This window comes from Luteimonas kalidii, assembly GCF_029887935.1.
In the GTDB taxonomy this organism is placed as follows: domain Bacteria; phylum Pseudomonadota; class Gammaproteobacteria; order Xanthomonadales; family Xanthomonadaceae; genus Luteimonas; species Luteimonas kalidii.
The window spans coordinates 338,142-433,864 of the sequence record NZ_JARXRO010000020.1 but is presented as its reverse complement, the minus strand read 5'-3'; the positions used below and the strand labels follow the sequence as shown (position 1 = coordinate 433,864).

Annotated in this window: 99 protein-coding genes and 1 pseudogene (1 of these 100 only partly in view); 54 read left to right on the top strand and 46 right to left on the bottom strand. The window is 70.0% G+C overall.

Annotated elements, in window-relative coordinates:
• The 5 genes from QFW81_RS15445 to QFW81_RS15425 form a co-directional block, all read right to left on the bottom strand.
• Positions 1 to 186: NAD(P)-binding protein (locus tag QFW81_RS15445; protein WP_280580033.1), on the bottom strand; the 186-nt coding region annotated here is incomplete at its 3' end.
• Positions 187 to 363: 177 nt separating this feature from the next.
• Positions 364 to 876: a hypothetical protein gene (locus QFW81_RS15440; RefSeq protein ID WP_280580032.1), complete on the bottom strand. Its 513-nt coding sequence runs from the start codon at positions 874 to 876 to the stop codon at positions 364 to 366.
• An 11-nt stretch (positions 877 to 887) separates the two neighbouring features.
• Positions 888 to 1,628 carry an HAD family hydrolase gene (locus QFW81_RS15435; RefSeq protein ID WP_280580031.1) on the bottom strand — a complete coding sequence of 247 codons (741 nt, stop codon included), beginning with the start codon at positions 1,626 to 1,628 and terminating at the stop codon, positions 888 to 890.
• Between the two features lie 172 nt (positions 1,629 to 1,800).
• Positions 1,801 to 2,163 (bottom strand): EF-hand domain-containing protein, encoded by a 363-nt coding sequence (locus QFW81_RS15430; RefSeq protein WP_280580539.1) that lies wholly within the window; start codon positions 2,161 to 2,163, stop codon positions 1,801 to 1,803.
• A gap of 530 nt (positions 2,164 to 2,693) precedes the next feature.
• On the bottom strand, positions 2,694 to 2,885 hold the full coding sequence (locus QFW81_RS15425) for a CPXCG motif-containing cysteine-rich protein (protein WP_280580029.1): 192 nt from the start codon (positions 2,883 to 2,885) through the stop codon (positions 2,694 to 2,696).
• Between the two features lie 82 nt (positions 2,886 to 2,967).
• Between QFW81_RS15425 and QFW81_RS15420 the strand changes: the two genes are divergently transcribed.
• Complete coding sequence (locus QFW81_RS15420) at positions 2,968 to 4,152, top strand: PQQ-dependent sugar dehydrogenase (protein WP_280580027.1); 1,185 nt, start codon at positions 2,968 to 2,970, stop codon at positions 4,150 to 4,152.
• A 156-nt stretch (positions 4,153 to 4,308) separates the two neighbouring features.
• Here the strand turns inward: QFW81_RS15420 and QFW81_RS15415 are convergent, their stop codons facing one another.
• Both QFW81_RS15415 and QFW81_RS15410 read right to left on the bottom strand, forming a co-directional pair.
• A complete protein-coding gene (locus tag QFW81_RS15415; protein WP_280580538.1) occupies positions 4,309 to 5,073 on the bottom strand; it encodes a lytic transglycosylase domain-containing protein in 765 nt (254 codons plus the stop codon).
• A 165-nt stretch (positions 5,074 to 5,238) separates the two neighbouring features.
• Complete coding sequence (locus tag QFW81_RS15410; protein WP_280580026.1) at positions 5,239 to 5,664, bottom strand: DUF4920 domain-containing protein; 426 nt, start codon at positions 5,662 to 5,664, stop codon at positions 5,239 to 5,241.
• 101 nt (positions 5,665 to 5,765) lie between these two features.
• Between QFW81_RS15410 and QFW81_RS15405 the strand changes: the two genes are divergently transcribed.
• The 4 genes from QFW81_RS15405 (at position 5,766) to rarD (ending at position 8,660) form a co-directional block, all read left to right on the top strand.
• A complete protein-coding gene (locus QFW81_RS15405) occupies positions 5,766 to 6,284 on the top strand; it encodes an adenine phosphoribosyltransferase (RefSeq protein ID WP_280580025.1) in 519 nt (172 codons plus the stop codon).
• An 8-nt stretch (positions 6,285 to 6,292) separates the two neighbouring features.
• Positions 6,293 to 6,664 carry an MmcQ/YjbR family DNA-binding protein gene (locus QFW81_RS15400; protein ID WP_280580024.1) on the top strand — a complete coding sequence of 124 codons (372 nt, stop codon included), beginning with the start codon at positions 6,293 to 6,295 and terminating at the stop codon, positions 6,662 to 6,664.
• A 137-nt stretch (positions 6,665 to 6,801) separates the two neighbouring features.
• Complete coding sequence (gene yedA, locus QFW81_RS15395; protein ID WP_280580023.1) at positions 6,802 to 7,752, top strand: drug/metabolite exporter YedA; 951 nt, start codon at positions 6,802 to 6,804, stop codon at positions 7,750 to 7,752.
• Positions 7,749 to 8,660 carry an EamA family transporter RarD gene (rarD, locus tag QFW81_RS15390; protein WP_280580022.1) on the top strand — a complete coding sequence of 304 codons (912 nt, stop codon included), beginning with the start codon at positions 7,749 to 7,751 and terminating at the stop codon, positions 8,658 to 8,660. The genes yedA and rarD overlap by 4 nt, the downstream gene beginning before the upstream one ends.
• A 270-nt stretch (positions 8,661 to 8,930) precedes the next feature.
• Here rarD and QFW81_RS15385 read toward each other — a convergent pair whose 3' ends face one another.
• Complete coding sequence (locus QFW81_RS15385) at positions 8,931 to 10,022, bottom strand: alpha/beta fold hydrolase (protein ID WP_280580021.1); 1,092 nt, start codon at positions 10,020 to 10,022, stop codon at positions 8,931 to 8,933.
• A gap of 153 nt (positions 10,023 to 10,175) precedes the next feature.
• On the opposite strand from QFW81_RS15385, the gene dapA reads away from it, so the two are divergent.
• Positions 10,176 to 11,078, top strand: coding sequence for a 4-hydroxy-tetrahydrodipicolinate synthase (dapA, locus tag QFW81_RS15380; RefSeq protein WP_280580020.1), 903 nt, complete (start codon positions 10,176 to 10,178; stop codon positions 11,076 to 11,078).
• Between the two features lie 154 nt (positions 11,079 to 11,232).
• Here dapA and QFW81_RS15375 read toward each other — a convergent pair whose 3' ends face one another.
• The 4 genes from QFW81_RS15375 to QFW81_RS15360 all read right to left on the bottom strand — a co-directional run bounded on the left by QFW81_RS15375 (position 11,233) and on the right by QFW81_RS15360 (position 15,875).
• On the bottom strand, positions 11,233 to 12,549 hold the full coding sequence (locus tag QFW81_RS15375) for an ABC transporter permease (protein WP_280580019.1): 1,317 nt from the start codon (positions 12,547 to 12,549) through the stop codon (positions 11,233 to 11,235).
• Positions 12,550 to 12,634: 85 nt separating this feature from the next.
• The gene (locus QFW81_RS15370; protein WP_280580017.1) at positions 12,635 to 13,801 is read right to left on the bottom strand and encodes an ABC transporter permease; all 1,167 of its coding nucleotides are present in this window, start codon (positions 13,799 to 13,801) and stop codon (positions 12,635 to 12,637) included.
• Between the two features lie 16 nt (positions 13,802 to 13,817).
• Positions 13,818 to 14,510: an ABC transporter ATP-binding protein gene (locus tag QFW81_RS15365; RefSeq protein ID WP_280580015.1), complete on the bottom strand. Its 693-nt coding sequence runs from the start codon at positions 14,508 to 14,510 to the stop codon at positions 13,818 to 13,820.
• A gap of 132 nt (positions 14,511 to 14,642) precedes the next feature.
• The gene (locus tag QFW81_RS15360) at positions 14,643 to 15,875 is read right to left on the bottom strand and encodes an efflux RND transporter periplasmic adaptor subunit (RefSeq protein WP_280580013.1); all 1,233 of its coding nucleotides are present in this window, start codon (positions 15,873 to 15,875) and stop codon (positions 14,643 to 14,645) included.
• A gap of 209 nt (positions 15,876 to 16,084) precedes the next feature.
• Here QFW81_RS15360 and QFW81_RS15355 point away from each other — a divergent pair, with 209 nt between their 5' ends.
• The 5 genes from QFW81_RS15355 (at position 16,085) to QFW81_RS15335 (ending at position 21,328) form a co-directional block, all read left to right on the top strand.
• Positions 16,085 to 16,993, top strand: a complete 909-nt coding sequence (locus tag QFW81_RS15355; protein ID WP_280580011.1) for an ABC transporter ATP-binding protein — start codon at positions 16,085 to 16,087, stop codon at positions 16,991 to 16,993.
• On the top strand, positions 16,993 to 17,751 hold the full coding sequence (locus tag QFW81_RS15350) for an ABC transporter permease (protein ID WP_280580009.1): 759 nt from the start codon (positions 16,993 to 16,995) through the stop codon (positions 17,749 to 17,751). The genes QFW81_RS15355 and QFW81_RS15350 overlap by 1 nt, the downstream gene beginning before the upstream one ends.
• Before the next feature lie 360 nt (positions 17,752 to 18,111).
• Complete coding sequence (locus tag QFW81_RS15345; protein WP_280580008.1) at positions 18,112 to 19,293, top strand: sensor histidine kinase; 1,182 nt, start codon at positions 18,112 to 18,114, stop codon at positions 19,291 to 19,293.
• 497 nt (positions 19,294 to 19,790) lie between these two features.
• Positions 19,791 to 20,393 (top strand): response regulator transcription factor, encoded by a 603-nt coding sequence (locus tag QFW81_RS15340; RefSeq protein ID WP_280580007.1) that lies wholly within the window; start codon positions 19,791 to 19,793, stop codon positions 20,391 to 20,393.
• A gap of 512 nt (positions 20,394 to 20,905) precedes the next feature.
• The gene (locus tag QFW81_RS15335; protein ID WP_280580006.1) at positions 20,906 to 21,328 is read left to right on the top strand and encodes a hypothetical protein; all 423 of its coding nucleotides are present in this window, start codon (positions 20,906 to 20,908) and stop codon (positions 21,326 to 21,328) included.
• 15 nt (positions 21,329 to 21,343) lie between these two features.
• Here QFW81_RS15335 and QFW81_RS15330 read toward each other — a convergent pair whose 3' ends face one another.
• Positions 21,344 to 22,051, bottom strand: a complete 708-nt coding sequence (locus QFW81_RS15330; RefSeq protein WP_280580005.1) for an FMN-dependent NADH-azoreductase — start codon at positions 22,049 to 22,051, stop codon at positions 21,344 to 21,346.
• 116 nt (positions 22,052 to 22,167) lie between these two features.
• Between QFW81_RS15330 and QFW81_RS15325 the strand changes: the two genes are divergently transcribed.
• Positions 22,168 to 23,109: a LysR substrate-binding domain-containing protein gene (locus tag QFW81_RS15325; protein ID WP_280580004.1), complete on the top strand. Its 942-nt coding sequence runs from the start codon at positions 22,168 to 22,170 to the stop codon at positions 23,107 to 23,109.
• Here the strand turns inward: QFW81_RS15325 and QFW81_RS15320 are convergent.
• Positions 23,076 to 24,464 carry a leucyl aminopeptidase family protein gene (locus QFW81_RS15320; protein WP_280580003.1) on the bottom strand — a complete coding sequence of 463 codons (1,389 nt, stop codon included), beginning with the start codon at positions 24,462 to 24,464 and terminating at the stop codon, positions 23,076 to 23,078. The genes QFW81_RS15325 and QFW81_RS15320 overlap by 34 nt on opposite strands.
• Positions 24,465 to 24,586: 122 nt before the next feature.
• Between QFW81_RS15320 and QFW81_RS15315 the strand changes: the two genes are divergently transcribed.
• Together QFW81_RS15315 and QFW81_RS15310 are read left to right on the top strand one after the other, a co-directional pair.
• Positions 24,587 to 25,684 (top strand): GNAT family N-acetyltransferase, encoded by a 1,098-nt coding sequence (locus QFW81_RS15315; RefSeq protein ID WP_280580002.1) that lies wholly within the window; start codon positions 24,587 to 24,589, stop codon positions 25,682 to 25,684.
• Positions 25,685 to 25,817: 133 nt separating this feature from the next.
• Complete coding sequence (locus QFW81_RS15310) at positions 25,818 to 26,510, top strand: HAD family hydrolase (protein ID WP_280580001.1); 693 nt, start codon at positions 25,818 to 25,820, stop codon at positions 26,508 to 26,510.
• A 388-nt stretch (positions 26,511 to 26,898) separates the two neighbouring features.
• Here the strand turns inward: QFW81_RS15310 and QFW81_RS15305 are convergent, their stop codons facing one another.
• The 5 genes and pseudogenes from QFW81_RS15305 to QFW81_RS15285 all read right to left on the bottom strand — a co-directional run bounded on the left by QFW81_RS15305 (position 26,899) and on the right by QFW81_RS15285 (position 31,297).
• Entirely contained in the window at positions 26,899 to 28,002 is a 1,104-nt protein-coding gene (locus QFW81_RS15305) for an AI-2E family transporter (RefSeq protein WP_280580000.1), read from the bottom strand.
• Positions 28,003 to 28,380: 378 nt separating this feature from the next.
• Positions 28,381 to 28,866, bottom strand: a complete 486-nt coding sequence (locus tag QFW81_RS15300) for a protein sip-5 (RefSeq protein ID WP_280579999.1) — start codon at positions 28,864 to 28,866, stop codon at positions 28,381 to 28,383.
• Between the two features lie 134 nt (positions 28,867 to 29,000).
• A pseudogene (locus QFW81_RS15295) lies at positions 29,001 to 29,444 on the bottom strand (phage holin family protein); the annotation flags it as partial.
• A gap of 9 nt (positions 29,445 to 29,453) precedes the next feature.
• Positions 29,454 to 29,816: a hypothetical protein gene (locus QFW81_RS15290; protein ID WP_280579998.1), complete on the bottom strand. Its 363-nt coding sequence runs from the start codon at positions 29,814 to 29,816 to the stop codon at positions 29,454 to 29,456.
• Positions 29,817 to 29,869: 53 nt separating this feature from the next.
• Positions 29,870 to 31,297: a Do family serine endopeptidase gene (locus tag QFW81_RS15285; RefSeq protein WP_280579997.1), complete on the bottom strand. Its 1,428-nt coding sequence runs from the start codon at positions 31,295 to 31,297 to the stop codon at positions 29,870 to 29,872.
• A 537-nt stretch (positions 31,298 to 31,834) separates the two neighbouring features.
• Between QFW81_RS15285 and QFW81_RS15280 the strand changes: the two genes are divergently transcribed.
• From QFW81_RS15280 to QFW81_RS15255, 6 genes are all read left to right on the top strand, one after another.
• The gene (locus QFW81_RS15280) at positions 31,835 to 33,985 is read left to right on the top strand and encodes an adenosylcobalamin-dependent ribonucleoside-diphosphate reductase (protein WP_280579995.1); all 2,151 of its coding nucleotides are present in this window, start codon (positions 31,835 to 31,837) and stop codon (positions 33,983 to 33,985) included.
• 216 nt (positions 33,986 to 34,201) lie between these two features.
• A complete protein-coding gene (locus QFW81_RS15275; protein ID WP_280579994.1) occupies positions 34,202 to 34,783 on the top strand; it encodes a hypothetical protein in 582 nt (193 codons plus the stop codon).
• A 118-nt stretch (positions 34,784 to 34,901) separates the two neighbouring features.
• A complete protein-coding gene (locus QFW81_RS15270) occupies positions 34,902 to 35,684 on the top strand; it encodes a TSCPD domain-containing protein (RefSeq protein ID WP_280579993.1) in 783 nt (260 codons plus the stop codon).
• Positions 35,685 to 35,796: 112 nt separating this feature from the next.
• The gene (locus tag QFW81_RS15265) at positions 35,797 to 37,254 is read left to right on the top strand and encodes a hypothetical protein (protein WP_280579991.1); all 1,458 of its coding nucleotides are present in this window, start codon (positions 35,797 to 35,799) and stop codon (positions 37,252 to 37,254) included.
• A 68-nt stretch (positions 37,255 to 37,322) separates the two neighbouring features.
• A complete protein-coding gene (locus QFW81_RS15260; RefSeq protein WP_280579989.1) occupies positions 37,323 to 38,042 on the top strand; it encodes a DUF6946 family protein in 720 nt (239 codons plus the stop codon).
• A 3-nt stretch (positions 38,043 to 38,045) separates the two neighbouring features.
• Complete coding sequence (locus QFW81_RS15255) at positions 38,046 to 38,783, top strand: DUF429 domain-containing protein (RefSeq protein WP_280579987.1); 738 nt, start codon at positions 38,046 to 38,048, stop codon at positions 38,781 to 38,783.
• A 40-nt stretch (positions 38,784 to 38,823) separates the two neighbouring features.
• Here QFW81_RS15255 and QFW81_RS15250 read toward each other — a convergent pair whose 3' ends face one another.
• From QFW81_RS15250 to QFW81_RS15230, 5 genes are all read right to left on the bottom strand, one after another.
• Entirely contained in the window at positions 38,824 to 39,294 is a 471-nt protein-coding gene (locus tag QFW81_RS15250) for a hypothetical protein (protein WP_280579985.1), read from the bottom strand.
• A 9-nt stretch (positions 39,295 to 39,303) separates the two neighbouring features.
• The gene (locus QFW81_RS15245) at positions 39,304 to 39,717 is read right to left on the bottom strand and encodes a hypothetical protein (RefSeq protein WP_280579983.1); all 414 of its coding nucleotides are present in this window, start codon (positions 39,715 to 39,717) and stop codon (positions 39,304 to 39,306) included.
• Positions 39,695 to 40,273 (bottom strand): TIR domain-containing protein, encoded by a 579-nt coding sequence (locus QFW81_RS15240; protein ID WP_280579982.1) that lies wholly within the window; start codon positions 40,271 to 40,273, stop codon positions 39,695 to 39,697. Before QFW81_RS15240 ends, QFW81_RS15245 begins: the two co-directional genes overlap by 23 nt.
• A gap of 204 nt (positions 40,274 to 40,477) precedes the next feature.
• A complete protein-coding gene (locus tag QFW81_RS15235) occupies positions 40,478 to 40,906 on the bottom strand; it encodes a Dabb family protein (protein ID WP_280579980.1) in 429 nt (142 codons plus the stop codon).
• 50 nt (positions 40,907 to 40,956) lie between these two features.
• Positions 40,957 to 43,629: a bifunctional diguanylate cyclase/phosphodiesterase gene (locus QFW81_RS15230; RefSeq protein WP_280579979.1), complete on the bottom strand. Its 2,673-nt coding sequence runs from the start codon at positions 43,627 to 43,629 to the stop codon at positions 40,957 to 40,959.
• A 207-nt stretch (positions 43,630 to 43,836) separates the two neighbouring features.
• On the opposite strand from QFW81_RS15230, the gene QFW81_RS15225 reads away from it, so the two are divergent.
• On the top strand, positions 43,837 to 44,559 hold the full coding sequence (locus QFW81_RS15225; RefSeq protein ID WP_280579978.1) for an ACT domain-containing protein: 723 nt from the start codon (positions 43,837 to 43,839) through the stop codon (positions 44,557 to 44,559).
• A 142-nt stretch (positions 44,560 to 44,701) separates the two neighbouring features.
• Here the strand turns inward: QFW81_RS15225 and QFW81_RS15220 are convergent, their stop codons facing one another.
• The 3 genes from QFW81_RS15220 to QFW81_RS15210 form a co-directional block, all read right to left on the bottom strand.
• Positions 44,702 to 45,280: a hypothetical protein gene (locus QFW81_RS15220; protein ID WP_280579977.1), complete on the bottom strand. Its 579-nt coding sequence runs from the start codon at positions 45,278 to 45,280 to the stop codon at positions 44,702 to 44,704.
• 69 nt (positions 45,281 to 45,349) lie between these two features.
• Complete coding sequence (locus tag QFW81_RS15215) at positions 45,350 to 45,907, bottom strand: papain-like cysteine protease family protein (protein ID WP_280579976.1); 558 nt, start codon at positions 45,905 to 45,907, stop codon at positions 45,350 to 45,352.
• A 308-nt stretch (positions 45,908 to 46,215) separates the two neighbouring features.
• The gene (locus tag QFW81_RS15210) at positions 46,216 to 47,190 is read right to left on the bottom strand and encodes an alpha/beta fold hydrolase (RefSeq protein WP_280579975.1); all 975 of its coding nucleotides are present in this window, start codon (positions 47,188 to 47,190) and stop codon (positions 46,216 to 46,218) included.
• Positions 47,191 to 47,401: 211 nt separating this feature from the next.
• On the opposite strand from QFW81_RS15210, the gene QFW81_RS15205 reads away from it, so the two are divergent.
• The 20 genes from QFW81_RS15205 (at position 47,402) to QFW81_RS15110 (ending at position 64,192) form a co-directional block, all read left to right on the top strand.
• A complete protein-coding gene (locus QFW81_RS15205; protein WP_280579973.1) occupies positions 47,402 to 47,782 on the top strand; it encodes a hypothetical protein in 381 nt (126 codons plus the stop codon).
• 211 nt (positions 47,783 to 47,993) lie between these two features.
• On the top strand, positions 47,994 to 49,199 hold the full coding sequence (locus QFW81_RS15200) for a serine hydrolase domain-containing protein (protein ID WP_280579972.1): 1,206 nt from the start codon (positions 47,994 to 47,996) through the stop codon (positions 49,197 to 49,199).
• 70 nt (positions 49,200 to 49,269) lie between these two features.
• The gene (locus QFW81_RS15195) at positions 49,270 to 49,581 is read left to right on the top strand and encodes a cupin domain-containing protein (protein ID WP_280579971.1); all 312 of its coding nucleotides are present in this window, start codon (positions 49,270 to 49,272) and stop codon (positions 49,579 to 49,581) included.
• Positions 49,582 to 49,804: 223 nt separating this feature from the next.
• Positions 49,805 to 50,722 (top strand): hypothetical protein, encoded by a 918-nt coding sequence (locus tag QFW81_RS15190; protein WP_280579969.1) that lies wholly within the window; start codon positions 49,805 to 49,807, stop codon positions 50,720 to 50,722.
• Positions 50,723 to 50,836: 114 nt separating this feature from the next.
• Positions 50,837 to 51,568 (top strand): hypothetical protein, encoded by a 732-nt coding sequence (locus QFW81_RS15185; RefSeq protein WP_280579967.1) that lies wholly within the window; start codon positions 50,837 to 50,839, stop codon positions 51,566 to 51,568.
• A 327-nt stretch (positions 51,569 to 51,895) separates the two neighbouring features.
• A complete protein-coding gene (locus tag QFW81_RS15180; RefSeq protein ID WP_280579965.1) occupies positions 51,896 to 52,258 on the top strand; it encodes a nucleoside triphosphate pyrophosphohydrolase family protein in 363 nt (120 codons plus the stop codon).
• Between the two features lie 259 nt (positions 52,259 to 52,517).
• Positions 52,518 to 53,459, top strand: a complete 942-nt coding sequence (locus tag QFW81_RS15175) for a DUF2059 domain-containing protein (RefSeq protein ID WP_280579964.1) — start codon at positions 52,518 to 52,520, stop codon at positions 53,457 to 53,459.
• A 233-nt stretch (positions 53,460 to 53,692) separates the two neighbouring features.
• Positions 53,693 to 54,046 carry an FKBP-type peptidyl-prolyl cis-trans isomerase gene (locus QFW81_RS15170; RefSeq protein ID WP_331488088.1) on the top strand — a complete coding sequence of 118 codons (354 nt, stop codon included), beginning with the start codon at positions 53,693 to 53,695 and terminating at the stop codon, positions 54,044 to 54,046.
• 279 nt (positions 54,047 to 54,325) lie between these two features.
• On the top strand, positions 54,326 to 54,538 hold the full coding sequence (locus tag QFW81_RS15165; protein ID WP_280579962.1) for a hypothetical protein: 213 nt from the start codon (positions 54,326 to 54,328) through the stop codon (positions 54,536 to 54,538).
• A 456-nt stretch (positions 54,539 to 54,994) separates the two neighbouring features.
• Positions 54,995 to 55,336: a hypothetical protein gene (locus QFW81_RS15160; RefSeq protein ID WP_280579960.1), complete on the top strand. Its 342-nt coding sequence runs from the start codon at positions 54,995 to 54,997 to the stop codon at positions 55,334 to 55,336.
• A 92-nt stretch (positions 55,337 to 55,428) separates the two neighbouring features.
• Positions 55,429 to 55,887 (top strand): GNAT family N-acetyltransferase, encoded by a 459-nt coding sequence (locus tag QFW81_RS15155; RefSeq protein WP_280579958.1) that lies wholly within the window; start codon positions 55,429 to 55,431, stop codon positions 55,885 to 55,887.
• Between the two features lie 395 nt (positions 55,888 to 56,282).
• A complete protein-coding gene (locus QFW81_RS15150; protein WP_280579956.1) occupies positions 56,283 to 56,762 on the top strand; it encodes a helix-turn-helix transcriptional regulator in 480 nt (159 codons plus the stop codon).
• The gene (locus QFW81_RS15145; RefSeq protein ID WP_280579954.1) at positions 56,762 to 57,172 is read left to right on the top strand and encodes a VOC family protein; all 411 of its coding nucleotides are present in this window, start codon (positions 56,762 to 56,764) and stop codon (positions 57,170 to 57,172) included. Before QFW81_RS15150 ends, QFW81_RS15145 begins: the two co-directional genes overlap by 1 nt.
• A complete protein-coding gene (locus QFW81_RS15140) occupies positions 57,169 to 57,384 on the top strand; it encodes a hypothetical protein (protein WP_280579952.1) in 216 nt (71 codons plus the stop codon). Before QFW81_RS15145 ends, QFW81_RS15140 begins: the two co-directional genes overlap by 4 nt.
• Before the next feature lie 573 nt (positions 57,385 to 57,957).
• Positions 57,958 to 58,338, top strand: a complete 381-nt coding sequence (locus QFW81_RS15135) for a VOC family protein (protein WP_280579950.1) — start codon at positions 57,958 to 57,960, stop codon at positions 58,336 to 58,338.
• 169 nt (positions 58,339 to 58,507) lie between these two features.
• On the top strand, positions 58,508 to 59,038 hold the full coding sequence (locus tag QFW81_RS15130; protein ID WP_280579948.1) for a GNAT family N-acetyltransferase: 531 nt from the start codon (positions 58,508 to 58,510) through the stop codon (positions 59,036 to 59,038).
• Positions 59,039 to 59,438: 400 nt separating this feature from the next.
• A complete protein-coding gene (locus QFW81_RS15125; RefSeq protein WP_280579946.1) occupies positions 59,439 to 60,557 on the top strand; it encodes an alpha/beta hydrolase in 1,119 nt (372 codons plus the stop codon).
• Positions 60,558 to 60,897: 340 nt separating this feature from the next.
• A complete protein-coding gene (locus tag QFW81_RS15120; protein WP_280579944.1) occupies positions 60,898 to 61,041 on the top strand; it encodes a hypothetical protein in 144 nt (47 codons plus the stop codon).
• A 428-nt stretch (positions 61,042 to 61,469) separates the two neighbouring features.
• Positions 61,470 to 61,961, top strand: a complete 492-nt coding sequence (locus tag QFW81_RS15115) for a BON domain-containing protein (protein WP_280579942.1) — start codon at positions 61,470 to 61,472, stop codon at positions 61,959 to 61,961.
• A gap of 746 nt (positions 61,962 to 62,707) precedes the next feature.
• Positions 62,708 to 64,192, top strand: coding sequence for an amidohydrolase family protein (locus QFW81_RS15110; RefSeq protein ID WP_280579940.1), 1,485 nt, complete (start codon positions 62,708 to 62,710; stop codon positions 64,190 to 64,192).
• 321 nt (positions 64,193 to 64,513) lie between these two features.
• Here the strand turns inward: QFW81_RS15110 and QFW81_RS15105 are convergent, their stop codons facing one another.
• The 5 genes from QFW81_RS15105 to gcvA all read right to left on the bottom strand — a co-directional run bounded on the left by QFW81_RS15105 (position 64,514) and on the right by gcvA (position 68,945).
• Complete coding sequence (locus tag QFW81_RS15105) at positions 64,514 to 65,371, bottom strand: cyclic di-GMP-binding domain-containing protein, MshE-related (protein WP_280579938.1); 858 nt, start codon at positions 65,369 to 65,371, stop codon at positions 64,514 to 64,516.
• A 36-nt stretch (positions 65,372 to 65,407) separates the two neighbouring features.
• Complete coding sequence (locus tag QFW81_RS15100) at positions 65,408 to 65,776, bottom strand: response regulator (protein ID WP_280579937.1); 369 nt, start codon at positions 65,774 to 65,776, stop codon at positions 65,408 to 65,410.
• Between the two features lie 492 nt (positions 65,777 to 66,268).
• Complete coding sequence (locus tag QFW81_RS15095) at positions 66,269 to 67,408, bottom strand: sensor histidine kinase (protein WP_280579935.1); 1,140 nt, start codon at positions 67,406 to 67,408, stop codon at positions 66,269 to 66,271.
• Between the two features lie 72 nt (positions 67,409 to 67,480).
• Positions 67,481 to 67,885 carry a hypothetical protein gene (locus QFW81_RS15090; protein ID WP_280579933.1) on the bottom strand — a complete coding sequence of 135 codons (405 nt, stop codon included), beginning with the start codon at positions 67,883 to 67,885 and terminating at the stop codon, positions 67,481 to 67,483.
• Positions 67,886 to 68,033: 148 nt separating this feature from the next.
• Positions 68,034 to 68,945: a transcriptional regulator GcvA gene (gene gcvA / locus QFW81_RS15085; protein WP_280579932.1), complete on the bottom strand. Its 912-nt coding sequence runs from the start codon at positions 68,943 to 68,945 to the stop codon at positions 68,034 to 68,036.
• Positions 68,946 to 69,075: 130 nt separating this feature from the next.
• Between gcvA and QFW81_RS15080 the strand changes: the two genes are divergently transcribed.
• Both QFW81_RS15080 and QFW81_RS15075 read left to right on the top strand, forming a co-directional pair.
• Positions 69,076 to 69,894, top strand: coding sequence for an MBL fold metallo-hydrolase (locus QFW81_RS15080; RefSeq protein ID WP_280579931.1), 819 nt, complete (start codon positions 69,076 to 69,078; stop codon positions 69,892 to 69,894).
• Positions 69,891 to 70,751 (top strand): MBL fold metallo-hydrolase, encoded by an 861-nt coding sequence (locus QFW81_RS15075; protein ID WP_280579930.1) that lies wholly within the window; start codon positions 69,891 to 69,893, stop codon positions 70,749 to 70,751. Before QFW81_RS15080 ends, QFW81_RS15075 begins: the two co-directional genes overlap by 4 nt.
• A gap of 22 nt (positions 70,752 to 70,773) precedes the next feature.
• On the opposite strand, the gene QFW81_RS15070 is transcribed toward QFW81_RS15075, so the two are convergent.
• Positions 70,774 to 71,688 carry a LysR family transcriptional regulator gene (locus tag QFW81_RS15070; RefSeq protein ID WP_280579929.1) on the bottom strand — a complete coding sequence of 305 codons (915 nt, stop codon included), beginning with the start codon at positions 71,686 to 71,688 and terminating at the stop codon, positions 70,774 to 70,776.
• 253 nt (positions 71,689 to 71,941) lie between these two features.
• Here QFW81_RS15070 and QFW81_RS15065 point away from each other — a divergent pair, with 253 nt between their 5' ends.
• The 3 genes from QFW81_RS15065 to QFW81_RS15055 all read left to right on the top strand — a co-directional run bounded on the left by QFW81_RS15065 (position 71,942) and on the right by QFW81_RS15055 (position 74,220).
• Positions 71,942 to 72,592, top strand: a complete 651-nt coding sequence (locus QFW81_RS15065) for a hydrolase (protein ID WP_280579926.1) — start codon at positions 71,942 to 71,944, stop codon at positions 72,590 to 72,592.
• Between the two features lie 241 nt (positions 72,593 to 72,833).
• The gene (locus QFW81_RS15060; protein WP_280579925.1) at positions 72,834 to 73,697 is read left to right on the top strand and encodes an RNA polymerase sigma-70 factor; all 864 of its coding nucleotides are present in this window, start codon (positions 72,834 to 72,836) and stop codon (positions 73,695 to 73,697) included.
• Between the two features lie 79 nt (positions 73,698 to 73,776).
• Positions 73,777 to 74,220 carry a carboxymuconolactone decarboxylase family protein gene (locus QFW81_RS15055; protein ID WP_280579924.1) on the top strand — a complete coding sequence of 148 codons (444 nt, stop codon included), beginning with the start codon at positions 73,777 to 73,779 and terminating at the stop codon, positions 74,218 to 74,220.
• A 64-nt stretch (positions 74,221 to 74,284) separates the two neighbouring features.
• Here QFW81_RS15055 and QFW81_RS15050 read toward each other — a convergent pair whose 3' ends face one another.
• The gene (locus QFW81_RS15050) at positions 74,285 to 74,887 is read right to left on the bottom strand and encodes a CGNR zinc finger domain-containing protein (RefSeq protein ID WP_280579922.1); all 603 of its coding nucleotides are present in this window, start codon (positions 74,885 to 74,887) and stop codon (positions 74,285 to 74,287) included.
• Positions 74,888 to 75,013: 126 nt separating this feature from the next.
• Here QFW81_RS15050 and QFW81_RS15045 point away from each other — a divergent pair, with 126 nt between their 5' ends.
• Positions 75,014 to 75,940 (top strand): alpha/beta fold hydrolase, encoded by a 927-nt coding sequence (locus tag QFW81_RS15045; RefSeq protein WP_280579921.1) that lies wholly within the window; start codon positions 75,014 to 75,016, stop codon positions 75,938 to 75,940.
• A gap of 149 nt (positions 75,941 to 76,089) precedes the next feature.
• Here QFW81_RS15045 and QFW81_RS15040 read toward each other — a convergent pair whose 3' ends face one another.
• The 3 genes from QFW81_RS15040 to QFW81_RS15030 all read right to left on the bottom strand — a co-directional run bounded on the left by QFW81_RS15040 (position 76,090) and on the right by QFW81_RS15030 (position 77,901).
• Positions 76,090 to 76,299 carry a cold-shock protein gene (locus QFW81_RS15040; protein WP_280579920.1) on the bottom strand — a complete coding sequence of 70 codons (210 nt, stop codon included), beginning with the start codon at positions 76,297 to 76,299 and terminating at the stop codon, positions 76,090 to 76,092.
• A gap of 256 nt (positions 76,300 to 76,555) precedes the next feature.
• Positions 76,556 to 77,449 (bottom strand): NAD(P)/FAD-dependent oxidoreductase, encoded by an 894-nt coding sequence (locus QFW81_RS15035; protein WP_280579919.1) that lies wholly within the window; start codon positions 77,447 to 77,449, stop codon positions 76,556 to 76,558.
• Positions 77,446 to 77,901, bottom strand: coding sequence for an Rrf2 family transcriptional regulator (locus QFW81_RS15030; protein WP_280579917.1), 456 nt, complete (start codon positions 77,899 to 77,901; stop codon positions 77,446 to 77,448). Before QFW81_RS15030 ends, QFW81_RS15035 begins: the two co-directional genes overlap by 4 nt.
• Before the next feature lie 49 nt (positions 77,902 to 77,950).
• Here QFW81_RS15030 and QFW81_RS15025 point away from each other — a divergent pair, with 49 nt between their 5' ends.
• Positions 77,951 to 78,625, top strand: coding sequence for a class I SAM-dependent methyltransferase (locus QFW81_RS15025; RefSeq protein ID WP_280579916.1), 675 nt, complete (start codon positions 77,951 to 77,953; stop codon positions 78,623 to 78,625).
• Between the two features lie 52 nt (positions 78,626 to 78,677).
• Here the strand turns inward: QFW81_RS15025 and QFW81_RS15020 are convergent, their stop codons facing one another.
• The 5 genes from QFW81_RS15020 to QFW81_RS15000 all read right to left on the bottom strand — a co-directional run bounded on the left by QFW81_RS15020 (position 78,678) and on the right by QFW81_RS15000 (position 86,128).
• The gene (locus QFW81_RS15020) at positions 78,678 to 78,929 is read right to left on the bottom strand and encodes a hypothetical protein (protein WP_280579915.1); all 252 of its coding nucleotides are present in this window, start codon (positions 78,927 to 78,929) and stop codon (positions 78,678 to 78,680) included.
• 95 nt (positions 78,930 to 79,024) lie between these two features.
• Positions 79,025 to 80,353 carry a ComEC/Rec2 family competence protein gene (locus tag QFW81_RS15015; protein ID WP_280579913.1) on the bottom strand — a complete coding sequence of 443 codons (1,329 nt, stop codon included), beginning with the start codon at positions 80,351 to 80,353 and terminating at the stop codon, positions 79,025 to 79,027.
• Positions 80,350 to 81,945, bottom strand: coding sequence for an alkaline phosphatase D family protein (locus QFW81_RS15010; RefSeq protein WP_280579912.1), 1,596 nt, complete (start codon positions 81,943 to 81,945; stop codon positions 80,350 to 80,352). Before QFW81_RS15010 ends, QFW81_RS15015 begins: the two co-directional genes overlap by 4 nt.
• 68 nt (positions 81,946 to 82,013) lie before the next feature.
• Positions 82,014 to 85,151, bottom strand: a complete 3,138-nt coding sequence (locus QFW81_RS15005; RefSeq protein WP_280579911.1) for a TonB-dependent receptor domain-containing protein — start codon at positions 85,149 to 85,151, stop codon at positions 82,014 to 82,016.
• Between the two features lie 431 nt (positions 85,152 to 85,582).
• A complete protein-coding gene (locus QFW81_RS15000; RefSeq protein WP_280579910.1) occupies positions 85,583 to 86,128 on the bottom strand; it encodes a hypothetical protein in 546 nt (181 codons plus the stop codon).
• Positions 86,129 to 86,321: 193 nt separating this feature from the next.
• Here QFW81_RS15000 and aat point away from each other — a divergent pair, with 193 nt between their 5' ends.
• Positions 86,322 to 87,038, top strand: a complete 717-nt coding sequence (gene aat, locus QFW81_RS14995) for a leucyl/phenylalanyl-tRNA--protein transferase (RefSeq protein ID WP_280579908.1) — start codon at positions 86,322 to 86,324, stop codon at positions 87,036 to 87,038.
• Between the two features lie 128 nt (positions 87,039 to 87,166).
• Here the strand turns inward: aat and QFW81_RS14990 are convergent, their stop codons facing one another.
• Together QFW81_RS14990 and QFW81_RS14985 are read right to left on the bottom strand one after the other, a co-directional pair.
• Positions 87,167 to 88,090, bottom strand: coding sequence for a HEAT repeat domain-containing protein (locus QFW81_RS14990; RefSeq protein ID WP_280579906.1), 924 nt, complete (start codon positions 88,088 to 88,090; stop codon positions 87,167 to 87,169).
• Positions 88,091 to 88,106: 16 nt separating this feature from the next.
• Entirely contained in the window at positions 88,107 to 89,159 is a 1,053-nt protein-coding gene (locus QFW81_RS14985; RefSeq protein WP_280579904.1) for a glycoside hydrolase family 11 protein, read from the bottom strand.
• Positions 89,160 to 89,839: 680 nt separating this feature from the next.
• On the opposite strand from QFW81_RS14985, the gene QFW81_RS14980 reads away from it, so the two are divergent.
• Positions 89,840 to 90,490, top strand: coding sequence for a glutathione S-transferase family protein (locus QFW81_RS14980; RefSeq protein ID WP_280579902.1), 651 nt, complete (start codon positions 89,840 to 89,842; stop codon positions 90,488 to 90,490).
• A 109-nt stretch (positions 90,491 to 90,599) separates the two neighbouring features.
• A complete protein-coding gene (locus QFW81_RS14975; protein WP_425604055.1) occupies positions 90,600 to 91,913 on the top strand; it encodes a glycoside hydrolase family 2 TIM barrel-domain containing protein in 1,314 nt (437 codons plus the stop codon).
• Positions 91,914 to 92,087: 174 nt separating this feature from the next.
• On the opposite strand, the gene QFW81_RS14970 is transcribed toward QFW81_RS14975, so the two are convergent.
• Entirely contained in the window at positions 92,088 to 92,354 is a 267-nt protein-coding gene (locus tag QFW81_RS14970; protein ID WP_280579900.1) for a hypothetical protein, read from the bottom strand.
• A gap of 317 nt (positions 92,355 to 92,671) precedes the next feature.
• Here QFW81_RS14970 and QFW81_RS14965 point away from each other — a divergent pair, with 317 nt between their 5' ends.
• The 3 genes from QFW81_RS14965 to QFW81_RS14955 all read left to right on the top strand — a co-directional run bounded on the left by QFW81_RS14965 (position 92,672) and on the right by QFW81_RS14955 (position 94,176).
• Positions 92,672 to 92,884, top strand: a complete 213-nt coding sequence (locus tag QFW81_RS14965; RefSeq protein WP_280579899.1) for a hypothetical protein — start codon at positions 92,672 to 92,674, stop codon at positions 92,882 to 92,884.
• Positions 92,885 to 93,062: 178 nt separating this feature from the next.
• Positions 93,063 to 93,200 (top strand): hypothetical protein, encoded by a 138-nt coding sequence (locus QFW81_RS14960; protein ID WP_280579897.1) that lies wholly within the window; start codon positions 93,063 to 93,065, stop codon positions 93,198 to 93,200.
• Between the two features lie 103 nt (positions 93,201 to 93,303).
• Positions 93,304 to 94,176 (top strand): EcsC family protein, encoded by an 873-nt coding sequence (locus tag QFW81_RS14955; protein ID WP_280579896.1) that lies wholly within the window; start codon positions 93,304 to 93,306, stop codon positions 94,174 to 94,176.
• Between the two features lie 208 nt (positions 94,177 to 94,384).
• Here QFW81_RS14955 and QFW81_RS14950 read toward each other — a convergent pair whose 3' ends face one another.
• Positions 94,385 to 95,723, bottom strand: partial view of a translocation/assembly module TamB domain-containing protein gene (locus QFW81_RS14950; RefSeq protein WP_280579894.1) — the 3' portion only. 860 nt of this gene lie beyond the right edge of the window; only the last 1,339 of its 2,199 coding nucleotides appear in the window; its start codon lies beyond the right edge, outside the window; the stop codon is at positions 94,385 to 94,387.

The following is a 95,723-nucleotide window of genomic DNA, read 5'->3' as shown; positions in this document are numbered from 1 at the left end:
CAGGCGGGACAGCAGGTCCTCACCGGACACACCGCCGGGGAAACCCGGGCAATTGTTGCTCTCGGGGATCCAGCGCGCGCGGCTCTCGCCCGCATCGAGCACCACGCAGCTGCGGTGGAAGCGCTGGAGGTAGCTGGCGGCGGTCAGCCCCGCGGGGCCGCCGCCGATGACTGCGACATCGAACATGCACGCATCCGGTGACAGGGCGAAGGCCGGCCACCTTAGGCCGGCGACCGTGCAGGGCGCGGGAAGGCGGCCGGGGCCGCGCTGCGTTCACATCGCGCCGCTGCGGCAGCACACCGGCATGCGCGGCTTCCACGTCCGGGGGTGGTCGTTCCGCTGGCGCGTCGGGGAGTCGACCCGCTAGCGCGCGTCCTGCCGCGTGGCCCCGGCCAGCGGCCGGCCCCAGCGCACGTAACTTTCGGCGATATCGCCGCGGATCCGGCGGTCGATGCCCGCCGTGACCTCGAACCTCGCCGCCACCGCGTCCCAGCCTTCCGATGGATCCTGGCGGCGCGCGTCGAGCACCGTGCGGCAGGAGCGACCGATGGCGCCCGCCAGCGCGCAAGCGTAATAGACGTCGCCCGGATGCAGCACAGGATCGGCCAGCGCCTCCTCGACCAGCGCGCGCGGCGCCTCGTGGTAGCGCACGATCTCGTCGACGAACGCATCGCGGTGGCGCGCGACGTACACGTCCATGTCGTGCAGGTGGGCATCGATCCAGTCGCTGCCGGTGCGCGGCTGCCAGGGTGCCGGAACTTCGGCGGCGGGATCGGGCGGGACGTCCTGCGCCGGCAGGTCCCGGGCGTCCTGCGCGAACGTTCCGGCGACGGGCAGGAGCAGCAGGCAGGCGATCGCAGCGGTGGACAGGCGCACGACGGTCTCCCTCAATGGGCCATGTCCGCGACGGCGGCCACGGTCGACAGTTCGCGCAACGCCTGCGGCAGGCCTGCGGCGGTCGCCACCTGGCGCAGGCGGGGATGGCCGGCGACGTCGTCGGCCTCGGCCTCGTGGGCCCAGGTCAGGTGGTAAGGCACGTGCACGCCCCACCCGCCCAAGCGCAGCACCGGCACGATGTCCGAGCGCAGCGAATTGCCGACCATCGCGAAGCGGTCGGCGGGCGTGTCGAATTCGTCCAGCAGGCGGGCGTAGGTGGCCACGTCCTTCTCGCTGACGATCTCGATCCGGCGGAACAGGTCGGCCAGTCCGCTCTCGCGGACCTTCGCCTCCTGGTGGAACAGGTCGCCCTTGGTGATCAGCACCACCGCGTGCTCGGCCGCGACCGCCTCGACCGCGGCGCGCACGCCGGGCAGCAGCTCGACCGGGTGGCGCAGCATGTCCTTGGCGATCTGCACGATGCGGTGCAGGTCGCGCGCAGGGATGCGGCCATCGGTGATGTCGACCGCCGCCTCCACCATCGACAGCGCCATGCCCTTCACGCCGTAGCCGAACACGGCGATGTTGCCGCGTTCGACCGCATACAGGCGATCGCGCAGCGAGAGGTCATGCAGGTCGACGTGCCGGGACACGATCTGTTCGAACTCGTCCTGCGCGGCGTGGAAGTAGTCCTCGCTGCGCCAGAGGGTGTCGTCGGCGTCGAAGCCGACCATGTCGATCACGGAGCCCATGCGCACATTATGCAACCGCGCACATGATATCGGCGGCCCGGTGGGCCGCCGATGTGGACGCATCTGCTTGGCGTGTGTCGAGACTGGATGGATTCGCGCGTCGGGCGCGGGATGCGGGGCGTCTGCCTGCCGTGGAGAGGTCGACCGGCAGAACGCCCCGTCCGCACAGGACTCAGTCGGCGCCGCCGGCGTCAGGCTGCGGCGAGGCGCTCGCGGCGGCCACGAAGGCCTTGTACTCGTCCGGCGTCAGTTCGCCGTCGGTATCGGTGTCGGCCTGGTCGAACACCTGCGCCAGTTGGGGCAGGTTGGCGGCCTCGGTCTTGCTGAGCGTGCCGTTGCCGTCCACGTCCAGGTCGGCCCAGGTCAGCGGCTGCTGGCCGGCGGCCGGGGCGGTGGACTGCGTCGGCTGCGCCTGCGTGGCCGGGTCCTGCGGCGCCGGGGTGGTGGCGTCCTGGGCGAAGGCCATCGGCATGGCGAGGGCGGCGCCCAGTGCGATCAGTCCGGTCAGCGGCTTGCGTGCATTCTTCATCACGATACTCCGTGTATTTGAGTGGCGCGCGGCGTTTGCGTCCTGAGTGACCGCTTCCGCACGGGACCCACCTTGCCCACCCGCCCATAAAAATTCCTGCATGTGCGCCGTTAACGATGCGTTCTGCGCCACTTGAGGTTCAGGAAGGTGCCTACGTGGAGAAGTAGTGGTGATGCAGGCAAGGGATGCAGCGCACGCGCGGGTATGAATAGGTGTGAATACGAAATCGCGTATGCGTATGCATATGCAGATGCGTGTGTGTGGGTGTGCGCGTGTGTCGGCGGGCGTGTCGATGACGGCGTGCCGGCCTGCCTGAGTGCGTGTACACGCGACGATCGTCATGTCGCCAGCGCGCGCTCCCACCGCTGGGTGGCCGATGCATGGTTCGGAGGCAGGCGGCCGCGCGTGGCACTCGCGGCGCGTCGCTGCCACCCCGATCCCGAGCGATGCCGCCGCGCCCCACGCAAGCGCGCGGCCACGGCGCACGCAGCGACACCATCGCGCGCCGCCCCCGGAAACGCGACGCCGACCTGGCGCTAGTCGTCCTCGCGCCTTAGGTCCACCTGCAGCTCGCCTAGCGCGTCGACCGAGACCTGCACCACGATCGGCCGGCAGCAGACCTGGCAGTCCTCCACGTAGGTCTGGCCCTCGGCGCCCGGATCCAGGGCGAGGGTGAGCGGTTCGCCGCAGTAGGGGCAGACGGCGTCGCCGAACTCGAGCGAAGGCATGGACGGATTCCCGGACGGCCCGGCGGGCCACCCGCGGACGCTATCATGCGTCGACCCACCGATCCCGGCGAGGAGACTGAAGATGCCACGTCCCATGTTGACCACCACCCTGCTCTCGCTCGCGCTGCTTGCCGCCTGCAACGCCGACGGCACCGCCACGACGTCCACCGCGCCCGCCGCCGATGCGAATGCGCCAGCCGAAACGCAGGCCGCGCGCGAAACGCGCGAGATCGGTCCGTTCTCGGTCGAGACGGTGGCCAGGTTCGACGAACCCTGGGCGCTGAGCTTCCTGCCCGACGGCCGCCTGCTGGTGAGCGAGAAGGCCGGCACGCTGCAACTGGTCGACGTCGGCACCGGCCGCGCGGCCGAGGTCACCGGCGTGCCCGACGTCGTCTATGGCGGCCAGGGCGGCTTCGGCGACGTGGTGCCGCATCCGCAATTCGCGGACAACGGCCTGGTCTACCTCAGCTACGCCGAAGCCGGCGATGGCGACACCGCCGGCGCCGCGGTCGCGCGCGCGCGACTGGTGACGGACGAGGCCGGCGGCGGCGCGCTGCAGGACATGGAAGTGATCTGGCGCCAGGTGCCGAAGGTCAGCGGCCGCGGGCACTACGCGCACCGCATCGTGTTCCACGACGGCAAACTGTGGATCGCCTCGGGCGACCGGCAGAAGTTCGACCCGGCCCAGGACATGACGTCGAACATGGGCAAGGTGCTACGCCTCAACGACGATGGCAGCGTTCCGGACGACAACCCGTTCGCGGGCCAGGGCGAGGTGGCGGCGCAGGTGTGGTCGCTGGGCCACCGCAATCCGCTCGGCCTGGCCTTCGACGGCAACGGCCAGCCCTGGGACATCGAGATGGGACCGAAGGGCGGCGACGAACTCAACAAGGTCGAGCGCGGCGCCAACTACGGTTATCCGATCGTGTCCAACGGCGACCACTACGACGGCCGCCCGATCCCGGACCACGACACGCGCCCTGAATTCAGCGCCCCCGCGATCACCTGGACGCCGGTGATCTCGCCCTCGAGCCTGGTGTTCTATTCCGGCGACGTGTTTACCGACTGGCAGGGCGATGCGTTCGCCGGCGGACTGTCGTCGCAGGCGCTGGTGCGGATCGAATTCGACGGCGACCGCGCCTGGGAAGCCGAGCGCTACGGGATGGGTGCGCGCATCCGCGGCGTGCGCCAGGGCCCGGACGGCGCGCTGTGGGTGATCGAGGACGGCGACGACGGCCGTCTGCTCCGGCTCGCGCCGAAGGGCTGAGCCGGGAGCGGAATTGCCGGCGCGGGCGGGAATCCTTTTCTCCGGCCGGGATGGTGCCGGGCAGCGCATGCGGGTTGGTCGGCGCTGGCCCGGTTCCGACGATGCGAACCGGGGCCGGCCGAGGCCGAGCACGGTGTCGAACATCTCAGCCGCGACTCACTGCGCCGGCCGCTCCACCCGGATCCCCATCGCCTCGCGGTAGCGTGCGTGCAGCGCCTGTACCTTGGCGATGTAGGCCTGCGTCTCGGCGTACGGCGGCACGCCGCCGTAGCGCTGCACGGTGCCGATGCCGGCGTTGTATGCGGCCAGCGCGAGCGTGCGGTCGTCGCCGTAGCGGCGCAGCAGCGCGCGCAGGTGGCGCGCGCCGGCGCGGATCGACTGCTTCGCATTGAACGGATCCTCGACGCCGTAGTCCGCGACCACGTCGGGCATCAGCTGCATCACGCCCTGCGCGCCCTTGGACGACAACGCGTCGGCATCAAACGCGCTCTCGGCATGCGCGACCGCGCGCAGCCAGGCATCCTCCACGCCGGTCGCTTTCGCGGCCGCACGGAACTCCGCCGCGAACGGCTGCAGCTGCGGCGCGCCCACCTGCCCCAGCCCTTCGTGTGCAGGCTCGCCCGGCGGTGTCACCGCGGTGAAGCGCAGGTACACGCGCGACCCGGGCAGATTCCGGGTGGAGTAGACCAGCCGGCCATCCTGCTCGCGTTCGTACAGGGTGCCGCTGAACACGCCCATCGATCCCCACAGGTTCGGGGTCTGCACGGCGGTGTCGTCGATCTCCCGGGCCTCGCACTTCGATCCCGGCTCGGGTGCGGTGGCGAGGCTGACGGTGCCCTCGCGCACGCAGCGGTAGACGGTGCGCGCCTCGACCGGCGCCGCCGCGGCTGCGAGGACGAGTGCCAGGCCCAGCGCGCCCAGGGCGAACCGTGCGCGCGATACGGGAGGTGCCGGAGTGCTGACGTCCCGGCATCCGCCGCCACGCGTGCCCGCTGCCAACCCGCATGCGTGGCGGGGGGTCACCGTGGATCCTGACACCGGAACCGGCATGGCAGGAACCTGCGTGGCGCGTGCGCGATGCCCGCGTCAGGACGCGATTTCGATGCCGTCGGCGGTGATGCGGTACTCCACCGGTTCGGCGGCGACGCCCCGCCCGCTGTCGCCGGACAGGTGCTCGACCTGCTCCGGGGTGAGCACCTTGCGCGTGAGCACGCCGTGCACCACGGCCCGGCCGGTCGTGTCCTTAGGCACCGAGAACGCGTGGTCGCCGAACATCACCCGCGCGGCCTTGCCGCCGTCCTCGAGCATCATCCAGCAGCCCTTGGCCTGGCAGACCCCGGTGATACGGCCGCTGAAACGGCGCGGGGCCTGCGCATGGGTCTCGAAGTCGTCGATCGCCTGCGACACCGGCACGACCGGTCCGTCCGGCATCGGCTCGCCGTAGGGCGTGCCGGCGTGCGAGGCGGCGGACGTGGCGGCGAGCGCCAGGACCAGGATCGCGTGCAGGCGCATGGCGGCGCTTCTCTCGGTTCGGGGGCGCCACGATAGCGCGAAGCGCACCGGACGCGGCGTGAGGCTAGGATGCCGGTCCCGACCGCTTCCGGAAGGCGCCCGTGCCCGACTGGTCCACGCTGATCCGCGACGTACCCGATTTCCCGAGGCCGGGCATCGTGTTCAAGGACATCACCCCGGTGCTGGCCGATGCCGACGCGTTCGCCGGCGCGATCGCCGACCTCGCGGCGCCCTGGCGCGCGTCGCCACCGGACGCGGTGGCGGGCATCGAATCGCGCGGCTTCATTCTCGGCGCGGCGCTGGCGCATGCGCTGGGCTGCGGCTTCGTGCCGGTGCGCAAGCCGGGCAAGCTGCCGGCGCGCACGCTGGCCCAGGACTACGCGCTCGAATACGGCCACGACCGGCTCGAGGTGCACGCCGATGCGCTGCCGCCCGGCGCGCGCGTGCTGGTGATCGACGACGTACTCGCCACCGGCGGCACCCTGCGCGCGGCGACCGCGCTGCTGCGGCGGCAGGGTGCGCAGGTGTGCGGTGCGGACGTGCTGGTGGAACTGGCCGCGCTGGACGGACGCAGCCGCTGGGACGACCCCGCGCCGCTGCGCGCGGTGCGGGTGCTGTAGCGCGCGCCATGCAGGTCGCCGCGCTCAAACGCTACTGCGCCGCACTGCCGGGCGCCGGGGCGGCGCTGCACGGGCCGCCGGCGAACATCCTGGTCTACAGCGTCGGCGGCAAGCGCTTCGCGCACTTCAAGACCAGCGCGCCGCAGCGCTGGCGCTTCAGCCTGAAGGCGCCGGCCGGACGTTTCCTCGAACTCACCGACCAGCCCGGGATCCAGCTCGCGCGCTGGCTGGGCCGCTTCGGCTGGATCACGATCGTCGACGTGCGCGCGATGCCCGCCGCCGGACTGCGCGCGCTGGTCGACGACTCGTGGCGCAGCGCCGTGGCGAAGCTGCCGAAGTCGCGCCGGCCGGCGGGTGGCCCGGCAACGCCGCGCGACTGACGGCACCCGCGCGGATTCCGCCGGGCGCCATGGATGGTGGGCCGCTGTTGCGTCGCTGGAACGCCGGCGCGCCGTAGAATGAGCGCCCGCGCGACGCGCCACCCGCGTCCGCACCTCCCCCTGCCCCACGGTGCCCGATGCGCCCTGCGCCTGCATCGGTCGGCCCAGCCTCCGCGTCGCCGTCCGCCATCGCCCTCGCGCTGGCCTCGGTGTACCTGGTCTGGGGCTCGACCTACCTCGCCATCCGGTTCGCCCTGGAGGGTGGCTGGCCGCCCCTGCTGATGGGCGGCGTACGCTTCCTGGCCTGCGGCGTCGCGCTGTACGCGGTGCTGCGCTGGCGCGGAATGGCCGCGCCGACCCGCATCCAGTGGCGCAACGCGGCGTTCGTCGGCGTGCTGCTGCTCGGGGTCGGCAACGGCCTGGTGTGCGTGGCCGAACAGACGGTGTCCTCGGGACTGGCCGCGGTCGCGGTCGCGTCGATGCCGCTGTGGATGGCGGTGTTCGCGATGCTGCGCGGCGAGCATCCGGGGCGCATGGAATGGCTGGGCCTGGGCGTCGGTTTCGTCGGCGTCGCGTGGCTCAACGCCGGCAGCAGCCTGGCGGCCTCGCCGGCGGGCCTGGTCGCGCTGCTGGTCGCCGCCATCGCGTGGGCGTACGGCTCGGTGTGGAGCCGCGGCCGCGGCCGCGACCTGCCCTCGCCCTTCATGTCGGCCGCGGCGCAGATGCTGTGCGGTGGCGCGGCGATGCTGGTGGTGGGCCTGGTGATCGGCGAGCGGTTCGCGGACTGGCCGACGCCGCAGGGGATGCTGTCCGTGGGCTACCTGGCCACGGTCGGTTCGCTGATCGGATTCAGCGCCTACATCTGGCTGCTGCAGCACGTGCGCCCGGCGCTGGCCGGCAGCTACGCCTACGTGAACCCGGTGATCGCGGTGCTGCTCGGCGCCTGGCTGGCCGGCGAGCGCTTCGGCGCGCACGAGCTCGGGGCGATGGCGGTGGTGCTGGCGGGCGTGGTCGCGATCAGCCTGGCGCGGGCACGCAAGGCCGCGCCGGCCCCGCTACCCGCGCAGACCGCGGACGCGGACGCGTGAGCCCGGTTGCGCTCGACCGCCGCGGCCTGTGGATCGCGGTGGGCGCGTTCGTGATCTGGGGGCTGATGCCGCTGTACTGGCACCTGCTCAAGGCGGTGCCGTCGCTGCAGATCGTGCTCCATCGCGCGGTGTGGTGCGCGGTGCTGGTCGCCGCCTGGCTGACCCTGCGCGAAGGTCGCGGCTGGTTCGCCGCGGTCGCGGCGCAGCCGCGGCTGGCGGGCATGCTGGCGCTGTCGGGCGCGCTGATCGCGGCCAACTGGGGCCTGTACGTGTGGGCGGTGAACGCCGGCCACGTGGTCGAGGCCAGCCTCGGGTACTTCATCAACCCGCTGCTCAACGTGGTCATTGGCGTGCTGTTCCTGCGCGAGCGGCTCTCGCCGGCGCAGTGGGTGGCGGTGGCGCTGGCGGGGTGCGGGGTGCTGTGGCTGACGTTCCACTACGGCAGCTTTCCGTGGATCGCGCTGTGCCTGGCGTGCTCGTTCGCGCTGTACGGGGTGATCCGCAAGTTCGCGGCGGTCGAGGCGGTGCGCGGGCTGGGCGTGGAGAACATGTTCATGTTCGTGCCGGCGCTGGCGCTGCTGCTGTGGTTCGAACTGCAGGGCCAGGGCGGGTTCTTCTCGCTGCGCTGGGGCGGCTGGATCGACGCGCTGCTGGTGCTGGGCGGCGCACTGACCGCGGTGCCGCTGATCTTCTTCGCCTATGCCGTGCGGCGGGTGCCGCTGAGCGTGGTCGGGTTGCTGCAGTACATCGGCCCGACGCTGCAGCTGCTGCTGGGCGTGTTCTTCTTCGGCGAGGCCTTCGGCAGCGACCGCGCGATCGGTTTCGGCTTCATCTGGATCGGCCTGGCCGCCTTCGCCATCGATGGTGCCCTCGCCCATCGCCGGCGCGTGGTCGCACAGCAGGCGTAGCCCGCTTCGGAGCCCGCTTCGTAGCCCGGATAAGCGCAGCGCATCCGGGGATCGCGGGTGCCGGATTTCGGCGCGCAGTCGCCAAGCCCCCGTTCGAACCGCTGCGCAATCGTGTCGTATGCCTTGAAGATGCGCGGTGTCCCGGATGCAGGGTTTCGGCGCGCAGTCGCCAAGCCCCGTTCGAACCGCTGCGCAATCGGTGTCGTGTGGCTTGAGGATGCGTGGGGTCCCGGATGCGCTGCGCTTATCCGGGCTACGGCGTCGTGGGCGTCAGGCGCGGGGGTGCGCGGGGGCGTCGGCCAGCGCGAGTGGCGCGGGGCAGTGGCGCGCAGGCGAGGCGTTGTCGAACCAGTCGATCACGGTGGGGGCCAGCAGGTCCAGCCGCATCGGCAGGCTGATGTGGTCCTCGCCCGGCACCTCGACGTAGTGCGCGCGCGGGGCGGCCGCGGCCAGCGCGCGCCCGTGCGCCACCGGCACGTGCGCATCCTCGCGACCATGCACGAGCAGCACGCAGGCCGGCACCTGCGCCAGCGCGGCACCGACATCGACCCGGTCCAGCGGCAGCCGCAGCGTATCGCCCGCCGCGACGATCGCGCGTTCCAGCGCGGCCTCGTCCAGCTGCCAGCGCAGCCAGCGGTGGCTGACCTGCTGCGCCAGACTTTCCGGCGCCTTGTGCAGCATGTGCGGGACCATGTCGCGGATCGCGCGGCCGGCGTTGTCGAACGACTCCAGCGCGACCACGCTCTCGACCTGCAGGCCGAGTTCGCGAGCGCTGAAGATCGCGGTGGCCGCGCCGTAGGACACGCCCATCACGTGCAGCGGGCCGGCGATCTCGCCCTGCGCGCGCAGCGCCACCACCGCATCGGCGATGTCGCGGGCCTCGCGCATCCCGTAGCCGGACGGCCCCGTGCCGGAGCGGCCGTGGTTGCGCAGGTCCAGGCTGATCGTGCGGTAGCCGGCCTGGGCCAGCTGCAGCGACCATGGCAGCAGCGAGCCGCCATCCATCATCCAGCCGTGCAGCAGCAGCACCGTGCCGCGGGGCGTGACCGGCGCGGTGGGCGCGGCGAAGTCGAGGCTGAAGTCCATGCGACCGCGCTCGCTGCCGTCGGGACGGTAGGCATAGTCGAGACGGTAGGCGCCAGGATCGAATGCGCGCCAGTAGAGATCGATCCCCGCGGACGTGGGCACCCGCCCCTCGCGGTGCGGCAGGCGCGCGATCGCCTGCTCGATGCGCGCCGTCGGCAGCAGCGGAGACACGCCCCCGGGTGCGACCAGGCGCCGGCCGAGCGCGTCCCCGCCGTCGGGCCAGGCGAAACCGGCCAGCAGCAGGCAGGCACACAGCAGCAGCATCGCGCGGCGCATCGGCGCGGTCCTCGTGGCGGAAAAGGTCGCAAAGGGTAGGGACCGCGCGCGCGGCCATCTACCGCGTTTGCATGACAGTCCGGTGACAGCGTGGCCACGATTCAGCATTAGAATCGCCGGTTCCGCCTTTCCCCACCGTCGGGCACCCGCACCATGGCCTCCACCCCCAGCCTCCCGCGCGGCAGCATCGTCGCGCTCGTCACGCCGATGCACGACACCGGCCGCGTCGACTACCCCGCACTGCGGCGCCTGGTCGACTGGCACGTCGAACAGGGCACCGACTGCATCGGCGTGGTCGGCACCACCGGCGAATCGCCCACCGTCGACGTGGCCGAGCACTGCGAGATCATCCGCGTCGCGGTGGAACAGGCCGCAGGCCGGGTGCCGGTGATGGCCGGCTGCGGCGCCAATTCCACCGCCGAGGCGATCGCGCTGGCCGAGTACGCGCGCGAGGTCGGGGCGCACAGCCAGCTGCAGGTGGTGCCGTACTACAACAAGCCCGGGCAGGAGGGCCTGTACCGCCATTTCCGTGCGATCGCCGAGGCCACCGGCGACCTGCCGGTCGTGCTCTACAACGTACCCGGCCGCTCGGCCGCCGACCTGCAGCACGACACCGTGCTGCGGCTGGCGCAGGTGCCCGGCATCGTGGCGATCAAGGAAGCGACCGGCAATCTCGAGCGCGCGCAATGGCTGATCCGCGAGGCGCCGGAAGGATTCGCCGTGTATTCGGGCGACGATGCCACCGCGGTGGCGCTGATGCTGTGCGGCGGGCAGGGCAACGTGAGCGTCACCGCCAACGTCGCGCCGCGCATGATGCGCGAGCTGTGCGCGGCGGCGCTGGCGCGCGACGTGGCCGGCGCGATGGACATCCAGATGCGCCTGCTGCCGCTGCACCGGCAGCTGTTCGTCGAGGCCAACCCGATCCCGGTGAAGTGGGCGATTTCACGCCTGGGCCTGTGCGGGCCCACCCTGCGCCTGCCGATGACCGAACTCGATCCGGCCAACCGGCCGGCGGTGGAAGCGGCGCTGCGCGAGGCAGGTTTGCTGTTGGACTGACGCCGCGGCGGCCTCCTCGCTGACGGCGGACTTGATTCAGGGCGGGCTTTCGCTCCTGATCCACGCTGCGACCTGACCGCTGTACCTCGGTCCGGGGCAGGAGAGCGACCCCCGCCGGCGGGCCGCAGCGTCGTTCGGGAGCCAGCCACCTGCGCTACATCGCCCGCAGGGCGTCGGTCACCGGCAGGGTCGCGGCGCGCAGGGCCGGGAACAGGCCGCCGACGAAGCCGATCGCCAGCGCCCACTTCAGGCCCTGCCACAGCAGCTCGGGCGACACGCGGAACTCGAAGCTCAGGCTCGCCACGCCGCCGGCGAGGGTCGAGGCGGTGTAGCCGTTGAACACCAGCCACGCCAGCAGCCCGCCGAGCAGGCCGCCCAGCAGCGCCAGCAGCATGGTCTCGAGCATCACCGCCACCACCACCGGCATGCCGCGGAAGCCGATCGCGCGCAGAGTGGCGATCTCGCGCGCACGCGCGGCCACGGTGGCGAACATGGTGTTGAGCGCGCCGAACACCGCGCCGATCGCCATGATCGATCCGACCACGATGCCGATGATGCGCAGCACGTTCGTCAGGGCCTCGGACTGCGCGGCGAAGTAGTCGGCGGTGGTGTCGGCCTCCACCTGCAGGCGCGGGTCGGCCGCGAGCGTGGCCTTGAAGGCGTTGAAGGCCTTGGGGTCGGTCAGCTTCGCGAACACCGAGGCGCGGCTGCTGCCGCGGTTGAAGGTCGAGGCCACCACCTCGGCATCGGCCCACATCTCCGAAGCCATCGCATCGTTGGACTCGAACACGCCCACCACCGTCCACACCTGGCTGCCGAGGCGGATCTCCTTGCCCGGATCCAGGCCCTGGAACTGGCGCCGGGCGCCGGTGCCGACCACCAGTTCGCGACGGCCGGTCTCGAAGCGGCGGCCCTCCACCAGCTTCAGCTCCGGGCGCACGGCCCAGGCCATGTCGCCGACGCCGCGCAGGGTCGCGCTGCCGTCCTCGCCATCGCGGCGCTGCACGTTGGCCGAGACCACCAGCTCGGCCGAGGCCAGCGGGCGTCCTTCGGCGTCGCGTGCGACTTCCGGCGCACGTTCGATCGCGTTGATCGCATCGCGCGAGACCACCGACATCAGTTCCGCCGACGAGCCGCCGCGCAGCACGATCGCGGTGTCGTCGCTGCCGCTGCTGCTGACCGTGTGGCGGTAGCCCTCGGCCATCGCCAGCAGCGCCACCAGCACGCCCACCACGCCGGCGATGCCGACCACCACCACCGACGAGGCGCCCAGGCGCTGCCGCAGGGTGCCCACGCCCACCCACGTCACCGACGCGGCCTGGCGGCCGCTGCGGGTGAGCGCCATCCACAGCGCGAACAGCACCGCGATCCCGATCAGCGCCTGCCAGGGCAGGAAGATCCAGGCGGCGAGGAAGGCGACCAGCAGCAGGAACAGGCCGAGTCCACGGAGTAGCTTCTTCAAAGCGGTCATCTGCATTCCCTCATGAGTTCCATCACGTCCGACCGCCCGGCGCCGCGCAGCGCGGCCGCGACGCGCAGGCGATCAACGTCCGCCATCAGCGGCCGGCCAGCGCATCGACGATGTTCAGCCGCATCGCCCGCATCGCCGGCAGCGCGCCGACCAGCAGCCCGATCACGATCATCAGCCCGAGCCCCAGCGCCCAGCTCTGCCAGCCGATCGCCGGCAGGCTGATCACGCCGTTGCTGGCGGCCGTGACCACCGGGCTGAGAACCGCGGCCAGGCCGAGCCCGAGCACGCCGCCGATCACCACCAGCAGGATCGACTCGGCCAGCACCATGCCCAGCACGCTGGCGCTGGTGAAGCCGATGGTCTTGAGGACCGCCAGCTCGGAGGTCCGCTCGCGCACCGCCTGGGCCATGGTGTTGCCGGTCAGCAGCAGCAGGGTGAAGAACACCGCGCCCATGATCGAGCCCACGATCAGGCCGATGTCGGCCATCTGGTTGAGCTGGGCGGCCATCGCCGCCTGCTCGTTCATGGTCTTGGTCTCGTTGGGCGAGTTGACCGACAGCGCGTCGATCGCCTTGGCCGCGGCGTCGCTGCGGTTCACGTCGGACACGCGGCTGATGTACCAGCCCACGGTGTCGTCCACGTACGGCGTGGCTTCCTCGAAGTAGTCGTAGTGCATCAGGATCAGCGCATCGGTGAAGCCGGCGCTGCGGCCTTCCTTGCCGCGCAGCACGCCGACGATCTCGAACGACCAGTTCAGGGTGCCGTCGCTGTTGGGGAAGATCGTCGACTGCAGCGGGATCCGCTGGCCGACCTCCCAGCCGAAGCGGGTCATCATCTGCTGGCCGACCAGGATGCCGTCGCGGGTGCGCTTCCACGCATCGAGCTGCGCGGGCTCGACGTCCACCTCGGGATACAGGTCGAGGTAGTTCGGCGCCACCGCGAAGGTGAACAGCTGGTTGCGCGGGTTCTGGTAGGCCCCGCCGAACCAGTTGGCCCAGGTCACCTCCTCGATGTTGTCGACCCGGCGGATGCGCGATTCCAGCGAGATCGGCAGGGTCTCGACGATCGACAGCCGCGAGGTGGTCTGCAGGCGCTGCGCACCGTCGGCGCTCTGGCCCAGCTGCGCGAACGTGGTGCGGATGCCGTCGAGCATGCCGAACAGCAGGAACGCGGCCAGGATCGAGGCCAGTGTGAGGAAGGTGCGGGCCTTGCGCCGGAACAGCGCCGCCCAGATCAGGTGGAAGTATTTCATCGCGCGCCTCCCGGCCTCAGGCCGCGTGGGCCTGGCCTTCGACCAGGGTGCCCTTGTCCAGGTGCAGGGTGTGGCTGGCGTATTCGGCCGCCTTCGGGTCGTGGGTGACCATCACGATGGTCTTGCCGTGCTCGCGGTTGAGCGTCTGCAGCAGGCCCAGGATGTCCTCGGCCGACTGCCGGTCGAGGTCGCCCGTGGGCTCGTCGCAGATCAGCAGCTTGGGGTCGGACACGATCGCGCGCGCGATCGCCACCCGCTGCTGCTGGCCGCCGGACAGCTCGGTGGGCTTGTGCGAGACGCGATCGGCCAGGCCCACCAGCTGCAGCGCGATCTGCGCGTTGCGCTTGCGCTGCGCGCCGCCGAGCTTCGTGAGGAGCAGCGGCAACTCGACGTTCTTCTGCGCGGTCAGCGCCGGCATCAGGTTGTAGAACTGGAACACGTAGCCCACGTTCTGGCTGCGCCAGTGCGAGAGCTGGCCGCCGCCGAGCTGGTCGATGCGCTGGCCGTCGACCTCGATGCTGCCGCCTGTGGGCGAATCGAGTCCGCCGATCAGGTTGAGCAGGGTGGTCTTGCCCGAACCCGACGGCCCCATCAGCGCGACGAAGTCGCCCTGCTCGATGTCCAGGTCGATGCCGTGCAGCACCTCGACCTTTTCCGGGCCGCGCTGGTAGGTCTTGGTCAGGTTTCGGATCGATACCAGGGATGCCATGGCTTGCCTCGCTGTGGTGTCGTGGCCGGGAACGTCCCGGTGGCGGTGTCGTTGCGCTGCACTGTGGTTCGGTGCAGCGCGCGTGTTGTCACTGGGGGTGGAATCGGAGGATGGCGTTCGCCACATGCACGCTCATGGCGCCTCCGTGGTCACGATGGCGCCGTCGGCGAGTTCCGCCGGCGGGTCGACCACCACGGTCTCGCCGGGCGCCAGGCCGGAGGTGACTTCGCGCGCGTCGCCGATGGTGCCGCCGGCCTCGACCTCGCGGCGCTCGACCACGTTGCCGTCGCCGACCACGAACACTGCCGCCTCGTCGCCCTGCCCGGCGACCGCAGTCGCCGGCACGCGCACGCCGCGGCGCGGGGCCTCGTCGTCCGCCGGTGCCTGCTCCAGGAAGCTCACGGTCACGCCCATGTCGGGCACGATGCGCGCATCCTTTTCCTTCAACGCCACGCGCACCTTCACCGTGGCCTTGCCGCGGTCGGCGGTGGGGATGATGGCGATCACCTCGGCCGGGATCTTCCAGTCCGGATACGCGTTGAGCGTGGCCTGCACCGGCATCTTCGGCTGCACCCGGCCGATGTAGGCTTCGCCGACGTCGACCTCGACCTCGAGCGAATCCATGTCGACGATGGTGCCGATGCCGGTGCGGGTGAAGCCGCCGCCGGCCGACAGCGGCGAAACGATCTCGCCCGGCTGCGCGGCCTTGGCGATCACCACGCCGGCGAACGGCGCGCGTACCACGGTGTTGTCCACGCCCAGGTCGGAGATGCGCAGGCTGTCTTCCGCCACTTCGGCGTTGCGGCGCGCGGTCACCAGTTCGGCGCGCAGGGTGTCGCGCTGGGCGACGGCCTGGTCGTACTGCGCCTTGGACACCAGTTGCTGTTCCACCAGCCGCGACAGGCGGGTGGCGTTGGCCTCGGCTTCGGCCAGGCGGGCCGAGATGCCGGCGGCCTGGCTGCGCGCCGCCGAGAGCTGGGCCGCGCTCAGCGAGCGCTGGGCATCGGCGTCGATCGGATCGAGCCGCGCCATCACCTGGCCCTCCTCGACTTCCATGCCCTCTTCGATCAGCACCTCGCGCACGCGGCCGGTGATCTTGGCCGACACGGTGGCCATGCGCCGCGCCACCACGTAGCCCGAGGCGTCGAGTACCGACGCGGGCGCGGTGCCGGCGGACAGCGACACGGCAGTCGCCGTCTCGACCTGCACCGGCTTCTCGCGCGCGAACAGCCACCAGCCGGCCAGCGCCAGCAGGACGACCACGACGGCGGCTACGAGCGCGATCCACAGTCCCTTGCGCGAGGGCGGCGGGCCGGGCGAGCGATCGATGCGAAGTTCGTTGAGCAGGTCTGCGTTGGTGTTCATGAAAGCACTGGACGGGGATTCGGGGCCATTGTGACCCAGCGACTTCGCGTGCGCGGCCCGGGGCCACGTACGACGCCGCCAAGACTAGCGGTGATCGCCGCTGCCGGCCGCTGACAGCTGTCACCCGCTTGGGCTGACGCTGGCGGATGTCGCGCGGTCGTGGCGGTCGTCAGCATGTCCCCAGGTCAACCGACGACGGAGCAGGCCCCATGGAATCGACATCCACCCCCGTTGCGCAGCTGGCGGGCGCAGGCAAGCGGTTCGGCGCCACCCGGGCGCTGCACGGGCTCGATCTCGCGCTGCACCCGGGCCAGGTCACCGCGCTGCTGGGCGCGAACGGCGCCGGCAAGAGCACCGCAGTCGGCCTGCTGCTGGGGCTGCTGGCGGCGGATGCGGGCAAGGTCCGCGTGTTCGGCCAGGCGCCGGGCACGCCGACGGTGCGTCGCCGCTGCGGCGCGATGCTGCAGTCGGCAGGCATTCCCGAACGCCTGCGCGTGGGCGAACTGCTGGCGCTGGTGCGCGCCGGCTACCCCGCGCCGCGGAGCGTCGCCGACTGCGTCGCGCTCGCCGGCCTCGACGGATTGCTCGCGCGCCGCTACGGCGCGTTGTCCGGCGGACAGCAGCGCCGCGTGCAGTTCGCGCTTGCGATCTGCGGCCGGCCGCGGCTGCTGTGCCTGGACGAACCGACCACCGGCCTGGATATCGATGCCCGGCAGCGGCTGTGGACGGCCGTCCGCGAACTGGTGGCCGAGGGCAGCACGGTCCTGCTCACGACGCACTACCTGGAAGAGGCCGAGGCGCTGTCCGACCGCGTCGCGGTGCTCGACGACGGCCGCCTGATCGCCGAGGGCGGCATCGACGAGATCCGTGCGCGCGTGGCCGTCCGCCGCATCCGCTGCGTCTGCCCGCTGCCGGCGGAGACGGTGGCGCAATGGCCGGGCGTGCTCGAGGTGGTGCGCGAGGGCGAGGCGCTGCGCATCCTCGCCGAGCCGGCCGAGCCGCTGGTCCGGCGACTGCTGGAGCGCGACCCCGGGCTGCGCGAGCTGGAGATCCGCCGCGCCGGCCTGGCCGACGCCTTCCTCGCGCTCACCCGCCCCGCCCTCCCCGAGGCCGCCTGATGGACATCCTGCTCGAATCCCGTACGCCCTGGCGCGCCTACCTGCTCGAGGCCCGCTGCGAACTGCTGCGCATGCTGCGCGAGCCGGCGTACTGCATCCCGGTCATCGCGTTCCCGGCCATGTTCTACCTATTGTTCGGCGTGCTGCTCAACCGCGGCAGCGACGCCGCCGCGCAGTACCTGCTCGCCAGCTACGGCGTGTTCGGCGTGATCGGCGCGGCGATGTTCGGCTTCGGCGTCACCATCGCCATGGACCGCGAACGCGGCTACCTGCGGCTGCGGCGCGCGTTGCCGACCCCGCCCGGCGCGCTGCTGATCGCGCGCATGGCCATGGCGGTGCTGTTCGCGCTGGCGGTGTCGCTGCTGCTCGCGGCGCTGGCCGTCGCCCTGGCCGGCGTGCGGCTTTCGCCGTCGCGGTGGGCGGGGTTGCTGGCGGTCAACGTGGCGGGCGTGCTGCCGTTCGCGGCCATCGGCCTGTGGGTCGGCAGCCTGGTCAGCGGCAACGCCGCGCCGGTGCTGCTCAACGCGCTGTACCTGCCGATGGCGTTCCTGTCCGGGCTGTGGCTGCCGCTGTCGATGCTGCCCGACTGGCTGGCGCGGCTGGCGCCGGTGTGGCCGGCCTATCACCTCGCCCAGCTTGCGCTGAAGGTGGTGGGCCACGACGATGGCGGCCACGCCTGGCTGCACGTGGCGGTGCTGGCGGGCGTGACCGCGGTGTGCTTCGCGTTGGCGCAGCGGCGGCTGTCCGCGGCGGAGTGACGCCCACCAGGCGAACGGAGGAGACGGCATGGCACCGGGATCGATGTTCGCGGTGCGCGACAGCAGCGCGGGCCCGACTGCGCCCGCGTGCCGGATCCGGCTTGCACGCGGCGCGGTCGGCGTGGCGGAGGATGCGCATCGCCCGGCGCCCGCTCGATCCGCGCGAATCCGCGTGCCGCGTGCCGGACGACAGGTCGCGACCAGCATTGCAGGCCTCTCTGGGCTGCGTCATGCCAGTCGCCGCGCTCTGCATGCGCGGATTCCCGTGTGCGCTGCGCTTGCCCGGGCTACGCAAGGCCGCGTCGTCCGTCGCCCGGACAAGGCATCAGGCCGCATTGCCGCCGCATGGACCCCGCGCGCATGATCCGGCGTCCCGTGCCGCGCTGGCTGTCGCCGCAGCCGGGCTCGCTGGCCGCGCTCGAACAGCGCATGGGGCGCTCGCCGTGGACGGCGATGATCCACCTGGTGTGGTCGGTCTGGGTGTTCCTGACCCCCGCCTTCTCCGGCGGCGCCTACGGCTACAGCGCGCGCTGGATGTGGATGACGCTGGTCTCCTATCCGCTGTTCGTGTGGCTGTACGCGATGACGGTGGTGCTCTCGCCGCGCAAGGCCTACGCCTGCGCGCTGGGCATGGTGGCGCTGTGCTTCGCGCTGCTGCCGTGGTATCCGTCAGGCCTGAGCTATTTCGTGTTCGGCTGCGTGATGCTGCAGCCGCGCACCGGCCGCTCGGTGGCGGCGTACCTGGTGGCACTGGTGGTGCTCAACGCGCTGCTGATGGCGTACGCGCTGCACATCGGCTATCCGTGGCAGGCGCTGGTGTGGATGCCCACGGTGACCGCGATCATCGGCGTGCTGGTGGTGCTGGAACGCTTCGGCCGCGAGCGCGATGCTGCCCTGCGGCTCTCGCACGACGAAGTGCGGCGCCTGGCCGCACTGGCCGAACGCGAACGCATCGGCCGCGACCTGCACGACCTGCTCGGGCACACGCTGTCGATGGTGGCGCTGAAGTCCGACCTGGCCGGGCGGCTGCTGGAACGCGATCCGGTGGCCGCAGGCAGCGAGATCGCCGAGGTCAGCCGGGTCGCGCGCGATGCCCTGTCGCAGGTGCGGCGCGCGGTGAGCGGCATCCGCGCGGCCGGCATCGCCGCCGAACTCGCCTCGGCCAAGCTGTTGCTGGAGACCGACGGGATCGCCTTCGACTACCGCTTCGACGCGGGCTTCGCCGACAGCGCGCTGCCGCCGGGCGTGGAGAGCGCGCTGGCACTGACCGTGCGCGAGGCCGCCACCAACATCCAGCGCCATGCCCGCGCCCGCCGCGCCGACGCCAGCTTCGGCGTCGACGGTGGCGACGCGGTGTTGCGCATCGCCGACGACGGCCACGGCGGCGCGATCGTCCCGGGCAACGGCCTGGCGGGCATGCGCGAACGGATCGAGGCCCTGCACGGCCGCCTGCGGGTGGGCGCCGGCGAACGCGGCGGCACCCTGGTCGAAGCGCGCGTGCCGCTGGCGGCGAACGACGACGCGGCGCTGCCTGCCGGCTGATCCGCCCGGGGCGTCGCCTTCGTTCTCCCGCCACATCGGATGTCCCCGGAAGCGATAGGGCTGTCGAGCGATGCATCGGGATCGCCCCTGCCGTCCACCGCCGCCGTAGCCCGGGTAAGCGCAGCGCACCCGGGACGCATCGGGAGGCGGGCTCGTGCGATCCCGTCGCCTTCGCGACACCCCGGATGCGGCCTCCGGCCTTATCCGGGCTACGCAGGTCCCCGTCGCCCAGGCGCGTAGCCCGGGCAAGCGCAGCGCACCCGGGACGCAGCGGAATGCGGACTCCTACGATCCCGCCGCCTCCGCGACACCCCGGATGCGGCCTCCGGCCTTATCCGGGCGACGCAGGTCCCCGTCGCCCAGGCCAGCGACACGCGCACCCGGAACCCGCGCGGCAAGACTTGCCGCGGCTCCCATCCCACCGCGCAATCCGCCGGCCCGAGTCCCGCGACCGACCTGCTAACGTTCGCCCCGATGCCCACGTCCCCACGCACGCCTTGATCCGGATCCTGCTCGCCGAAGACCAGGCCATGCTGCGCGGCGCGCTGGCCGCGCTGCTGGACCTGGAAAGCGACATCACCGTCGCCGGCACCGCCGCGGACGGCGAGAGCGCGTGGCGCGAACTGCAGCGGCTCGAGCCCGACATCCTGGTCACCGACATCGAGATGCCCGGCCTGACCGGGCTCGAACTCGCCCAGCGCATCCAGCGCCACGGCCTGCCGGTGAAGGTGGTGATCGTGACCACCTTCGCCCGCGGCGGTTTCCTGCGCCGCGCGCTCGATGCCGGCGTGTCGGGCTACCTGCTCAAGGACGCGCCCGCCGAACAGCTGGCGGATGCCCTGCGCCAGGTGCACCGCGGCGGCCGCGCGATCGATCCGCAACTGGCGCTGGAAGCCTGGGGCGAGGCCGATCCGCTCAGCGACCGCGAGCGCCAGGCCCTGCGTCTGGCCGGCGAAGGGCTCTCGGCCGGGCAGATCGCCGCGCGCCTGAACCTCTCGCACGGCACCGTGCGCAACTACCTGTCCGAGGCGATCGGCAAGCTCGGCGTCGGCAACCGCATCGAGGCCTACCGCCTGGCGCGCGAGAAGGGCTGGCTGTAGGGCGCGCCGCGCATGCCGCGAGCGCGGCGTCGCCCGGATCAGGCCGCAGGCCGCATCCGGGGAGACCGCGGACCCGAACGCCGCTCGACGAGACATCCCGCCCCCTGGCCCCGGGTGCGCTGCGCTTACCCGGGCTACGGCAGGTGCACCGAACCCGACGCGTCTCCCGATGCTGCGTAGCCCGGATAAGGCCAAGGCCGCATCCGGGGAGGCCGCGGACCCAAGCTCCGGTCGATGAGACATCCCGGCCCACTGCCCCCGGGTGCGCTGCGCTTACCCGGGCTACGCCGGTGCACCGAACCCGACGCGTCTCCCGATGACGCGTAGCCCGGATAAGGCCGCAGGCCGCATCCGGGGAGACCGCGGACCCGAACGCCGCTCGCCGAGACATCCCGGCCCCTGCCCCCGGGTGCGCTGCGCTTACCCGGGCTACGCCGGTGGTGCCCGGCTGTTTCGCTTCCGCCGGCTTGCGGGCGTACGCTGCCGCCACCACGCGTGCTCCGGAGGCTGCCATGTCCCGCGTCCCGACCCTGTATCGCGTCATCGCCATCGCCGCGTTCGCCTGGAACCTCACCGGCATCGCGATGTTCCATCTTCAGACCAGCCTCGATGCCGCGCAGATCGCCGCGCTGCCACCTGCGCAACAGGCGGTCTACGCGGCGATGCCGCCATGGCTGGACATCGTCTACGCCATCGCCGTGTTCGGCGGCGCGCTGGGGGCGCTGGGCCTGCTGCTGCGACGGCGCTGGGCGATCCCGCTGTTCGCACTCTCGCTGGCGGCGGTGCTGGTCCAGATGATCGCCATCTATGCGCTCACGCCGGCGTGGGAGGCCTCGGGCGTGTCCGGCCTGCCGATGACCCTGCTGATCGTCGGCATCGCCGCCTTCCTGCTGTGGTACGCGCGGCTGGCCGCGGCCCGCGACTGGCTGCGCTGAGCCGCCCCCGAGGCGTCAGGCCGCCGCTTCCGCCGCGCGCGGGTGCGCAGGCAAACCGTCCAGCAGCTGGTCGACCAGCGCGTCGATCCGCTCCATCGCCGCGGCCACCGAAGCGTCCAGTCGTGCATCGCCGAACTCCTCGTACTCCACCGCGATGGCGTGCAGCTCGTGGATGCCGATGAAGCCGAGCGCGGTGCGCAGCTGCGGCTCCAGGTGGTTCATATGCGCCAGCGGCGCGCCGGGATCCATGCCGTGCCCGCCCCGCGAGGACAGCACCACCGCGCGCCGCGGCCGGTCGGCCAGGAGCGGGATGTAGGGATCTTCGCCGCGCGACGGATCGAACGCCACGGTCCGTCCGATCCGCACCACGCCGTCGACCCAGGCCTTGAGCGGCGCCGGCATGCCGAAGTTGTACAGCGGCGCGCCGATCACCAGCAGGTCGCTGGCGACCAGTTCCTCGACCAGCGCGTCGCTCTCGGACAGCCGCTCACGCATCGCCGGATCGCGCCGCGGCGCGGGCGTGAACTCCGCGCGGATCCAGTCGTGGTCCACCCAGCGCGGCGGCGTGGCCGCCAGATCGCGATAGCGGACCGGATCATGCGGACGGGCGGTCCGCCAGCGCGCGACGAAGCGGTCGCTCATGGCGCGGGTGTACGAGCCACGCGGCTCGATCCCCCGGCGTCCGGGGCGGGCACTGGCATCCAGGTGCAGCAAGCGGGTCATCACGTCACCTCGGGTTAGGATGGTTCAAGGCAAAAGTCCTTGCGACAGACGCTAAGCCTCACCAGACGCGGCGACAAACGATCTTTTCTCCCTCGATGATTGAGCTGAACTAATTCATGTCGCGCAGATTGCCATCGCTCTCGGCGCTCCGGGCCTTCGAGTCCGCCGCCCGCCTGGGCAGCGCCAAGGCGGCGGCCGACGAGCTCTCGGTCACGCCCGCGGCCATCAGCCACCAGATCCGCCAGCTCGAGGAGGAGCTCGGCCTCGCGCTGTTCGTGCGCCGTCCGCGGCGCCTGGTGATCACGCCACGCGGGCTGGAACTGCAGCAGGCCCTGACCGAGGCCTTCGCCGGGGTCGCATCGGCAGTGGAGCGCGCACGCACGCCGCGACGCCGCAGCCTGACGCTCAGCGCGACGCCCGCGGTCGCCTCGCGCTGGCTGGTGCCGCGGCTGCCGTCGCTGCGCGAGGCCTGCGCCGACCTGGACCTGCGCGTCCACGTCTCGCACGAACCGATGTCGCTGGACGGCATCGAGGCGGATGCCGCGATCCGCTACGGGCACGGTCGCTGGCCCGGGCTGGAGGCGCACAAGCTGATCGACAACGTGTTCGCGCCGGTCTGCAGCCCACGCCTGGACCTCCACGAGCGCGACGCGCTGGTGCATCAGACCCTGCTGCACTTCGCTCCGCCAGGCGCACGCAGCGCGCCGGTGGACTGGCGGCGCTGGCAACAGCACGCCGGCATGCCGGCCCTGGATGCGACCGCCGGCCCGGTGTTCTCGGACGAAACCCACACCATCTCCGCCGCGATCGCCGGGCAGGGGGTGGCGCTGATGAGCCTGGCGCTGGTGGCGGACGAACTGCAGGCGGGCACGCTGGTGACCCCGTTCGGGCCGGCGCTCGAGGCCGAACCGTTCTACCTCGTCTATCCGAGCGCCCGGCGCGACGACTGCTGGCTGGCCACCCTGCGCGACTGGATCCTGGGCCTGCCCCTGCCCGCGGCGCCTGTCGGTTCCAGCCAGGCGGCTCAACCGCCGCAGCGGGCCCTGAGCATCGCGTAGGCGGCGCGCAGGCCCAGTGCCTCGCCTCCGGCGGGGCGACCGGCGCGCGCGCTGTCGTTCCAGGCGTAGACGTCCAGGTGCGCCCACGGCACGCCTTCGGGGACGAAACGCTCCAGGTACAGCGCCGCGGTCACCGCGCCCGCCATGCGCGAGCCGGCGTTCGCCAGGTCGGCGATGTTGCTGGTGAGGTAGCGCAGGTACGGACGCCAAAGCGGCATCCGCCACAGCGGGTCGCGTTCGCGTTCGCCGGCGGCGAGCCAGTCGCCGGCCAGCGCGTCGTCGTTGACGAACAGCGCCGGCAGGTCGGGGCCCAGCGCGATCCGCGCCGCGCCGGTGAGGGTGGCGAAATCCAGCACCAGGTCCGGCGACAGCTCACCCGCATGCGCGAGCGCGTCGCACAGCACCACGCGGCCTTCGGCATCGGTGTTGTCGATCTCCACGCTCACGCCCTTGCGGGTGGCGATCACCTCGCCCGGGCGGAAGGCCTCGGGCCCGATCGCGTTCTCCACCGCCGGCACCAGCACGGTGAGCCGCAGCGGCAGCCGGCGCGCCATCACCAGTTCGGCCAGCGCCAGCGCGTGCGCGGCGCCGCCCATGTCCTTCTTCATGTGGCGCATGCCGTCGGCCGGCTTGATGTCCAGGCCGCCGGTGTCGAAGCACACGCCCTTGCCCACCAGCACCAGGTGCGGACCGGCCTGCGCGTCGCCGCCGTGCCACTCGAACTTCAGCAGCCGCGGCGCCCGGTGCGAGGCCCGGCCGACGGCGTGGATCGCGGGGAACCCCTGCTCCAGCAGCGCATCGCCGACGATGCTCTCGAAACGCGCGCCGTGCGCGGACGCGATCTCCCGCGCCACCGCTTCGAGCTGCTCCGGGCCCATGTCCTCGGTCGGGGTGTTGACCAGGTCGCGCACGCGCACGCAGGCGGCGAGGACGTCGCGCGCCTCCGCCTCCAGCGCCGGCACCGACAGCCGGGCCGGCGCGCGACCGCCGGACTTGTAGCGCGTGAACCGGTACGCGCCCAGGCCCCAGCCCAGCTGCAGCGCGCGGGCGGCATCGCCGTGCACGGGCGCGGCCGGGCGCCAGTCGCCGATCGGCAGCGCGGTCGGCGCGTGGGCGTAGCTGTAGGGATCGAGCGGATCGCCGATGCCGAGCACCGCACCGGCCACGCCCCGCTCGCCGGGCAGCAACGCGCAGCTGCCGGCGGCGGCGTCGAACTGCTGCTGCGACAGCCATGCGCGCACGGATTCGGGCTGGGCCTGGAGCCAGTCGTCGTAGTGCGCGCGTTCGAGCAGATGCAGTGGAAGTGCGTCGGAATCGGCGGGAGCGAAGCCCGCGGGCAGGTCGGCCGTGTGCATGGCGATAGTGTGGACCAAGCGCGCCGGATTTTCCCGCCGCGACGCGGCCGACGCCACCGTCCATGGCCTGCACGGGGCGGTTTCCGCGTCCGGCCCAATGGGGGATCACGGCAGGCAATGTGTTGAACGGGATCGATGTGCGCTGGGGGCCGCTGCAGGATCTCGACGCGGCGGCGTTGGCGGAATGGAGCGCCCTGGGCCACGAGGCGCCCTGGGCGAGCCCGTTCGCGATGCCTGAATTCGTGCTGCCGGCGGTGCGCTGGCTGGACGTCGCGGCGCCGACGGTCGTGCGGGTCCTGCGCGCAGGCCGGCTGCTGGGCGTGGGCTGCTTCGTCGACGAAGGGCCGGACCTGTTCGCACCGCTGCCGCGGCTGGGCAACTTCCGCAGCGTGCACTCGTTCCGCTGCGGGATGCTGTGGCGCCAGGGCGAAGAGGCCACGGTGGCCGACGGACTGGTGCGGTTCGCACGCGACACCACGCTCAAGCGCCGCCACGGACTCGCCTTCGAACGCCTGGCCATGGCCGATCCGCTGGCGCGTGCGCTGGCGCGACGCGCGGCGCACGAGGGCGGCGCGTGGCACGAGCGCAGCCGCTTCCAGCGCCCGGTGCTGCGGCTGGACACCGGCGACGTGGCCGAACGCGTGCCCGCATCGCTGCGCAAGGATCTCGATCGCCGCCTGCGCCGGCTGCGCGAGCGCGGCCAGGTGGAATTCCACCTCCTGCACGGCGCCGATGCGGACGCGGCGGCGGTGGACACCCACCTGCGGCTGGAACACCAGGGCTGGAAGCGGGAGGCCGGGACCTCGCTGCTGTCGTGCGGCCGCCACGCGTCGTTCTTCCGCGAACTGTGCACGCGCTTCGGCGCGCGCGGGGCGATGGTGTTCAGCGAGATCCGCCTCGACGGCGTGCCGATCGCCTCCACCAGCAACATGCGCCTTGGCGACACGCTGCACGCGTTCAAGAGCGGCTTCGACGCGGCATTCGCGCGCTGCAGCCCGGGACGGCTCAACGAATGGATGCTGATGCGCGCGCTGCGCACCACATGGCCGCAACTGCGCTGCTTCGACAGCATGTCCGGCGGCGACGGCCACATGGCCGACCTGCTGCCGGATCGCGAACCGGTGGCGACCGGCGCGTTCTCGCTCTCGCGCCCGGCGCGACTGGCGCTGTACGCCGCCCGCGCCTGGCGCCCGCTGGCCTGGCGGTTCTCCGGAAGCTGAGATCACGTAGCCCGGGTAAGCGCAGCGCACCCGGGATCGCGCACGGAGGTCGACGCCGGTTCCACCACCTTGGCGCGCGCGCCTCCACACCTCGCGCGGAGGCCTCGCGGCCACGCGCCGCTACACTGTCGCCATGCGATTCCCCGTACGCGCCGTCACCCTCGACCTCGACGACACCCTGTGGCCGTTCGCGCCGATCGGCGCGCGCATCGAACGCGTGCTCGACGCGTGGATGCGCACCCACAGCCCCGCGACCGCGACCATGTTCCCGGTCGAGGCGATGCGCGCACTGCGCGAGCGGGTGTGGCACGAGCACCCGCACCTCGCCCACGACCTGAGCGCCCTGCGCCGGCTGACGCTCGAGATCGCCCTGCGCGAGAGCCGCGGCGACATGGCGCTGCTCGACGCGGCGTACGAGGCCTTCTACGCCGAGCGCAACCGGGTCGAGTTCTATCCCGACGCCCTCGACGCGCTGCAGCGCATCGCCGCGCTGGTGCCGGTGGTGGCGCTGAGCAACGGCAACGCCGACCTCGCGCGCTGCGGCATCGAGCGGCACTTCGCATTCCAGCTGCACGCGCGCGAGCACGGCGCGGCGAAGCCGGAACCGAGCATCTTCCTGGCGGCGTGCACACGCCTGCGCTGCGAGCCGAACGAGGTGTTGCACGTGGGCGACCACGTCGACGCCGACGTGCGCGGCGCGGCACTGGCGGGGTTGCGCAGCTGCTGGATCAACCGCGTTGAGGCCACCTGGCCGCACGATGACGTGGCGCCGGACCTGCACTTCGACACCCTGGCCGCGCTGGCGGACTGGCTCGAACGGCGCTGAGGTCGACGCCCACATCCCCCGGGTGCGCTGCGCTTACCCGGGCTACACCGGAGCCCGCGTAGCCCGGATAAGGCCGAAGGCCGCATCCGGGGAACACGAGGCGCCGGACGTCGAGATGACCTTGTGCCGTGACGCAGGAAGATGACTTTCCGCCGTGTCGTCCAGGTGACCCTGTCCCGCGCCCCGGGTGCGCTGCGCTTACCCGGGCTACGTGACCGGCGCCCGCGTAGCCCGGATAAGGCCGAAGGCCGCATCCGGGGAAACTCGCGGCGCAGGGCGTCGGGATGACCTTCCGCCGTGGCGGCGGGGGTCACTTTCCCCGGGGTGCATCGGTAATCTTGCTCGCCTCCCCGGGTGCGCGTCGCTTACCCGGGCTACGTGCGCGCTTCTATTCCAGCAGCCGCGCCCAGCCTTCCATGCCTTCCACGCGTGCCAGTACCAGCTTCACGCACACCAGCAGCGGCACCGCGAGCAGCAGGCCGACGATGCCCCACAGCCAGCCGAACAGCATCAGCGCCAGGATCAGCACCAGCGGCGAGAGCGCCATGCTGCGGCCGAGCACGATCGGGGTCACCACCTGGCCCTCGATCGTGTGCAGCACCAGGTAGGCCAGTGCCGGCATCAGCGCCTGCAGCGGATCGTCGAAGGTGATGAAGCCCACCAGCAGCATCGCCAGCATGCCGATCAGCGGCCCCACGTAGGGCGCGAAGTTGAGCAGCGCCACCATCGTGCCCCACAGCAGCGCCTCGGGCAGCGGGATCTGCATGAAGTACAGCACGCACGCGAACAGCAGGCCGACCACGGCGTTGATCAGGCTGATGGTCAGCACGTAGCGCGAGACCTCGCGCTCGATCGACTGCAGGATCTCGACGGTGAACTTCTTCTGCTGCCGCCCGGGCAGCAGCGCGATCGCGTGCCGCTGCAGCTTCTCGCCGTACACCATGAAGAAGAACGTCAGCAGCACCACCGCCAGCAGCGAGGCCAGCAGGCGCGGCGTCTCGGTGAGCTTCTGGAACGGATCCACCACCGTGCGCACCAGCTGCGGCTGACGCCCGGTCTCGCCCCCCGCGGCGCGGGCGAAGTTCTCGGCGGCCTGGTTGGCCTCGTGCATCGGCCGGGTCAGCTCGCGCAGCTTGGGCGCGAGCTGGCGCATCTCGCGCGGCGCCTCGCGCGCCCAGGCCATCGCCGAGGGCAGCATCTGGTAGCCCAGCGCGCCGAACGCGGCCAGGCCGCCGCAGACCACCAGCAGCGCGGCCAGGAAGCGCGGCACCCACAGCCGCCGCAGCAGGCGCAGCACCGGGCTGGCCACCAGGGCGAAGAACATCGCCAGCAGCACCGGCAGCAGCAGCGCCTGCGCGGCCCAGAGCGTGTAGCCCACCGCGAGCGTCGCCAGCACGAGGGCCGCGGTCGAGGCGCGCGGCCGCAGCGGCGGCGGCGGGGTCGCATCGACCAGCGGAGCATCGGGCGTGGGTGCAATCGCGTCGTGGGCCATGGCGGGCGCGGCGGAATCGGGACGCGATCATGACACCGCGGCGGGGGACGGCCCTGTGATGGGGGCGACGTCGAAGACCCGGGCGCTCTTTCGCCCGCTTCGACGGGGAAGGAACCGCAGCGGCGCGGCTTCGGCATGCCCGCGCTTTGCTTCCCCCGTCGACGGGGAAGGTGGTCCGAAGGGAGGGCAATCACGGGGCGCCGGACCCCCATCCGCGTCGGCACCTTTCACCCGTGAAGGGCGCAACGTCCCGCTAGCGGGGGAACGAACAGCAAGGCGCGGCGCCGGAGTCGACCCCCACTCGCGCCTTCGGCTCCTTCCACCGTGGAGGGCGCACACCCCGCAAACGAGAAAGAAGAGCAACGCGAGATATGCGGCTCAGCGCTCGGAGACTTCGGTCGCGGCTTCGGCCGGGCGGGGTTCGCCGGTCCAGGGGGCTTCGGGGCGACGGCGCGCGTCGGACACGCTGCGGACAGGGGTGTCCGGGGTGAGTTCCACATCCGGCGCGCCGGTGGCCACGGCCTCGACGGTCTCCTCGGCCTCGGCTGCCGCCTGCCCGGCATCGGCCGCGGCGACCTCGGCCGATTCGGCCGCGTGCTTGGCGCGGAAGGTGGCCATCAGACCGGAGATGCTGGTCGCCAGCTGGATCCAGCGCGTGGGCGAGACCGCGCGCATCTTGCGCAACGGCTTCGTGCGCCCGAACAGGAAACCGCCGGCCAGGCCGACGGCGAGGATGCGTGCCGGCGTCCAGCTCTCGCGCCAGACCGTCTTGAGCACGCGCCAGTTGGTCTGCGCGCGCAGCATCCGCGTTTCCACGCGGCGCTCGGCCATCACCACTTCATCGCGCAGGCGCTCGAACCGCATCAGGAGGCTCCCGGTGGCACGCCGGCCGGACGCACATGGCTTGCGGCCGACGCCTGCGCCGCGGACTTCGCCGCGCGGGCGGCGGCGGCCGCTGCAGCGGCTTCGGGCGAGATGTCCGGCGGCGGATCGTCGTCATCGTCGTCGGCGCTGCCGTCCTCGTCGAACAGGCCGAGCTTGGTCAGCTGGCGCCGCGTGGCATGCATGCCGGTGTAGTCGAAATAACGCGACACCCGCCAGGCGGAAAACACCGCGGCCACCACGCTCACCAGCGCGGCCATCGCCAGCGAGGTCAGCCACGACATCCCGTTGCGCTGCATCAGCGCGATCAGGGTGCCGGTGATCAGCAACCAGGCCGACGCGCCGAACACGGTCGCCGCGCCGGCCCAGGCCAGCCCGCGGCCGAACGCGCTGCGGGCCAGCGCGAAATCGGCCGCGACCAGGCGCCGCAGCGCGCGCCCGGTCCCGCGGCTCGCGTCGACCGCCTGCTTGCGCGCACTGTTGAGCGCGCGCACGCTTTCATCCAGCCCGGGCGCCTTGTCGTCGCGCCCGGCGTCGTCGTTGGGGTGTCCCCCTTCCACGTCGCGGGATTACCGGTCGCCGCTGCGGGCGAGCTTGGCGATGATCCAGCCGGCGGCGAACGCGGCGCCGAACGAGGCGATCGGGCGCTCGCGGATCAGGTCGGCGGCGCTGTCGATCAGGTCGCGGCCCTTGTCCATCAACTGGTCCATCTGCTCGCGCGCGGCGCCACCGCCCTCTTCCAGCGCGGCGATGCCGGCCAGCGCCGAATCGGCCAGGTCGGACTTGACCGCCGAGCGGCCCATGCGCAGTTCGTCGCCAGCCACGTGGGCGGCGTTCTTGATCGCGCTGCCGGCGTCGGTGGCGGCGTTCTTGAGGTGGGCACCGGCTTCGCCGAGGTTGGTCTTCATGGCATCAGTCGAGTTGGGGCTCATCGTCATCTCCTGGAGAAGGGGCGCGGGGGCGCGGGACGTCGAAGGGACGCCAGTCACTGCATGATCAGGTTTCCGACGCGTCCTCCGCGTGAAATCCGCAGCACCAGCTGGTCGGGCGAGTCCGACAGGCTGTCGCGGAATCCGGCCAGATCGCCGAACTCGCCGGCATTGGCGGCGAAGATGAAATCGCCCTCGCGCAGGCCGTTGCGGTACGCGCGGCTGCCGGCCTCCACCTGCTCCACCAGCACGCCGCGCGCGTTGGGGTTCTGGCGGCGCACGGCTTCGGGCAGGTCGGCCAGGGTGGCGCCGGCCAGGCGTTCGTCGTAGCTGGCGCCGTCGCGCGGCTGCGCGCGCAGGCGCGCGGTGACCTTCAGCGGCTTGCCGTCGCGCAGCACGTCCAGGGTCACCGGCGCGTCCAGCGGCTGCAGGCCCTGGAAATTGCGCAGCGACACCGGGTCGTCCATGCGCTGGCCGTCGGCGGCGGTGATCACGTCGCCGGTGCGCAGGCCCGCGGCGGCCGCGCCCGACTCGCCGTGCACGCGCGTCACCACCACGCCGCGCGGTTCGTCGAGCCCCAGCGCGGTGGCCAGGCGCGCGTCCACCTGCTGGGTGTCGATACCCAGGGTGCCGCGGCGCACCATGCCGGTGCTGGCCAGCTGCTGCATCACGTTGCGCGCCAGCTCCACCGGGATCGCGAAGCCCAGGCCGATGTTGCCGGCGGCGCTGCCGCGCGGGTTGAAGCTGGCGGTGTTGATGCCCACCAGCTCGCCGCGCAGGTTGACCAGCGCGCCGCCGGAGTTGCCCGGGTTGATCGAGGCATCGGTCTGGATGAAATTCTGGTAGCCCACGCCCGGCACGTTGCTGCGGCCGACCGCCGAGACGATCCCCGAGGTGACCGTCTGGCCGACGCCGAACGGGTTGCCCACGGCCACCACGAAATCGCCCACCGACAGCTGCGCGGCCGCCAGCGGCAGCGCGGTCAGCCCGTCGGCGGCGATGCGCATCAGCGCCACGTCGGTGTCGGGATCGGAGCCGATGAACTCGGCTTCCAGGCTGCGGCCGTCGGCCAGGGTCACCGACACCTCGTCGGCGTTCTCGATCACGTGGTGGTTGGTCAGCACGTAGCCGTTGGCCGCATCGACGATCACGCCCGAGCCCAGCGAACGCGCGATGCGCTCCTGCGACAGCTCGGGAAACATGCGGCGGAAGAACGGATCGTTGACGAACGGGCTGACCTGCCGGCGCTGCGCGGCCTGCACGCTGACCACCGAGGGCGTCACCCGCTGCAGCATCGGCGCCAGCGACGGCAGCGCCTGGCCGTCGACCGCCATCGGCAGCGCGGTCACCGTGGGTACCGGCAGCGCGGCGGCCGGTTCGGCCGCCTGCGCGGGCGTCTGCACCGCATCGCGGATGACGGTGGCGGCGAAACCGCCGAACGCGGCGGCGGCGGCGAGGACGAGCAGGGTGGGCGCTGGACGCATGGCGACGGTTCGACCAAGGGGGCGGAAAGGAGGACCGGCAAAGATGGGCGCCGGCCGCGACTCCGGCAACCCGGAATGCGCATCGGCTACGCCGCAGTGCATCAAGACCGGCCGGTGGAAGTGTCGTCGCCGACGCGCCGATCCAGCTGAACGGGGACTTTCCGGCGGCCCGCCGCGGCACGGCGCGACTTTCGTCGGGCGCGCCCCGCAAGCTGTTGACTTCACCTGGAGGCGCGCGTAGCTTGGCCCGGCCCGCCACAAGATGTTGGGGTCAGCCCGTCGTAACAAGCCCAAGGCATGGGGTTTGGACGACCCGCGGCAGACCCGGCAGCCGAGGCGACAGGGGACGCGCAATGGCGACACCGCGCAGCACAACCGGCATCCCGCAACCCTTCGGCGGACGCGCGCCCGCGTGACCGCCACCGACCCGTCGCCACGCCCGGACCCCCGGGCCGGCGGCATCGCCCCGATTCGATTCCACCCATAACAACAACAGGCCGCGGCACGTACCCTGGCCGGAGAGGAGATGGCAGACGCATGAGCACCGTTCGTCTGGAAGCAGTGAAGACGCCCGCCCAGCGGGAGATCCCGATGCAGCCCGCCTCGCAGGACATCTGGGACAAGAAGTACCGGCTCAAGACCAAGCACGGGGAGCCGGTGGATGCCGACATCGACGGCACCTACCAGCGTGTCGCCCGCGCGCTGTCCGAGGCCGAGGCCACCCCGGAGAAGCAGAAGTACTGGAACGAGCGGTTCCTGTGGGCGCTGCGCCGCGGGGCGATCCCCGCCGGCCGCATCACGTCCAACGCCGGCGCGCTCGAGCACAAGCCCGCCACCAGCACCATCAACTGCACCGTCAGCGGCACCATCACCGATTCGATGGACGGCATCCTGGACAAGGTCCACGAGGCCGGGCTGACGCTCAAGGCAGGCTGCGGCATCGGCTATGAATTCAGCACGCTGCGCCCGCGCGGCGCGTTCGTCGCCGGCGCCGGCGCGTACACGTCGGGTCCGATGTCCTTCATGGATATCTACGACAAGATGTGCTTCACCGTATCAAGCGCCGGCGGCCGCCGCGGCGCGCAGATGGGCACCTTCGACGTCAGCCATCCGGACGTGCGCGACTTCATCCGCGCCAAGCGCGAGGACGGGCGCCTGCGCCAGTTCAACCTGAGCCTGCTGATCACCGACGGCTTCATGGACGCGGTGGAACACGACGCCGAGTGGCCGCTGGTGTTCCCGATCAGCGACAAGGAAGCCGGCGACATCGACTTCACCGATGCCGACACCGTCACCTGGCGCGACTGGCCGCACAGCGACGGCTACATCAGCCGCGACGACGGCATGGTGGCCTGCAAGGTCTACGGCCACATCAAGGCCCGGCACCTGTGGGACATGATCATGGTCTCGACCTACGACTACGCCGAGCCGGGGTTCATCCTGATCGACAAGGTCAACGAGATGAACAACAACTGGTGGTGCGAGACCATCCGCGCCACCAACCCCTGCGGCGAGCAGCCGCTGCCGCCCTACGGCGCCTGCCTGCTGGGTTCGGTCAACCTGACCAAGTTCGTGCGCGACCCCTTCACCGACCAGGCGTCCTTCGACTGGGAGGAATACAAGGAAGTCGTGCGCGTGTTCACCCGCATGCTCGACAACGTGGTCGAGGTGAACGGCCTGCCGCTGCCGCAGCAGCAGGCCGAGATCATGCGCAAGCGCCGCCACGGCATGGGCTTCCTGGGCCTGGGCAGCACGGTGACGATGCTGCAGATGAAGTACGGCTCGTCGGCCAGTTGCGAGTTCACCAGCCGCATCGCCCGCGAGATGGCGGTGGCCGGCTGGGAAACCGGCCTCACGCTGGCCCAGGAAAAGGGCCCGGCCCCGATCATGGACGAGCAGTTCGAGGTCACCGCCGCCATGCTGCGCAAGCGCCCGGAGATGGCGAAGGACGGCTGGCGCCTGGGCCAGAAGATCGAGGGCAAGGTGCTGCACGCGCGCTACAGCCGCTACATGCAGAAGATCGCCGAAGTCGCGCCCGAGCTGGTCGAACAGCTGGCCGAGACCGGCGCGCGCTTCACCCACCACAGCTCGATCGCGCCCACCGGCACCATCTCGCTGAGCCTGGCCAACAACGCCTCCAACGGCATCGAGCCCAGCTTCGCCCACCACTACAGCCGCAACGTGATCCGCGAAGGCAAGAAGTCCAAGGAGAAGGTGGACGTCTGGTCGTACGAGCTGCTGGCCTACCGCGAGCTGGTCAACCCCAAGGCGATGCCGTTCTCCGAGGCGCCCGACGCGCAGCTGCCGGACTATTTCATCTCCGCCGACGACATCACCCCGAAGGAGCACGTCGACGTGCAGGCCGCCGCGCAGGTGTGGGTGGACTCGTCCATCTCCAAGACCGCGAACGTCCCCACCGACTACCCCTACGAGGACTTCAAGGACATCTACCGCTACGCCTACCAGCAGGGGCTGAAGGGCTGCACCACGTTCCGCTTCAACCCGGCCGCCTTCCAGGGCGTGCTGGTCAAGGAGACGGACCTGGCCAACACCACCTACCGCTTCGAGCTGGACGACGGCAGCACCATCGAGGTCAAGGGCAACGAGCAGATCGAATACGACGGCGAGACCCACACCGCCGCCAACCTGTTCGATGCCCTGAAAGAGGGCTACTACGGAAAGTTCTGACACCGGGCCACGACGGACAGGTCCACGGAAGGCACGCCCGCTCCGCCACCGCCCACGCGACATCCCCGACGATGTACTCCCTTCCCCGCTCGCGGGGAAGAACTGAAGTGTTCCCTCCCCCGCTCCGCGGGTGGAGGGTCGGGGTGGGGGCACACCCCCTCGCGGTTTTGCTTGCGTAGCGCGCACTTCGCGCTCCATATTTCGCCCACGGGCACTTTGGCCCGTAACCCGATCACCGAAAAAAAGCAAACTGACGAGGACACACCCATGAGCAACGGCAACGGGGTCGCACAGACCCTGACCCACGCCGCCGAATCCGTCGCCGAGACGGCCAAGGACATCGGCAAGACCGTGGCGGAGAAGGCCAGCAGCGCCGTCACCAGCGCGAAGAAGACCGCCGCCCGGGCCGCCACCACGGCGGGCAAGGCGAGGAAGGCAGTGGGCCAGCGCGTGGCCGCGGCCAAGAAGTCCCTGGCCAGCACCAGTGCCGCCGGCAAGCGCGAAGTGGCCGCACTGAAGGCCAAGACCGGCAAGACCGCCGCGAAGAAGTCCAGCAAGAAGGCACCGGCGAAGAAGGCCGCGGCCAAAAAGGCGCCTGCGAAGAAGGCGAGCGCGAAGAAGGCCCCGGCCCGCAAGGCGCCCGCGAAGAAGGCGGCGGCCAAGAAGGCCCCCGCGAAGAAGACCATGAAGCAGGCCGGCAAGAAGGCCACGGCGAAGAAGGCGCCGGCGAAGAAGGCCGCAGCGAAGAAGGCGCCGGCGAAGAAAGCGACCGCCAAGAAGGCGGCGAAGAAGAAGTAAGTCTCGCGTTCCCTCCCCTCTCCCGCCCGGCGGGAGAGGGGCCGGGACCAGGCCCGCCCCACCCTGCGTCACCCCGCGACACCCACACCCCGTTCCCCCGCAGCACCAGGATCACGCAATGGCCGTCAAGATCGACAAGAAAATCACGGGTTATGCCGTCGTCACCCCCGAGGACAAGGAGAAGGCCGTGAAGGCCGCGTCCGTGCCGCGCGAGCAGGTGGAGGCCGAGCTGCCCAAGACCGCCGACGTGATCCAGATGCACGAGCGCATCGAGCGCCCCGAGGTGCTGATCGGCAGCACCTACAAGATCAAGTCGCCGCTGGTGGAGCACGCCATGTACGTGACCATCAACGACATCGTGCTCAACGCCGGCACCGAGCACGAGCACCGCCGCCCGTTCGAGATCTTCATCAACTCCAAGTCGATGGAGCATTTCCAGTGGATCGTCGCGCTCACCCGCATCATGAGCGCCGTGTTCCGCAAGGGCGGCGACGTGACCTTCCTGGTGGAAGAGATGAAGGCCGTGTTCGACCCCAAGGGCGGCTACTTCAAGGCCGGCGGCGTGTACATGCCCAGCCTGGTGGCCGAACTGGGCAGCATCGTCGAGGACCACCTCAAGCAGATCGGCATGCTGCACGACCCGCAGATGAGCCCCGCGCAGAAGGCCCTGATCGCCGAGAAGCGCCGCGCCTACGAACAGCAGTCAAAAAAAAACTCTGACGTAGACGCCACCCCCGAAGACCCCGGCTACCCCGAGCCCGTCGGCGACATCGAAGTCACCGGCGACGGCGCCTCGTTCCCGCCCTCCGCCAGCATGTGCCACAAGTGCAGCACCAAGGCGCTGGTGCTGATGGACGGATGTGCGACCTGTTTGAATTGTGGGTATAGCAAGTGCGGGTGAGATGAGTGAGATCGTTGCGTGCGGAAAGGCGGAGAGGCCAGTTGTTCAGAAATGAACCTGGCCTTTTTCTTGAGCATGGTCACCTGGCAGTTCAAAAGAAGGGGACGACGGAATGGCAGCTGTCGAGAATACTGGTAAAAGCAACAAGGGAAGCACGGGAACCAAAGGCAAAGGGATCGCACCTGCCCCGCAAAAGAGGCAGAAAGCGACGGCGAAAGCCGAGCTACCTGATCACCTAGAAGATGCTGAACCCGCCCTCCCAGAACTACATGTGGTCATAAGGACATACTTAGAGTCGATCTGGAATATATTTCAGACAACACAGGTCGTGCTTCCGCATCTCGCGACTTGGCAAAGGAACGAGATCGAAAAAACTCGAAGGAAAATTGAGGCGTTCGTCGATGAAGACCCACACGAGGGCTTGGAAATCATCTTCGATAACGCCAGAGACTTCGTGGAGTTCTCCGCCGCAATGGCAAAACAACATCGACTCCTTGAAGACAATAGTGTCCCACTACTCGCCAGAAGCCTATTTATGCAAGGATTCTGCGTATTCGATGCATTTATAGGGAGGCTACTAAAGCAAATATATCTCAAGAACTTCGAACTTCTGAAAGGAATTTCTAGGGAGATTACCCTAGTCGATCTCTTGGAATTTTCTGATATTGAATCAGCAAGTCGCGCAATGCTGGAAAAGGAGATCGACTCTTTCCGGCGCGACAGTTATATCGAACAGTTCTCTCAGCTCGAAAAGAAGTTCGGACTCCCGCTTAGAAAATTCGATGAATGGCCGCTTTTCGTTGAATTTAGTCAGAGAAGGAACTTGCTCGCGCACAACGACGGGGTTGTAAATGAGCAGTACATTTCTGTTTGCACTCGCGAATCTTGCAAAATCGACCCGACGATTCGACCTGGCCATCAACTTGGAGTCTCCCCCGCAGACCTAGCGGGAATGCTCCGCGTCATGTCAAAGGTTGGATTTATGCTTTGCCATACCCTCTGGATGAAAGTTTTTCCTGCAGAGGCTGCTGATGTGCACGAATCCATCAATGCCCTGCTCTACCAAGCACTCGAGGACAAAAGATGGAGAACAGCATCTGACTTCGGAGAGTTTTCCTTGACAGCACCGATGAAGAAGGACCTCAGCGAACTCGACTACCGCGTAAGATTAATAAACACGGCAATTGCGAAGAAGTTTTCTGACAAAGACGATGCAGCTAGAGATATTCTGGCATCTGTTGACTGGACTGCCAGCTATCGTGACTTCAAGCTAGCACTGCTTGTCTTACAGGAAGACTACGATCAAGCGATCGATCTGATGAGAGAGATAGGAAGGTCAGGAGAGATGCTTGACCAAGCCGCTTATCATGCTTGGCCGCTCTTCGAGAAATTTAGACAGCGAGAAGATTTTTACTCAACTTATCAAGAAATTTACGGCGAACCTTACAGCGAGGAAGCAAGTGAGCGTGCCGGCGGGAAGATAGCCGCAACAGTTCGCCAACCATCAAAGAGAAGGCCTGCCAATAAAGCGCCACGCGCTCGACCGCCAAAAGGGGACGGAGGGAATTAATCCTCGCGTCGCGGGCCAATCGACACCGACCTGGGTCCCGCTGATCCGTCCGGGAACGAGACGTCTGCATGGGGGAGAAGCCTGTGACACGAATACTCATTCCGTCTTGTGGCCCATCGGCCTGGCGCCAACTGCTGGCCGATCCGGAAAAGCACTGGGTACGGGGCGCATCGGCGTTCGAGACTGCGGTGTCTTGGGAGGCGGCCAGGCACTCCGAGCGCGGCATACCCGCGCCGATCGTGGCGCTGCTCGATACGCAGGAACAGCTGGCAAGCGCGACTGCCTTGATCGTACTACCGGAGCATAAGGTCAAGCTGGAAGGGCGTGGCAAAGCCTCGCAAAACGACGTCTGGGCACTGCTGAAAACGCCGGGCGGATACGTATCGATGTCCGTGGAAGGAAAGGCGGGTGAAACGTTCGGGGATCCGCTGTGGGACTGGCTGCGAGACGCCTCGCCCGGCAAGCTGGCGCGTCTGCAGCACCTGTGCAAAGTGCTCGGTGCGCAGCATCCTCCCGACCACGCACTTCGGTACCAGCTTTTCCATCGCACTGCGTCGGCGCTCATCGAGGCAGAACGCTTCGGAGCCGCGCACGCGGTGATGATCGTCCAGTCGTTCCGGTCGGATCCTGTATCGCTTACGGACTACATCGCTTTCGGCGCGGCTTTAGGGGCGACCGTGTCAGATGGACAGCTGGCGAAGGTTCCGCGCACGACGGGCCCAACCCTGTATCTTGGCTGGGTCACGTGCGAGCCGGCGACGGACCGCCAAGTCGCGTCAGTAGTTTAGACGATGGGCGATCGAATAATTGCCGGTGTGGACTTGGCATGGCTGGGTACGCGCAACCCGACGGCACTTGCGATTGGTCGGATTGCAGGGAACTCGGTAATTCTCCACTCGGTTTCCGGAGACCACTACGGCATCGGCGCGGTCATTGAAGCCCTGAGGTGTGTTCCGGACCTGCACGGGGTGGCGATTGACGCGCCGCTCGTTATCTCAAACGAGGTCGGAATGCGCGCCTGCGAGCGAGAGCTTGGGTGTGCGTATGGTGGCAGGAAGGCTTCATGCCATGCATCAAGCTTGGCCAGATACCCTAATTCCGACGGCGTAGTGCTCTCCAACCACCTTGAGCGACTCGGGTTCAGGCACCTAGGCCCGACGGGCCAGCGTTGGCAGCTGGAGTGCTACCCGCATCCCGCGCTGATCGAGATCTTCGGGTTGCGCGAAAGACTGCCATACAAGAAGGGGACAGTCGGCCAAAAGCGAGTCGGACAGATAGAACTTGGCAGGCTTATCTGCTCCCTGGCGACATCTAGCCTGCTGCCTCTCCATGTGCCCGATGACGTTAGAAGGCAGGTTGAGCCGGATCATATCCAGCATTTGGTCGGGCGCGAGCTCAAGCGAAACGAGGATATGTTGGATGCGATCATCTGCATGTATATCGGTGCGCTCTACCAAGCTGGGCAGCGAGACCAAGTGTTTGGAAGTGTGGATGAGGGATACATCTATGTGCCCGCGTTTCGTGGATAGCTTCTTGGTGAGAGCAGGGAAAGCCCAAATGGAGGGAAACCTACTTGTCCGCATCAATACTGTGTAAAACCCGTTTTTCGAAGCCCTGGCCAAGGCTGATCTGCCAGCGCGAGAAGGCTGCCTTATGAGACGCTGGTGCCAGATCGTCTACAAGCAGAACAAGTTCTGTTCCACGTGAGGATTGGAAGTTTCCTGCCGCCACAGCGAGCAGTTGTGTGGACTGCCGGAGTACGCAGCCGGCTTTGGGCCATTGTCGTTCCGGATCAAAAGCGCTGGTTTCGTCAACTTCGATCCTCACGCCTTGGATCTGTAACCCGGTCCAATGGCTGTTTCCTGCGCACTCGAAAGACTTGAACAGGTTCCTGTCATCAAGAAAGAAGATGGCACGAGCATCGCCTTGTGTGGCACGTCCAATCAGGGCCGTCGGCTCGTGCTCGTTGCGAGGAAGGATCAGCGCCAGCGGTGTTGCGTCGCCAATCGTTCCTACTGAGAACTCTTCTGCGCCCAACATTTCCACCTCCTACCAGGTGCTGCGCTGTTGTAGTGGCTGCATCACTAGGCCCCATAGGAGTTCAGCAGCCCCCTCCTGGGAGAGCTTCTGGCCGCGCGCATGTACGAAAGAACTCATGCCAAGGCTGGTCAGATACAGGGACTGATCATCAGCATCTACTGTGAGGGACTCGTTGAGTGAGCTCTCTGTCGTGGTCTGGCCTTGAATGTAGTTAATACCACTGCCGAGAATGCCACCCATGTAAATGGTGGCGCGCGCAACATCTTGCCCATCCTTGTAGATGGTGGCGAAGAATCTGTTGGCATCAACGCGACGGAACACTCCTTCATAGCCAGTGTTCCGTTCGCTGAGCTCTGATAGCGAATTATCGAAGTAGCGCGAGATGTATTCGAACGTCTCATCACGAAAACGGTCCTTGTCCATCTGAGTAAACGACTTCGCAAGACGGAGATTGCTGGATCTTGGTCCAGGTGTTGTGGAGACGAGCGTGGGCTCGGGCGGGGAGTGGGATCTTGGTACTCCGCGCGTGACCAGAAGCCGTACCACAGCGCTGCGCTGCTTCACGCACTGCTTTTACCACATGCAGGAAAGCCTCATCGATGTCTGGCCAGGCCTTAACGGGCTTGCCGTCAGGTGGCGTTGCCATAAGCTTTCCGAACGGAGCGTCATGCCAGTCGCAATGACGCAGGATGACAGGAATTACGATTGCTTCGCCCGCTTCGTGACGCTCTAAGGCGCGTTTCATCTCGATGTTGTAGCAATAGTCAGAGTCGACGAAATCGGGGCTGACCAGCAAGAGAATAATTTCGTCTCTGTTGATGTGCTGGTCGATGATAGCGTCAATGTGTTGGCCGGCGCCGATGCGTCGGTCATGCCAAGTTTCAATCACGCCCTGACGTTTGAGCATGGAGAGTTGCTTTTCTAGCTGATTCCGCAAGATCTCGTCAGCATGTGAGTAGGAGAAGAAAACGCTTGGCACGGTGAGCCTCCCAGAAGCAGTTCAATCAATCGCGGCAAAACTGAATGGAGACCACAAAGAGCATACTTAAAGATCTAAAGAGGACGGAGGGAACTGAGCAAGTAAATTCCCTCCGTCGCGAGCCACCGCCCCAGGCTGAGTCGCTGGATGCGTGCCGCGGCGCGACGCACAGGATGTACCCGCCACTTTCCGGGAGCGAATGAGTTACGGCGCGACAGCCTTGACGTCATACACCACCACCCGCTCCCACAGGTGCTCGCAGTCGGCGACGAACTGCTTGTGGATGGGATGGACCTGGTACGCGTTCTGCCCGGCGACGTCGTCGAAGAACAGCAGCTCCGAGGCGCTGTAGCTGCCGTCGACGACGCCGCGCTGCTCGGTATCCGCCGGCACGCCGATGTGGATGCCCCGCACGGTGTCGATGCCCGCCAGCGTGCGCAGGCCGGCGAGCAGTGCGGCGAGATCCTCGCTGGACTCCGGATTCTTCAGCCAGAAGAACACGTGGTGCACGACCGGCGGGAACGATGCCTTGCTGGCGGGCGTGGACGCGGCCGCGCGGGCGCCGGTGGCGGTCGCGCCGACCGCCAGGGCGGTGGCGGCGAGGAGGAGGTCTCGGCGGCTGCGATCGGTCATGGTCCGGGTCCTTGGGGTGGATGGTCTGCGGGCCCACGAGTATAGGGCGCTCATGCAACGTCACGCTGGAACACCACCCGCTCGGGCCGATGCAGCAGGAAGCCCTGGGCATAGTCCACGCCGAGCTCGCGCAGCACCGACAGCACGCTCTCCTCCTCCACCCATTCCGCGAGCACCTGCAGCCGGCGCTCGTGGCCGATCCGGGTCACCGCATCGACGATGATGCGGCTGACCGGGTCGCGCCCCAGGTCGCGCACGAAGCTGCCGTCGATCTTGATGCTGTCCACCGGCAGGTTCTTCAGGTAACCGAACGAGGACATGCCGGCGCCGAAATCATCCAGCGCGATCCGGCATCCGGCCGCGCGCAGGCGCTCGATCACCTGGGCGACGCGCTGCAGATCGCGCACCGCCACCGTTTCGGTGATCTCGAAACACAGCCGCTGCGGCGGCACCCCGAACGTGGCCACCGCATCGAGGATGAAGTCCGCCAGGCCGTCGTCCTCGACGCTGGCACCGGACAGATTGATCGCACAGCTGTGCAGCTGCGCGCCGCCCGGATGCAGCCGCGAGAAGTTGGCCAGCGCGGTCCGGATCACCCAGCGGTCCACGGCCGGCATCAGCCCGTAGCGCTCGGCTGCGCCGATGAACGCGCCGGGCAGGATCACGCCGCCAGCAGGGTCGCGTAGGCGCAGCAGCAGTTCCACATGCACCCCGGCATCCGCCGCCGGGTCCAGCGCCACCAGCTCCTGGTAGTCGAGCAGCAGATGCCCCTGCTCCAGCGCCCCGCGCAGGCGGTTGGCCCACTCCATCTCCCCGATGCGGTGGGTGCTGGCGGCATCGTCGCGATACGTGCACACGCGGTTGCGCCCGCGTTCCTTGGCCTGGTAGCACGCACTGTCGGCCCAGGCCAGCAGGTCCTTGAGCGTGTCGCCCTTGCCCTCGACCATGACCAGGCCGATGCTGGCGCTGAGCGTGTAGGTGCGTTCGAACCAGCGGAAGGTGTGCCGCTCGATGGCGCGGCGGATGCGCTCGGCCAGCGCTTCGGCCCGTGCCAGGTCCACGCCGGGCGCCAGCACGCCGAACTCGTCTCCGCCCAGCCGGGCCAGGATGCTGCCGGGCCCGAGTTCGGCGCGCATCGCCCGCACCAGCTGCACCAGCAACTGGTCGCCCGCCGCGTGCCCGGACAGATCGTTGATCAGCTTGAACTGGTCCAGGTCGAAGTACAGCAGCGCAAACGGCACGGGCGCCGCAGCCCCGTCATGGCCGGCCAGCGCTTCGCGCAGCAGCCGCTCGAACTCGCGACGATTGAGCAGCCCGGTCAGCTCGTCGTGGGTGGCCTGGTAATGCAGACGCTCGGTCATCGCACGCTGCGCACTGGTATCCGTGGCGACCATCAGCAGGTGTGGAACGCCCTCCACCTCCACCTGCGCCAGCGACGCATTGATCCAGAACGGGGCGAAGCCCGCCGGGGCCAGCATGGCTTCCTGGCTGCGCCAGCCACTGCCGCCCGTCGCCATGGCGATGGCGTCCTCGCAGGCACTGATGCTGGCGAACAGCGCGCACAGGGGCAGCCCCACCACATCGCCGAGCAACTCGCGGGACGCCTGGTTGGCGTAGGTGATCCGGCTGCCATCGCCGTTGGCCAGCAGCACCAGCGCCGGCAGCAGCTCGTTGAGGGTGCGAAAGCGCGCTTCGCTTTCGCCGAAGCGCAGGCTCATCCGTCGCCCCAGCTCCACCGCACGCTGCCGGGTGGTCATCTGCGACCACAGCAGCAGCGCCAGCAGCACGCTGATCGTGGTGCCGGCGACGAGGATCGCGCGCAGCGGCCCCCATTCGGCGGTGTCCCCGCGTGGCCACAGGCGCATCTCCCAGCGGCGGCCGCCGAAATCCATTTTCCGCACCTGCTGCGTGCGATCCGCATCGGGCTGCGCGGAGGCGAAGACCAGGTCCTGGCCCGGCGGCGCGTCCAGATCGCGGATCTGCACGTGCATGTCATCCAGGATCCGGCCCTCCAGCGCCCGGGTGATCATCGGCTCCAGCCGCAGGCTGACTGCCAGCGCGCCGATCTCGCGGGCCCGGCGTTCGGCCACCGTCAGCGGAACCGTGCCGTGGGAATAGACCGGCAGGCGCACGGTGATCCCCAGCGCGCTGTCCGCCCCACCCTCGAACTGCAGCAGCTGGAACGGTGCCGACGCGGTCGGCAGGTCGCGGTCGCGCGCCAGCTGCAGTGCCCGCAGGTTTTCCGGCTGCCGGCTGATATCGAAGCCGAGCAGGACCTCGTTTCCGTCCAGCGGCGCCACGAACTGGTAGCGATACGCGTCCGGCCCGGGAGGGTCGGAGCTGGCCTGGCGCTGCGCGAAGGCGGTGAGCACGTAGCCCTGCGCCAACTCGTGCGGACGCAGGTTGTGCTGGTAGTGGGCGAACTCCTGCTGGTTCATGCCCTTGCTGGACAGGAACACGGTCTGCATCGAGCGCAGCACCATCGCCGCGCCCTGCAGCGGCTGGCGCATGCGCGACTGCGCCGCACTCGCCAATGCCTGCTGCAGCGACTCGGCTCGCCGCTGCTGCTGCGCCCACTCGTGACGCGCGATCGCCGCCGTGCCCAGCAGGCCCAGCAGCAGCAACGCCAGCGCCCACAGAAGCGAGCTGGACGGCCATCCGCGTGCGCCGGCCTGATCTGCGCCGATCTCGCCGTGCGCCTGTGCTGCGTCCCGTGCTGGCATGAGTGCGGCTCCATGACGAGAACGGCAAGGATGCTGCCCCTTCCCCGTCGCACCGCGAAAAGCGGCCAGGCGGGGACCCGCGTCTTCCCGGCCGCCGCGGCCGGCCGACCGTGGCCATCAATACATCTAACGGTCGGTGAAGGGAACTCTTGACCCCCGATCCTTGCGGAAGTGGGGGCCAAGGGGAGGCAAACAGGTGTCAGGGACATGGTCCTCGCCCGGTTCGACGAAGGGGGCGGGGGCGCTGATCTGATCCAGGTGCTCCCTCCGGAGCGGGACGTGGAGCTTGTGCCGGCCCTCGGATACGCCATAGGCTCGCCGAAAGCGAAACAGGCCTCAGGGTTGAGCTTCCTGCTGGGCGACGAGCATCGGATGGCTGCGCGCATGATGTGCTGCGTGCATATCCTGCCGACTTCCAGCGCACGCCGGACGAGCGCGAGGAGATCGAACGCCTTCTGCTGGATCGGGACAAGTAAGGGAAAAGCAATGCAGGCGATCGCCGACCTCAAGGAACTGCTGCTCCACATGCAGCCGGAACTCGATCCAGGCCGCTACGCGTTCGTCACCCTGCCCGCCGGATTCCCGCTCGACCCGGCCCATGTGGTTGCGTCCATTCGCGAACCCGAAGGCCTTTCGGTCATCATCCCGGAGCAGGTTTCGGTGGAACTGGACCTGCCGGTCGCCTTCACTGCCGCCTGGATCACCCTCACCGTCCAGTCGGACCTGTCGGCCGTCGGCCTGACCGCCGCGTTCTCGCAGGCACTCGCACAGGCCGGCATCGGCTGTAACGTCGTGGCCGGCGTCTGCCACGACCATCTGTTCGTGCCGGTCGGGCAGGCCGAAGCCGCCATGGACGCCCTTCGCACCTTGGCGCGATCCACGGGCGAATCGCCGATGGGACCAGGCTCAGGTCCACCCGGCCTCGCGTGAGGCGGCGCGAGCATGCCGCAACCCGTCAGGCGCCACGTGGACCGGCTGCGAACTCTGCCTGCTGAGCGCGATCAAATGCCCCCCGGCAGGCGAAAGCCGCGCATCCGTGCGAGGCTCGCGCCTGGCGGGCGGAACACGACGCTCAGAGCGGCAGGCCGTTGTACCGCAACGCCGCCGGGCGCAGCGCGAGCAACGCCTGGGTGGCGGGAACGGCCGCGCCGGCCCGGAACTCGAACTCCGGCTCGTCACGGATCGGCGCGAACATCAGGGTGCCGTCGCCAGCGTGGAAGCCGATGAAGTACGTGCGCAGCGCAGCGACGTGCACCGCCATCGGCTCGGCCGCGCCGGAGGCACGGATGGCGTCGACCAGCCCTCTGGTCAAGGCGGGGCTGCCGAATCCGCTCGCCTGCCAGCCCTTGTCCGCGTTCTCGACCGTGATGCCCGAGCGCGTCGCGCCGTCGACGTTCACCGGAAACACCACCTGCTGCAGCGGCCGGAGCAGTGCGGCCGGATCGCCGCCCGCGTAAGCGCGCAGTTCGTCCAGCTGGACCAGGTACACCGGGATCGGCGCACCCAACGTGGCATCGGCGGCTTCTCCGGCGGATTCGAAACCCATCGCGCGGTAGTTCTGTTCCGTCACCAGCTGCGACAGCGTCGACAGGGACTTGCCGGCGACCTCCGTGGCCAGCCGGGCATCTGCAACGGGTGGCTGCTGGCTCATGGTTTGCGCTCCGGCGTGGCCGATCACGGCGCATGCGAGGAGCAGGATAAGCAGTTTCATGGCGTGCTCCTAGAGTCGGGTGACGTTGTAGTAGTCGTTCCAGTGCGTGTATCCCGCGCCGCTGACATAGGCGTCGTAGGTGATCACGCGCTGGTCTCCGACACCGGGGGCCCACGGGTCGTTGATGGTCACGTAATTCACGCCATCGATCGTGACATAGCCGATCACGACCATCATGTGGCCGCCGCCCCCGTTCCAGTGCCAGCTGTATGCGAACGGCTTCTTGCGGCAATGGATCTCCTTGCGCACGTCGGCCCAGCTCAGTGGCGCATCGGACGTGGTCTGGAAGCTGAAGCCGTATCGGTCGAACTCCGGCCAGCCGCCATTGACGCATGCGTTCGGCACCGGGCTGTTGCAGCAGTCGCTGCGGCCGAACCGGTCGTTGGCCTGGGTGCACTGGCTGACGTTGGTGCCGAGGTGTTGCATCACCATCTGTGCACTGGCGGCCCAGCACCACATTCCCGTGTCCTGCGCCCGCAGCGTGACCGGTTGCGAACCGATGACCGGCGGCCGGCAACACCCGGCGAGCAGCAGTGGCAGGCACAACAGCAGCAGGATCCTTTTCATATCGCCTCCAGCGTGAGCGTGCGCGCGGCCCGGGCCACGCGTCACGCATCGATCCCCTGCACTGGAGCCAACGCGTGCATGGCCGGGCGGCGGACACCGGCCGTCGGCGACGGCGCAGGGGACCAGAGGAGACCGAGGCAACCAGCCGGTCACCTCGTCCACGTCCGCACCCCGCCGCGGCCGTCCCCTTGGCCGTGACGTCACAGGGCGACCGAGGGTCTGCTCGACCATCGCATGGAAGCGGGGCGGCGCGACCAAAACTTTCCCAAGAGCGCGCCAACCGGAAGAAACGGCCCGTTCGCTCGATATTATTCGGAATGCCGTGCCATGAAATCGAGGATCAGGCGCGCGATCTCGTCGGTCTTCTCGTCGAGCGCGAAGTGGCCCGCGTCGAGCAGGTGGACCTCCGCGCCAGGCAGGTCCCGCTTGAACGCAGCACCGCCCGCGGCGATGAAGGACGGGTCGTTGGCGCCCCATACGACGAGGGTCGGCGGCTGGTGTTCGCGAAGCCAGGCCTGCCACTGCGGGTAGGCCGCGACATTGGTCCGGTAGTCGTAGAGCAGCGCCGACTGGATCGCGCGTTGCCCCGGCCTGGCGAGGTGCGCGAACTCGTCGAGCCAGGCTTGCGGGTTGTAGCGCTCCGGATGCGATGTGCCGGCGGTATGGCGCTGCATCGTGGTGTCGAACGACAGGAAGGCCTCGAGCACCTGCGGGTGGCCTTGGGGGTCGGCCCAGTATTCGGCCATGCCGGGCCACTTCCTGCCCAGGCCTTCCCGATAGGCATTGCCGTTCTGCGTGATGAGCGCGTCCAGCCGCTCCGGATGCGCGAGCATCATCCGGAAGCCGACCGGAGCGCCGTAATCGTGGATGTACAGGCTGTAGCGCTCCACCTTCAGGCGTACCAGCAGGTCATCCATCACCTTGGCGAGATGATCGAACGTATAGGGGAAGGCGGACGGATCGGGTGCGTCGCTTTGGCCGAAGCCCGGGTAATCCGGCGCGATGATGTGGTATCGGGTGGCCAGCAGCGGGATGAGCGTCTCGTACTGGCGGGACGAGGTCGGAAAACCATGCAGCAGGACGATGGTCGGCGCATCTTTCGGTCCGGCTTCGCGATAGAAGATCCCGACGCCATCGATCTCCGTCCTGTGATAGGTCGTCGTCGCATGACTCGACAGCAGCGGAGCAGCCCGAGCCGTCGGCGTGAAGCCGGCCAGCAAGCTCGCAGCTACCGCCACGCTGACCAGCCAGTTCTTCAGGTGCATCTGCAGTCCGTAGCCCATGAACAAGTCCTCGCTCGAGCCGATGTCGATCGTGTGGGGAACGCAGCACCTGGACAGGTCAGCCGCGCGACCATGGCTCTGTATTCGCTCGCGGAAGCTTCCCGGTTACACCAATGACGCGCGAGCCAGTGACGGACGAACTGCAGCAGTGGCGGAGACCGACCCGCCTCGTGCACAGTGGCGTCGACCGGCGCAAAGCGGGAGACGACCGATGCAGGACCCCTGGTGGCCGGGCTCGCCGCCACCGGCAGGCGAATCGGCACCTGTCCCATCGATGCCCGAGGGTCCAGCCGAACCGGTGCAGCAGGGCCTGCCGGGCATCCTGGTGCCCGTACTGGGGCTTGCGTGGCTGGCCTGCGGTCCCTGGTTCGCCGCTCACGCGGATCATTTCGGCCCCGGCATGATGCCCGCGCTCCTCTGGACGACCACCTACCCGGTGGCGGCAGTGCTGCAGATCTGGCTGGCGATCAGGCAGGTGTACCGATGGCGGAAAGGCGACTTCGGCGCGCGCTTCCGGTCCTGGCGGCTCGGTCCATGGCTGCTGGCTGCTCTCGGCTATATCGCGATGCCGATCGCGATCTTTCTGGGATAGACGCAAACGCGACGGGTGCTCGCAGGCAGGTATGACGTTCGGCGTGGCGCTGTACTTCTCGATCCCTGCGGTCATGGACTTCGGATCGCTTGTCCTGAAGCCGAACGCAAGCCGTCGGGCGAACTTCGTCGCCGCCGCCCCATCGACATCCGCAAGGCGGGCGGCGCATGATCCGGCCCGGGCCGTCGTGGCTTCCTGTCGGGAATTGCTGATGCCGAACCGCCGCCTGGCCCTGGCCATGACGCTCGCATGCCTCCTGGCGCTGGCGCCGCCGTGCGTTTTCGCGCAGGCGCCACCATCCGACGCCCCCGTGCCTGCGGGCGCATCGATCGACGCGCGCATCCGGCAGCAGATGGCGCAGGGCGGGATCGTCGGCATGGCGGCGGCGATCATCGTTGACGGCAGGGTGGCCTGGCGCGCCGGCTACGGCCACGCCAATCGCGAGGCGGGCACGCCGTTCACCCCGGAGACGGTGATGAACATCGCCTCGATCAGCAAGACCATCACCGGCGCCGCGATGATGCGCGCGGTCGAGCAGGGCCAGCTGTCGCTGGATGCCGACATCCAGCGGGCGGTGCCGTTCCCGGTGCGCAACCCGCACCGGCCCGGCCCGCCCATCACCCTGCGTCACCTGGCCACGCATACGTCCGGCATCACCGACCGCTGGGCGGTGTATTCACGCGGCTACCACTTTGGCCGCGATGCGCCGCAGCCGCTGGGCGGGTTCCTGGCCGGCTACTTCACCCCCGGCGGCGGCGACTACGCGGACGCGAACTTCCTCGAAGTGGCGCCCGGCACGCATCGCGAATACTCCAACATCGGCGCGGCGCTGGCCGGGCACGCGGTGGAACGCGCCACCGGGCAGTCGCTCGACGCCTACACGCGCGAACACTTCTTCGTGCCGCTGGGCATGGCCCGCACGCGCTGGTTCATGGCCGATGCGCCGATGGACGACCACGCCACGCTCTACGTCTCGCAGGACGGCATGCAGCTGCCGATCCAGCCCTACGGCCTGGTGACCTGGCCCGACGGCGGGCTGCGCACGTCGGTCGACGACCTGTCGAAGTTCTTCATCGCCCTGCTGCAGGGCGGCGAGTACGAAGGTACCCGCGTGCTGTCGCGCGAATCGGTGCTCGAGATGACGCGGCTGCAGTTCACCGCCAACCGCAAACCCGACAACGTGGACGTGGCCGAGAAGAACTCCGGCCTGTTCTGGCAGACCAAGTTCAACACCCGCTTCGTCGGCCACGGCGGCGGCGACCCGGGGCTGCGCACCGAGATGCTCGCCAGCCCCGCGCTGGACACCGGCGTGATCGTGTTCACCAACACCTCCGGAGAGGATTCGGTCGAAGCCTACGTGGCGATCTTCGAAGCGCTGTGGGCGCACGCGCAGTCGCTGCGCCCGGGCACGCCTTGACCTCCAGAACATGCCGTCACGGGGTGCGATACCCTTCCCCGGCGCACTTCCACCGGCGATTGGATCCTGCATGAAGATCTTCCGCGGCAGCACCTTCAAGGCGGACCGCCCCTGGGGCGCCACCGACATCGCCAACATGGGCGGCATCACCACGCGCCTGCACTGGACCGACGCGCCCTACAAGTGGCACGTCAACGACGGCGAGGAGGTGTTCGCCGTCCTCGATGGCCGGGTGGAGATGCGCTATCGCGAGGCCGGGGTGGAGCACAGCACCCTCCTCGAGACGGGCGACGTGTTCTATGCCGCGGTCGGAACGGAGCATGTCGCCCATCCCGTCGGCGAGGCCAGGATCCTGGTCGTCGAGCGCGAGGGCAGTGTCTGAGCGTGACGGACGCGGCCAGGTGCACGCCACGGACGCTCGTCGGCGGAGGCAGGCCGGACGGGGTCAGGTTCATCGTTCGGGAAGCGCCGGGCGCGCGCTCGCGCCCCGGTCCGTGATGCAGGGAGGCACGTGACGCATGCTGGGTTGGATCTTCGGCAAGCCCAAGGCACCGGCTCCGCGCGCACGTATGGAGGCGCCTGAGGCCGAACGTGTCGACGTTGCCATGCACTGGCGTGCCGGCACCCGGTTCCCGATTCCCGCGTGGGAGGCGATGAGTGCCACTGTCAGGCAGGCCGACAATGCAGTGCTCGACCGCTACTTCACCGCTGCGGCCCGACAGTGGCTGGACGCGCTGGGCACGGCGCTGCCCGACGGCGAGTACGTGCGACAGGCCGCCGCGAATTTCCTGCTCCTGTCTTCGCTGCCCGGGCGCACGGCGACGCTGGTCCTGGACAGGTGCGAACAGGCGCTGCGGGCCATCCGCACGCGGCTGGGGCCGCTCGCATGCGACGGCGGACACGGCCCCTATGTCGTCATGGTGTTCGCCTCGCGCGAGACCTACTACGACTACCTGGACCACTACAGTCCGGCAGGCGGCGACCACGCGCCGTCCAGCGGTGTGTTCATCAATGATGGCTACGGCCACTTCGCCAGCTGGCACGATGGCCTGGACGACCTCGAGCCGGTCGTCGTGCACGAACTCACCCACGCGCTGCTCACCCACCTGCCGCTGCCGGTGTGGCTCAACGAAGGCATTGCGGTCAATGTCGAGCAGGCCCTCCTGCCCCGGATGGCCGACCCCCGCCTGCGCCTGTACAGCCCCGCCGAGATGCATGCCCGCCACCTTGGCTGGTGGAACCGCGAGCGCATCCAGGCGTTCTGGTCCGGCAAGGCGTTCCGGGTCGGCGATGGCGAGGAGCTGGCCTACGACCTGGCCGCCACCATCACCCGCCTGGCAGCGAAGCAGGATGAATCCGCGTTCCGTGCGTTCGTGCTCGCAGCCCGCTGGGAGGATGCCGGCCAGGGCGCGGAGACCGAACTCGGGTTTCCGCTGGTCCACCTGGTCGAGGCGGTACTGGGCGAAGGCGAATGGGAGCCACGTCCGGCAGAATGGCGACGGCCGGAGGCGTCCACAGCCTGAGTTCCGGGTCCGCGCTGCCGAGACAGAGGAGTCGGGTTCCGGAGTCCGGGACCGGCCTCCGTGCCGTCAACCGGGAGCGGGATTCCGATTGCAGATGAAGGGGAGTTCGTAGGGATGCGCATCCATCGCACATGTGCGGCTCTGGCCTGGTCGGTCGGCGTGCTCTGTGGCCCGCAGCCTGCTGCAGCCGCTGAACCGCAACCGGTCGAGACCTTCGTGTTCGTAGGCGAACGCCTCTCCATCGAGGAGGCACCCGATCCCTGCGAGCAGGCGTCCAAGCAGAGCGGCGAGCCGGACTGCATCACCATGGATTCGCTCTACACCGCACGCTACCGTGTCCTGGAGCCGATCGCCGGGGCGTTCCCCGGGGAACTGGTCGAGTTCAACGTGGCTGATCATTACGGCTTCCCGCCATTCGCGCGCTTCGGTAGCGCGCTGCTGTTCGTGGCGCTGTCCGAAGAGGGCCCGTGGCTCCACAAGTACCAGGCGATTCCGGTCCACCGGGCGGTCGACGGCCAGTGGGCCTCGTGCGGCGACATCCGCTTCGACCCTGCCGGCAAGCCCTCGCCGCAGCTGAGGACGCTCAGCTTCAGGCAGGAGGTGGCACTCGAATCGGAACTGTCCGAGCACATGCTCGCCAGCTACCGGGCCGGTGAGATGCCGCATTGGCGCATCGCGCACGGCAAGGTCTGGTGCTCGCAGGGAATCCTGCTGGAGCACGTGTACGAGGCCGTGCGCAGCGGCGTGATGCAGGCGCGCGGGATTCCGCTTCCCGCCTGGACCGGGCGTGCGTCAGCACATGATGCCTACCGTCCTGCGGTGCATCCCGCTGTTCCCACGCGTTGAACGGTCCGGCAGGCATGGATGCACCGAGAGGGTTGAGCCCCCTGCTGCGCCTGGCCATTCCCGTCTTCGTTGTGCTCGTCGCCACGCTGTCTCTAGCGTATGCGGCCATCGCATGGTGGATGTCCGCTGGCCCGGGATCCCCCTGCCACGCGTTCCGGAACGACCCACTGGCCGTCTGCCGTTCGATCACGTGGTCCTTCGGACCCTCCCTGCCCGCTGTCGCGTTCGCACTCCTCGTGCTCTTCGGGTTCAGCGTGCTGGCGGCCTGGGCATGGCGGGCGCGCACGCGGCGACGGCGGAAGTGACGGATGCAGGCTACCGCACTCCATGCAATCTGAATCCAGCGAGACCCATATGAAACTCGGTGACCTCCAGCAATCGGCACTTGATCTCAACGCGCTCTACGAACGACTCGAGATCAGGCGCCACGGACGCGTCTGGACCACGGAAGAACTGGCGCTCGGCTTCGTAGGTGACGTGGGCGACCTGGCGAAACTGATCCAGGCCCGCGCCGGTGTCCGCACGATCGACGACTGGCAAGCGAAGCTCGGCCATGAACTCTCGGACTGTCTCTGGTCGATCCTGGTGCTCGCGCACAAATGCGGGATCGACCTGGAGGCCGAGTTCGCCAGGAACATCCGGGAGCTGAGCGAGTACCTGTCGACCGAACTCGGGGCGTCGCAGAAGTAGTGTGAGCACTGCGCAGGATCGCCTGTCGGGGCGGCCAGATCCCGCACGGGCAGTCCGCCGGCGACAGCTCAGCCAGAGTGTAAGCTTCCCCCGTCAGGCCCGGGGACGCCATGGAAAGAGAGGAGCGCAGACTCGATGCGGCCACGGCCGGCATCGAGCTCGAGCTCCGCCTGTCCGCACGGCGGTTCAGCGCACGGCTGTCGTCCCTTTGCGCCGCGCCCGATTGGACGTGGTGTTTGGAGAACTGTCGAGGAGACCAATGACGCGTATCCGGATTCTTCCCCTGCTGTTGGGAGTCGCCCTTCTGCCCGGTGCGATCATCGCGCAGGAGCCATCGCCGACGACTCTCGCCCGCGCGGAGCGGCTCACCGCGGCCATGGAGTACGACCAGGCATTCGAGGAGGGCCTGGCGGTCTGCCGTGAGAAGGCGCGCGACGAAGACGTCGCGGTGCTGGTCGCGAAATCTCCCGAGATGTTCGGCGGCATCGTGCCCGGAGACGAGGACTGGCCCAAGGCCAGGAACCTGTACCTCGACATGCTGGCCACGGGGTGCGCTTACTCGCGGGCACCCGCCATCGATGCGTTTACGCAGACGCTCGCCGCGACACTGAGCGACGAGGACATGGAGGCGCTCGTCACGTTCTACGGTACCGGGCTCGGCCAGCGCTTCCGGCGCGCCTCGCATGCCGCCAATCGTGCGGCGGGCCTGGCGAGCCAGCCCTTGCCCGAGCGGGACGCCGCGTACGAGATTTACGCGGCCGCGCTGAACGAGCTCCTGGCTGGCCGCCAGGAACCGAAGCATGCCCGGACCGCCACGCACGCCACCCCCGTCGCCGCCCGCCCGATCCCGTCCGCGGACGAGGCCGTGGCGCTCAGCGACCGCGTGATGCAGTCCGTCGGCGGGGACGTGCGGGGGGCACTGGACCTCCTGGTGGCGCATTCGGTGATCGACCCGGACCAGTTGGACCCGCTGATCGACAAGCTCGAGGAGAGCATGCCGATGGCGGATGGCCGCTACGGCAAGGTGCTCGACTACGAGCTGTTGCGCAACGACACCATCGGCGACAGCGTGATGCGGCTGATGTTCCTCCAGCGCAGGGAGCGTTACGCCATGAACTGGCAGTTCGTCTGGTACCGGGGCGATGGCGGCTGGCTGCTGTCGGGGTTCCGTTTCGCCGACGATCTTGGACATCTGTTCTGACGCGCTGGTCGTGGACCCGGGACGACAGATCGGCGCTCTTGCTTCTGTCGCACCGATTGGCCGACGGGGACCGTCTTGCCTGCGCGCCCTGCGCTCTGCCCGATTGAGCGTCTTGACGATCGGGCCGTGCGGCTCGAAAGCGCGCGACGCTTGCCCGCCCGAACGTTGAAGTCTGATCGGCCGCGGGCGGTACACTGCGCGGCCACGCACTCCATCCGCACGAGGATCCCTGCATGCCCTTTACCACCACCGCCTCCGGCCTGCAGTTCGAGGACACCGTCGTCGGCACCGGCGCCGAAGCCAGGCCCGGACGCAACGTGGTCGTGCATTACACCGGCTGGCTGTTCGACGGCGGCGAGCAGGGCGCGAAGTTCGATTCCAGCCGGGATCGCGCCGAGCCCTTCGTGTTCGCGCTGGGCGAGGGCATGGTCATCCAGGGCTGGGACGAAGGCGTGCAGGGCATGAAGGAAGGCGGCCGGCGCACCCTCATCATCCCGGCCAGCCTGGGCTACGGCGCACGCGGCGCCGGTGGCGTCATCCCGCCGAACGCCACGCTCAAGTTCGACGTGGAACTGCTGGGGGCCTGAGCCCGTCCACCGGGAGCGACTCCCGCACCCGACGCGGCTCGCCCGGGCTCTGTCCATGCGTACCGACCATCGGGCGATGGCCTGATCGTGTTCGTCAACGCGCCGAGCCGTCACTCCACGCAGGCCATGCCACGCGTGCTGTTCCTGCCAGACCCGCACTCGCCGTTCCTGCCGCGCTGACGTGCGCGGCTGGCGCGTGAAGCCTGGGCGCCGTAGGCATCACCCTGCGTTGCCGCGCACCCGGCTAGCCTCCAGTGCCGTCGACGACCAGGACACTCCATGCCGAACCCTCGCGACATCCCCGGTCAGATCCCGCATCCCGCCCGCGATCCGGTCCCCGATACGCCGATCGATCCTGTGCCCGACACACCGGTCGACCCCGTTCCCGACACGCCCATCGACCCGGTCCCCGACACGCCGATCGATCCAGTGCCGGATCAGCCCGTGGACCCCACCGCTCCGACGCCGTTGCGCGAGCCCGTGCAGGGCTGAGTTGTCGGCGCGCCGATGCGGCAGGGATCTTCCGGTTCGCCGCGCGACGCGACACCGGAACGCGGCGAAGCCCGCACACCTACCCAGCGGCTTGATGCCGCCGTGCGGGATTCATCTGCCTGCGCCGCCTGAGCGCACCTCGCGCTCTTCTTGAAATGAGGCGGCACGGAAGCGATACGCCAGCGTCGCCTCGTCCCATGGACACTGCGGGAATCCGCGATGGAACGGCTTCGAACACAGTGACGCTGCATGAACATCCTCGTTCGTAGGGTGGCGCAACCGGGTCGTCGACCCATCCGCTCCGGAGATCCCGTGAAGACTCTCGCCCTCGTGCTTGCCGTTGTCGCGCTGGCCGCGTGTTCCGATCGAAAGCCCGCTGCGGACGCGTCCGGACCCGACGCAGCGACTGCCGCCCTGTCGCCGGCACCGGCAGACGCCGCAGCTGCCGGTCAGGACATGGACACCGGCACCACGCCCGCCGCGCCCACCGCGCCGCCTCCGCCCGCCGACACCGCGATGGCGGACGCCGACTACCTCGGTCGCTGGACCGGTGTGGAGGGCATGTACCTGGTGGTGGCCGCGAAGCCGGGCGGCGGCGTCACCATGGAGATGCAGTGGGATCTCGACAACTCCGGCACGTTCGACGGCTCGGTGACCGCCGAAGGCCTGCGCTTCATGCGCGACCGCGTGGCGGAAACCGCCGTGCCCACCGATGGCGACGCCACCGGCCTGAAGTACCTCGCCGGCAAGCAGGACTGCCTGACGGTGAAGCCGGGCGAGGGGTATTGCCGGGATTGAGGCCTGCCACCGCGCGTCGAGCATCCGGTCCAGCGCGGCGCTTTTTTCCGCAACTGCCCGCGCGGACCAACTTCCGAGACGAGGCTCGCGCCATGCACATCCGTCCCGCCTCGACCGCCGACCGCGACGCCATCCTGGCGCTGGTGCCGCGCCTGGCCGAACACGGCACGCCGCCGGGCCGCGACCGTGAGCGGATCTCGGCCGTGGACACGGAGACCATCGCGGCGGTCATCGACCTGCGCAGTCCGGAGGTCGAGGTGCTGGTGGCCGAGGACGGCGACGGGCTGCTCGGATTCGTGCACGTCAGGACAGTGACCGACTACTACACGCAGGCGCCGATCGGCCACGTGTCCGACCTCGTGGTGGCGGAGAAGACCGAGGGGCGAGGCGTGGGCCGCGCGCTCATCGAAGCCGCGCAATCCTGGGCGCGCGACAGGGGTTACCGGATGATGCAGCTGTACGTGTTGCCGGAGAACACCGGCGCACGTGCGCTCTACGAGCGCATGGGCTATCGCGGCGAGTGGATCAAGTACGTCACGCCGCTGTCATGAAGAGGCACGCAAGGGCAAGCCCGCGAAGTCCACCGTAGCCCGGATAAGCGAAGCGCATCCGGGATCGCGGGATCGGAAACGCGATCCGGCAAGTTTCGTGATTGCGCCCATACGAGAGGTGCGTGTGCATCGAGGGGGTGTCGCGGATCCCCGGATGCGGCCTGCGGCCTTATCCGGGCTACGCCTACCGTGGCCCGAAACGTAACCCGGGCCCCGTAGCCCGGATAAGCGAAGCGCATCCGGGATCTCGGGATCGTATCGCGGCCCATGGCCCGGTCCGGTGTGCCCGCCCGGCCGTCTGAAGCGGGACCGCCGGTGAAGCAAACATCGCCGCGCCCGCCCGTGGCGTATGCTCGCGCCCGGCTGCCGACCGCACGACCCGTCACCACGAACGCATGCCCCAGGACCCGAAACTGCTGCGACGCCTGCTGCGCGCCAGGGACCGCATCGACGCCGCCTCGCACGAGGACTGGCCTGTCCGGCGCCTGGCCGAAGTGAGCGCGGTGTCGCCCGCCCACTTCGCACGTGCCTTCAGGCAGGCGTTCGGCCTGCCGCCGCACCGGTACCTGCTCACGCGCCGCATCGAACGCGCGGCCACGCTGCTGCGCGAGACCGACCTGCCGGTGTCCGACATCGCCTTCCGGACCGGATGGAGCAGCCTGGGCACGTTCGGCCGGGTGTTCCGCGAGATCACCGGCACGCACCCGGGACAGCTGCGGCTCGACGCACGCGCCGCGGTGCAGGCGCCCGCCCTCGTGCCCGCCTGCGTGCTGGGCGCCGCGCACCGGCCGGACCTCGATTCCGCAGTTTCGGAGAAGCGGCGGCGGCGCGCGGCCGGTACAACGTCCACCGTCGAATCCGCGGATGTCATGTGATGGAAGGTGTGGGCGTGGTGGGGCTGTACGTGCGGGACCAGGACGAGGCGCTGTCGTTCTACGTGGACAAGCTCGGCTTCCGGGTGCATACGGACGTGAGCAACGGCGGTTATCGCTGGCTGACGGTGCAGCATCCCGGACAGCCGTCGTTCCAGCTCGGGCTGTTCCTGCCCGGGCCGCCGGTACTCGACGCGGCCACGGCGCAGGCGGCGCAGGCGCTGGTGGCCAAGGGCGCGATGCCGCCGCTGGTGTTGACGGTGGCCGATTGCCGGGCGGCGCATGCGCGCATGCGCGCGGCCGGGGTGGAGTTCACCCAGGAACCGATGGACCGCTACGGCACGGTGGACGCGGGCTTCCGCGACCCGTCGGGCAACGGCTGGAAGATGATCCAGCAGCAGGGCGCGCCATGAGCGCGAGCCGTGGCATCCGACAGCTGCACCGGTGGGTCTCGATGCTGTTCGTGCTGACGGTGGTGGCCAACTTCGTCGCGATGGTGTTCGGCCCGCCGCCGCCCTGGATCACCTACGCACCGCTGCCGCCGCTGGCGCTGCAGCTGCTGAGCGGCCTGTACCTGTTCGTGGTGCCGTACCGCGCCGGGCGCCCGACAGGGCAGTCGGCGTAGCCCTCGACGCTTATCCGGACCACGTAGCCCGGATAAGCGAAGCGCATCCGGGAATGCCGGATCGAAGTGCGCGCCGACAAGGTGCTTGAGCGCAGCCCGGCACGGGTTGCATGCATCCAAGCGTGTCGCGGATCCCCGGATGCGGCCTGCGGCCTTATCCGGGCTACGCGTCGACGTGGCCCGCAACCGTAGCCCGGATAAGCGAAGCGCATCCGGGGATCTTGGAGATCGCGGATTCGCGGAAATCGCGAGGATCGAGAATCGCGGATTCGCGGATTCGCGAGGACGCGTGCACGCTCCAAGCGCGTTCCGGCAAGTCGCATGCATGGCGGAAGATCGTGCATGGCGAAGAGTCGCGCATCCCGGAAGGTATCGCGCATACCGGACGCCCTGGTATCCCGAAGCATCCTTCGGCTCTGGCACCGACAGGCGCCGCATGCGGCCGCGATCGGCGGCGGTGCCCAAGGTCGTCGTGTTTCGTGGCACAGTCCCGCGGCGGAGCGGGCTCCCCGGACCGCTCGCATGCGCCCGCGCCATCCGGCCACGGGTGGCGGACCCTTCCTGGAGGCAGGCATGCAGCGCGTCACCGGCATCGGCGGGATCTTCTTCAAGTCGCCCGACCCCAGCGCCCTGGGCGCGTGGTACCGCGACCACCTCGGCCTGGACGTGACCGAATGGGGCGGCACGATGTTCACGTGGGGCGGCGACGGCAGCCCGAAAGGCATGACGCTGTGGAGCGCGTTCGCGCAGGACACGGAGTACATGGCGCCCGGCACAGCCAGCTTCATGATCAATTTCCGGGTCGCGGACCTGGACGCGCTGCTGGCCGCGCTGCGCGACGAAGGCTGCCACGTGCTGGACAGGACCGACGTGTCCGAACAGGGCAAGTTCGGCTGGGTGATCGATCCGGACGGCAACAAGGTGGAACTGTGGGAGCCGCCGGCGGAGCAGTAGCGACCACGCGGAAGACCGCCCCTGAGGGCGCGCGACGCCGTTGCGCCTCGACGCTCGTCTCCGCCGGCGCCGTACATCCCCCTGGCTGGCGCGAACGGATCCGTGCGGACGCCATGTCGTCCGCGCCACACACACGCACGCCACGCATGCCGCGCATGATGCAACGGCCATGACCCCGCTCGAGATCCAGGTGGTCCGGTTCGGCGATCTGCCGGATACGCGGCGCGACGAGCTGGCCGCGGCGGCGTCGCATGCATTCGACCGGTTCGAGATCGTGCGCCGGACGGTGTGGGCCACGCCGGACTGGTCCGTGCTCGGGCTGCACGAGGGCCGGCTGGCCGGCTTCTACAACGCGATCGAACGCACGGTGCAGTTCGACGATCGCGCGGTACGCGTCATCGGGCTCAACAACCTGGTCGTGCTGCCCGGCGAGCGTGGGTGCGGCATCGCGTCGCGGCTGCTGCGGGAGACCATGCCGATGTGGTTCGACGCCTGGGGCGCGCGCCAGGGGCTGCTGCTGTGCGCCGACGCCCTGGTGCCGTTCTACGGGACGCTCGGCTGGCAGGCGGTGTCGTCGGAGGTCCGCTACGCGCAGCCCGGGCTGCCCCCGCAGCGCTGGACGGCGCGGTGCATGCTGCTGCATCCCGACCGCGGGCCGGTGGCGCCGGGCGTGATCGATCTGGACGGCCTGCCCTGGTAGCGGCACGTTGCGAACGGCACCGCCCGACATTGACCATTCCGCTCGCGTCGACCGGAGGATCCTGCTTGCCGTCGCCAGCCACCCTGGGTCACCGTGCACTGTCGACTGCGTCTCCGGCGACCGGATGGTACGGTGGCGCGCCGCCGGCCCGGGGCACTTCAGGTCGCCGGTCTGGACCGGATCGACGTGGATCGCGGGAGCTCCGCGCGGTCTTACGTTCAACGGTCACAAGTGCACTGGCGCCCCCGTCCAGTCATCACGCATCCAGCGCAGGAACGAGATGGACACCGCACGCTTTCAGCACGCCGCAGTTTGTCCGCGCCATACGCAGCCGCGCCCCCCGTCCGCGCGCCGCGTCGAAAAAGCTACCCGGCCAGCGGGGAGGATGCGTGCGGCGCACGTGTCGCGCTGTACGGCCTTCTTCCTTGCGGTCCTGATTCTGTCTGCTCCGTTGCTTGCATGGAGCGCCGAGCCGGCACCGCCGAAGAACCGGGCGGAAGCGGTCGAGGTCATCCGCGAACTGCGCAGGATCGTGACCCCGCGTGGGGTCGAGCGCTACGAGATGGTGCCGATCGGCGGCATCCCGCAGTTCATGAGCATCCGCGGCGCGGACCGTGCCAACCCGGTGCTGCTGATCCTGCACGGCGGGCCCGGGTTTCCCACCTCCACCATGGCCTGGTGGGGCACCCGCGGGCTGGAGGAATACTTCACCGTGGTCCACTGGGACCAGCGCGGATCGGGCAAGACCCATCTGGCCAGCGATCCGGAGCAGGTGGCGCCGACGATGACGCCGGAGCGCTTCGTCGACGATACCGAGGAGGTGGTGGCGTGGCTGCGCGACGAGTTCGACCAGGACAAGCTGTTCGTGCTGGGCACGTCGTGGGGCAGTTATGTCGGCCTGAAGTTCGCACTGCGCCGCCCGGAGTGGCTGCACGCCTACATCGGCATGGGCCAGGCCATCGACATCCCGGAAAGCGAGCGGCGCGGCTACGCATTCGCGCTGGAGGCAGCGCGCAAGGCCGGCAATCGGCAGGCCGTCGCCGACCTGGAATCGATCGCGCCGTATGCGCAGTCCGGCGGCCGGATCCCGCTGGCCGACATCGCGCTCGAGCGGAAGTGGTCCGACCACTTCGGCGGCGTGATGGCCTACCGCACCGGTCAGATCGACGGTATCGCCGTGCGCCTGTCGCCGGAGTATTCCGACGAGCAGGCCCGGCGCGCCTACGAGGGCAACGTCTATTCGCAGGACTTCCTGTTCAGCGATATCGTGGGCGTCGACATGAGCGACGTGCGGCGCCTGGAATGCCCGCTGATCGTGCTGGCAGGGCGCCACGACCGCAGCGTGAACTCCTACGTGGCGCGCGAATGGTTCGAGACGGTGCAGGCGCCGGCCAAGCACTTCGAATGGTTCGAGCACTCGGCCCACGAGATCATCGCCGAAGAGCCGGGCAAGCTGCTCATGACCCTGGTGCAGCACGCCAGGCCGCTGGCCGAACGCAGCGGCGACGGGGCGCCGTAGCGTCGCGCGCTCGGCACATGCCGGTTCACGTCGCGCAGACCGCGCATCCGCGTAGCCCGGATAAGCGAAGCGCATCCGGGACCATGACCGATCGCAACGCGCCGCCAATTCGCGTACACCCCGAACGCCGACACGCACCCCCGCGCGGCCCACGGCCGCGCGACAGACGCCGTCCCCACCGTCACCCGATCGGCGAAGCGCCTCCGGACGGATCCCGACCAACACACGGCGCCCTGCGGCGCATGCGGCACAGGCGTCGCGCCGCCGTATGCACACGCGCATGACCCCGTCCGGCGCAGGCTGTGCGCTCCCGGCGATCCGCCGCATCGGAAAGAACGCCATGGGCACGCCCCAGACACCCGACAGCATGAAGAAGTCGCAGCAGGAGAAGGCACCGCCACCGAAGCGCGAAGACGCGCAGCCGGGCAAGCTGTCCAATCCTGACAAGGGCGACAAGGCCGAGAAGCGCCAGGGCGGCAGTTGACGCGAGCGCGTGCCGCCCCGGCGGACACACCCTGCCCGATCCTGGCCGGCACCGATACCCCGGCTTGCAATTGGCAAGTGACGCTTCGACCGTCCTTGTGCGGGACATGCAGGAGGCCGGACGCCACGAGAATGCAGCGGCACATTGACGAGCGGATTCGCAGAGGCCGGTCGTGGGGGGCGGCTCGCGCCCCCTTGCGCATGCTCGGTACCGGGTGAATCGGCGTGCGGCACCTGATACCGCACGGCATCCTGAATGGCATGCAGCCTGCTCGCCGATCGGCGCCTGGACAAGCGCCCATCGTCCACACGACCGTCCGGAAGGTGAACGGGAATTACGGACCGTTAACCTGGCCCCGCATCCAGTCACGCGTCGTGGACACCCCCACGGCGACACTGCGGACCCTCCCAGCACCCGGAGCATTCCCGATGAAGATGTCCGCCACCCGAATCCCCCTTGCCATTGCCCTGTCGTCGGCGCTCGCCTTCGCCGTGGGTTGCGCGAACGAAGCCGACACCACGGCCGAAGTCGACGAGACCGCCGAGATGACGCCGGCCGACCAGACCGCCACCCCGCCCGTCGGCCCCACCACCGCCGATGCGCAGACCCCGACCGACCCGGCCATGGATGCCACGGCCGATGCCGGCATGGATACCAATCCCGGCCTGGGCGACGGCCAGAATTCCGACCAGCCGGTCGACGATACCTGGATCACCACCAAGGTGAAGTCCTCGCTGCTGGCCGAGGCGGACGTGTCCGGCCTCGACATCAACGTCGACACGCTCAATGGCGTGGTGACGCTGCGCGGTGAAGTCGAGAGCCAGGCGCAGGCCGACACCGCGACCCGGATCGCGCGCGAGATCGAAGGCGTGACCAACGTCGACGCCAGCGGCCTGACCGTCGGCGCCGCCGCCGAGTAAGCCGGTCGCGCGTGTTCGACACGCCGGTCGCGCGCGTCACGGTGCAACATCCGGCCAGTGTCGATGCAGTATCGGAAGGCGGGCTTCGGCCCGCCTTCTTTTTTTGTCGGCGATCCGGACTCGCGCTTGTACGCGTCCGTAGGGGATCCAGACACGCGGTTCGACGCCGTCTGCCCCGGCACGCCACGCGTCGCCAGGTGTACGCGCGATGCGTCGTGCCCGGGGAACAGGGGCGCACCCGACGCACACCCGGCGCACGTCCGGGATCGATGCACGGGCATCGCCGATGCCGGGCACCGACGCACTTCCCGGATGCGGCCCGCGGCCTTATCCGGGCGACGCGACACCGTAGCCCGGGTAAGCGAAGCGCACCCGGGGCACCCACGTCGATCCGCACGCATTCTCCCGAGCGAGACGCCGACGCATTCCCCGGATGCGGCCTGCGGCCTTATCCGGGCTACGCGACGCACCGTGGTCCGGGTGAAGCGCACCCGGGGCACGCGGATCGAGACGCGCGCGTGCTCCCGATGCCGGACCCCGACCCAGCTCCTGCATGCCGCCTCGGCCCATCTCCAGGCGTCGCATCGACGCGACCCGCGCGTCGCCTGGACAAGCTAAAGCGCACCCGGAACTTCCGCGTGCCTCCGGCCCCCGCGACCCTGTGCCGATGGTGGGGTTGACCATCGGCCCGCGACACTCCCGCACCGCCCACGCACGCTGCCGCCATGGCCCCGGTGGAGCGGCGCATGCGTCACCTGTTGCGGATCGTCTGCCTCGGCGCGGCGGGCATCGCGTGCCTGCTGGTACTGGCCGTCCTGTGGCCGCCCGCCGATGCGCCGCTCCCCCACCCCGCCGATACCCGGCTGATCCGTCAGGTGCGGGTGATCGATGTCGAACACGGCGTGGCCGGTCCGCCGACCGACGTGCTGATCGAACGCGGCCTCATCACCGCCATCGGTCCCGGCCTGTTCGCCGCGCCCGGCGTGCCGGTGCTCGAAGCGGGCGGGCGATACCTGGTGCCGGGGTTCTGGGACATGCACACGCATGCGTTCCAGCGCTCGCCCCAGCTGCACCTGCCGCTGATGGTGGCCAACGGCATCACCGGCACCCGTGACCTGATGGACTGCCCCGGTGTGCGCGACGCGCTCATCGCGTGCGTGGAGGACAAGCGTCGCTGGTCGAAGGCGGCGGCGGAGGGACGCATGGCGGGGCCGCGATTCGTCGAAGTCGCGAGCTTCCACTTCGAACGCGCCGATCTGGAACCGGGCGACGCCGCGATCCTGGCCACGCGTTACCACGCGCGCGGACTGGATGCGCTGAAGGTCTACAACCGCCTCGCGCCTGCGACCTACCAGCGCCTCGCCACGGAGGCGCGTCGCCTGGGCATGCCGGTGGTCGGGCACCTGCCCAGGGCCGTCTCGCTGGACCAGGCGCTGGCCGCGGGCCAGCGCAGCTTCGAGCATGCGCATCTGTTTCCCCGCCACTGCTCCGACGACGCGGACGCGTGGCGCAGCGGCGCACTCGACGGTGAAGATCCGGTGCGCCTGGCCGAACGCATGGTGGCCGGGTTCGATGCGCCGCGCTGTCGGCGCGCGTTCGCGGCGATGCGTGCGGGCGGCGCGTGGTTCGTGCCGACGCATGTCACGCGCGAGGAGGATGCCCGCGCGCGCGATCCGCGGTTCACCGGCGATCCGCGGCTCGCCTGGCTCGACCCGCTCTCGCGCTGGGCCTGGAACGACGACCTCGCGGCGACGGTCGCTCGCTATCCGGGCGCACGTGGCGAGGCGGCGCTGCAGGCCTGGTTCGAGCACGGACTGGCATTGACCGGCGCCGCTTACCGGGCCGGCGTACCGGTCCTGGTCGGCACCGACACGGCCATCGGCGGCTTCCGCTACCACGACGAACTGGCATTGCTGGTCCGCGCCGGGCTGTCGCCGGCCGAAGTGCTGCGCGCCGCCACGCTGGATGCGGCGCGCTACGTCCGCCAGGACGCACGCCATGGCAGGGTCGCGGTGGGATACGCGGCGGATCTGGTGGTGCTGGATGCGAACCCGCTGGACGACATCGCGCACGCGCGGGATCAATACGCCGTCCTGATCGCCGGCCGCCTCTACGATCGCGCGGGCCTGGACACGCTGCTGGCCTTCACCCACAGGCAGGCGCGCGCGCCGGCGAACATGGCGAAACTGCTGTGGGGCTTCGCCACGAGTTCGATCCGGTCGGAACTCTGACACGCCGCAGCCCGATCGCGCCGCCAGGACATCGCGTACCTGTCGCCGGGTATGCGCGACGCGCACCCGGGGCACGTCGGACGGAGGCGCGCAATCCCGACGCCGGATGCCGGAGGCCCATGCAATCCCGGATGCGACCTTCGGCCTTTCCGGGCTACGCATCCATGCCACGCCGACGCGTAGCCCGGGTAAGCGCAGCGCACCCGGGGAGTCCGGGAGTCCGGGATCCGGGATTCGGAGATCCGCAATCACATCATCATCCGCACGCGATGCCAGGTCGGTGACGCGGCGTCCCGGATGCGGCCTTTGGGCTTGTCCGGGCTACGCGGGGCGATCCACGAGCAGGACGAAGGCGCCGAGTTGCGAGCCCATGCCGACCGCCAGGCTGCGTTCGCGATCGCCTGCGAGGATGCGGGCGGGGACGGACGTCTCCGGCGGCAGCGCGCGATAGCGGGCCTCGTCGTCGACGAGCACGTCGCGCACGAGGTAACCCATCAGCACGTTGACCATCTCGCCCAGCGCGTCGAGCGCCAGTGCGTCGTCGCAGTCTTCCGGTGCGATCCGCAGCAGGGCGCAGGCCAGCGCGCGCGCGGCGGGCAGGTCGCAGGCCAGGCCGATGCCGAGCGGACGCTCGCCTTCCACGCGCACGTGGGCCACGCACGGCCAGGCGTCGAGTTCGTCCGGCGACAGCACTTCGGCCGGCAGGCACTGGCTGCCGAGCATGCGCGGGAACAGCCGCGCGCACAGGTCGATCGCGCTGGTGGCCAGGTCGCCCACCGGGTGGCTGGCGACCACGCTTTCCAGTGCGTGGCGCGCCTGTTCCTGGTCGGCACGATGCAGCGCCAGTTCGACCTGCAGCCGCCGGGCATCGATCGCGCCCTGCTCCACCAGCACCTGGCCGAGCATCTTGCGCGCCGCCTTCTGCGCTTCGAGCAATGCATCGAGCCGGTCCTGGTCGAGCACGCCCATCTCCAGCGCGATGTCGCCGAAGCGGCGATCCTCCACGCGCTGGCGCTGGTGGATGCGACGCGCCTGCGTCTCGTCCAGCCAGCCTTTGCGCACCGCCAGCTCGCCGAGCAGCGGGTTGGACGCGCGCTGCGCGTCGATCGCGGCCAGCAGCTGCGGCGCGGTGATCACGCCGCGTTCCAGCAGGAACTGGCCCAGGAATTTCGCTGCCATCGTGTGCCCTCTATCGATCGGTCGGTCGGGTCGCCGTCAGGCGAGCACCTGGTGGAGCACGCGTTCCATCGCTTCGGGGTCGATGGGCTTCTGCAGGTAGGAACGTGCGCCCAGGCGCAGGCAGTCGGCGATGTCGCTCTGGGCGCCGAGCGAGCTGAGGATCACCACCCGCGCCTGCGGGTCGTGCTCGAGGATGCGGGCCAGCGCCTGGCGGCCGTCGCACTCGGGCATCACCAGGTCCAGCAGCACCAGGTCCGGGCGCAGCGCCTGGTACTGCGACACCGCCTCCAGGCCGTTGCCGGCCTCGCCCACCACGTCGAACCCGGCTTCGCCGAGCTGGCCGGCCGCGAGCATGCGCAGCGCGCGTGAGTCGTCGCACAGCAGCACGGTGGGTCGTGCGGTCATCGGTGTCTCCTGTTCGGGGCGCGCACGCCCGCGGGGCCTGCCTGCAATAGCGGCCGGGGCGCCCGATGCTTGAGGACGATCGTTGCCGGATGCGTCGGGGGACGCGCCGCAGCGGACGCGGGCGCGGTGGGCGCGCCGGCCCGCTGCCCTCCCGCGTTGCACACGCGACCACGAGGCGACATACGCGCCCGGTGCCCGCGCACATGAAAAGGGCCGCGCCTGCACGCGGCCCTGTCTCGCGCATCGCGCAGGCCTACTTCCTGAGCGACTGGCGCTTGCGGGCAGACTTGTCGTTGGCCGCCGCGTTCCTGCGCTGCTGCCCGGTCTGCGGTCCCGCCCCGGCGATACCGGCCGGGACCTTCCGCTGGTCCCGGGTGGGGGGTCTTGCGGTCCATCTGCGTGTGCCTGTCGCGATGGGAGTCATCGCGCGTGGAGCGCGGCAGGCCGCCCGTGCCGGCAGCGTGCCGCGGGCGTGATGCTGCGCAACGCAGTTCAGTGCACCGGCAGTACCGCGTGCGCGGTTCGGTGCCGGGGCAGGTCGATGGTGAACACGCAACCGCTGCCGGGCAGGTCGCGCACGCGCAGATGGCCCTGGTTCGCCTCCACGCTTCGCCTGGCGATGGACAGCCCCAGACCCACGCCGCTGCGGTTGCCGCCCAGCTGGGTGTACGGCGAGAACATGCGTTCCGCGGCGCCCGCGGGCAGGCCGCCGCACTGGTCGCGGATCTCGATGAGGATGCGGTTTCCGGCCGCACGGGCGCTCAACGTGATCTCCGCGCCGGCCGGCGAATGCTTGAACGCGTTCTGCAGCAGGTTGCCGACGGCGGCCTGCATCAGGTCGCGATCGGCGAGGATGGCCAGCGTCGGCGCGATGTCGGGCACGACCATGCGCCCACCCTGCTGCGCCGCCCCCAGCGACGCGATGATGCGCGCTTCGTAGACGAATTCGGCCAGCGGCAGCAGCGTGCGATGCACGGCGGTACCGGCGGTGGCACGTACTTCCGCCAGCGAACGGTCGATCAGCTGCCCCAGCCCGGTGAGGGCGCGTTCGAGCACCTTGCCGGTGCCGCTGGAGACGCCCACCTTGCCCTCCTTGAGGACCGCCAACGCCAGGGTCGCGGTACACAGCTGGTTGCGCAGCTCGTGCGCGAGCATGCCCAGGCGCAGGCTGGTCGAGCCCAGGTGGTCGGCCGCGACGGCCAGGTCGTGCTGGTGGCCGTACTCGGTCACCGCGCAGGCGATGGCGTCGTCCAGGCAGCGGTTGAGGATCCGGAACTCGTGCACGGTGATCGGCTCGTCGCGCTCGAACGCCAGGTCGGAGATGGCTTGGCACAGATCGCCGTAGTCGTGCACGACCTCTTCCACCGTGAATCCTCCGCGCATGAGCTCGCGCCCGTGCAGGGTGGCCGACTGCCCCATGTCCGGCAGCGCGGGCGCATCCGGCGGAGGCGCGTGCGGGGCACCGGGTATCCGTTCGGCGCGCAGGGTGGCCACCAGCTGATCGATGAACAGGTGGATGCCGTGGGCGTGGTCGCCCGCGAAGCGGGTCCGCGCGCCCGCCGCGCGCAGCAGCACCTTCGCGTGGCAACGGGCGATCAGTTCGCTGCGGTGGAGGCCGAGGAATTCATGCATCATCGGCGGCGGCCCGGCATGCGGAGGTCTCGCGCCACGTGCGGGTCCGCGTGCCGGATGCGGCGAGCGGCATCAGGTGCCCTGCAGGTCGCGCCCCAGCCCGTTGTAGCGCTGTCGCCACGCCCGAAGGGAACGCGCGGGGTTGCGTGGCAGGCCGGTCGGCCATGCATGCAATCCGGCGCGGATGTCGGACGCGATCAGCGCCATCAGCGGCGCGGCAGCCCGGTGCGAACCGGGGTCGCGGGCCGTGGTGCGCAACCGGTCCAGCAACTGTTCGAGCGTGATGTCGCCGGCGCGGACATGCGAGTCGCTGTCGTCGTGCGCCGGCGCGCGGGAGGGTTCGTTCGCGGCAGCGTGCAGGGAACTGGCGGCCGGGCGCGCTGCGGCCGTGTGGGCGAGTGTGGCGCGGTTCCAACGCGTACCGACGTCGTGGACCTGTGCGACGGGGCTCTGCCCCGATGATCGGATGCGGGTCATGACGTTCTCCAGGACGCGGTTGGCAGGGAGCGTCCTGTCGGATACGCGGACACCGACCGTACCACCCGCGGTCGGGCGGCCACGTGAGGGGCGATGGGCTTCCGACCAGCGGTCGTCGGAGGGCTGGATGCGCCGCCGTGGCGACCCGTCAACGCGACGCGTCGACCTCGTGTCGCAGCCAGCTGCAGAACGCATCGACATCTGGCTTCGCGCCCTCGCCGGGCGGGCGCACGAGCCAGAACGCGTACGCATTGTCGAGCGCGAGGTCGAAGGGCATGTGCAGGCGACCGCGCTGCAGGTCGTCTTCGACCAGCGGACCGGTGCCGAGCGCCACGCCCAGCCCGGCGATGGCGGCCTCCTGGGCGAGGTGCATGCCGCCGAACACCGGTCCAGCGCCAGCGCGCACGCGCGCGGCGCCCGCGGCGTCGAGCCACGCACGCCAGTCGGGCACGCCTGCCCGGCCCTCGGCGCTGTCGTCATGCACCAGCACGTGGTGGCGCAGGTCGGCCGGCCTGGCCAGTGGCCGGCGAGGATCGGCGGCCACGCCAGGTGCGCAGACCGGGAACACCGGCGCGGGCATCAGGCGTTCGCTGCGCACGCCGCGGTAGCCGCCGCGGCCATAGCGGATCGCGACGTCGACGCCGTCGCGCCCGGGCACGGCGTGCGCGTCGCCGGTCTCGATCCGCAGGCGGATCCCGGGATGGTCGCGGTGGAAACGGTGCAGCCGCGGCGCGAGCCATTTCGCGGCGAACGATTCGACCGTGCTCACGCGCAGGTCGGCGCTGCCGGCGTCCATCGCGCGATCGAGCGCGAGGTCGAGCTGGCCGAACAGCGCATGCAGCGACGTCGCCAGCGCCTCGCCCTCGCGGGTCAGTTCGACCGAGCGGTGTCCGCGCCGGAACAGCGGCACGCCGAGCCAGGCCTCCAGCCGCTTCACCTGGTGGCTGACCGCCGCCGGGGTGACGAACAGCTGCGCGGCGGCCGCCTGGAAACTCAGGCAGCGCGCGGCCGCTTCGAACGCACGCAGCGCATTGAGGGGGGCGGGATGGCGGGGCTTCACCGATGCGCTCGGGCCACGGGACCGCTGCATCCTATCAGGATAGTTTTGCTCATCCGTACCCCGGCATTTGTCGTTTGTCACCGATTGTCGCGTCGTCGACGATGCCCACCCGACCACAGCGGTGCACGCGATGCAGCACGAACGGATCGAACGCGACGTCCACCTGTTCGTCGGCGACGCGTACCAGTCGGTGGCCACCGCGTTCGTCGACGGCGAGGACGTGCTGCTGGTCGACGCGCTCGCCGGCGCGGACGACGCGCGATGGCTGCGCCACGTGCTGTGCGACCAGATGGGCAAGACGGTGCGTGTGATCGCCACCACCCACTTCATGAGCGACCACCTCGCCGCGCTGCCGCTGTTTCCGCGGGCGTTGGTGGTCGCGCACCGCAACCACCGCCAGGCGTTCCTGTCCCAGAACCGGCGCGAGGACGCGGTCTACCGCGACCCTGAGGTGGTGTTCGACTCCGCGCTGCGCATCCGCTGGGGCCGCCACGAGCTGCGTTTGCTGCACAATCCGGGCAAGACAATGGACCATCTCAGCGTGGATGTGCCCAGCGCCGACCTCGTGTGCGCCGGCGACAACATCGTCGGTCGCATCGTCTACCTGTCCAGGGCGGATCCGGCCCAGGTCCGGACCGCGATCGGACGCATGCGGCAGTTCGGCCGCAGCACCGTGGTCGGCGGGCACATCGGCCGTTTCGGTGGCGAGGTGCTCGAACATGCGCTGCACTATCTCGACCGGCTGGCTTCGGCGGTGGTGGCGATCCGCGTCGACGCACGCGATCCGGACGCACGCATCGCCGCGATCGCGCTCGAGGACTGCCTGGCGCCGGGCGTGGTCGCGGTGGCGTTCGAGCGCGAGTGGCACCAGCGCAACCTCGAGGCGATCGTGGCCCAGTCGGTGTTCTCGCTGGACGCCGCGATCGCGATGCGGAGCGCGCGCGCATGAGCGGCGGCGACGCGACGCGCGCGCAGCCGGGCCGCAGGTGGTTCCTGCGCGGATGCGCCGGCCTCGCCGCCGCGGCGCTGGCGCCCTCCGGGACGATCGCGGCCGGCACGCGCGCCGGCCTGCGCATCCAGCGCCTGGCCTGGGCCGGCATCCGCCTGCAGCTCCCGGAGGCGAGCCTGTTCATCGATCCGCTGGTCGACCCGACGGCCTGGGGCGACGCGCTGCCCGATCGACTGGTGCCGGTCGGCGATGCACCGGGCACCCGCTACGTGCTGGTGACCCATGCCCATGCGGATCATTTCGATGCGCGGGCGGTGGCGGACGTGCTCGGTGCCGGGGGCGCCCTGGTCCATCCGGCCGGCGTCAATCCGCGTCCGCTCCCGGACGCCGCGCGCGCGTGGCCCGCCGCGCACTGGGAGCCGCAGCTGCTCGGTGACTTCACCGCGACCGCGGTGCCGGCTGCGGACGGCTACGGCGACCCGCAGGTGTCGTGGGTCGTGTCGGCCGGCGGGCGCCGCATCTTCCATGGCGGCGACACGCTGTGGCACGGGCACTGGTGGAAGATCGGACGCCAGTACGGTCCGTTCGATGCCGCGTTCCTGCCGGTCAACGGCGCGCGCTTCGGTTTCCGCAGGCCGGTCAGCGGACAGCCCGGCGTGCTGACGCCGGAGCAGGCGGTCGCGGCCGCGACCATCCTCGGCGCGCGCGCGCTGGTGCCGATCCATTACGGTGTCTCCGGCATGGCCGACTACGTCGAGATCGACGCCCCGCTCGACCGGCTGCGCGCGGCGGCCCGCTCGCATGCACTCGAGGTCCGCCTGCTGTCGCCGGGCGAGTGGATGGACTGGTCGGCCTGACCGGGCGACGGCGTCGTGCCCGTCAGGGCGATGCCGCGACGTGCAGCGATGGGTTCTGCGCCGCGGGTGTGCCCTGGCCGAAGCACGCGATCAGCAGATCGGTGAGCGCGCGCACTTTGCGCGTGGGCTGCGAGCCCGGCGGGCGGATCACGTAGATGCCGGCCGGCGGCGGCGGGAACCGGGTCATGAGCGGCACCAGCGCGCCCGAGGCGACGTGTTCGTCGGTCAAACCGTCGGGCAGCCAGCCCACGCCCAGGCCGGCAAGCGCGGCGGCGAGCAGCGCGGTGCCGTTGTCTGCCTTGAAGCGGCCGCTGGGACGCACGCTCACGACGCGCTCGCCATCGCGGAACTGCCAGGTCTCGGTACCCTGCATCAGCGCCTCGTGCGCGGCGAGTTCGTCCGGGGTCTCGGGAGCGCCGTGGGCGCGGATGTAGTCCGGGCTGGCGACGAGCTTGCCGTACAGCGGCCCGACGCGGCGCGCGATCAGGCTCGAATCCTCGAGGTAGCCCACCCGGATCGCGCAGTCGAAGCCTTCGGCGACCAGGTCGACGAAGCGGTCGCTGTAGACGGTGTGCACGTGCAGCTGCGGATGGTGCTGCGCGAGGTCGGCCAGCACGGGGGCGAAGTGCGTAGGGCCGAAGGACAGCGGCGCGGAAATGCGCAGCCGGCCGCGCAGTTCGCCCGACGGCGACAGCGTGTCGCGCGCAGCGTCGATCTCGGCGCACGCGCGCGCGGCATGGTCGCGGAACGCGAGCCCGGCCTCGGTGACCGCGGCGCCGCGCGTGGTGCGCGCGAGCAGCTGCACGCCGAGGTCGGCCTCGAGACGCGCGAGCCGCCGGCTGACGATCGACTTCGGCACGCCCAGGCGGCGCGCGGCGGGCGAGATGCCGCCGGCGTCGGCCACGGCGACGAAGGTGCGCAACGCTTCGATGTCCATCCGTGTGTGTTCCGCTGAAGTCGTGGGGTACGTTCCCGCATGCGCTTCGCTTATGCGGGCGACGCGACGGCGCGACGCCGCAGTGGCGAATCGGGCGTGGCGTTCCGCCGTGCGCGACACAGCTTGACACGCGATGGCGCTACCGGCCCGGCGGTGCCGGTGACACAGTGTTCCGGCGCGCCGCGGTCCGGCCGGCATGCGCATCCCCGTCCCCCATCGAATGCTGCCCTGCGCGGCAGCCCAGGAGTTTTCCATGAAGATCCGCAACGGCCTCGACTCCCTGCTTCGTCCCGAGGATTCGGTCCTCGTGCTGATCGACCACCAGCCCTACCAGCTGGCGAACCTCAACAGTCACGACCCGCAGGCGGTCGTCAACAACACCACCGCGCTGGCCAAGACCGCGAAGGCCTTCGGCGTCCCCACCATCCTGACCAGCGTGATCGCCGGGCGCGGCGGATTCCTGTTCCCGCAGATCACGGACGTGTTCCCCGGCCAGGAGGTGATCGACCGCACCTTCATCAACACCTGGGAAGACCGCAAGGTGGTGGACGCGGTGAAGGCGACCGGCCGCAAGCAGTTGATCATCGCCGGGCTGTGGACCGAGATCTGCGTGGCGATGCCGGTGATCCAGGCGCTCGGCGAAGGCTGGGACGTCACCGTCGTGACCGATGCCTCCGGCGGCACGTCGGTCGAGGCGCACGAGGTCGCGATCCAGCGCATGCTCTTCGCCGGCGCCAACATGATGACCTGGCTGGCGGTGGCTTCGGAATGGCAGCGCGACTGGGCCCGCACCGAACATGCCGCGGAACTGACGGAGGTGCTGAAGTACCACGTCGGCGGCAGCGGCATCGCCTATCTCTGGGAACAGCAGCTGCTCAACACTCCCGTGCCGGCGGGCGCCTAGCCTTTGCAGCGGCGGGGCGGCACCGGTCGCCTGCCAGGTCGACCATGTTCCCGGCCTCCTTCGCCGCCTGGGGTGCCGGGGTTCATGGCAAGGCCGACATCAGCCTGCGCGAGCGAGGGCGCGTCGCAGGCCGCATGGCGTGGGTGGGTGCAGAATGCGGCAGGCGCGCTGGCCACCGGGCCCCGCCATCGCGGTCCGGTGGTCGTTGTCACGCCCGCACGCCCCCATCCGTCCTCCCGGCATGACCTCGCACGACCGGATCTTCGAAACCCATCGCCCGCGCCTGCTGGCGCTCGCCTACCGGATGCTCGGCACGCGCGCCGATGCCGAGGACACGGTGCAGGACGCCTGGCTGCGCTGGCGCCAGGCCGACCCGGCCGCGGTCCGCGACCCGACCGGATGGCTGGTGGCGGCCGTCACCCGGCTGGGCATCGACCGCCTGCGCCTGGCCAGCACCGCGCGGACTGACTACATCGGTCCCTGGCTGCCCGAGCCGTTGACCATCGACGAGTCGCCCGGTCCGGCCGGACGCGCGGAACTCGCCGAGCAGGTGTCGATCGCGTTCCTCGCGCTGCTCGAGCGACTGGGCCCGGAGGAACGCGCAGCCTTCCTGCTGCGCGAGGTGTTCGACTACGACTACGCGCACATCGCGGCGATGCTCGGCCAGGGCGAGGCGAACTGCCGGCAGATGGTGCATCGCGCGCGCGAACGCGTGCAGGCGGGGCGCGCGCGGTTTCCCGACGTCGCGCCCGAACGCCACCGCGCACTGCTCGAACGTTTCCTGCAGGCCTCGTCCAGCGGCGACCGCGAGGCGATCGAGGCGCTGCTGCACGCCGATGCGCGCCTGCGCTCGGACGGCGGCGGCAAGACCAACGCCGCGCTGCGGCCACTGGAAGGCGCCGAACGCATCGCCCGGCTGTACTGGGCGGTGGCGCGGCGCGTGCCGCGTGAAACGCAGTGGCGGATCGGCCGGGTGAACGGAGAACCGGCGGGGCTGCGCTTCCTGCACGGAAGGCTGGAGATGGTGACCACGATCGTCAGCGACGGCGAGCGGATCGTCGAAGTGCTCAACCAGATGAATCCGGACAAGCTGCGGCTGCACTGAGCGCGGGTGTCACGCACGCACACGCGCGTCCGTCCTCCCGGAGAAGCGGCCACGGTGGCCGCCACGACCGGAGAGTTCGATGTCCCAGCACCCTCGCGTTCCCTATCCCCGACTCGCCCCCAAGGCATTCAAGGCGATGCTCGCCCTGGCCGAATCCCTGCACGGCGGCAGCCTCGACCCGCGCCTGTCCGGACTGGTGAAGCTGCGCGTGTCGCAGATCAACGGCTGCGCCTACTGCCTGGACATGCACGCACGCGAACTGCGCGAGGCCGGCGAGGACCAGCGCAAGCTCGACACCCTCGCCGGATGGCGCGAAAGCCGGCTGTTCGACGCGCGCGAGCGCGCCGCGCTGGGCTGGGCCGAATCGCTGACCCGGATCGAGGCGACCAATGCCGCCGACGCCGACTACGCGCCGCTGCTGGAGCACTTCGATCCGACCGGCATCGCCGAGCTGACCTTCCTGGTAGTGGAAATCAACGGCTGGAACCGGCTGGCGGTCGGGATGCGCACGCCGCTGCCCTGAGGCTGTCCTCGCCGCTCGTCGCGCCGGAGCCCGGGTTCCGGCGCGACCGCGTCCCGCACGCGGATCAGCCCGCCGCGCCGTCCCGCCGGCTGGCGCGGAACCGCGCCGCCTTGTGGCGGTTGCCGCACACCGCCATGCTGCACCAGCGGCGCCGGTGCGACTTGGTGCGATCGAAGAACCACAGCACGCAGTCGGGATGCTCGCACTGGCGCACCAGGCTGAAATCCGCCTCCGCCAGCAGTCCGGCCACCGCCTCGGCCACCGGCAGCAGCAGGCGTGCGACCGCATCGCCGCGCGCCAGCCGGACCAGGACGAAACCGCCCGCCCCGTCGCGCTCCAGGCTCGGCGTGGCGGGACAGGCATGCAGGTGCGCATTGAGGCCGGCGGGATCGTCGGCCCGGCCCTGCGTGCGCGCGACGATCAGCCGGCGTGCCTGCGCGCGCAGGTCGACGGCGCGCGCGAGCAGTTCCGCTTCGTCCACGCTTCCGCCACCCGCGGCCGGAACGATGCCCTGGCGCGCCAGCCAGTGCAGCACGTCGGCGCCGGACGTCCACGCGTCGGCGTCGGCGCCGTCCACCCGGGCCTGGGTGTTGAGCAGGTCCATCGCCAAGTGGTCACCCACGAGCGGCGGGTCGGCTTGCGGTGGGGGCTGGACAGGGGTCGGCATGCGTAACCTTCAAATCAGGTGTTGACAGGTTACTACATCCGGGCCATCCTTCGCCACCGTCGAGTAACCTCCATTTCTGTTTTATACGGTTATTCGGGCCGAAACACTTCCCCGCCTGGAGATCCCATGAAACCCATTGCCGCCCTCCTCCCCCTCCTGCTCGGCGTCGCGACCACCGCACACGCCGCGGACCGGCCGGTACCGGTCCACCACCGCACGCTCGAGGTCCAGGGCGTGGACGTGTTCTACCGCGAAGCCGGCTCGCCGCAGACGCCGACCGTGCTGCTGCTGCACGGCTTCGCGGCCTCGTCGTACATGTTCCGCGACCTGATCCCGCAGCTGGCGCAGCGCTACCACGTGGTCGCGCCGGACCTGCCGGGCTTCGGCCAGACCAACGTGCGGCCGGGCACGGAGTTCCGGTACACCTTCGACCAGCTGACCGAGGTGGTGGATGCGTTCACCGCGGCCAAGGGTGTGGAGCGCTACGCGCTGTACGTGTTCGACTATGGCGCGCCCGTGGGCTGGCGCCTGGCGGTGCGGCACCCGGAGCGGATCACGGCGATCGTGAGCCAGAACGGCAACGCCTACGAGGAGGGACTGAGCGAGGGCTGGGCCGACATGCGCAAGGCCTGGGACGCGCCGACCGCGGAGAACCTCGCCGCGCTGCGCCGCTTCAACACGCCCGACATGATCCGCTGGCAGTACACCGAGGGCGCACCGGACCCGTCGCTGATCGCGCCGGAGCCCTGGCAGCTGGCGGCCGCCGCGATCGAACGCATCGGCGTGGAGCCGCAGGTGGAACTGCTCGCCGACTACGGCAGCAATGTGAGGCAGTACGCGCAACTGCACGCGTACTTCCGCGCGCACCGTCCGCCGACGCTGGCGATCTGGGGCCGCCGCGATCCGTTCTTCCTGCCGGCCGGCGCCGAGGCGTTCAAACGCGACAACCCCGATGCCCAGGTGCGCTTCCTGGATACCGGCCATCTCGCGCTCGAGACCCACGGCGACGAGATCGCGAAGGCGATGCTGGCGTTCCTCGACCGGCATCTGTAGCTGTTCCGCCTCTCATCGCGACTGATGTCTGCGCATGCGCGCGACGCATCCGGATACCGCGAGTCCGGACGGACATCCATGAAAAAACCCCGGGCGTCGCCGCCCGGGGTTTTTGTCGTAGCAGGTGCGACGCGGACGTCGCGGCAGGCTTACTCGGCCTGCACTTCCTCGGCCTGCAGGCCCTTCTGGCCCTGCGCGACCTTGAACGACACGGCCTGTCCTTCCTGGAGCGACTTGAAGCCGCTGCCCTGGATGGAACGGAAGTGCACGAACAGGTCGGGACCGCTCTGCGGGGTGATGAAGCCGAAGCCCTTGGCGTCGTTGAACCACTTGACGGTGCCGGTCTGACGTTCAGACATGGTGTTACTCCTTGGATCAGTTGGGGACACACGGCCCGCGATGCGCGGTGCCGGGACTGTATCGAGCAAGGGGTAACGCGAGCGATGTAGCGGATCGTCTGGAGCGGCCGTCTTCGACCATGGCACCTGTGATCTACCGCATCGGGCCACGATGTACCGTGATCCCGCTTTGAACAGTGGGCGCACCATACAGCACTTCGGGCCCCAGCGGGGAAACGGACGTGAACGGGGTGGTCCGGCAGGACCCCGGGGCGGTTCACCCCCCGGCCGGGAAGACCAGGGACTGGTGCACCTGCGCCCCCGCCCAGGCGCCGTCGCCCACGGCCAGCGAGACCGAATGCGGCGCGCGCGCGGCGTCGCCGCAGGCGTAGACGCCGGGCACGGTGGTCCGTTTCGCCTCGTCGGTGCGGATCTGGGATCCCATGGGCGTGTCCACCAGTTCGCAACCCAGGCGCTGCGCGAGGACGCCCGCGGGCGCATTGCGCGAGGCGACGAACAGACCGGCGAAGGGCAGCACGCGCCCGTCGGCCAGCACGACATCGGCCTGGCCCTCGATCCGGGCGACGGGGGTGGCCTCGATCGCGACGCCCCGCTGTGCCAGCGCCTCGCGCGTGGCGGCATCGGGCTCCAGCAGGCCGTTGGCCAGCAGCGTCACCGACCCCCAGTCCGGCAGCAGCATCGCCTGGTGCAGCGACATCGGCCCGGCGGCGAGCACGCCGATCGCGCCGCGGTCGAGCTCGTAGCCGTGGCAGTAGGGGCAATGGAACACGCTCCGGCCCCAGCGTTCGGCCAGGCCCGGCAGCGCGGGCAGTGTGTCGGAGACGCCGATCGCGAGCAGCAGGCGACGGCCCCGGTGGGCACCGCCGCTGCGGGCGACCACGGTGAACGCGTCGCGTTCGCCCGAGGCCGAGACCGCGGTGTCGTCCGCCCACCTCAGGGTGGGGTAGCGCGCGAGTTGCGCGCGTGCGGTGCGGGCGATCTCCGCGGGATCGCTGCCGTCGTGGCCGAGGAACCCGTGCGAGGTGACCGCGGCGCGATTGCGCCGCTGGCCCGCATCGATCACCAGCACCCGGCGCCGTGCGCGCAGCAGCTGGAGCGCGGCGGCCATGCCGGCATAGCTGCCGCCGACCACGATCGCATCGTGGATCATGCGGCGCTCCTGCGCCTGCGCGCGCGATGCGCCTGGTGCCGGTGCGCGAACTCCGCCGCCAGCTGCGCCAGCGAGACCGAGGCGAAGCGCTCCATCAGCAGCGCTTCGGCCTGGTCGAACGCATCGTCGAGTGCGGCATTCACCACCTGCTCGACCAGGCAGTCCGGATGTTCGCTGCGGTGGCCGACGGCGAACAGCGCCGGTTCGCCCAGCGCCTGATGCAGGTCGCGCAGGGTGACGGTGGCCAGGTCGACGGCGATCGCCCAGCCGCCTGCGGGTCCGCGCCCGGCACTGACGAGGCCGGCCTCGCGCAGCAGGCCCATGGTGCGACGGACCACGACCGGGTGCGTGCCCAGGCAGCGTCCGAGCGCTTCGGACGTCATCGGGCCACGGTGCTCGGCCATGTGCAGCAGCGCGTGGAGCACGGCGGAGAGTCGGCTGTCTCGCTTCATGTAACTAACGATGTTACAAATAGGGGCTCTCGTCAAGCCCGGTGCCGCCATGTCCACGTTCGAGGATCCCGATGCAGTCGCCCGCTACCTGGAAGGCCCGGTGGCCAGGGTGCCCGGCCTGGCCGCGCTGCACCGGATGACGGAACTGCTGCTGGCCGAGGCCGTGCCGGACGACGGGCACGTGCTGGTGCTCGGTGCGGGCGGCGGCCTGGAGCTGAAGGCGTTCGCGACGGCGCGCCCGAGCTGGCGGCTGCTGGGAGTGGACCCTTCCGCGCCGATGCTGCGGCTGGCGGAACGGACGATGGGCGCGCTGTCGCCGCGCGCCACGCTCGTCGAAGGCACCATCGACGCTGCGCCGGCGGGACCGTTCGACGGCGCCACCTGCCTGCTCACCCTGCACTTCCTGTCGCCGGAGCAGCGCCTGAGCACGCTGCGCGCCCTGTGGCGGCGGCTGAGGCCGGGTGCGCCCCTGGTGGTCGCGCACCACAGCTTCGATTCCGGCGAACCGGAGGCGACGCGCTGGCTGCGGCGCTATGCGGCGTTCGCCTCGCCCACCGGACGCGTGGAGCCGGGCGACGAGGCGTCGATCGCGGCGATCCGCGAACGGCTGCCGGTCATCGCCCCGGACGACGAGGTCCGCCTGCTCGCGCAGGCGGGGTTCGACCGCATCGAGCTGTTCTATGCCGGCTTCACGTTCCGCGGCTGGGTGGCGCTGCGGCCGTAGCCGTGTAGTTGCGTCGCCGCATCACCTCGACGGCGCCGCGAGCGCGACGCGCTCACATCGGTGGTTCGATCACCTCGCCCAGGCGATCGCTGGACACCATGTAGCCGGCGTCCTCGACGGACGCGCGCACGGCCAGCAACTCGACTTCGAGCTCGGCCAGCTCGCCCGCTTCCGCCGCGGCCACCAGGTCGATGCAGCGCGCATTGAACCAGTCCCAGAACTGGCGGAAGGTCTTGCCGTGCCAGTGGTCGTGGCGGATGCCCTGGTAGAGCTCGCTCACCGCGATGGTCATTGCGTCGCGCATGTGGTGGTCCGGCGAAGTCGAGGACGGGACGGCAGCATAACGAAGCCCTTGCCGACAGGGCCCGATCGACGCCGGCATGCGCGGCGCCGCGTCGCTCAGCGCGACCGGAAGGGGCCGGACACGCGCTTCACCCGCATCCGCTCGTCGCCGTCGTCGAGCACGTAGACCCGGTACGTCGCGCCGCCCGGCTCCACCCGGACCACCACATGCCCCTGGCTGCCGGCGGCCCGCTCGACGCCGTAGGTGGTCGCGGCCGTGGCCGGCGACACGCCGGTGATGAAGATCTCGCGCGCGCCCGGCCAGACCCGCTCCGAGGTCATGCGCCGCCAGGTATTGACCGCCGGATGTCCGTCCGCGCGCGCGGTCACCACGATCACGCGCGGCTGCAGCGCAGCGAGCGCCGGCACGCCGTTGGCGTCCCAGCTGCCGTGGTGATTGGCCTTCATCACGTCCACCGGTCCGCTGGCGCGCGCGACCACCGGTTCGACATCGAGCCACGCCGGCGGCTGGAACGCGGTTTCCTCGTCGATCGACGACAGGTCGCCGCCGGAGAAATAGTCGAATGCGCCGTAGCGGATGCGCAGCGCCGTGCTGAGCTTGTTCTCGGTCGGCTTGGTGCCGGACGAGCGCAGCGCGTCCGGCGGAAACAGCGCGCGCGTGCGCTGGCCCTGGCCCGTCCACACCACGCCGTTGGCGTACAGGTTGCGGACCTCGAACGACGGATAGGCCGCCGGATCGCGCAGCAGCCGGACCTGGTCGCCCCGCCCCGGCGTGAACCGCTCGACGCGCAGGCCGCGATGGCGCACCTGCCACTCGACGAAGGCGCGGTAGTTGGCCACGGTCGCGTTGCGAATCGGCACGGGGAACGCGTAGTCCGGCCAGCCGCGGTCGAGCAGGGTCGCGATCGGCACGTGCTCGGCCACCTCGGTGATGCCGCTCAGGCGATAGTCGCCGCCCAGCGCGGTCGTCGGCGAATCCGCGACGATCGCGCCCATGTGGTCGCCGTGGAAATGCGAGATCAGCGCGTAGTCGAGCCCCTTCGAGCCGGCCGGCAGCCTGCGCTGCACGTAGCGCGCCACCCACTCGCCGGGCGGACGCGAGGCGTTGGGCCGGGTCGGGAGCGAGAACGGCGCCGCTTCCACCGTCTTGCCGCTGGCGTCCTTCAGCAGGCTGGTGCCGTCGGGGAACACGAACAGCAAGGCATCGCCGCGGCCGGTGCTGATGTGGTGGATGTCGAGTTCCCCCGGCGACCAGGCGGGCAGCGGCGCGCCGACGGTGGCGCGGTCGGGGCCGCTGTCGTGCGGTTGTTGCGCCCGCGGCGCGTCGCCTGCCGCGGCCTGCGTCGCAAGCGCACCACCTGCCGCCAGCAGCAATGCCAGCAGTGCCACGCGCGCGATGGGGAGGCGCGTTGCCGGCGCGCTCATGCCGCCTCCACGCCGGGGCGGCCGCGCTCGGTCGCCAGGCGGGCCACGAGGCGCCTGGCACCGCCGGCCACCGACACGCGGTCGACCGCGACCACGTCGGTGCGCCATGTACGCCGGTCGATGTCGAACACCTGGTAGCCGCGCCGGTTGTTGAGCAGCGCGGTGTGCGGGTTCTCGGACGGCACCTGCTCCCAGGTCGCGGGCAGGTCGTCGCCATCGCCGCCCGAGGCGATCGAGCTGGTGACGTACTCGGCCGCGACCGGCGTGGCGAGCAGGTCGTCGGGATTGGACGGCACGACGCCGGCATGGTGCTTGTGCACGTCGCCGGTGGCGATGACGGTGCTCCCGGGCGCGCGCTGCGCGATCAGCGCGAGCAGGCGCTGGCGCGCCTGCGGATAGCCGCTCCACGCGTCGGTGTTGAGCGGCCCGCCGGCGCGGCTGGCGGGATACCGGAACGGCATCACCATCACCTGCTGCGCCAGCAGGTTCCACGCCGATCCGCCCGACAGCCCCTGCGCCAGCCAGCGTTCCTGCGCCGGCCCGAGCATCTGTTCGTCGCCGGCCTCGTCCAGAGGCCGGCACGCGCGCCCCTTCGCCAGCAGCGAGGGATCGCAGCGCTGCTGCGTGCGGTACTGCCGCGTGTCCATCAGGTGCACGCGCAGCAGGCGACCGTAGTCGATGCGGCGATGCATCGTGAGGCCGTCGGCGCGCGGGAACTGGGCGCGGCGGACCGGCATGTGCTCGTACCAGGCCTGCATGGCCGCGTGCCGGCGCAGGGCGAAGATTTCCGCGGGCACGCCGTCCTGGTCGTGGGCGCTGGCCCAGTTGTTGTCGATCTCGTGGTCGTCCCAGGTGTGCAGGAAGGCGACCGCGGCATGCGCGGCCTGCAGGTCGGGATCGGTCTTGTACTGCGCGTAGCGGCGGCGGTAGTCGTCGAGGGTGTAGATCTCGTCGCCCACGTGCCGGCGCTCGACGCGGCGGCCGTCGGCGTCGACGATGGACTTGCCGGGTTTGCCCGCGCCTTCGTAGATGTAGTCGCCGTAGTGGAACACGGCATCCAGCGCCGGTTCGCCGGCCAGGTGGCGGTAGGCGGTGAAGCAGCCGGCCTCCCAGTGCTGGCAGCCGGCCACCGCGATGCGCACGCGCTCCGCGGCGGCGGTCGCGTGCGGCGTCGTGCGCACCTGTCCGACGCGGCTGCTCGCGCCGCCCGCGTGGAACCGGTACCAGTACGGGCGCTGCGGCTGCAGTCCCGCGACCTCCACGTGCACGCTGTGGCCGAGCTCGGGCCGCGCGATCGCCTCACCGCGCGCGGCGATGCGGCCGAACCGCGCGTCCTCGGCGACTTCCCACTGCACCGGCACGGCATGCATCGGCATGCCACCGGCCGGCGCCAGCGGCTCCGGCGCGAGCCGGGTCCAGAGCACGGCGCCGTCGGGCGCGGGATCGCCCGAGGCCACGCCGAGCGCGAACGGGTCGGTCCGGAAGCCGGGCGCGGCCCGGAGGCTGCCGACCGGCCCCAGCCCCGCGAACAGCGCCATGGCGGCGGCGCCACGCAGGAACGCGCGCCGGTCGAGATATGCGGATGCCGCCACGTGCGGTGTCTCCTTTTGTGGATTGCAGGCGCGCCGGACATCGGCGCGCGGGGACGGGTGCGTCCGGCTCAGAACCGGGCGCGCAGGCCGATCGACGCCCGGCGGCCGCTGGTGATGTAGATCTGGCTGTGGTGTCCGCGTTCGCCCAGGCCGGTCTCGCCGTTGGAGTAGACGGTGTGGCGGTTCTGGTCGAACAGGTTGTTGGCGCTGAAATAGGCTTCCAGGCTCAGCCAGTTGCCGCTGGTCCTGGGGATCAGCGTGAACGCGCCGGACATGTTCACTTCCAGGTAGTCGTCGAACGGCTGCTTCTGGTTGATCACCAGGCCGAAGGCGTTGGTGATGTTGTTGGTGAGCCCGCGGTCCTTCTCGTCGCTCCAGACCGTGTTGAGGTTCAGGCGCGCGCGTCCGTGGCGCCAGGCGAAGCCGAGGTTGGCGACCTGCTGCGCCACGCGCGGCATCACCACCGACGGATTGGTGTGCGAGTAGGAGCCGCGCACCGTCAGCCCGGCGAGCGCACCGGGCAGGTAGTCCATCGCGTGGTTGAACTCGAACTCGTAGCCGTTGACGCTGATGTCGTCGACCAGGTTGTCGCGGGTCGCGACCAGGTCGACCGGCTCGTCGCCGTCGTAGCCGAACTCCCCGGGCGTCAGCGTGACGTCGCTGATCAGGTCCTTGATCGTGTTGTGGAACAGGCCGAAGGCCACCAGGCCCACCGGCTCGAAGTACTTCACCAGCCGCACCGACAGGTTGTCGGAATATTCGGGCAGCAGGTTGACGTTCGGCGCCGTGAGCACCACGCCGTCCTCGCTGCCGTAGTCGATCGACCACACGCCGGCCAGGTCCGCCACCTCGGGCCGCAGGATGGTCCTGCTGTAGCCGGCCTGGAGGTCGAAGCCGTCGCTGAAGCTGTACTTGAACGATGCGCTGGGGAAGAAGTCGTCGTAGCTGGAGGTGCGGCGCGTGCGCGGATTGCTGAAGTACTGGTACTCCAGGCCGTCGATCGTGGTGGCGCGGCCGGTGTCCTCGTCGACCTCGTAGCCAGCGGCGGCCAACGCCTCGGGCGCGAGCGGGTCGAAGTCGTGGCTGGTGGTGCCGGTACGTTCCCACCGCAGGCCGGCCTGCACCTTCAGCTTCGCGGTCAGCTCGGCCGTGCCCATGACGTACGCCGAGCGGATGTCCTCGTCCATCGCGTTGGCGTTGGCGACGTACGCGTTGTACCACTGCGCCGGCGTCGGGTCATGCACCCACTGGTCGGGATTCGCCTGCATCATCTGGTAGATCTTCGACAGGCTGTAGACATACAGGTCGCCGCCGCCCAGCGTGGCGACGTCCATGCCCGACGCACCCGAATGCCACTGGTTCGCACTCTGCACCGCCTGCAGGAACGCGGTGTTGTCGAGCGGTCCGTCGTAGGTCCAGATGTTGGCGTCGGAATCGTTGCCGAACACGTACTCGCCGCGGGTGGCCTTCAGGCCGGTCTTCCAGGTGACCGGCACCTGGCCGATGTCCTGGTAGAACTCGACGTTGAAGGCGCCGCCACGGTAGTCGAGTTCCGCGCTGCTGCCGCTGGTGGTGCGGATCGACGGACGCGTCGAGGCGCCGAGCGCGCCGGCATAGCTGCCGATGGTGTAGCTCTCCGGCAGTGCCCAGTCCGGGCCGTCGAGCTGCTGGATCTGCCAGTCCTGGTGCATCCAGTCGCTGCGCGATGCGCTGTAGTTGCCGGTCGAGGTGATGGCATTGAGCACGTCCGACACCTGGCCCTTCTTGCCCGAGTCGTAGCGGCTGGTGGAGGCGGCCGAGAACAGCGTGCCGTCGACCTTCAGCGACTCGTTCTGCCACACGAAGCTGGGCACGAAGTTGCGCGAATAGCCGAGCTTGTAGGTGTAGGTGTTGTTGGTGTTGAGGGTGGCCGTCCCTTCGGGATAGTTCGTGGTCCAGTCCAGCGACGGATCGCCGGACGAACTGCGGGAGTTGGAGAACGTGGGGGTGATGGTGTTGGGATCGATGTCGCCGCGGCTGACGTTGGCGGCCAGCGACAGGATCAGCTCGTCGGTGGCCCTGAAGTCGAGCCCCAGCTGCGCGACCCGGCGGTTGTACTCGCGGTCGTAGCCGGCGGCGCCGATCGAGGTGACCGCGTACGGGTACGGGCTCGCCTCGGTCGCGACGTAGTTGCGTCCGGCGGTGATCTGGGTCTGCTCCACCAGGTTGGTGACGCTGCTGATGCCGGCGGCGACACCCAGGCGTCCGTCCAGGAAGACGTCGGCATAGTTGACGGTGGTCGCAGGCAGGAACTTGCGGTCGTATCCGCCTTCCATCCAGCCGGTGTTGCGGCTGTCCCACAGGCCGGCGTGGGTGGTGCCGCCGACGGACACGGTCACCCGGCGGCCGCTGGCGTCGAACGCGCGCTTGGTGCGGATGTCGATCGTGCCGGCGGGCGCGTTGGCGTCCATGTCGGCGCTGGTGGTCTTGTAGATGTTGATCGAATCCACGCCGGCCAGCGCCGACTGCTCGAAGCTGAAGGTGCGCGAGCTGGACGAGTTGGCGTCGATGCCGGGCAGGCTGATGCCGTTGAGGGTCACCCCGGTGTACTTGGCCGGCAGGCCGCGCAGGGAGATGTTGCGCGGCGCATCGTCGGCCACCACGTCGAAGTCCACGCCCGGCATGTACTTCAGGAACTCGCCCGGGTTGCCGTCGGCGATCTCGCCGAAACTGTCGGCCGACAGCGTGTTGGTGATGTTCATCGACGCGCGCTGTTCCATGATCGCGCGCGCATCGCCTTCGCGCGCGCCCACGACCTGCACCGTGTCCATGGCCACCGCATCGTCCGCGACGGCGACCGTGCTGAACAGCTCGAAGACCGGTTCGCTGGTCTCGCCCGCGCGGACCTCCACGTCCTGCTGCACGGTACCGAAGCCGGTGAACTCGACCGCCAGCGTGTGGCGGCCGGCAGGCAGGTCGGCGATGCGGAACTCGCCGCGCTCGCCGGACGTCGCCACCAGGCGTCCGTCGAGCTTGATGCGCGCATTGCGCAGGTATTCGCCGGTCGCCGGATCGAACACGCGCCCGAGCACCGAGCCGGTGGCGACGCCGCGGTCGCCGGACACTTGCTGTTCGACCGGGACGCGTTCGTTCGCGGAGGCCTGGGACGCGACACACAGCGCGACCACTACCGCGCCGGACAGCGCGGTTCTCAACAATGCGGGCATGGGGCTGGCTCTCGATGACGGAAGGAAGTTGCGACGCGATGGGAGACGCGCATGCCGAGCCCGGCACTGCGCCCCGGAGAAGCACAACCCTTCCTGGACTGCTACATCACCAGCGAGAGCGGCGTCGACACCGACCGCTCCCCGAACCCCCTGCGCACCCAGTCACTGCATGGATGCGACCCGCACATGATCCGCATGCAATGTGACACCGCATTGACATGCTGCGCATGCCGCGACGAAGACAGCGCGTGTATCGACGCGCGATGCAACGTGCACGAGGCGACACATCCTCAAGCGCAAGGTGCGGCAAGCGTCGCCGCGTGCCGTGCTGCAGCGGTCGGCGCGCATCGACCGGCATCGAGCGCATCGATGATGTCAATCGGGACGCGGATGCCAAGCCGCGATGATGCCCGTGATCCGGCAGCAGTCCGCTAGCGGTCCGCGGCCCCCGCAGGTAGCTCCAGTCGCGGCGGCGGCGGGGCGTCGGGGCGACGCGCCTGCCAGATGAGTTTCACCAGCGACGTCTCGCCCATGTCGCTGTACAGCACGCGGAGCGGGATGCCCTCGACGCGCCATTCCATGCTGCGTCGCTGCCAGGGCTCGTGCGTCCAGGCCTGCGCGTGCGGGGCGCCGTGGGTGGCCGCGAGTTCGCGGACGATGGCCTCGAACGCCTGCATGCCATCGGCGCGGGCCAGCCTGTCGTCCAACGTGGCGCTGGCCTGCACCAGGCCTTCGTGACCGAAGAAGTAGGCGACCGTGGCCGGATGCCCGGCGAGTGTCGCGCCCGGAAGACGCAGGCCTTCGATCGCACCGCCTGCCAGCGTGTCCGGTTCCGCGGGAGGCTTCGCCTGCGGAAACCGCTGCTGCACCTGCTCAGGCGTCATGCCGTGGCGCAACCCCTGCCAGGGTTCGCTCGCCCCGGCACGCGATGCGCACAGGCACAGCAACAGCAGGATCAGGCGTGCGTGCGGCGTCATGCGGGTCCGTGGAGGTGGCGTCTTGCTGGAGCGCGACTGTACCTGACGGCGTCAGCGGCGCGCTGCGCGCCCGTCCGCGTTGCGATGCCCGGTTGCAGGCGTGGCGCGCCACCCGGCCTGCTTCCGGGTGGCGCGTTCATCCCGTATCGTCTGGCGCTTGCACGGGGGGATGCGCGGGATGCCGGGTTCGTGGATGCGCAGGTGGGGCCGATCGCGGCTGCGCGTGGCGCGGGCGCTGCTCGCGCTCGCCAGGCGCGTCTCGGGCGGCGACAGCGATGCGCTGATGCGGGCGCTGTACGGCGCGCAGCCGCTGGGCGCGGACACCCTCGTGCGTGCGTATGCCACGGGCCTGTTCCCGATGGCGGACGAGCGCACCGGTCGCGTGCACTGGTTCGATCCGCCGGTGCGCGCCGTATTGCCGATCGAAGGCGTGCAGGTGGGCAGGGAGACGCGGCGCCTGGCGCGGCAGGGACGGTTCCGCGTCACCCTCGACACGGCCTTCGACCAGGTCATCGGGCATTGCGCGGGCAACGCGCGTCGGCAGCAGGACAGCTGGATCACGGACGACGTGGCCGACGCCTACCGCGCGCTGCATCGCATGGGCGCGGCGCACAGCATCGAGGTGTGGCAGGGCGAGGCGCTGGTGGGCGGACTGTATGGCGTGGCGATCGGCGGCTACTTCGCCGGCGAGAGCCAGTTCCACCTGGTCAACAACGCCGGCGCAGTCGGGTTCGCCCACCTGTGCGCCAGCCTGCGCGCCAGCGGCTACCTGCTGCACGACGTGCAGTACGTCAAGCCGCACCTGTCGAGGATGGGCGCGTTCGAACTGCCGCGCACCGAGTTCAGGCACAGGCTCGCGGAGGCGATCGCACGCCCCGTGCGGCTGGTGCTGTCGCCCGGCGTGGACTGAAACGGGCCAGCGCGGGCCGGCCGGATCGTGGCCTGCCGCACGCCTCGCGCCTCCACGTGCGGCGATGACCTGAAGAGGCGCGATGCGGGCGGCGTGGCGCATCGCACCGACCGCACGCGGATCGATCCTCAGCCGGCCGCCCGCCCGCACTGCGCCGGCCCGTCGGCGGGCGGCAGCGGCAATGGGGGCAGTTCCGCGGCGAGTTCGTCGTCGTCGAGGCGGGTACGTGCGTGTTCGCTGAGCATGCGCAGCTCGGCCGCCACGTCGTTGGCGAGCCAGCGCACCGATTCGTCGGGATGCCGGCGCAAGCGTTCGGCCAGCGCGACGTGGCGCTGGTTGCCGCTGGCGCGCAGGGCCAGCAGCGCGTCGAGCACCACGCCGGTGTCGGGATCGCGCAGCAGCGGCGCCGCGAGGTCGGCGGCGGACACGTGGCGGGTGCGTGCGAGCGCCGTCAGCGCCTGCTGGCGTTCGCCGGGCGTCGCCGCATGCAGGCCCGTCGCGGCCTCGGCGGCATGCAGTTCGATCAGGCTGTTGTCGCCACGCATCGACGCGACCTGCGCCAGCACGCGCTTGAATTCGGGATCGCGCTGGTCGAGGTAGAGCGCCTGCAGGGCGTGGTCGGGCAGCACGTCGGCATTGGCCGCGAGGTCGAACACGCCGCGGCTGGCGATGGCGATGCCGTCACGGCCCGGATGTTCGACGAGGAAATCCTCGAGCTTGTCGCGCATGTCGCGGCGATCATTCCAGGCCAGGGTGAGCAGGTCCTTGAGCAGTTGATCCGTGTCGGGCTCCGGATCGGCGGTGGGGTTCTGGCCTGCGGTTCCCCCGGCAGCACCGGCCACCGGGCGCGTGGCGGAAAAGGCCGGCGGCGCGAACGCCGCCGGCCGGTGGGCATGCGCGGCAGGCGGCGTCCCGCTCCGCCCATCCGGTCCCGTGGCCGCCACCGGACCGCACGCCGCGGCATCCCTGCCCGCCAGGTGCGTTCCGGCCACGCCGATGCCGATGCCCAGTGCCAGCATCAGCACCGGAATCGACGCGCGGTGCATGCCCATGGTGTCGCCCATCCCGTCAGAGGTTGCCGAAACCGATCGCGCCGTTGCAGTGCAGCCACTCGCTGCCGCCGTTGCCGCCACCGCAGGCACCGTTCTGGTAGACGCCGGTGTTGTAGGTCTGCGCCTCGGCCTGGCGGACGCTGCCGTTGACGCTCAGGTAGTCGACCTGTACGTCGCGGTTGCCGCCGTCGTTGGTGAACTCCACAACGGAACCGCCGGAAGCCGACGTGGTCGCGGTGTAGTTGGCCATGCTGGTGGTGAGCGTCCAGCTGGCGATGGTGGCGTTGTTGACCTTGAGCGAGATGTTCTCGCCGCCGGCGGTACCGCGCGCCCGCACCACGATGGTCTTGCTGCCGCCCCCGGGAGGCGGATTGCTGCCGCCGCCGGAACTGATGGTGATGTCGCTGCTGCCCTGGCTCTGGTAGCCCTCGGTGGCGAAGACCATGTAGTCGTGGTTGCCCAGGTTCAGTCCGCGGCTGGCCCAGTAGTTGAAGTGGTTGGCGACGGTAATGGTGCCGGAGATGTTGCCGAAGCCCTTCTTCGGATTGCGCACGCTGAAGTACTGGTAGAACGTGCTGTTGTTGCCTTCGATCGACGGCGCGTTCTGGCGCAGGCAGCGGCGCACGTTGTAGGTGGCGCCATCGCTCTGGAAACTGCCGTAGTCGACGCCGCCGGCGCAGCTGGCCGGGTTGTACGACCCGTAGCTCTCGATCACGTAGTACTCGATCAGCGGGCTGCGGGTCCAGCCGTACAGGGCGAGGTAGGAGTTCTGGTTGTTGTTGACCCCGTAGTAGCCGGAGTAGTTGACCACGCGCGGCCCGCCCGGATTCCAGCCCTTGCCGCCGACCCAGTTGTTGGTGTTGCTGGTCCACTGCGAACTGTAGCGTCCGCCCGGATGTAGGGTCATCGAGGCGCTGCCCGAGTCCTTCCAGAACGAGTAGTAGTAGCCGTCGTGCGTACCGGTGGAATTGCTGGTGAGCGTCTGCGCCTGCACGCCGCCGGCAAGCAGGCCGGAGGCGCCGAGGAACAAGGCTGCGGTCAACGTGCCGCGGCGGCTGGACTTCATCATCATCGTGGTTCTCCAAAGAGGTTGCGCCCGGGCGGCCGCGGATGCGCCGCGTGCCGTGGGCGATGGATGGACGTGCATGGATGATGGAGACCCTGCGGATGCAGGGCCGGGGGCGATGCCGCGCCGTTGTCGTGGGGGATCGCGCGTGCCGGATCCGGACCTGCGCGATGACATGGCGCCACGCCTGGGCGTGGGATCGAATGCTTCAACACGACAGCCCCTCCCTGGGTACTGCGAGTGCTCGAGCGGGTGCGGGAAACACATCGGGTGGTAGCGCTACCACTCGACGCGTCCAGTAATAACACCCGACGACGGTGCGAAAAAGCGATCCGGTTCGCGTTTCCGAACGCGTAAAGAAAGATGAAGAACACGTGTGCAACCGTTTGGTTTCAAACGATTTTCAATAGTCCAGCGCTGTCATGCCCGAGGCGCGGTCGCGCGCCGCGCATGCAGGCGGCCGCGAGCGGCGTTCGACGCCGCTCCCTGCTGCGATGGCCACACACACGTGCTGCTCCGCAACCCCGCGGCCTGCCTGTGAGCGCACGTGCCGGCGCATGGCATCCGCGAACGGCATCCTGCACGACGACGCCGCCTGCGTCGCAGCGAACGCTGTCGATCGCCGTTGCCCCCGTTCGTCATCGCTCCGACGTCCACCACGCCATGCCGAACGGGAGACCTTCATGCCGCCGATCCTGACCGTGTTCGAACGTTCGCCCGACCGCGGACGCGGGCTGGCGCGCGACATGCGCGTGCGCTGGGCGCTGGAGGAAGTCGGGCAGCGCTACGACGTCAGGACGGTGTCGTTCGAGGCCATGAAGCAGGCGCCGCATCGTGCACGCAGCCCGTTCGGGCAGATCCCGACGCTGGACGACGGCGATCTGGTGCTGTTCGAATCCGGCGCGATCGTGCTGCACATCGCACAACGACACGCCGGACTGCTTCCCGCCGGATCCGATGCGCGCTCGCGCGCGGTCATGTGGATGTTCGCCGCGCTCAACACCGTGGAGCCGCCGATCGTCGAACGCGAAGCGGCCACCTGGAGCGAGCGCGGCAAGCCCTGGCAGGCCGAGCATCTTGCGATGCTGGACGCACGCGTGCGCGTGCGGCTGGACGAACTGTCGCGACACCTGGCCGATCGCGACTGGCTGGAGCGCGAATTCAGCGCCGGCGACCTGCTGATGGTCACGGTGCTGAGGCGGCTGGAAGGCTCGGGCCTGCTCGAGGCCGGCCCGAGCCTGCCGGACTACATCGCCCGCGGCGAGGCCCGTCCCGCCTACCGGCGCGCGTTCGAGGCGCAGCGCACCCTGTTCGAAAGCGCCAGCCCGCCCTGACCCGCGGACCGGTCCATTCGCGGCCGATCGACGGGGCCGATGTCCGGCCACGCGCCCGCCTCCGGGGCCGCCGCTACCATGGGGGTTCATCAGGATCGGGAGAGGACGGATGCGCGGAGTGGGAGCGTGCCTGCTGGCACTGGGCATGTGTGTCTTGGCCACGGGCACGCGCGCGGAGACACCGGCGTCGACGCCCGCCGAAGTCCGCATCGTCGAAGAGGGCGGCGCGTACCGCCTGCTCGTGGACGGGCAGCCCTATGTCGTGCGCGGCGCGGGCTCGGCCAGTGGCGACCTCGAACAGCTCGCGGCCCGCGGCGGCAACTCGGTGCGCACCTGGAGCACCGGTACCGACGTCGCCAACGTGCACGCGATGCTCGATCGCGCACACCGCAACGGGCTGACCGTGGCCATGGGCCTGGCCGTCGGCAAGGAGCGCCACGGCTTCGACTACGACGACGCGCGCGCCGTCGCCGTGCAGCTGGACGAGCTGCGCGAACAGGTGCGCCTGTATCGCGACCATCCCGCCGTGCTGATGTGGCTGGTCGGCAACGAACTGAACCTCGAACACCGCAACCCGAAGGTGTGGGACGCGGTGGAACAGATCACGCGGATGATCCACGCCGAGGATCCGAACCACCCGGTGATGACGCCGCTCGCCGGCTTCGACCGCGCGCTGATCGACACGCTCAAGACGCGGGCGCCGTCGCTGGACCTGATCGGCATCCAGCTCTACGGCGACCTCGAGACGCTGCCGGACAAGCTGCGCGAGGCCGACTGGACCGGCCCCTACGTCGTCACCGAATGGGGCCCGACCGGGCACTGGGAAAGCCCGCTCACGGCCTGGGGCGCGCCGGTGGAGGACGACGGCTCGCGCAAGGCCGCCCTGTTCCAGCAGCGCTACCGCGACGTGATCGCCGCCGACACCCGGCAATGCCTGGGTTCGTACGTGTTCCTGTGGGGCCACAAGCAGGAGCGCACGCCCACCTGGTACGGCCTGTTCCTGCCCACGGGCGAATCCACGCCTGCCGTGGACGCGATGCAGCGGCTGTGGACGGGGCAGTGGCCGGACAACCGCGCGCCGTCGATCGCGCCGGCGACCATCGATGGACGCGGCGCCACCGACAGCGTGGTGCTTGCCGCAGGCACCGCGCACGAGGCGTCCACGACTGCGCACGACCCCGACGGCGACGCGTTGCAGTGGCGCTGGTACGCGCTGGAGGAGAGCACCGCCACCAGCATCGGCGGCGACCCCGAAGCGGTCCCCGCCGAGGTGGACCTGCACGCCCGCCCCGACGCCGGCGGCCGGATTCGCTTCACCGCGCCCGGGCGCCCCGGGCACTATCGGCTCTTCGTCGAGGTCCGCGACGGACACGGCCACGCCGCCTACGCCAACCTGCCCTTCCGGGTGGAGGAGGCGCGCTGACGGAGCAGCCCCGTGCGCAAGCGCTCGTCTGAGCACGGTCGGACGGGTTCCGGAGCCGACATGAGGGCTGCAGAACAGCGCTCAGGCGTGTCGCGCGGCCGTCGCGGCCGTCGCCGCCGAAGTCGCGAAGTCGCGCCATTCGCGCCACGTCGGGCGCATTGGGCTGTGCCGCCCTCACGCGGTGACGTCGGTGTCCCTGCGCTGGACCGACTCCGGAAGCTCGAAGATGCAGAACGCGACTTCCGGCAGCACCACGGCGTAAAGCATGTGGTCGATCACGCGCGAGACGTCGTCCCACACCGGCGAGTCGTAGAGGTGGCGGCAGCGGTCGGTGACATGCTGGAAGTCGCCGTGCGCGGTGTAGGCCTCGATCGGCGGCGTGAGCCCGCGCGGCACGACCACGAAGGCGCCATCGCGGCATTCGAACAGTGAATAGGACATCGATGCCTCCCTGCATCCCTGGAAGACGCTGCACACAGGCGACGGGATCCACGATTGCAGCGGCGGCCTCGGGTGCGGTTCAAATGTACGCCCCGACAGTTGCAAAGCGGTTAAATGGGCGCCCTTGCGACGTTCAGCAATATGAAGTCGCGGCTCGCTGCTGTCGCCCGCATGCGCCATCCCTGCCGCTCCGATGCAGCCGCAGGCCGGTGCGCAGCTGCAGCATGTCGACCGACTGTGCCGTCCGCCCGCATGATCACGGCGCGCTGAACCCGCGCGTGGCAGGGTGTCGCCACACACCACGCGGAGCGACCGCCATGGCCACCAGCAGCCGCAGCGGGTCCGGATCGTCCGGGTCCAAGCGCGAACTGATCGAACCCAACGGCGACAAGCGCTACATCCGGCGCGACGAGAAAGGCCGCATCAAGGAAAGCGACGACGTGGGTCGTTCGCTGTCCCAGGACGTGCGCAAACCGGCCAAGACCAGGGTGCCGGCGGGCCAGGGCGATCGCGGCGACCAGAAGCGCTGAAGCGGCTGGAGGGGCACTCTGCTCTTCCCCTGCGGAGCCAAGACAGCGGCATACTTCGTGGATGCACCCGGACCCGCCCTACCGTCCCGTGAGCTGCGACTTCCACGACGTGCTGGAGGCCACGGCCACGCTCCGCAGGCGCGCAGCCATCGCATTCCTGGCCCCGGCAGGGGATCGCATGCAGGTATCCGACCGGATCGTCGACTTCGTGACGCGCGGCGACGGGGAATACCTCCTGCTGGCATCGGGTGAGGCGATCCGCCTCGACCGCGTGGTCTCGGTGGACGGCGTCCGGCTCGCGGACTTCAGCGACTGACGCAACCGCATCGGCGGCCTGCCACGCATCTCGCGATGCGCTAGACGCCAGGCACATGCCCGACGCCGAGATGCGCGGGCGCCACCTGCGTTAACGTGTCGCCATGACCGGTCTCCGCCCCCTCCCCGTCGCCGACACGCGCACGCACGATCTAGACCCCGCCGCGTTCGAGGAGCTGCGCCGCGCGCGTGAACTGCTCGAGACGCCAGGCATCGCCGCGCAACTGGCCAATGCCGTGGGTGCGCCGCTCGAATACGTGGTCACCCGGCGGCTGCCGAAGGCGGTGACCGGGCTGGTCAATACGCTGGTGCGCAAGGCGCTGGGACAGGCGTTGCGTGCCGCGGTGGCGACACTCCGCGGCGAGGCCGCGCCTGCGCTGCGCACCCGCGTCCACACGTTCGCCGCGGCTGCCAGCGGCGCCGTCGGCGGCGCGTTCGGCCTGGCCGGCCTGGCAGTCGAACTGCCGGTGACCACGACCCTGATCCTGCGCTCGATCGCCGAGATCGCGCGCGCGGAAGGCGAGCCGCTGGACGATCCGGCGACCACGCTCGCCTGTTTCGAGGTGCTGACCATGGGCGGCCGCGCCGCCAGCGACGACGGCGCCGAATCGGGCTACTTCGCCGCACGCGCCGTGCTCGCGCAGCAGGTGGCCGCCGCGGCGGAGTACGTGGCCGTGCACGGACTGGTCGGCAAGGGGGGGCCACTGATCGTGCAGCTGCTGTCGGCGGTCTCGGCGCGGTTCTCGGTCAACGTCAGCCAGAAGCTGGCGCTGCAGGCGGTGCCGCTGGTCGGCGCGGCCACCGGCGCCGCACTCAACACGCTGTTCATGCGCCACTTCCAGGCGATGGCCCGTGGCCACTTCACCGTGCGCCGGCTGGAGCGCACCTACGGCGCGACGCGCGTGCGCGCCGCTTATCTCGCGCTCGGCGCAGGACTGGACGACGCGGATCCGCAGCCGGCACGGGCGTCGCGCTGAGCGACCCGGCATGCCGGTGGCCGCGGCGCGCCGTGCGCGTGCACGTATGGACGCACGCCCAACGCGCGCCGCGCACCCATGACCACCCGACAGGGGCGCCGCGTGCGACGCTGGACTACCGCGGCGGCCTCGCTATCCGCTGTACGCGCCGCGCTCCGGTGACGACGGCCCGCGGCGCTGGCCTGCGGCGACGTCTACGGCGACGCGTTCATTCCAGCAGATTGGGGCGACCGTCGTACCACTCGCGCGCATTGACGATGTGCATCTCCCGCTGCCCGGCGTCGAGTTCGACGCCGACGCCGAACACGCCCCAGCGCGCGTACAGGTCGCCCTGCGGCGTGCCGCCGTCGATGCGCAGACGGGCCTGCAGATCGATGCGGTCGTTGGACGCCTCCACCCGGTCGAACACCAGCTCCTCGCCGCGGACGCGCAGGTTGCCCGTGGCGCGGGCCTCGCCCGAATCGATCAGCCGGCCGATCCAGCGCGGAAACACGTCACGCTCGGCGAACAGCCCCAGCAGCACGCTGACGTCGCGCATCTCGACCCGGCCCTGCCCGTCCATCTCGAACGGCTCGCGCCAGGCCAGCGTGCCCTGTTCCAGCGCCAGGCGCGCCCACCACGGTGCGTCGCCCCGCGCATCGCCGAGGCGCACGCCGTCGAGCTGCAGCTGCAGGGCGTCGAGCGCATACCGACGCGGCCCCTGTCGCTCCATCCGCGACAGCCGGCTGTCGAGCACGACATCGCCCGACAGCCGCGACGGCCCCAGCGCCAACCGCACGCCCTGCCCGCGCAGTTGCATGCGTCCGCCGATCATCTCGCCGGCATTGTCCAGGCGCAGGTCGGCGCTGGCGGTACCCCGCCCGCCCAGCAGCCGCGCGCTGTCGCCGGGCAGGTAGCGGTTGTAGCTGCGCAGGTCGGGGACCTGGGCCTCGTCGAAGCGCAGGCGTGCATCGAGCCGCTCATGGAATTCGGCGAGCCGTCCGCTCGAGCGCAGGTCCAGGCGCAGGTCGCGGCCGTGCAGGTCGACGCGCTCGGGGGCGGATTCGGGGGCGAGCTCGAAGCGGTCCATCACCACGTCGATCCGCGTGCGCCCGCGCTCCGGGTCGTCGTCGTCGTCGTCCATGCGCATGCGCGCGTGCGCCGATCCCCGGAAGCGGTTGTCGAGCACGCGCGCGTGCAGTTGCGCATCGCGCAGGTCGATGCGGCTGCCGGCGGCGAGTTCGCCCCGGCGCAGCCGCAGCGCGGCATCGAGATCGGCGCGGCCGTCGAATTCAAGCCAGTCGACCTCGTCCAGGAATACGTCGATCCAGCGCAGCGGCACCGCCGGCCAGGTCGCGTCGACGCGCCCCGACACTGCACGCAGGGGGCGCAGCCAGTCGTCCGGGCCCAGCCGGCGGTCGAGCACCTGCAGGTCCGCATGCAGCCGCGGCGGGCGGTCTGCGCCGTCCGGCACGCGCGCGGCCACGGCAATGCGTTCGCGGCTGGTACGCAGCGCGACGCCGAGCGCATGGCGCACCTCATCTCCATCTGCGGTGCGGGAGAACACC

Coding starts and splice junctions, on each gene's coding strand:
- QFW81_RS15435 (WP_280580031.1), bottom strand. CDS start 1,628: ATGGGCTCCGTGATCGACATGGTCGGCTTCGACGCCGACGACACCCTC.
- QFW81_RS15425 (WP_280580029.1), bottom strand. CDS start 2,885: ATGCCTTCGCTCGAGTTCGGCGACGCCGTCTGCCCCTACTGCGGCGAA.
- QFW81_RS15420 (WP_280580027.1), top strand. CDS start 2,968: ATGCCACGTCCCATGTTGACCACCACCCTGCTCTCGCTCGCGCTGCTT.
- QFW81_RS15410 (WP_280580026.1), bottom strand. CDS start 5,664: ATGCGCCTGCACGCGATCCTGGTCCTGGCGCTCGCCGCCACGTCCGCC.
- QFW81_RS15400 (WP_280580024.1), top strand. CDS start 6,293: ATGCAGGTCGCCGCGCTCAAACGCTACTGCGCCGCACTGCCGGGCGCC.
- yedA (WP_280580023.1), top strand. CDS start 6,802: ATGCGCCCTGCGCCTGCATCGGTCGGCCCAGCCTCCGCGTCGCCGTCC.
- QFW81_RS15385 (WP_280580021.1), bottom strand. CDS start 10,022: ATGCGCCGCGCGATGCTGCTGCTGTGTGCCTGCCTGCTGCTGGCCGGT.
- dapA (WP_280580020.1), top strand. CDS start 10,176: ATGGCCTCCACCCCCAGCCTCCCGCGCGGCAGCATCGTCGCGCTCGTC.
- QFW81_RS15375 (WP_280580019.1), bottom strand. CDS start 12,549: ATGACCGCTTTGAAGAAGCTACTCCGTGGACTCGGCCTGTTCCTGCTG.
- QFW81_RS15370 (WP_280580017.1), bottom strand. CDS start 13,801: ATGAAATACTTCCACCTGATCTGGGCGGCGCTGTTCCGGCGCAAGGCC.
- QFW81_RS15365 (WP_280580015.1), bottom strand. CDS start 14,510: ATGGCATCCCTGGTATCGATCCGAAACCTGACCAAGACCTACCAGCGC.
- QFW81_RS15360 (WP_280580013.1), bottom strand. CDS start 15,875: ATGAACACCAACGCAGACCTGCTCAACGAACTTCGCATCGATCGCTCG.
- QFW81_RS15355 (WP_280580011.1), top strand. CDS start 16,085: ATGGAATCGACATCCACCCCCGTTGCGCAGCTGGCGGGCGCAGGCAAG.
- QFW81_RS15350 (WP_280580009.1), top strand. CDS start 16,993: ATGGACATCCTGCTCGAATCCCGTACGCCCTGGCGCGCCTACCTGCTC.
- QFW81_RS15345 (WP_280580008.1), top strand. CDS start 18,112: ATGATCCGGCGTCCCGTGCCGCGCTGGCTGTCGCCGCAGCCGGGCTCG.
- QFW81_RS15335 (WP_280580006.1), top strand. CDS start 20,906: ATGTCCCGCGTCCCGACCCTGTATCGCGTCATCGCCATCGCCGCGTTC.
- QFW81_RS15330 (WP_280580005.1), bottom strand. CDS start 22,051: ATGACCCGCTTGCTGCACCTGGATGCCAGTGCCCGCCCCGGACGCCGG.
- QFW81_RS15325 (WP_280580004.1), top strand. CDS start 22,168: ATGTCGCGCAGATTGCCATCGCTCTCGGCGCTCCGGGCCTTCGAGTCC.
- QFW81_RS15320 (WP_280580003.1), bottom strand. CDS start 24,464: ATGCACACGGCCGACCTGCCCGCGGGCTTCGCTCCCGCCGATTCCGAC.
- QFW81_RS15310 (WP_280580001.1), top strand. CDS start 25,818: ATGCGATTCCCCGTACGCGCCGTCACCCTCGACCTCGACGACACCCTG.
- QFW81_RS15305 (WP_280580000.1), bottom strand. CDS start 28,002: ATGGCCCACGACGCGATTGCACCCACGCCCGATGCTCCGCTGGTCGAT.
- QFW81_RS15300 (WP_280579999.1), bottom strand. CDS start 28,866: ATGCGGTTCGAGCGCCTGCGCGATGAAGTGGTGATGGCCGAGCGCCGC.
- QFW81_RS15290 (WP_280579998.1), bottom strand. CDS start 29,816: ATGAGCCCCAACTCGACTGATGCCATGAAGACCAACCTCGGCGAAGCC.
- QFW81_RS15285 (WP_280579997.1), bottom strand. CDS start 31,297: ATGCGTCCAGCGCCCACCCTGCTCGTCCTCGCCGCCGCCGCCGCGTTC.
- QFW81_RS15280 (WP_280579995.1), top strand. CDS start 31,835: ATGAGCACCGTTCGTCTGGAAGCAGTGAAGACGCCCGCCCAGCGGGAG.
- QFW81_RS15270 (WP_280579993.1), top strand. CDS start 34,902: ATGGCCGTCAAGATCGACAAGAAAATCACGGGTTATGCCGTCGTCACC.
- QFW81_RS15265 (WP_280579991.1), top strand. CDS start 35,797: ATGGCAGCTGTCGAGAATACTGGTAAAAGCAACAAGGGAAGCACGGGA.
- QFW81_RS15260 (WP_280579989.1), top strand. CDS start 37,323: ATGGGGGAGAAGCCTGTGACACGAATACTCATTCCGTCTTGTGGCCCA.
- QFW81_RS15255 (WP_280579987.1), top strand. CDS start 38,046: ATGGGCGATCGAATAATTGCCGGTGTGGACTTGGCATGGCTGGGTACG.
- QFW81_RS15250 (WP_280579985.1), bottom strand. CDS start 39,294: ATGTTGGGCGCAGAAGAGTTCTCAGTAGGAACGATTGGCGACGCAACA.
- QFW81_RS15245 (WP_280579983.1), bottom strand. CDS start 39,717: ATGGACAAGGACCGTTTTCGTGATGAGACGTTCGAATACATCTCGCGC.
- QFW81_RS15235 (WP_280579980.1), bottom strand. CDS start 40,906: ATGACCGATCGCAGCCGCCGAGACCTCCTCCTCGCCGCCACCGCCCTG.
- QFW81_RS15230 (WP_280579979.1), bottom strand. CDS start 43,629: ATGCCAGCACGGGACGCAGCACAGGCGCACGGCGAGATCGGCGCAGAT.
- QFW81_RS15225 (WP_280579978.1), top strand. CDS start 43,837: ATGGTCCTCGCCCGGTTCGACGAAGGGGGCGGGGGCGCTGATCTGATC.
- QFW81_RS15220 (WP_280579977.1), bottom strand. CDS start 45,280: ATGAGCCAGCAGCCACCCGTTGCAGATGCCCGGCTGGCCACGGAGGTC.
- QFW81_RS15215 (WP_280579976.1), bottom strand. CDS start 45,907: ATGAAAAGGATCCTGCTGCTGTTGTGCCTGCCACTGCTGCTCGCCGGG.
- QFW81_RS15210 (WP_280579975.1), bottom strand. CDS start 47,190: ATGGGCTACGGACTGCAGATGCACCTGAAGAACTGGCTGGTCAGCGTG.
- QFW81_RS15205 (WP_280579973.1), top strand. CDS start 47,402: ATGCAGGACCCCTGGTGGCCGGGCTCGCCGCCACCGGCAGGCGAATCG.
- QFW81_RS15200 (WP_280579972.1), top strand. CDS start 47,994: ATGCCGAACCGCCGCCTGGCCCTGGCCATGACGCTCGCATGCCTCCTG.
- QFW81_RS15195 (WP_280579971.1), top strand. CDS start 49,270: ATGAAGATCTTCCGCGGCAGCACCTTCAAGGCGGACCGCCCCTGGGGC.
- QFW81_RS15190 (WP_280579969.1), top strand. CDS start 49,805: ATGCACTGGCGTGCCGGCACCCGGTTCCCGATTCCCGCGTGGGAGGCG.
- QFW81_RS15185 (WP_280579967.1), top strand. CDS start 50,837: ATGCGCATCCATCGCACATGTGCGGCTCTGGCCTGGTCGGTCGGCGTG.
- QFW81_RS15180 (WP_280579965.1), top strand. CDS start 51,896: ATGCAATCTGAATCCAGCGAGACCCATATGAAACTCGGTGACCTCCAG.
- QFW81_RS15175 (WP_280579964.1), top strand. CDS start 52,518: ATGACGCGTATCCGGATTCTTCCCCTGCTGTTGGGAGTCGCCCTTCTG.
- QFW81_RS15170 (WP_331488088.1), top strand. CDS start 53,693: ATGCCCTTTACCACCACCGCCTCCGGCCTGCAGTTCGAGGACACCGTC.
- QFW81_RS15165 (WP_280579962.1), top strand. CDS start 54,326: ATGCCGAACCCTCGCGACATCCCCGGTCAGATCCCGCATCCCGCCCGC.
- QFW81_RS15160 (WP_280579960.1), top strand. CDS start 54,995: ATGGACACCGGCACCACGCCCGCCGCGCCCACCGCGCCGCCTCCGCCC.
- QFW81_RS15155 (WP_280579958.1), top strand. CDS start 55,429: ATGCACATCCGTCCCGCCTCGACCGCCGACCGCGACGCCATCCTGGCG.
- QFW81_RS15150 (WP_280579956.1), top strand. CDS start 56,283: ATGCCCCAGGACCCGAAACTGCTGCGACGCCTGCTGCGCGCCAGGGAC.
- QFW81_RS15145 (WP_280579954.1), top strand. CDS start 56,762: ATGGAAGGTGTGGGCGTGGTGGGGCTGTACGTGCGGGACCAGGACGAG.
- QFW81_RS15140 (WP_280579952.1), top strand. CDS start 57,169: ATGAGCGCGAGCCGTGGCATCCGACAGCTGCACCGGTGGGTCTCGATG.
- QFW81_RS15135 (WP_280579950.1), top strand. CDS start 57,958: ATGCAGCGCGTCACCGGCATCGGCGGGATCTTCTTCAAGTCGCCCGAC.
- QFW81_RS15130 (WP_280579948.1), top strand. CDS start 58,508: ATGACCCCGCTCGAGATCCAGGTGGTCCGGTTCGGCGATCTGCCGGAT.
- QFW81_RS15120 (WP_280579944.1), top strand. CDS start 60,898: ATGGGCACGCCCCAGACACCCGACAGCATGAAGAAGTCGCAGCAGGAG.
- QFW81_RS15115 (WP_280579942.1), top strand. CDS start 61,470: ATGAAGATGTCCGCCACCCGAATCCCCCTTGCCATTGCCCTGTCGTCG.
- QFW81_RS15110 (WP_280579940.1), top strand. CDS start 62,708: ATGCGTCACCTGTTGCGGATCGTCTGCCTCGGCGCGGCGGGCATCGCG.
- QFW81_RS15105 (WP_280579938.1), bottom strand. CDS start 65,371: ATGGCAGCGAAATTCCTGGGCCAGTTCCTGCTGGAACGCGGCGTGATC.
- QFW81_RS15100 (WP_280579937.1), bottom strand. CDS start 65,776: ATGACCGCACGACCCACCGTGCTGCTGTGCGACGACTCACGCGCGCTG.
- QFW81_RS15095 (WP_280579935.1), bottom strand. CDS start 67,408: ATGCATGAATTCCTCGGCCTCCACCGCAGCGAACTGATCGCCCGTTGC.
- QFW81_RS15090 (WP_280579933.1), bottom strand. CDS start 67,885: ATGACCCGCATCCGATCATCGGGGCAGAGCCCCGTCGCACAGGTCCAC.
- QFW81_RS15080 (WP_280579931.1), top strand. CDS start 69,076: ATGCAGCACGAACGGATCGAACGCGACGTCCACCTGTTCGTCGGCGAC.
- QFW81_RS15075 (WP_280579930.1), top strand. CDS start 69,891: ATGAGCGGCGGCGACGCGACGCGCGCGCAGCCGGGCCGCAGGTGGTTC.
- QFW81_RS15070 (WP_280579929.1), bottom strand. CDS start 71,688: ATGGACATCGAAGCGTTGCGCACCTTCGTCGCCGTGGCCGACGCCGGC.
- QFW81_RS15065 (WP_280579926.1), top strand. CDS start 71,942: ATGAAGATCCGCAACGGCCTCGACTCCCTGCTTCGTCCCGAGGATTCG.
- QFW81_RS15060 (WP_280579925.1), top strand. CDS start 72,834: ATGACCTCGCACGACCGGATCTTCGAAACCCATCGCCCGCGCCTGCTG.
- QFW81_RS15055 (WP_280579924.1), top strand. CDS start 73,777: ATGTCCCAGCACCCTCGCGTTCCCTATCCCCGACTCGCCCCCAAGGCA.
- QFW81_RS15050 (WP_280579922.1), bottom strand. CDS start 74,887: ATGCCGACCCCTGTCCAGCCCCCACCGCAAGCCGACCCGCCGCTCGTG.
- QFW81_RS15045 (WP_280579921.1), top strand. CDS start 75,014: ATGAAACCCATTGCCGCCCTCCTCCCCCTCCTGCTCGGCGTCGCGACC.
- QFW81_RS15040 (WP_280579920.1), bottom strand. CDS start 76,299: ATGTCTGAACGTCAGACCGGCACCGTCAAGTGGTTCAACGACGCCAAG.
- QFW81_RS15035 (WP_280579919.1), bottom strand. CDS start 77,449: ATGATCCACGATGCGATCGTGGTCGGCGGCAGCTATGCCGGCATGGCC.
- QFW81_RS15030 (WP_280579917.1), bottom strand. CDS start 77,901: ATGAAGCGAGACAGCCGACTCTCCGCCGTGCTCCACGCGCTGCTGCAC.
- QFW81_RS15025 (WP_280579916.1), top strand. CDS start 77,951: ATGTCCACGTTCGAGGATCCCGATGCAGTCGCCCGCTACCTGGAAGGC.
- QFW81_RS15020 (WP_280579915.1), bottom strand. CDS start 78,929: ATGCGCGACGCAATGACCATCGCGGTGAGCGAGCTCTACCAGGGCATC.
- QFW81_RS15015 (WP_280579913.1), bottom strand. CDS start 80,353: ATGAGCGCGCCGGCAACGCGCCTCCCCATCGCGCGCGTGGCACTGCTG.
- QFW81_RS15005 (WP_280579911.1), bottom strand. CDS start 85,151: ATGCCCGCATTGTTGAGAACCGCGCTGTCCGGCGCGGTAGTGGTCGCG.
- QFW81_RS15000 (WP_280579910.1), bottom strand. CDS start 86,128: ATGACGCCGCACGCACGCCTGATCCTGCTGTTGCTGTGCCTGTGCGCA.
- aat (WP_280579908.1), top strand. CDS start 86,322: ATGCGCAGGTGGGGCCGATCGCGGCTGCGCGTGGCGCGGGCGCTGCTC.
- QFW81_RS14990 (WP_280579906.1), bottom strand. CDS start 88,090: ATGGGCATGCACCGCGCGTCGATTCCGGTGCTGATGCTGGCACTGGGC.
- QFW81_RS14985 (WP_280579904.1), bottom strand. CDS start 89,159: ATGATGAAGTCCAGCCGCCGCGGCACGTTGACCGCAGCCTTGTTCCTC.
- QFW81_RS14980 (WP_280579902.1), top strand. CDS start 89,840: ATGCCGCCGATCCTGACCGTGTTCGAACGTTCGCCCGACCGCGGACGC.
- QFW81_RS14975 (WP_425604055.1), top strand. CDS start 90,600: ATGCGCGGAGTGGGAGCGTGCCTGCTGGCACTGGGCATGTGTGTCTTG.
- QFW81_RS14970 (WP_280579900.1), bottom strand. CDS start 92,354: ATGTCCTATTCACTGTTCGAATGCCGCGATGGCGCCTTCGTGGTCGTG.
- QFW81_RS14965 (WP_280579899.1), top strand. CDS start 92,672: ATGGCCACCAGCAGCCGCAGCGGGTCCGGATCGTCCGGGTCCAAGCGC.
- QFW81_RS14960 (WP_280579897.1), top strand. CDS start 93,063: ATGCAGGTATCCGACCGGATCGTCGACTTCGTGACGCGCGGCGACGGG.
- QFW81_RS14955 (WP_280579896.1), top strand. CDS start 93,304: ATGACCGGTCTCCGCCCCCTCCCCGTCGCCGACACGCGCACGCACGAT.